Origin of the sequence: Caulobacter sp. DWR3-1-2 (genome assembly GCF_049896225.1) — a bacterium.
GTDB lineage: Bacteria > Pseudomonadota > Alphaproteobacteria > Caulobacterales > Caulobacteraceae > Caulobacter.
Window position 1 is genome coordinate 57,672 of sequence record NZ_JAFCTW010000006.1, and the last position, 114,844, is coordinate 172,515.

Annotated in this window: 94 protein-coding genes and 3 pseudogenes (2 of these 97 only partly in view); 52 read left to right on the plus strand and 45 right to left on the minus strand. The window is 66.9% G+C overall.

Going from position 1 to position 114,844, the window contains the following annotated elements; all coding sequences use genetic code 11:
• The 3 genes and pseudogenes from ACP696_RS10650 to ACP696_RS10660 all read right to left on the minus strand — a co-directional run.
• Nucleotides 1–369, minus strand: a pseudogene (locus ACP696_RS10650) (IS5 family transposase); its annotated part reaches 401 nt to the left of the window's first position; the annotation flags it as partial.
• A gap of 249 nt (nt 370–618) precedes the next feature.
• Entirely contained in the window at nt 619–846 is a 228-nt protein-coding gene (locus tag ACP696_RS10655; RefSeq protein WP_426009964.1) for a hypothetical protein, read from the minus strand.
• A gap of 376 nt (nt 847–1,222) precedes the next feature.
• Nucleotides 1,223–3,703 carry a M10 family metallopeptidase C-terminal domain-containing protein gene (locus ACP696_RS10660; RefSeq protein WP_426009962.1) on the minus strand — a complete coding sequence of 827 codons (2,481 nt, stop codon included), beginning with the start codon at nt 3,701–3,703 and terminating at the stop codon, nt 1,223–1,225.
• Between the two features lie 601 nt (nt 3,704–4,304).
• Here ACP696_RS10660 and ACP696_RS10665 point away from each other — a divergent pair.
• The 4 genes from ACP696_RS10665 (at nt 4,305) to ACP696_RS10680 (ending at nt 7,508) form a co-directional block, all read left to right on the plus strand.
• On the plus strand, nt 4,305–5,060 hold the full coding sequence (locus ACP696_RS10665) for a CatB-related O-acetyltransferase (protein ID WP_426009961.1): 756 nt from the start codon (nt 4,305–4,307) through the stop codon (nt 5,058–5,060).
• A 7-nt stretch (nt 5,061–5,067) separates the two neighbouring features.
• The gene (locus tag ACP696_RS10670; RefSeq protein ID WP_426009959.1) at nt 5,068–5,949 is read left to right on the plus strand and encodes a class I SAM-dependent methyltransferase; all 882 of its coding nucleotides are present in this window, start codon (nt 5,068–5,070) and stop codon (nt 5,947–5,949) included.
• A 60-nt stretch (nt 5,950–6,009) separates the two neighbouring features.
• Nucleotides 6,010–6,672: a DUF1796 family putative cysteine peptidase gene (locus tag ACP696_RS10675; RefSeq protein WP_426043816.1), complete on the plus strand. Its 663-nt coding sequence runs from the start codon at nt 6,010–6,012 to the stop codon at nt 6,670–6,672.
• Nucleotides 6,673–6,782: 110 nt separating this feature from the next.
• The gene (locus ACP696_RS10680) at nt 6,783–7,508 is read left to right on the plus strand and encodes a hypothetical protein (RefSeq protein ID WP_426009955.1); all 726 of its coding nucleotides are present in this window, start codon (nt 6,783–6,785) and stop codon (nt 7,506–7,508) included.
• On the opposite strand, the gene paoC is transcribed toward ACP696_RS10680, so the two are convergent.
• The 3 genes from paoC to paoA are packed head-to-tail and all read right to left on the minus strand — an operon-like array spanning nt 7,505 to nt 11,278.
• The gene (paoC, locus tag ACP696_RS10685) at nt 7,505–9,697 is read right to left on the minus strand and encodes an aldehyde oxidoreductase molybdenum-binding subunit PaoC (RefSeq protein WP_426009954.1); all 2,193 of its coding nucleotides are present in this window, start codon (nt 9,695–9,697) and stop codon (nt 7,505–7,507) included. The genes ACP696_RS10680 and paoC overlap by 4 nt on opposite strands.
• A 4-nt stretch (nt 9,698–9,701) precedes the next feature.
• Entirely contained in the window at nt 9,702–10,649 is a 948-nt protein-coding gene (locus ACP696_RS10690) for an FAD binding domain-containing protein (protein WP_426009952.1), read from the minus strand.
• Nucleotides 10,646–11,278 carry an aldehyde dehydrogenase iron-sulfur subunit PaoA gene (paoA, locus tag ACP696_RS10695; protein WP_426009950.1) on the minus strand — a complete coding sequence of 211 codons (633 nt, stop codon included), beginning with the start codon at nt 11,276–11,278 and terminating at the stop codon, nt 10,646–10,648. Before paoA ends, ACP696_RS10690 begins: the two co-directional genes overlap by 4 nt.
• 337 nt (nt 11,279–11,615) lie before the next feature.
• Between paoA and ACP696_RS10700 the strand changes: the two genes are divergently transcribed.
• The gene (locus tag ACP696_RS10700) at nt 11,616–12,092 is read left to right on the plus strand and encodes an FAD-dependent oxidoreductase (protein WP_426011268.1); all 477 of its coding nucleotides are present in this window, start codon (nt 11,616–11,618) and stop codon (nt 12,090–12,092) included.
• 15 nt (nt 12,093–12,107) lie between these two features.
• Here ACP696_RS10700 and ACP696_RS10705 read toward each other — a convergent pair whose 3' ends face one another.
• A complete protein-coding gene (locus ACP696_RS10705) occupies nt 12,108–13,322 on the minus strand; it encodes an ROK family transcriptional regulator (protein ID WP_426009949.1) in 1,215 nt (404 codons plus the stop codon).
• Nucleotides 13,323–13,496: 174 nt separating this feature from the next.
• Between ACP696_RS10705 and ACP696_RS10710 the strand changes: the two genes are divergently transcribed.
• The 6 genes from ACP696_RS10710 (at nt 13,497) to ACP696_RS10735 (ending at nt 26,280) form a co-directional block, all read left to right on the plus strand.
• Nucleotides 13,497–14,420, plus strand: coding sequence for an ROK family protein (locus tag ACP696_RS10710; protein WP_426011267.1), 924 nt, complete (start codon nt 13,497–13,499; stop codon nt 14,418–14,420).
• Nucleotides 14,421–14,561: 141 nt separating this feature from the next.
• A complete protein-coding gene (locus ACP696_RS10715) occupies nt 14,562–17,996 on the plus strand; it encodes a glycosyl hydrolase 2 galactose-binding domain-containing protein (RefSeq protein WP_426009947.1) in 3,435 nt (1,144 codons plus the stop codon).
• Nucleotides 17,993–18,730, plus strand: a complete 738-nt coding sequence (locus ACP696_RS10720) for an SGNH/GDSL hydrolase family protein (RefSeq protein WP_426009945.1) — start codon at nt 17,993–17,995, stop codon at nt 18,728–18,730. Before ACP696_RS10715 ends, ACP696_RS10720 begins: the two co-directional genes overlap by 4 nt.
• A gap of 196 nt (nt 18,731–18,926) precedes the next feature.
• Nucleotides 18,927–21,878, plus strand: a complete 2,952-nt coding sequence (locus ACP696_RS10725) for a TonB-dependent receptor (RefSeq protein WP_426009944.1) — start codon at nt 18,927–18,929, stop codon at nt 21,876–21,878.
• Nucleotides 21,879–21,967: 89 nt separating this feature from the next.
• Nucleotides 21,968–23,491 carry a tryptophan halogenase family protein gene (locus ACP696_RS10730; RefSeq protein WP_426009943.1) on the plus strand — a complete coding sequence of 508 codons (1,524 nt, stop codon included), beginning with the start codon at nt 21,968–21,970 and terminating at the stop codon, nt 23,489–23,491.
• A gap of 320 nt (nt 23,492–23,811) precedes the next feature.
• Entirely contained in the window at nt 23,812–26,280 is a 2,469-nt protein-coding gene (locus ACP696_RS10735; RefSeq protein WP_426009941.1) for a glycoside hydrolase family 3 protein, read from the plus strand.
• A 156-nt stretch (nt 26,281–26,436) separates the two neighbouring features.
• On the opposite strand, the pseudogene ACP696_RS10740 reads toward ACP696_RS10735, so the two are convergent.
• The 4 genes and pseudogenes from ACP696_RS10740 to ACP696_RS10755 form a co-directional block, all read right to left on the minus strand.
• Nucleotides 26,437–26,898: pseudogene (locus ACP696_RS10740) on the minus strand (GNAT family N-acetyltransferase); the annotation flags it as partial.
• A gap of 181 nt (nt 26,899–27,079) precedes the next feature.
• Entirely contained in the window at nt 27,080–29,500 is a 2,421-nt protein-coding gene (gene gyrB, locus ACP696_RS10745; RefSeq protein ID WP_426011266.1) for a DNA topoisomerase (ATP-hydrolyzing) subunit B, read from the minus strand.
• An 80-nt stretch (nt 29,501–29,580) separates the two neighbouring features.
• Complete coding sequence (gene recF, locus ACP696_RS10750) at nt 29,581–30,759, minus strand: DNA replication/repair protein RecF (protein ID WP_426009939.1); 1,179 nt, start codon at nt 30,757–30,759, stop codon at nt 29,581–29,583.
• Nucleotides 30,760–30,800: 41 nt separating this feature from the next.
• A complete protein-coding gene (locus tag ACP696_RS10755; RefSeq protein WP_426009938.1) occupies nt 30,801–31,175 on the minus strand; it encodes a VOC family protein in 375 nt (124 codons plus the stop codon).
• A 166-nt stretch (nt 31,176–31,341) separates the two neighbouring features.
• Here ACP696_RS10755 and ACP696_RS10760 point away from each other — a divergent pair, with 166 nt between their 5' ends.
• Nucleotides 31,342–31,470 (plus strand): hypothetical protein, encoded by a 129-nt coding sequence (locus ACP696_RS10760; protein WP_426031249.1) that lies wholly within the window; start codon nt 31,342–31,344, stop codon nt 31,468–31,470.
• A 360-nt stretch (nt 31,471–31,830) separates the two neighbouring features.
• Here the strand turns inward: ACP696_RS10760 and dnaN are convergent, their stop codons facing one another.
• Nucleotides 31,831–32,949: a DNA polymerase III subunit beta gene (gene dnaN / locus ACP696_RS10765; protein ID WP_426043775.1), complete on the minus strand. Its 1,119-nt coding sequence runs from the start codon at nt 32,947–32,949 to the stop codon at nt 31,831–31,833.
• Between the two features lie 164 nt (nt 32,950–33,113).
• Nucleotides 33,114–33,638, minus strand: a complete 525-nt coding sequence (msrA, locus tag ACP696_RS10770; protein ID WP_426043776.1) for a peptide-methionine (S)-S-oxide reductase MsrA — start codon at nt 33,636–33,638, stop codon at nt 33,114–33,116.
• A 99-nt stretch (nt 33,639–33,737) separates the two neighbouring features.
• Here msrA and ACP696_RS10775 point away from each other — a divergent pair, with 99 nt between their 5' ends.
• Nucleotides 33,738–34,205 (plus strand): low molecular weight protein-tyrosine-phosphatase, encoded by a 468-nt coding sequence (locus ACP696_RS10775; RefSeq protein WP_426043777.1) that lies wholly within the window; start codon nt 33,738–33,740, stop codon nt 34,203–34,205.
• A 1-nt stretch (nt 34,206) separates the two neighbouring features.
• Here ACP696_RS10775 and ACP696_RS10780 read toward each other — a convergent pair whose 3' ends face one another.
• The 3 genes from ACP696_RS10780 to hrcA all read right to left on the minus strand — a co-directional run bounded on the left by ACP696_RS10780 (nt 34,207) and on the right by hrcA (nt 36,372).
• Complete coding sequence (locus ACP696_RS10780) at nt 34,207–34,560, minus strand: hypothetical protein (RefSeq protein ID WP_426009931.1); 354 nt, start codon at nt 34,558–34,560, stop codon at nt 34,207–34,209.
• A gap of 108 nt (nt 34,561–34,668) precedes the next feature.
• Nucleotides 34,669–35,286, minus strand: coding sequence for a nucleotide exchange factor GrpE (gene grpE / locus ACP696_RS10785; protein ID WP_426009929.1), 618 nt, complete (start codon nt 35,284–35,286; stop codon nt 34,669–34,671).
• Between the two features lie 12 nt (nt 35,287–35,298).
• Complete coding sequence (hrcA, locus tag ACP696_RS10790) at nt 35,299–36,372, minus strand: heat-inducible transcriptional repressor HrcA (RefSeq protein ID WP_426009927.1); 1,074 nt, start codon at nt 36,370–36,372, stop codon at nt 35,299–35,301.
• 111 nt (nt 36,373–36,483) lie between these two features.
• Between hrcA and rph the strand changes: the two genes are divergently transcribed.
• Nucleotides 36,484–37,212 (plus strand): ribonuclease PH, encoded by a 729-nt coding sequence (rph, locus tag ACP696_RS10795; RefSeq protein WP_426009925.1) that lies wholly within the window; start codon nt 36,484–36,486, stop codon nt 37,210–37,212.
• A gap of 148 nt (nt 37,213–37,360) precedes the next feature.
• On the opposite strand, the gene ACP696_RS10800 is transcribed toward rph, so the two are convergent.
• The gene (locus ACP696_RS10800) at nt 37,361–37,597 is read right to left on the minus strand and encodes a helix-turn-helix domain-containing protein (RefSeq protein WP_426009923.1); all 237 of its coding nucleotides are present in this window, start codon (nt 37,595–37,597) and stop codon (nt 37,361–37,363) included.
• Between the two features lie 30 nt (nt 37,598–37,627).
• Nucleotides 37,628–38,158 (minus strand): DUF2975 domain-containing protein, encoded by a 531-nt coding sequence (locus ACP696_RS10805; protein WP_426009921.1) that lies wholly within the window; start codon nt 38,156–38,158, stop codon nt 37,628–37,630.
• Between the two features lie 460 nt (nt 38,159–38,618).
• On the opposite strand from ACP696_RS10805, the gene rdgB reads away from it, so the two are divergent.
• The 9 genes and pseudogenes from rdgB (at nt 38,619) to ACP696_RS10850 (ending at nt 50,261) form a co-directional block, all read left to right on the plus strand.
• Nucleotides 38,619–39,224 carry an RdgB/HAM1 family non-canonical purine NTP pyrophosphatase gene (gene rdgB / locus ACP696_RS10810; protein ID WP_426031258.1) on the plus strand — a complete coding sequence of 202 codons (606 nt, stop codon included), beginning with the start codon at nt 38,619–38,621 and terminating at the stop codon, nt 39,222–39,224.
• Between the two features lie 132 nt (nt 39,225–39,356).
• A complete protein-coding gene (gene hemW / locus ACP696_RS10815; RefSeq protein ID WP_426043778.1) occupies nt 39,357–40,505 on the plus strand; it encodes a radical SAM family heme chaperone HemW in 1,149 nt (382 codons plus the stop codon).
• A 55-nt stretch (nt 40,506–40,560) separates the two neighbouring features.
• Nucleotides 40,561–41,433: a 16S rRNA (cytidine(1402)-2'-O)-methyltransferase gene (gene rsmI, locus ACP696_RS10820; RefSeq protein ID WP_426009918.1), complete on the plus strand. Its 873-nt coding sequence runs from the start codon at nt 40,561–40,563 to the stop codon at nt 41,431–41,433.
• On the plus strand, nt 41,430–41,837 hold the full coding sequence (locus ACP696_RS10825; protein ID WP_426009916.1) for a YraN family protein: 408 nt from the start codon (nt 41,430–41,432) through the stop codon (nt 41,835–41,837). Before rsmI ends, ACP696_RS10825 begins: the two co-directional genes overlap by 4 nt.
• Nucleotides 41,834–42,649, plus strand: coding sequence for a SirB1 family protein (locus ACP696_RS10830; protein ID WP_426031264.1), 816 nt, complete (start codon nt 41,834–41,836; stop codon nt 42,647–42,649). The genes ACP696_RS10825 and ACP696_RS10830 overlap by 4 nt, the downstream gene beginning before the upstream one ends.
• Before the next feature lie 469 nt (nt 42,650–43,118).
• On the plus strand, nt 43,119–44,072 hold the full coding sequence (gene gshB, locus ACP696_RS10835; RefSeq protein WP_426009912.1) for a glutathione synthase: 954 nt from the start codon (nt 43,119–43,121) through the stop codon (nt 44,070–44,072).
• 135 nt (nt 44,073–44,207) lie between these two features.
• Nucleotides 44,208–45,775, plus strand: a pseudogene (locus ACP696_RS10840) (YifB family Mg chelatase-like AAA ATPase).
• 751 nt (nt 45,776–46,526) lie between these two features.
• On the plus strand, nt 46,527–48,113 hold the full coding sequence (locus tag ACP696_RS10845; RefSeq protein ID WP_426009909.1) for a response regulator: 1,587 nt from the start codon (nt 46,527–46,529) through the stop codon (nt 48,111–48,113).
• Nucleotides 48,114–48,152: 39 nt separating this feature from the next.
• Nucleotides 48,153–50,261, plus strand: coding sequence for an AmpG family muropeptide MFS transporter (locus ACP696_RS10850; RefSeq protein ID WP_426009907.1), 2,109 nt, complete (start codon nt 48,153–48,155; stop codon nt 50,259–50,261).
• On the opposite strand, the gene ACP696_RS10855 is transcribed toward ACP696_RS10850, so the two are convergent.
• From ACP696_RS10855 to rlmN, 4 genes are all read right to left on the minus strand, one after another.
• Entirely contained in the window at nt 50,258–51,097 is an 840-nt protein-coding gene (locus ACP696_RS10855) for a S1 family peptidase (RefSeq protein ID WP_426009906.1), read from the minus strand. The genes ACP696_RS10850 and ACP696_RS10855 overlap by 4 nt on opposite strands.
• 25 nt (nt 51,098–51,122) lie before the next feature.
• Nucleotides 51,123–51,551 (minus strand): DUF350 domain-containing protein, encoded by a 429-nt coding sequence (locus ACP696_RS10860; protein ID WP_426009904.1) that lies wholly within the window; start codon nt 51,549–51,551, stop codon nt 51,123–51,125.
• A 75-nt stretch (nt 51,552–51,626) separates the two neighbouring features.
• Complete coding sequence (locus ACP696_RS10865) at nt 51,627–51,962, minus strand: hypothetical protein (protein ID WP_426009903.1); 336 nt, start codon at nt 51,960–51,962, stop codon at nt 51,627–51,629.
• A 29-nt stretch (nt 51,963–51,991) separates the two neighbouring features.
• Complete coding sequence (gene rlmN, locus ACP696_RS10870; RefSeq protein WP_426009901.1) at nt 51,992–53,191, minus strand: 23S rRNA (adenine(2503)-C(2))-methyltransferase RlmN; 1,200 nt, start codon at nt 53,189–53,191, stop codon at nt 51,992–51,994.
• 326 nt (nt 53,192–53,517) lie between these two features.
• Between rlmN and ACP696_RS10875 the strand changes: the two genes are divergently transcribed.
• Nucleotides 53,518–55,173: a pilus assembly protein TadG-related protein gene (locus ACP696_RS10875; RefSeq protein ID WP_426009900.1), complete on the plus strand. Its 1,656-nt coding sequence runs from the start codon at nt 53,518–53,520 to the stop codon at nt 55,171–55,173.
• 103 nt (nt 55,174–55,276) lie between these two features.
• On the opposite strand, the gene ACP696_RS10880 is transcribed toward ACP696_RS10875, so the two are convergent.
• Nucleotides 55,277–56,212, minus strand: a complete 936-nt coding sequence (locus ACP696_RS10880) for an isopenicillin N synthase family dioxygenase (protein WP_426009899.1) — start codon at nt 56,210–56,212, stop codon at nt 55,277–55,279.
• Nucleotides 56,213–56,431: 219 nt separating this feature from the next.
• Here ACP696_RS10880 and ACP696_RS10885 point away from each other — a divergent pair, with 219 nt between their 5' ends.
• Nucleotides 56,432–57,109 (plus strand): OmpA family protein, encoded by a 678-nt coding sequence (locus tag ACP696_RS10885; RefSeq protein ID WP_426009898.1) that lies wholly within the window; start codon nt 56,432–56,434, stop codon nt 57,107–57,109.
• Nucleotide 57,110: 1 nt separating this feature from the next.
• Here the strand turns inward: ACP696_RS10885 and ACP696_RS10890 are convergent, their stop codons facing one another.
• Both ACP696_RS10890 and ACP696_RS10895 read right to left on the minus strand, forming a co-directional pair.
• Nucleotides 57,111–59,009: a monovalent cation:proton antiporter-2 (CPA2) family protein gene (locus ACP696_RS10890; RefSeq protein WP_426009896.1), complete on the minus strand. Its 1,899-nt coding sequence runs from the start codon at nt 59,007–59,009 to the stop codon at nt 57,111–57,113.
• A gap of 3 nt (nt 59,010–59,012) precedes the next feature.
• Nucleotides 59,013–59,612, minus strand: a complete 600-nt coding sequence (locus ACP696_RS10895) for an NAD(P)H-dependent oxidoreductase (RefSeq protein WP_426011265.1) — start codon at nt 59,610–59,612, stop codon at nt 59,013–59,015.
• Nucleotides 59,613–59,720: 108 nt separating this feature from the next.
• On the opposite strand from ACP696_RS10895, the gene ACP696_RS10900 reads away from it, so the two are divergent.
• Complete coding sequence (locus tag ACP696_RS10900; protein ID WP_426009894.1) at nt 59,721–60,431, plus strand: CoA transferase subunit A; 711 nt, start codon at nt 59,721–59,723, stop codon at nt 60,429–60,431.
• Nucleotides 60,431–61,072 carry a 3-oxoacid CoA-transferase subunit B gene (locus ACP696_RS10905; protein WP_426009892.1) on the plus strand — a complete coding sequence of 214 codons (642 nt, stop codon included), beginning with the start codon at nt 60,431–60,433 and terminating at the stop codon, nt 61,070–61,072. Before ACP696_RS10900 ends, ACP696_RS10905 begins: the two co-directional genes overlap by 1 nt.
• Before the next feature lie 106 nt (nt 61,073–61,178).
• Here ACP696_RS10905 and ACP696_RS10910 read toward each other — a convergent pair whose 3' ends face one another.
• Nucleotides 61,179–62,759: an ArnT family glycosyltransferase gene (locus tag ACP696_RS10910; protein WP_426009891.1), complete on the minus strand. Its 1,581-nt coding sequence runs from the start codon at nt 62,757–62,759 to the stop codon at nt 61,179–61,181.
• Between the two features lie 195 nt (nt 62,760–62,954).
• On the opposite strand from ACP696_RS10910, the gene ACP696_RS10915 reads away from it, so the two are divergent.
• The 3 genes from ACP696_RS10915 (at nt 62,955) to aguB (ending at nt 67,463) form a co-directional block, all read left to right on the plus strand.
• Nucleotides 62,955–65,432, plus strand: a complete 2,478-nt coding sequence (locus ACP696_RS10915) for a TonB-dependent receptor (RefSeq protein WP_426011264.1) — start codon at nt 62,955–62,957, stop codon at nt 65,430–65,432.
• Nucleotides 65,433–65,580: 148 nt separating this feature from the next.
• Nucleotides 65,581–66,585, plus strand: coding sequence for an agmatine deiminase family protein (locus ACP696_RS10920; protein WP_426009890.1), 1,005 nt, complete (start codon nt 65,581–65,583; stop codon nt 66,583–66,585).
• Complete coding sequence (aguB, locus tag ACP696_RS10925) at nt 66,585–67,463, plus strand: N-carbamoylputrescine amidase (RefSeq protein ID WP_426009889.1); 879 nt, start codon at nt 66,585–66,587, stop codon at nt 67,461–67,463. The genes ACP696_RS10920 and aguB overlap by 1 nt, the downstream gene beginning before the upstream one ends.
• 137 nt (nt 67,464–67,600) lie before the next feature.
• Here the strand turns inward: aguB and ACP696_RS10930 are convergent, their stop codons facing one another.
• Complete coding sequence (locus ACP696_RS10930; RefSeq protein WP_426009887.1) at nt 67,601–68,410, minus strand: acid phosphatase; 810 nt, start codon at nt 68,408–68,410, stop codon at nt 67,601–67,603.
• A 139-nt stretch (nt 68,411–68,549) separates the two neighbouring features.
• Between ACP696_RS10930 and ACP696_RS10935 the strand changes: the two genes are divergently transcribed.
• Together ACP696_RS10935 and ACP696_RS10940 are read left to right on the plus strand one after the other, a co-directional pair.
• A complete protein-coding gene (locus tag ACP696_RS10935; RefSeq protein ID WP_426009885.1) occupies nt 68,550–70,595 on the plus strand; it encodes a TonB-dependent receptor in 2,046 nt (681 codons plus the stop codon).
• Nucleotides 70,596–70,755: 160 nt separating this feature from the next.
• Nucleotides 70,756–71,544 (plus strand): SapC family protein, encoded by a 789-nt coding sequence (locus ACP696_RS10940; RefSeq protein ID WP_426009884.1) that lies wholly within the window; start codon nt 70,756–70,758, stop codon nt 71,542–71,544.
• Between the two features lie 61 nt (nt 71,545–71,605).
• Here the strand turns inward: ACP696_RS10940 and ACP696_RS10945 are convergent, their stop codons facing one another.
• On the minus strand, nt 71,606–71,998 hold the full coding sequence (locus ACP696_RS10945; RefSeq protein WP_426009882.1) for a MaoC family dehydratase: 393 nt from the start codon (nt 71,996–71,998) through the stop codon (nt 71,606–71,608).
• Nucleotides 71,999–72,131: 133 nt separating this feature from the next.
• Between ACP696_RS10945 and ACP696_RS10950 the strand changes: the two genes are divergently transcribed.
• Nucleotides 72,132–74,300, plus strand: coding sequence for a protein-disulfide reductase DsbD family protein (locus tag ACP696_RS10950; protein WP_426009881.1), 2,169 nt, complete (start codon nt 72,132–72,134; stop codon nt 74,298–74,300).
• A gap of 100 nt (nt 74,301–74,400) precedes the next feature.
• On the opposite strand, the gene ACP696_RS10955 is transcribed toward ACP696_RS10950, so the two are convergent.
• Entirely contained in the window at nt 74,401–74,904 is a 504-nt protein-coding gene (locus ACP696_RS10955; protein ID WP_426009879.1) for a hypothetical protein, read from the minus strand.
• Between the two features lie 111 nt (nt 74,905–75,015).
• On the opposite strand from ACP696_RS10955, the gene pgi reads away from it, so the two are divergent.
• Nucleotides 75,016–76,635 (plus strand): glucose-6-phosphate isomerase, encoded by a 1,620-nt coding sequence (gene pgi / locus ACP696_RS10960; protein WP_426009878.1) that lies wholly within the window; start codon nt 75,016–75,018, stop codon nt 76,633–76,635.
• 146 nt (nt 76,636–76,781) lie between these two features.
• Here the strand turns inward: pgi and ACP696_RS10965 are convergent, their stop codons facing one another.
• From ACP696_RS10965 to ACP696_RS10980, 4 genes are all read right to left on the minus strand, one after another.
• Nucleotides 76,782–76,994: a hypothetical protein gene (locus tag ACP696_RS10965; protein ID WP_426009876.1), complete on the minus strand. Its 213-nt coding sequence runs from the start codon at nt 76,992–76,994 to the stop codon at nt 76,782–76,784.
• Nucleotides 76,995–77,689: 695 nt separating this feature from the next.
• Nucleotides 77,690–78,202, minus strand: a complete 513-nt coding sequence (locus ACP696_RS10970; RefSeq protein ID WP_426009875.1) for a DUF4411 family protein — start codon at nt 78,200–78,202, stop codon at nt 77,690–77,692.
• Nucleotide 78,203: 1 nt separating this feature from the next.
• Complete coding sequence (locus tag ACP696_RS10975; RefSeq protein ID WP_426009873.1) at nt 78,204–79,379, minus strand: ImmA/IrrE family metallo-endopeptidase; 1,176 nt, start codon at nt 79,377–79,379, stop codon at nt 78,204–78,206.
• 317 nt (nt 79,380–79,696) lie between these two features.
• Nucleotides 79,697–81,748, minus strand: coding sequence for a TonB-dependent receptor plug domain-containing protein (locus tag ACP696_RS10980; RefSeq protein ID WP_426009872.1), 2,052 nt, complete (start codon nt 81,746–81,748; stop codon nt 79,697–79,699).
• 505 nt (nt 81,749–82,253) lie between these two features.
• Here ACP696_RS10980 and hisS point away from each other — a divergent pair.
• Genes hisS through hisG form a run of 3 tightly spaced genes read left to right on the plus strand, consistent with a single transcriptional unit; the run spans nt 82,254 to nt 85,868 of the window.
• Nucleotides 82,254–83,768 (plus strand): histidine--tRNA ligase, encoded by a 1,515-nt coding sequence (gene hisS / locus ACP696_RS10985; RefSeq protein WP_426009870.1) that lies wholly within the window; start codon nt 82,254–82,256, stop codon nt 83,766–83,768.
• Between the two features lies 1 nt (nt 83,769).
• Nucleotides 83,770–84,912: an ATP phosphoribosyltransferase regulatory subunit gene (locus ACP696_RS10990; protein WP_426009868.1), complete on the plus strand. Its 1,143-nt coding sequence runs from the start codon at nt 83,770–83,772 to the stop codon at nt 84,910–84,912.
• Nucleotides 84,909–85,868 carry an ATP phosphoribosyltransferase gene (gene hisG, locus ACP696_RS10995; protein WP_426009867.1) on the plus strand — a complete coding sequence of 320 codons (960 nt, stop codon included), beginning with the start codon at nt 84,909–84,911 and terminating at the stop codon, nt 85,866–85,868. The genes ACP696_RS10990 and hisG overlap by 4 nt, the downstream gene beginning before the upstream one ends.
• A gap of 434 nt (nt 85,869–86,302) precedes the next feature.
• On the opposite strand, the gene ACP696_RS11000 is transcribed toward hisG, so the two are convergent.
• From ACP696_RS11000 to ACP696_RS11015, 4 genes are all read right to left on the minus strand, one after another.
• Nucleotides 86,303–86,809 (minus strand): copper chaperone PCu(A)C, encoded by a 507-nt coding sequence (locus tag ACP696_RS11000; protein WP_426009866.1) that lies wholly within the window; start codon nt 86,807–86,809, stop codon nt 86,303–86,305.
• A 14-nt stretch (nt 86,810–86,823) separates the two neighbouring features.
• Nucleotides 86,824–87,339, minus strand: a complete 516-nt coding sequence (locus tag ACP696_RS11005; RefSeq protein ID WP_426009865.1) for a YcnI family protein — start codon at nt 87,337–87,339, stop codon at nt 86,824–86,826.
• 10 nt (nt 87,340–87,349) lie between these two features.
• Entirely contained in the window at nt 87,350–89,443 is a 2,094-nt protein-coding gene (locus ACP696_RS11010; protein WP_426009864.1) for a TonB-dependent receptor family protein, read from the minus strand.
• Nucleotides 89,444–89,514: 71 nt separating this feature from the next.
• Entirely contained in the window at nt 89,515–89,907 is a 393-nt protein-coding gene (locus ACP696_RS11015) for a DUF2946 family protein (protein ID WP_426009863.1), read from the minus strand.
• 104 nt (nt 89,908–90,011) lie between these two features.
• On the opposite strand from ACP696_RS11015, the gene ACP696_RS11020 reads away from it, so the two are divergent.
• The 7 genes from ACP696_RS11020 (at nt 90,012) to ACP696_RS11050 (ending at nt 98,644) form a co-directional block, all read left to right on the plus strand.
• Entirely contained in the window at nt 90,012–90,434 is a 423-nt protein-coding gene (locus ACP696_RS11020; protein WP_426009862.1) for a hypothetical protein, read from the plus strand.
• The gene (locus ACP696_RS11025) at nt 90,431–90,724 is read left to right on the plus strand and encodes a hypothetical protein (protein WP_426009860.1); all 294 of its coding nucleotides are present in this window, start codon (nt 90,431–90,433) and stop codon (nt 90,722–90,724) included. The genes ACP696_RS11020 and ACP696_RS11025 overlap by 4 nt, the downstream gene beginning before the upstream one ends.
• 114 nt (nt 90,725–90,838) lie before the next feature.
• The gene (locus ACP696_RS11030) at nt 90,839–92,614 is read left to right on the plus strand and encodes a cation:proton antiporter (RefSeq protein ID WP_426043817.1); all 1,776 of its coding nucleotides are present in this window, start codon (nt 90,839–90,841) and stop codon (nt 92,612–92,614) included.
• 947 nt (nt 92,615–93,561) lie between these two features.
• Nucleotides 93,562–94,767 (plus strand): OmpA family protein, encoded by a 1,206-nt coding sequence (locus ACP696_RS11035; protein WP_426030528.1) that lies wholly within the window; start codon nt 93,562–93,564, stop codon nt 94,765–94,767.
• Between the two features lie 424 nt (nt 94,768–95,191).
• Nucleotides 95,192–97,072 carry a ribonucleoside-diphosphate reductase subunit alpha gene (locus ACP696_RS11040; protein WP_426009858.1) on the plus strand — a complete coding sequence of 627 codons (1,881 nt, stop codon included), beginning with the start codon at nt 95,192–95,194 and terminating at the stop codon, nt 97,070–97,072.
• A 171-nt stretch (nt 97,073–97,243) separates the two neighbouring features.
• Entirely contained in the window at nt 97,244–98,239 is a 996-nt protein-coding gene (locus ACP696_RS11045; RefSeq protein WP_426009856.1) for a lipid A-modifier LpxR family protein, read from the plus strand.
• A gap of 69 nt (nt 98,240–98,308) precedes the next feature.
• Nucleotides 98,309–98,644, plus strand: coding sequence for a hypothetical protein (locus ACP696_RS11050; RefSeq protein WP_426009854.1), 336 nt, complete (start codon nt 98,309–98,311; stop codon nt 98,642–98,644).
• 64 nt (nt 98,645–98,708) lie between these two features.
• Here ACP696_RS11050 and ACP696_RS11055 read toward each other — a convergent pair whose 3' ends face one another.
• The 3 genes from ACP696_RS11055 to ACP696_RS11065 form a co-directional block, all read right to left on the minus strand.
• Nucleotides 98,709–99,983: a patatin-like phospholipase family protein gene (locus ACP696_RS11055; protein ID WP_426043779.1), complete on the minus strand. Its 1,275-nt coding sequence runs from the start codon at nt 99,981–99,983 to the stop codon at nt 98,709–98,711.
• A gap of 36 nt (nt 99,984–100,019) precedes the next feature.
• Nucleotides 100,020–100,745: a PAQR family membrane homeostasis protein TrhA gene (gene trhA, locus ACP696_RS11060; RefSeq protein ID WP_426009851.1), complete on the minus strand. Its 726-nt coding sequence runs from the start codon at nt 100,743–100,745 to the stop codon at nt 100,020–100,022.
• An 82-nt stretch (nt 100,746–100,827) separates the two neighbouring features.
• Nucleotides 100,828–101,598, minus strand: coding sequence for a sulfite exporter TauE/SafE family protein (locus ACP696_RS11065; RefSeq protein ID WP_426043780.1), 771 nt, complete (start codon nt 101,596–101,598; stop codon nt 100,828–100,830).
• A gap of 465 nt (nt 101,599–102,063) precedes the next feature.
• Here ACP696_RS11065 and ACP696_RS11070 point away from each other — a divergent pair, with 465 nt between their 5' ends.
• A complete protein-coding gene (locus ACP696_RS11070; RefSeq protein WP_426009849.1) occupies nt 102,064–102,552 on the plus strand; it encodes a hypothetical protein in 489 nt (162 codons plus the stop codon).
• A gap of 4 nt (nt 102,553–102,556) precedes the next feature.
• Here ACP696_RS11070 and ACP696_RS11075 read toward each other — a convergent pair whose 3' ends face one another.
• On the minus strand, nt 102,557–103,228 hold the full coding sequence (locus tag ACP696_RS11075; protein ID WP_426043781.1) for a glutathione S-transferase family protein: 672 nt from the start codon (nt 103,226–103,228) through the stop codon (nt 102,557–102,559).
• Between the two features lie 138 nt (nt 103,229–103,366).
• On the opposite strand from ACP696_RS11075, the gene ACP696_RS11080 reads away from it, so the two are divergent.
• Nucleotides 103,367–104,428, plus strand: a complete 1,062-nt coding sequence (locus ACP696_RS11080; RefSeq protein ID WP_426009845.1) for a ribonucleotide-diphosphate reductase subunit beta — start codon at nt 103,367–103,369, stop codon at nt 104,426–104,428.
• 74 nt (nt 104,429–104,502) lie between these two features.
• On the plus strand, nt 104,503–105,372 hold the full coding sequence (locus ACP696_RS11085) for a 2-dehydropantoate 2-reductase (protein ID WP_426043782.1): 870 nt from the start codon (nt 104,503–104,505) through the stop codon (nt 105,370–105,372).
• Nucleotides 105,373–105,454: 82 nt separating this feature from the next.
• Here ACP696_RS11085 and ACP696_RS11090 read toward each other — a convergent pair whose 3' ends face one another.
• Nucleotides 105,455–105,871 (minus strand): DUF6491 family protein, encoded by a 417-nt coding sequence (locus ACP696_RS11090; protein ID WP_426043783.1) that lies wholly within the window; start codon nt 105,869–105,871, stop codon nt 105,455–105,457.
• Between the two features lie 172 nt (nt 105,872–106,043).
• Nucleotides 106,044–107,303 (minus strand): dicarboxylate/amino acid:cation symporter, encoded by a 1,260-nt coding sequence (locus ACP696_RS11095; protein ID WP_426009841.1) that lies wholly within the window; start codon nt 107,301–107,303, stop codon nt 106,044–106,046.
• 213 nt (nt 107,304–107,516) lie between these two features.
• Between ACP696_RS11095 and ACP696_RS11100 the strand changes: the two genes are divergently transcribed.
• Nucleotides 107,517–108,971, plus strand: a complete 1,455-nt coding sequence (locus ACP696_RS11100; protein ID WP_426009839.1) for an AMP nucleosidase — start codon at nt 107,517–107,519, stop codon at nt 108,969–108,971.
• Between the two features lie 127 nt (nt 108,972–109,098).
• Here ACP696_RS11100 and ACP696_RS11105 read toward each other — a convergent pair whose 3' ends face one another.
• A complete protein-coding gene (locus ACP696_RS11105) occupies nt 109,099–109,848 on the minus strand; it encodes an alpha/beta fold hydrolase (protein WP_426009838.1) in 750 nt (249 codons plus the stop codon).
• Between the two features lie 74 nt (nt 109,849–109,922).
• On the opposite strand from ACP696_RS11105, the gene ACP696_RS11110 reads away from it, so the two are divergent.
• The 4 genes from ACP696_RS11110 (at nt 109,923) to ACP696_RS11125 (ending at nt 114,594) form a co-directional block, all read left to right on the plus strand.
• The gene (locus ACP696_RS11110) at nt 109,923–110,696 is read left to right on the plus strand and encodes a tyrosine-protein phosphatase (RefSeq protein WP_426009837.1); all 774 of its coding nucleotides are present in this window, start codon (nt 109,923–109,925) and stop codon (nt 110,694–110,696) included.
• A 94-nt stretch (nt 110,697–110,790) separates the two neighbouring features.
• On the plus strand, nt 110,791–112,230 hold the full coding sequence (locus ACP696_RS11115) for an MFS transporter (protein ID WP_426009836.1): 1,440 nt from the start codon (nt 110,791–110,793) through the stop codon (nt 112,228–112,230).
• Nucleotides 112,231–112,450: 220 nt separating this feature from the next.
• Complete coding sequence (pabB, locus tag ACP696_RS11120; protein ID WP_426043818.1) at nt 112,451–113,818, plus strand: aminodeoxychorismate synthase, component I; 1,368 nt, start codon at nt 112,451–112,453, stop codon at nt 113,816–113,818.
• A complete protein-coding gene (locus ACP696_RS11125; RefSeq protein WP_426043784.1) occupies nt 113,815–114,594 on the plus strand; it encodes an aminotransferase class IV in 780 nt (259 codons plus the stop codon). The genes pabB and ACP696_RS11125 overlap by 4 nt, the downstream gene beginning before the upstream one ends.
• A gap of 100 nt (nt 114,595–114,694) precedes the next feature.
• On the opposite strand, the gene ACP696_RS11130 is transcribed toward ACP696_RS11125, so the two are convergent.
• Nucleotides 114,695–114,844, minus strand: the end of a protein-coding gene (locus ACP696_RS11130; RefSeq protein ID WP_426009833.1) for a TadE/TadG family type IV pilus assembly protein. The gene runs 429 nt beyond the window's last position; the window shows 150 of its 579 coding nt (coding positions 430–579); the start codon falls outside the window, past its right edge; it ends in the stop codon at nt 114,695–114,697.

The following is a 114,844-nucleotide window of genomic DNA, read 5'->3' on the forward strand; positions in this document are numbered from 1 at the left end:
TGGCCGAGGACAGGCTCCCCCAACAGGCCCGCCGCTTTCGGTGGTCTTGACGCTCTGGCTGTCGACCACCCCGGCGCTGGGCGAGGCCTGGCGTCCCACCGTCTCGCGGCAATCCATCAGCAACAGATGATTGAGGGTCTGCCAGAGCCCCTTGTCGCGCCAGGCGTAGAAATAGCGCTGAACCGTCGTCACCGGCGGGAAGTCCCCCGGCAGCATCCGCCACGGCAGACCGCCGCGCAAAACATAGAGCAGCGCGTTGGTGATCGTCCGCAACAACCATTTCGCCGGACGACCCAGGCGAGACCGCGCCGGGATCAGCGGCTCCAGAACCGCCCATTCCTGGTCCGTTAGATCGCTTGAATACCGCAGGCCCTTTCAAGCGCGCTTGCTCCGGGTGGTTTCGGTCCACATGTCGTTTTCCGTTGATGGCTCGCATCTCCAACAGAATCACAAGGGCCTGAAATCAAACAACTTCATTTCGGGTCAGCCTCTTAGTGGAGCTGCTACGTCGCATCGTCGACCAAATTGAGGGTTCGGACGTGTTGACCGACGAGGAGCGCGAAGAGGCATTGGACGGGTTGGGAGACTGGCTATAGGCGGCTGCCTCGTCTGCCTGCCTCATTCATCGTTGCGTCGCGACATCGGATCATCAACTCCCCGATCATTCGTGGCTCCGGCCGCCGCTCCAACACCAGCCATGCGATGAAGCGCGAAGATGAGCTTCCGCGTCGCCGCCGGGTGCGGTGAAGGCGGAGCCTTTTTCAGCAACTCTCGCGCGATCTCAGGATGAACCATCGCGGTGGTCACAAACTCATCCACCCGGGCGATGCCGGCAAAGAGGCTCATGCTGGACCGATCGACCTAGGATGCTGCGCGGCGTCTCGCGCACGGCGCGCAGCGCCCGATGCATGGCGATTATGGGAGCTTCGCCCTTACCACGCGCGCACGTACTCGTCCGGAAACCCCGAAATTCGTCTAAAAAACTCGCGGATCAACAGGCAGGCTCGTCCAGCCAAGGCCTCGCGCTCGCGCGTTCGCGTACTGCTGCCAAAAATCGGAGCGGCCGCTCCGTCAACGAGTCGCGGCCGGGGTGGCGGGTCGCGGCCTCTCGGATCGGGCTAGAGCATTTCCCGACCTGACTGCGTCAGGCCGTGAGCTCTAATCGTTTGTTTTGACGCATTTTTCTTCACGCGAACCGGAACCACTTCGCTCGAAAAATGCTCTAGAAGATCCACCCACCTTGCGAAACAAGGTCAGTGGCATGCACGCCATACAGAGTGATGCTGTCGCCGTTGTTCAGGGTTATGGCGGTGTCGGCGCCGACCTGGGCGATGCTCCAGCCGATTGAGGCCGTCACATAGGCCTGCAGATTGATGGCGTCTTCGGCGCCCCCCGCCACGAAATCCAGGATGCGATCGGCGCCGTCCCCGGGTGCGAACACGAACTGGTCGTGATCGGCGCCGCCGATCAGGACATCGTCGCCCTTTCCGCCGTACAGCACGTCGAACCCGGCGCCGCCGTCCATCCAGTCATTGCCGGCGCCGCCCTGCAGGCCATCGGCCCCCGTGTTGCCGGCCAGGGTGTCGTCACCGGTCTCGCCATCAAGCCAGTCGTCGCCGGCTCCGCCGTCCACCGCGTCGTTGCCGCCTCCTGCATAGATGAAGTCCCGGCCTCCCAGACCGCCCAGATAGTTGGCGCTGGCATTGCCGTACAGCTTCTCGTCATAGTCCGACCCGAAGCCATTCGACGCCGCGCCGGCCAGGCGCAGAATCTCAACATTGCCGTGCAGTTGGAAGTCGATTGTCGAGATCACCGTGTCGGTTCCCGCGTTGACCTCCTCGATCGCCTGGTCGGAGACGTTGTCGACCAAGTAGATATCATCGTCCAGACCGCCATACATGTTGTCGGCGCCAGATGCGCCGTCCAGCCAATCCTTGCCCGCCCCGCCGGCCAAGCCGTCGTCGCCGGTTCCCCCGTAGACGACATCGTCTCCGTCGCCGCCGTTGAGCCAGTCGTTACCGCTCCCGCCGTCGAGAGAATCCGCGCCAGCGTCGCCGAACAGGTCGTCGTCACCGGCCAGGCCGCCCAGGTAGTTGGCCCGCTCGTTGCCCACCAGCTTGTCGCTCTGATCGTCGCGGCCAAACAGATTGACGTCGAACCCGGCGTCCGCTTTGGCGATCTCGACATTGACGTGCAGCTGGTAATTGAACCTGACCAAGGCCGTGTCGACGCCCTGGCTCTTCAGTTCCACGATCGCATCCTGCGCGCTGTCCAGCACATAGACGTCGTCGTTGCCCCCCCCGACAAGAACGTCCAAGCCAGCGCCGCCATCAAGCCAGTCCGAGCCGCCACCGCCTTCCAGGCGGTCATCGCCCGCGCCGCCAAAGACGATATCGACAGCCTGGTTGCCGACGTACTGGTCAGCGAACGCGCTCAGAGTAAACCGTTCCACCAGGAAGAAGGTGTCGCCCTGCGCGTCTCCAGTGTGCTGATTGGTCGTAAAGTCGAGCGTCACCGCCGCCGACGCCGCAGCGTAGCTGGCCGTGTCCTCGCCCGCGCCGCCATCCAGATAGTCGGCGCCCGCGCCGCCTTCCAGAAAGTCATTCCCATCGCCGCCGTCGATGATGTCCGCACCAGCCCCGCCATAGAGCTGGTCGTCGCCGAGTTCGCCTGAGAGCTTATCGTTTCCGCCTCCGCCCAAGATCTTGTTGGCAAGGCCGTTTCCGGTAACGATGTCGTCGGCCTCGCCGCCTATGGCGTTTTCGATCTTTGCATCATGGGCGATCGTGAAACCGCCATAGATTCCCGACCCGCTGGACAGCAAGCCGCCGCCGCCCACCTCGTTAAGCAGGCTCGCCTCGCGAAGGTCGATCGTGCAGGCGATGCTCGCGCCTTCGGCGGACAGCGTATCGACGCCCCCGGCGTCCCACAGACAGGAATAGGATGTGCCGGCCTGGTTGAGTAGGGGGATGCGATAGACGTCGTCACCGGCGTGGGCGGACGTCTTGGCGCCATACAGCGCCTGGATCGCTGCGATGTCGAAAGCGCCCGGCGTGGACATCCAGCCGTAAGCGTAGGACGGCGAATATCCCTTGGTCAGGTAGCCGTCATTGTAGCTCATCACGGTGAAAATGCTTTGGTTCAAACCAAAGCTGCCGAGCGAGCTCTCGGACGTGACCCCTGGAAAACTGGCGCCGTCGTGAGGGTGGTCGAGGCCCAGGGCGTGGCCGATCTCATGCACGAAGGTGGTGAAGCTGTAGCCGCCTAGCGCATTGTTTTCGCGCGTGAACACCGCGCTCTGGTTGTTGAACCCGCCCTCGAGTTGCATCGCGAACGTGGCGTTTCTGTAAGGCAGCTGGTGATGACCGAGTTCAGTGCTTTCACTGCCCAAAAAGTCGATTTTCTCGACCCAATTTGCGCCGGTTCCACCCGACCCGTTATAGTAAAACGGATAGGCGGCGATGGAGATGTTGCTTACCGCCGTCCAAGTTCTGACAGCATTGATAAAAGCAGTGGCCGCGCCGTTTGCTGACCAGAGCGTACCGCCGTAACCATCATAACCACTTGAGCCGGCTTTCCCTTGTAGGACGTAGGTTATAGAGCCGGAAATATTCCCAAGATCATAAACGGTGGGCCCGAGCAGCGCGTTGAGGAACGGGTTGCCGAGATCCGGAGCGCCGGTGGTTATGTAAATCGACGACATGATACTGCCTTGACTGGACAGGAGGCCCGATGGGTCGGTGAGCTGCTCGGATACTGGGATTCGTGCTTCTAGGAAGAGCGCCGCGCGGTGAAGCGGTCGCGGCATGTTGGATCAGCGGCTTGAATTTCTAGCCAAGCCATCAAGATATCCCCCTCTTTCGATCGACAAGATGGCGCGTCTCAGACGGCGGCGTCAAGCAAGGTGAACGCTCTGATATATAGATAAATCACCTCGGGCCGCCTGTTATTGGCTGCCGGATGCCTCATGACTAAGGGCGTGCACGGCATATCCTGACCTCTCAGGCCAGGCCGCGCGTAATGATCTGCCCTGTCTCATGTAGCAGAGAAGAAAACGGGCTATCGTGCGTCCCAATCGTGCGTCCTGGCTGGGGCGCGTTGCCGGTTCGGCGGGTGCGCTAGGTGCAACGGAGAGCGAACCTCGCGTGGCGTAGGCTTTCGCGCCCCAGGATGCCATTTATGCTCTGTTTGGAGTGTCTCGCTCGACGCTATTCGTGCCAACCTTGATCGGCAATGGCGCGTGATTTAGCCCCGCTCTCACTGGCTTCGTTGCCTTCGCTTCGATCTGAGGTAGATTCGAGAGCATGGTTGACGGGACAACCCACATCGAGGGCGACGGGCTACTGGAGGCCGGCTTCATGGCCTACGTCGGGGCCGCGAACGTTCTTGGATCGCTGAAGGCGGAACTGCCCTGTAACCTCGGCGACACCCGCTTCCATGGGGTCTGCGAGACCGGCGCGTTCACCTATTGCAACGGCGGCGCGATCGCAGATGCGGTCATCGGCCGGTATTGCTCGATCGGCCAGGACGTCTTGATCAACCCGGGCAACCATCCGACAAATATGCTCTCGACGCACCCCTTTGCCTACAAGGCGGACGGCGCCTCCTGCGGCCTAACCGGCCGTCCTGAGTATAGCGACATCGCGGTCGATTTCACGGACGAAACGGACGCCCGCCCCAACCGCGTGGTGGTCGGCAATGACGTCTGGATCGGAGCGCGCGCGACCATATTGGGCGGCGTGACGGTCGGAGACGGGGCCGTCATCGGGGCTGGCGCTGTAGTGACGCACGACGTCGAGGCCTACGCCGTTGTCGGCGGCGTGCCGGCGCGCATGACCCGCCGCCGCCTCCCGGAAACCTATGAACGCCTGTTGGCCAGCAAGTGGTGGGAATTGGATCTTTCCTACCTGCCGGGCAATCGCGACTATTCGGACGTGGCTGGGTTTCTGGACCGGCTGGTTCTCTCGCCCTTGCCGCCGCTGCCACATAGAGTCGCACGGATCGAGTTCCGCGTGGACAAGCCGCCCTACATCGCAGTGCCGCAAAGCGGTCTAAGGTAGATCCTGGATGAGCGAGGGGCTGCTTCGGTTCCCGGATGTCGTCGATCTCGACGGCTTCGGCGAATATCTGGCGCTCAAGGCCGCCGGCCGCATCATTGTGACCGATTACCCGGTCAAATCCAGGCCGCGCGACTTCCGAGCGAACGGCGCGGCGGCCAGGTTCGAGGCCATCTTCGACAAGTTCGATAGCAACACCCGGCGCGCGCTCGCCGCCATGCGGGCCAACGCCGAAGCCCTGGCACGCGTCCCCTTCAACCAGCCCAAGTGCACCCGGTCGCCCTATTGGAGCAACGGCTTCATCCCACCCCTGGATGGCCTGTCGCTCTACGCCATGGTGTCTATGAACCGGCCTCGGCTCTATGTGGAGGTTGGCTCCGGAAACTCGACCAAGTTCGTACGACGCGCGATCGAAGACCTGGGGCTCTCAACCCGAATCGTCTCGATCGATCCCCACCCACGCGCCGAGATCGATGCCCTCTGCGATGAAGTCATACGCCAGCCCATGGAAGACGTGGCGCCGGAGGTGTTCGGCCGACTAGGTCGAGACGATATGCTGTTCGTCGATAATTCCCACATGGCCTGCGCGGGATCCGACGTGGCGGTCTTCTTCACTGAGGTGTTGCCCGCCCTGGCCTCTGGTGTGGTCTATGGCCTGCACGATATGCCGCTCCCCCTCGACTACGACGAGCGCATGGCCCCAAGGGGGTATAACGAGCACTACCTGATGGCGGCCTACCTCCTCGGCGGCGCAGCCGGAGACCATGTCGCCTTCCCCTCGGCGCATGTGGCGTGGCGCGAGGATCTGTGCGGACTAGCCCCCTTCCCAGAACACCCCGGCATGTTGGCTGAGGGCCGCCATGGCGGGGCGCTCTGGATGCGGAAGGCGTAGGGTCAGAGCTTGATCCGACCGAGCGACGACCATGGTGCGAAGATGGCTGACGGGACCTTCATGCCGCGCGAGTCCGCCAGGACCGTGCGGGCGGTAAGCCTTGGTGTCTGGTGTCAGGTCGCTCACCAATTGGCCAAGCACGACCTCCACATCCCCGGCCCATTCGATGACCAGGCGGGCAGCTTTGACGGCCTAGTGGGCATATTGAGGGGCGACTACGAGCCAGGCCCTGACGCGATCCCCTACGACGGCACCACGGTGATCGGAGCCCAGACCAGGGTCATCTATCACCACGCCTTCCGGAGAGACGCAGCTGGCGTGCCGCTGATCGACGATCGCTCGAAATCGGTCTGCCAGCGACAGTTCAGGATCCGAATGGCGGCGCTCGAAAAAACCCTCGCCGACGAAGGCGAGGTCGTGTTCATCCGCCAAGGTGGCAAGCTGGCGCAACCCACGGTCTCGCCCTACCTGCCCGATTCATCCAACCTTCTAAGTGCCGACTACGACGCCCTGACCGACGCGCTCGACAAGCGTTTTCCAGGCCTGGCCTATCGGGTCGCGATCGTTTTCTTCGACGGCCTGACCCGCGCCGAGCCCAGCGCCAATTCTCGCGTTTCGCTGCACCCGATGACCTTGCCCGACGAGGCCAATCTCGCGACATGGGAAGGCGACGACAACCAGTGGGCGCGGCTTATGTCCTCGCTGCCGCTGGTACCGGCTTAGAATTTCGCGCTGAGCAGCAGACCCCGGTTGCGCCGCAGCTGACCTGAGCTTGGCCGGTAAACTCATGGGCCGTCTTGGTTGGGGCGATTATCAGAGGTAGATTCGGAGATATGGAAACGAAGTTTGTCAGCTTGGGCTGCGTTTGCCAGCCCCATGCTCAGATTGAACGGACCGGCATGGTGGCGCCTGGGTTCTTCGACCTCCTCGGCTCATCCTGGGCTGACCTGATCCGCGTGCTGCGCAACCCTCACGACGATTACGGGCTCGACGCCATCGCGTGGGACGACAGAAGTTCAGTGCGCGGCAGGGAGTCTGGCCTGATCATGCACCACGAATTTCCCCGCGACGAAGCTGGCCGGGTGATCATCACCGATGAAGGCCGAGCGCTGTGCGCGGCGCGCCTGAGGCGGAGGATGAAGCGTTTCCTGGCGCTGAAGGGGGACGTCACCTTTGTGCGACTCGGCGGGGTAGAGTCGCCGATCGAGGTGGACCCCTACCGGTTCGACCCCTTCCGTCTGACGCAAGATCACGTAGCGGATTTGCTAGCCGCTCTCGATGGTCTGTTCCCTGACCTGAAATTCCGCGTCGTCATGGTCTATTACAATCACAAGACCCACGTCAGCGCGAAGAGCACGGGCCAATTCCGAGCCTATGGCCTGCCTGATCCCCGCCCCTTGCTGGCCAGGGAAGACTGGTGGAAAGGCGACGATTGCGCCTGGTCCAGCGTTCTAGAGCATTTTTCGAGCGAATTGGCTCCGGTTCGCGTGAAGAAAATTGCGTCAAAACATGAGATTAGAGCTCACGGCCTGACGCAGTCAGGTCGGGAAAGGCTCTAGGCGACCTGCGGCAGCCGATCGAGAAGCTTGTCGAGCGTGACCGGATAGTGCCGCACCCGTACGCCGGTGGCGTTGTGGACGGCATTGGCGACCGCGGCGGCGACCCCGCATATGCCCAGCTCTCCAACGCCCTTGGCCTTCATCGGCGAGGACATCGGGTCTGTTTCGTCAAGGAAGATCACCTCCTGGTGCGGAATGTCGGCATGCACGGGCACTTCGTAGCCGGCCAGGTCGTGATTGACGAAGAAGCCCAGCCGTTTATCGACGACCAACTCTTCCATCAGAGCGCCGCCAACGCCCATGGTCATGGCGCCAATCACCTGACTGCGAGCCGACTTGGGGTTCAGGATCCGCCCCGCCGCGCAGACGGCCAGCATCCGCCGCACGCGGATCTCGCCCGTGGCCGCATCGACCCCGACCTCAACGAAGTGCGCGCCGAACGTCGATTGCTGGTGGGTCTTGGCCAGGTCGCCATATTCCATTTTGTCCTCAGCCGTCAGCCCCGCCTCGCCTGCGGCCTGGGCCAGGGGGAGGCTGCGTCCGCCGGCGCTGACCTGGCTGTCGGCGAATTTCGCCAGGCTCGGATCGAAACCCAGCTTTTGCGCAACGGCTTCGCGCAACTTGACGCAAGCGGCGTAGACGCCAGCGGTCGAACTGTTGCCGCCCCATTGGCCGCCAGAGCCCGACGAAACCGGGAAAGAGGAGTCGCCGAGCTTCACCGAGACCTGACTGAGCGGCACGCCCATCATCTCGGCGGCCGTCTGGGCGATGATCGTATAGCTGCCCGTGCCGATGTCGGTCATATCGGTCTCGACCGTCACCACGCCGTCTTTGTCCAGGCGTACACGCGCGGCGGAGGTCATGGTCAGGTTGTTGCGGAAGGCGGCCGCGACGCCCATGCCGACCAACCAACGCCCGTCGCGGGTCTGGGCCGGCGCGCGGCGCTTCGCCCAGCCGAACCGGTCGGCCCCGGTGCGCAGGCACTGGATCAACTGCCGTTGGGAGAAGGGGCGCTCGGGCTTTTCCGGATCGACCTGGGTGTCGTTGAGGATGCGCAGCGCGACGGGGTCGATGCCCAGCTTCTCGGCCAGTTCGTCCATGGCCACTTCCAGAGCCATCAGGCCAGGGGCCTCGCCTGGCGCGCGCATGGCGTTGCCCTCGGGCAGATCCAGCACCGCAAGACGGGTGGTCATCAAGCGATTGGCCCCCGCATAGAGCAAGCGGGTCTGCTGGACGGCGTCCTCGGGACCGCCGCCCTCCAGATCGCCAGACCAGGTCCCGTGGCCGATCGCCGTGAGCTTGCCCTCCTTCGTCGCGCCAAGGCGGATGCGCTGGATCGTGGCGGGCCGATGGGTGGTGTTGTTGAAGATCAAGGGGCGAGTCAGGGCCAGCTTCACAGGCCGGCGGGCCGCGCGGGCCCCGAGCGCGGCCAGGATGGCGTCGGCGCGCACGAAGAGCTTGCCGCCAAACCCGCCGCCGATGAAGGGTGACACAAGTCGGACGTTCGCCTTGGGGATGCCGAGCGTCTGGGCCACGTCGCCCACGCTCCAGGCGATCATCTGGTTGGACGTCCACAAGGTCAGCTTGTCACCATTCCAGATGGCGATCGAGGCATGCGGCTCCATCATCGCATGGCTCTGGTCGGGCGTGACGTAGGTCTCGTCCAGTTGCACGGGCGCGGCGGCGAAGGCGGTCGCGAAATCGCCGACGACGGCGTCGGCGCTATCCTTGGGCCGGGTCGCGCCGGGCTTGGCCTGGGCGAGGTCGAAACGGCCTTGGGCGCGGGCATAGTCGACCTTCACGAGCGAGGCGGCGGCGCGCGCCTGTTCGAAGGTCTCGGCGACGACCACGGCGATCGCCTGGTGGTAGTGTTCGATCTCGGGGCCGCCCAGGAGTTTGGCGGTGTTGAATCTGCCCTTGCCGAGCTTGCCGGCATTGGCCGCCGTGACGATGGCCAGGACGCCGGGCGCGGCCAGGGCTTTGGACGTGTCCATCGACGTGATCCTGCCCTTGGCGATCGCCGCGCCGATCACAAATCCATAGACGGGGCTGGGGGCCACGTCGTGGTGTTCATAGGCGTAGGTCGCCAGGCCGCTAGTCTTGTGCGGACCATCGATGCGGTCGGTGGACTTGCCGATGATCTTTAGCTGATCGATCGGATTGGTGGTGGCGGGCGTGTCGAACTTCATGGCGTCAGGCCCTTGCTTGCGCCAACACCGCGCCGAGCGTGCGCTCGATCAGGGTCAGCTTGTAGGCGTTGTCCGGCGTGGTCTTGGCCCCCGACAGCAGCAGGTCGGCCGTCGGCTTGGCGCCGCGCCGCAGCTGCGCTTCGGCCGCCTCGACGCGCCACGGCTTGTGGGCGACGCCGCCGACCGCCACGCGACCCGAGCCGTCGCGCTGAACGATGGCGGCCACCGACACCAGGGCGAAGGCGTAGGAGGCCCGGTCGCGGACCTTTTGGTAGATATGCACGCCGCCGATCGGCTTGGGCAGGGTCACGGCCGTGATCAGCTCGCCCGGCGCCAGCGCGGTCTCCAGATGCGGCGTGGCGCCTGGCAGGCGGTGGAAGTCGGCGATCGGGATCGTGCGGACGGCGCCGTCCGGCTTGACGGTCTCCACCTCGGCGTCCAGGGCGCGCATGGCCACGGCCATGTCGCTGGGGTGGGTGGCGATGCAGGCCTCGCTGGTCCCCAGCACGGCGTGCGAGCGGGTGAAGCCGCCGATCGCCGAGCAGCCGGCGCCGGGCATGCGCTTGTTGCATGGCATGTTGGTGTCGTAGAAATAGGGACAGCGGGTGCGCTGCAGCAGATTGCCCGCCGTCGTGGCCTTGTTGCGCAGCTGTCCGGACGCGCCAGCCAGGAGGGCGCGGCTGAGCACCGCGTAGTCGCGGCGCACGCGCTTGTCGGCCGCCAGATCGGTATTGCGGACCAGGGCTCCGATGCGGAGGCCGCCGTCGGGTGTCTTGTCGATCTTGTCCAGCGCCAATCCGTTGACGTCGATCAGATGTCGAGGCGTTTCGATCTGCAGCTTCATCAAGTCGAGCAGATTGGTGCCACCGGCGATGAACTTGGCGCCGGGCTTGCGAGCCGCCGCAGCGGCCTCGGCGGGGGAGCGGACCCGCTCGTAGGTGAAGGCTTTCATGCCGTCCTCCCCGCCACTTCGGTGATGGCCTCGACGATGTTGGAATAGGCGCCGCAGCGACAGATGTTGCCGCTCATCCGCTCTCGCAGCTCTTCTCCGCTCACCTCAGGCGAGGCGGTCAGGTCGGCGCTGACGTGGCTGGGGATCCCGGCCTTGATCTCGTCCAGCACGGCGACCGCCGAGCAGATCTGGCCCGGCGTGCAGTAGCCGCACTGATAGCCGTCGTGCTTGACGAAGGCGGCCTGCATCGGGTGCAGCCTGTCCGGCGCGCCCAGGCCCTCAATGGTGGTCACGCGGTCGCCCTCGTGCATCACCGCCAGGCTCAGGCAGGAATTGATCCGCCGCCCCTCCACGATCACCGTACAGGCCCCGCACTGGCCGTGGTCACAGCCCTTCTTGGTGCCGGTCAGCTTCAGGTGCTCGCGCAGGGCGTCAAGCAGGGTGGTGCGGGTGTCGAGCTCGAGTGTCTGGGGCTTGCCGTTGATTTCGAACGAGACCTTGGCGAGCACCGGAGCATCGGCGTTCGAAGCCGCCGTGGCGGCCAAGGGGGACGCCGTCGCCGCGGCCGAGGCCGCGCCCGCGGCCACCAGGCAACGGCGGGAAATGGAGGGCGTTTCGATGGGAGGCATGTGGCGCTCTGATCCTGTTTGCCAACCCGACGGCAGCTTCCGTTGCCGCATCATTGGCGCGGGTTGGGGGGAAACGCACGGCGAAAGCTTCGGTGCTGCGCGGCTAACAGAAAATACCTGAGCCCGCCCAGTCTGAACGGCCAAAGAGCCTAGATTTTGACCCTGGCGCTCGGTGTCTTGCCTGAACGCGCACGGCCGATGCTCCAGCGCCGCGAAATGCGGCGCGGGTTGCCAGCCTTGGCGGCGCCGGGCGGACAATCATCCGGCGGCGGGGTCTTTGATTGACGCGCCGTGAGCATCCCTTTCGCATGGCGCTTGAACACGAGCGTTCAGGGGGATCCATGCCGGTCAGTCGTCGCAGTTTCATTCACGGCATCGGCGCGCCCGGCGGTTACGGCGCCGCCTTCACCGCCATGCAGGCCTCTCGTTCGTGAAGGGCCCCAGCAACATGGTTTGGTATCCCAGCTACGGCCTGCACACCAAGACCGGCGTGATCCTCGGGGCCTATGCTGGCGGCAAGGTGGCGGACCAACTTGCCAAACTCTCGCGCCCCGACCAGATCGAGCACACCCGCAAGGTCATCGAGGCGATGCACCCAGCCTGCGGCCAATTGCTGGAAAAGCCGCTGCAGGTGCAATGGGCGGCGGCGCCCTACACCCTGGGCATCGGCGTTGGCTGGGCCAGCGACGACGAGCCCGACTATCACCTGCTGGGCCAGCCCGACGGGCAGATCCACTTCGCCGGCGAATATCTCAGCCATGTCGGCGCCTGGCACCGGAAGGGCCAGCCCGTGAGCGCTCAGCGGATGATCTGATCCGCACCCAAACGATCAACCCTCGCCGGTCTTCCTCAAAGCGGCGCGGGACGGCAGGAGCTGGGCCATGAACGGCAGCAGGGCCGCCCCCACCGCCGCCCCGTCGGCCGAGGTGGCGGCCCGTTCGACCGGGGCCAGGACGGGCATGTTCTCGACCCTGGCCAGGCGGGCGTTGACGGCGTCCACCAACCGGTCGAGCAGATCGGTGGGCAGGCGGCCGCCGATATAGATGGCCTCTGGATTAAACACGCAGCTGATCCCCACGAAGGGCGAGACCAGCAGCTTGGCGCTGAGAACCAGCCAGTCCTCGACCAAGGCCTGACCCCCGGCGGACAGGCTGGCCAACTGGTCGGGGCGGTTGACCGTGACGCCCCCAGCTTCCAGGTGGGCGTAGAGCGCCGACAGCGACACCACTTCCTGCAGGGAGCGGGCCTCGGTCCTGGAGGAGCGGATGGGCAGGAAGCCGATCTCTCCGCTGCGGCCCTGCGCTCCGCGGAAGTAATTGCCCTCCACCACCATGCCTCCGCCGAGGCCCGACGAGATCAGCACGTAGAAGAAGCTGGGCTTGCGCAGGCCGTGGCCGAACTGCAGCTCGCCCAGGGCGGCGGCGGCGGCGTCGTTCTCGAGAAACACCGGCAGCGGCAGAATGCCGGCCAGCAGCTTGCCGACATCGGCCGTGCTCCAGACGTCGTAGTTTTCTGGACGGTGCGGCAGGTCCACCCGGCCCAGGTCGTCGGGCAGGGCGACGCCGATGCCCGACAGGCGCGGCGGGCCGTCCTTCCAAGCCGCCAGCATCTCGTGGATCTTGACCTTGCAGAACCTGGCCACATCGTCCGGCAGCGGAAACTCGATCTCCTCGCTGGCCCGCGCCCGGACGACACCCATCAGGTCCAGCAGCACCACGGTGATGTGGTCACGGTCTATATTGACCCCGATCGACAGGCAGCCATCGGGATTGATCATCAGGTTCATGGCCGGCTGGCCGCGCGCCCCCTGCACTCGGCCAGCCTCCAGGATCAGCCCGTCGTCCAGCAGTCGCTTGGTGATGTTGGCGACCGCGGGCGGGGTCAAGCCGCTGATCTGGGCCAAGGTGACGCGGGTGATGGGGCTGTTGACCCGGATGGCCTGCAGGATGACCCGCTGGTTGTGGTCGCCGACCCGCTCCAGATTGGCACCCGACAGGCTGGTCCCGGCGGTGCGCTTTCGGTCCGACTTCCGCGAGGCTTCCAAGGACGGCTTTCCGCTGATCTGCGAGGGCCGTCCTCCCTAGCATCGCCTCGCGCCGCGAGCGATAGGGGCCGCTTGCCATAGATTATTTAAATTGCTTTCTTTATTCGTCGAAGGCTAAGAGCGAACTCGGAAGCGCGCCGCAGCGTGCGCTCCGGACAGGTGGAGGAAGACGGCTTGATCCAGGTCGGCGTTGATTTCGGCGGCACGAAGATCGAGGCCGCCGCCCTGGCGCCGGACGGTCGTTTCCTGGCCCGGGTGCGCGCCCCCAATCCCGGGTCCTATGACGCCGCCATCGACACCGTTCGGGACCTGATCGCCAAGGCCGAGCAGCAGGCCGGCGCGCGCGGCACGATCGGCGTCGGGTCACCCGGCTCGGTGTCGCCGCGCACCGGCGTGATGCGCAACGCCAATTCCACCTGGTTGAACGGCCGCCGGTTTCGCGAGGACTTGCAGGCCGGCCTTGGTCGTCCCGTGCGGCTGGCCAATGACGCCAACTGCCTGGCGCTGTCCGAGGCCGTCGATGGCGCGGCGGCGGGCCTGGCCGTGGTCTTCGCGGTGATCATCGGCACCGGCTGCGGCGGCGGACTGGTGGTCGATGGCAAGCTGGTCGAGGGCGCCAACGGCGTGGCCGGCGAGTGGGGTCACATGCCCTTGCCTTGGCCGAGCGTCGCGGAAAGCCCTGGCCCGGCCTGCTGGTGCGGTCGCCAGGGCTGCCTGGAAACCTGGATCTCGGGCACGGGGCTCCAACGCGACCACGCAGCGCGCGTTGGCCAGGATCTGAGCGGTGAAGCGATCATCGCCGCCGCCCGCGCTGGCGACGCCCAGGCCGTGGTCAGCTTCGACCTTTATCTCGATCGTCTCGCCCGGGGCTTGGCGGTGATCTGCGACATCGCCGACCCCGACGCCTTCGTGTTCGGCGGCGGGCTGTCGAACGTGGTCGAGCTTTATGAGCGGCTGCCGGGCTTCATCGAACCGCACGTCTTCTCTGACGGCTGGAACGCTCGGCTGGCCCCGGCCCAGTGGGGCGACTCTTCCGGCGTGCGGGGCGCTGCTCGACTGTGGACCCTGGCCGAGGCGCAGGCCGATGCGGCGCTCTAGCCGCTTCCTTGCCCTGGTAGGCCTGCTGCCCGCCCTGGCGAGCAGCGCGCGACTTGCGCTCGCCTGCCGCCGCGACCCTGACGCCCTGAAAACCACGCCGAGCGCGCCATCAGAGGCCGCCTGAAGGAGGAGGAAGACGCCATGACCCCGTTCGCCCGTCGGATTTCACGCGCCTTGCTATTGGCGTCCTGCGCCGCCCTGGTCGCCGCGACAGCCAGCGCCCAGACATCGTCTGTCTACGGACCTTACAATGCCGACCTGCCGCGCGGCGGCGACGGCTTGGCCAAACCCCTGGCCGCTAGCCTGCCGGCCGATGGGCCCTGGACGCTGCAAGGCTGGGTCAAGGCGTCGAACATCGCGGCGGGACGCGTGGTGGTGGCCGGGGTCGGCGACCCGGCCGCGGGCGGCCGCTTCCTGGTGCTCGAAAACGGCGTTCCGGCCGTGTGGGTCGGCGCGACGGTGATCAGGGGGCAGGGCGCGGCGCAGGCCGGCGCCTGGCGCCATGTGGCGGCGGTGTCGGACGGCGCGAGGGTCTCGCTCTATGTCGATGGGACAAAGGTCGCGGACGGCGCCGCGACGCCCGTCGGGCCGGCCTCCGTAGCGCAGCTGGGTCCGCGCGGACTGGCCGGAAGCGTACCGTTCGGCGGCCAAGTGGCCGGATTCACCGCCGAGCCGCGGGCGCTGGGCTCTGTCGAGATCAAGACCCTGGCGGCCGCCAAGCCCGATGCCGCGCTGACCGTCTACGAGCCTGGCAGTCCGTCCTGGCCAGTCCAGGTGCGCCAGATGTACGGCCAAGTGACGCCGCAGGACGCCTGGACACGGCCCAAGAGCAAGGCGCCGTTCTCCAAGCCCGCCGCCATCGCCCCCTATGCTGGCCCGGCCCTGCGCCCGGATGGCGATCAGGCCTGGGTCCTGGCGGCTTGGTCGCTGGCTGAGGCCCCGAAAGTCACGGCCGATCCGACAGCGCTGTCCACGCCAGGTTATGACGCCAAGGCCTGGTACGCCGCCACGACGCCGGGCACGGTGTTGACCACCCTGGTCGATCGCGGCGTCTATCCCGATCCCGACTACGGCCTTAACAACACCGCCATTCCGGAAAGCCTCAACAGGCAGGACTACTGGTACCGCGCCGAGTTCGACGCCCCCGCCGGTCAGGCCGGCCGCCATCAGCAACTGATCTTCAAGGGGGTGAACTACGCTGCGGAGATCTGGCTGAATGGCGAGCGGCTGGGCGACCTGAAGGGCGCCTTCGTCCGGGGGCAGTTCGATGTCACCGGCAAGCTGAAGCCGGGCCGCAACGCCATCGCCGTCAAGGTCTCGCCGCCGCCGCATCCGGGGATCGCCCACGAGGAGTCCCTGACCGCCGGGGTCGGTGAGAACGGGGGGATGCAGGCCTTGGACGGCCCGACTTTCATCGCCAGCGAAGGTTGGGACTGGATCCCCAGCGTCCGCGACCGCAATACCGGCCTGTGGCAGGACGTGGTGCTGCGCTCGACCGGCGCCGTGCGGATCGGCGACAGCCATGTGGTCACCACGCTGCCCCAAGTGGCTGGCAAGCCGGACAACAGCGTCGCCGACGTCGAGATTACCGTGCCGGTCGAGAACCTGACCGACACGCCAGTTCAGGTCACGGTCCGCGCGGCGTTCGACACGGTCGCCGTCGAGAAGGTCGTCACCCTGGCGCCGGGCAAGAGCGAGGTCTTGCTCGCCCCCACCGAGTTCCCGCAGCTGTCGGTGAAGACCCCCAAGCTTTGGTGGCCCAACGGCTATGGCGATCAGACCCTGTACGGATTGCGCCTGCTAGCCAGCGTGGACGGCAAGGTCTCCGACTGGAAGGATAGCCGCATCGGCCTGCGGCAGATGACCTACGAGCTGTCGCTGATGGCGCCCGATGGCGACCTGCGACGGGTGGAGGTCGACTTCTCCAAGGCCCGGCAGTTGGGCCAGACGATCACCGACGGCAGCCACGAGGGTATCCGCAAGGTGGAGGGCGGCTGGGCGACCTCCCTGACCCCGGTGGGCGCGACCTCACCCGCCGTCCGCGACATCCCCGACACCGGCCTGACGCCCTATCTCGTCATCAAGGTCAACGGCGTGAAGATCGCGGCGCGGGGCGGCAATTGGGGCACGGATGATTGGCGCAAGCGGGTGTCGCGCGAGCGCCTCGAGCCCTATTTCCGCCTGCACCACGACGCCCACCTCAACACCATCCGCAACTGGGTGGGGCAGAACACCGAGGACGTCTTCTATGACCTGGCCGACGAGTACGGCCTGCTGGTGCTGAACGACTTCTGGGCCTCGACCCAGGACTACCAGCTGGAACCGCAGGACGTGCCACTGTTCCTGAACAACGCCGCCGACGTCATCAGCCGCTATCGCAACCACCCCTCGATCGCCCTGTGGTTCGGCCGCAACGAGGGCGTGCCGCAGCCGATCCTCAATGAAGGTCTGGAGGCGCTGGTCCACGATCTGGACGGCACCCGCTGGTACACCGGCAGCTCCAACCGGGTGAACCTGCAAAACAGCGGGCCCTACAGCTACAAGGAGCCGGAAACCTATTACAGCGAGCACGCCAAGGGCTTTTCGGTCGAGGTTGGCACGCCGTCGTTCCCGACCCTGGAAGCGTTCGAGGCCGCCGTGCCCGCGCCGGACCGCTGGCCGATCAGCGACACCTGGGCCTATCACGACTGGCATCCGACCGGGAACGGCGCGACCAAGAGCTTCCTCGACGCCATGAGCGCCAAGCTCGGCGCGCCGACCAGCCTTGAGGACTTCGAGCGCAAGGCCCAGCTCATGAACTACGAGACGCACCGCGCGATCTTCGAGGGCATGAACGCCGAGCTGTGGACCAAGTCGTCGGGCCGCCTGTTGTGGATGACCCAGCCGGCCTGGCCCAGCACCATGTGGCAGATCCTCAGCCACGACTACGACACCCACGCGGCCTTCTACGGGACCCAGAAGGCGTCCGAGCCCATCCACGTGCAAATGAACTTCCCCGAGCACCGGCTTGAGGCGGTCAATAACGGCCTCGCTCCGATCGCCGGAGCCACGCTGCGAGCGCGGGTGCTGGGCCTGGACGGCAAACTCCTGGCCGACACGTCCAGCCGGATCGACGCGGCGGCCAACACCGTCGCCCAGGGCGAGGTGCTGGACCTGGCCGGGCCGCTGGCCGCCCAGGGCGCGGTGGTGGTGCGACTGGACCTGGCCAGCGCCGACGGCAAGGCGCTGTCGAGCAACCTCTACTGGCTGGGCCGCGACGCCGCCGGCAGCCGCCAGCTGTCGGCCATGGCCGCCCAACCGGTGTCGATCCGCGCCGCCTCGGTCAAGGCTGGCGCCGAGACGGTGGTCACCGTGTCGCTTGCCAATACCGGCTCGACCCCAGCCTTGAACGGCAAGCTGACCTTGGTCGACGGCAAGGGCCAGCGCATCCTGCCGGCCTATTATGCCGACAACTACGTCTCGCTGCTGCCGGGCGAGCAACGGACGGTCGAGGTTCGCTATCCGGGCGCGGTGGCCGGCGCCAGGGTCGAGTTGCGCGGCTGGAACGTGACGCCGGCCATGGCGGTCGTGCGATGAGGATCAGTCGCCGCGCCCTGATGGCGGCAGGCCTCGCCGCGCCGGGTCTGGCGCGCGCCCAGGCGCCGGTCGCCGCAGCGTCGAGCCAGGAGGAACAGCGGCTGCGCACAGACTGGGCCTATCTCCAGCGCTACGCCGCCGCGAACCTGGTCGATCGCGACTTGCCGCCGGAGCGGCGGCGGGCGGTGTTCATGGGAGATTCGATCACCAGCGGCTGGCGCGATTCTCACCCGTCCTTCTTCGAGACCAACGGCTTCATCGGCCGAGGCATAGGCGGCCAGACCACGGCCCAGATGCTGCTGCGGTTCTGGCCCGACGTGATCGCCTTGCGGCCTCGGGCGGTCCACATCCTGGGCGGGGTCAACGACATCGCGCAGAACGCCGGCCCCTATGATCCGGCGGCGACCAAGGCCAACCTCCAGGCCATGACGGTTCTGGCCCAGGCCAACGGCGTCGCGGTGGTGCTGGCCACCCTGACGCCGGTCGCCGAATTTCCCTGGAGGCCGGGCCTGGGCCCCACCGCCAAGGTCGCGGCCCTCAACGCCTGGATCCGGGCCTATGCCGTCGAACGCGGCGCGACGCTGGCCGACTACACCGCGGCGCTGGAAGACGGCGTCGGGGCCATGAGGCCCGGCCTGGCCTATGACGGTGTTCACCCTACCCGCGAGGGCTACGCTCTGATGGAGCCCATCGCCATGGCGGCGCTCGCGGAGCGTGACCCAAAAGCCGCATAAACCAAATCAACTTTCTGAAATATGATGGAGTTATTGACAGCGCTGTCTGGCGCTCATAGGTTGATGCTACCGGCATGGCTTAAAAGGCCGGAATCCACGGGAGGATGCGCACGCATCCCTCAACTCTCTGCGTCTTGGCTCGCTCAGCACTGCTGATCGCGATCGAGAACTGCTGCCGCAAACAGGGGAATGCTCAATGACCACAATGTCTTATCGATCCCGCACGGCCTTGCTGTCCGCCGCCTCGGCCTTTGTGCTGATGGCCGCCGGCCAAGCCGCCGCCCAAACCGCGCCACCGCCTGCCGACGCACCCTCGGAGGTTGAAACGGTTGTCGTGACCGGCTTCCGCGCCTCGCTCGCCGACGCGCTGAATCTGAAGAAGCATTCCAACCAGATCATCGAGTCGATCACCGCCGAGGACATGGGTAAGTTCCCGGATCAGAACATCGCCGAGTCGCTGCAGCGCCTGCCGGGCGTTCAGATCGACCGCGAGAACGGCCAGGGCACCAAGGTGCGGATCCGTGGTCTGGACCAGAACGTCACCCTGCTGAACAGCGACACGTTCCTGTCCGGCCTTGAGGCCTTCCGCCTTGGCGAAGGCAATATCAAGCAGACCAATTCGCTTGAGGGCATCCCCTCCGACCTGCTGGCCGGTGTCGATGTGATCAAGTCGCCTCAGGCCGACCTGATCGAAGGCGGGCTGGGCGGCACGGTCAATCTGAAGACTCGCAACGCCCTCGACGTGCGCGGCGACAGCACCTTTTCGATCGATCTGCGCGCCAACAAGGGCTCGACCAAGGGCAAGACCAAGCCCCAGGTTTCTGTGGTCCTGGGCCACAAGTTCTCGGACAATTTCGCCGTTCTGGGCAGCCTGTCCTATGACAAGAACTCGATCGACACCGAGGTGCTCAGCGGCGAGAACCGCGGTGGCTGGGCCTTTCTCAATCGCCCCACCGCCACGGGCAACAACCAGGTCCAGACTGGCACAAGCAACATCTGGTCGCCGGAATACCGCTACAGCAACAACCGTCACCAAGGGCGCGAGCGCACCGCCTTCTCGCTCAACGCCGACTGGAACGTCTCCGATTCGCTGTCGCTGCGCGCCGACTGGTTCCATTCGGACCTGAAGATCTTCACTGGCGAACATTCGCTCAAGTGGGCCTATGCCAACGAAAACGCGGTGTACAACGCCCAGGGCCTGACCAAGGACAATAACGGCGTCCTGCAATCGGGCTTTGTCACCGCCAATTCGTCGGAAGGCGACAGCTTCGCCAAGAACGCCCACGCCAAGACCGACAACGTCCAGTTCTCGGCGGACTGGGACAATGGCGGCCGGCTCAGCGGCCGAGTTCGCGCGGCGATGTCCAAGATCGACTACGCCTCGACGTCGGGCCAGGTCGATACGCGCTACACGCAATATGGCGTGCGCGACGGCGTCAATGGCTTCGCGCCGAACTCGACCGCGCCGTTGACGGCCACCTACGGCTTCACCAACGGCGCCTACCCGACCTTCGCGCCGGTCGCCGCCCTGGCCACCGCCATGACGACCCCCAGTTCGGTGTTCTTCAAGTCGCACTGGGCGTTTGGCGACAAGTCCAAGCTGGACGACAAGGCGTTGACCGGCGACTTCAAGTACAAGCCTGAGTTCGGCGAGGGCTCGGACATGGTGATCAGCTTCGGCGGTCGTTATTCCAGCCACAAGGTCGATTCGACCTATGGCCGCTACTTGGCCGACTACTCGGCCAAGGGCGAACTGCCGGCCAGCGCCCAAGGCACGACCGACCACGGCACCTTCGTCGATTGGACGCCGCTCGGCTATTTCCAGGACGGCGCGATCGGCCTGAAGAAGTGCGACATCGCTTTCTACAACTGCAGCCGCTTCGGCAACTCGCCCGCCGTGGTCACGCCCTACCAGACCGCCGCCTCCAACCCGGGCCGCGCGGTCACCGACAATGTCCACGGCGTGACGGCGATCTTCCAGGACTATGGGCAGATGAAGGATCCGGTCGCCTGGCTGCAGGCGCTGTATCCCTCGACCAAGCTGGCCTTCTACAGGGACCCAATCGAATCCTTCAAGATCAAGGATGAGACGACCTCGGGCTACGTCATGACCGACCTGGGCGACGAAGGGTTCCACATCAATGCGGGCGTCCGCGTGGTCCACACCAAGCTGACCATCGACTCGTCCAACACCCCGGTCACGCCGCTGTCTTGGGGCACCGATAGCTGGAACGGCGTCCTGAAGAACCCGGACTCGGCGCGGACCGTGCGCGAATATACCGATGTCCTGCCCAGCCTGAACGCCGTGTTCAACATCAACGACAACGACAAGGTCCGGGCGACCGCGGCGCGCGTCGTGGCCTCGCAGAACCTGTTCGACCTGGGCCAGGGCGCGTCGTACAACTTCACCCGCTCCTCGACCCCCGGGCCGAACCTGAACAAGTTCCTCTACACCAACGGCAGCGGCGGCAATCCCAACCTCAACCCGTTCCGCGCCTCGCAGATCGACTTCGCCTATGAGCACTATTTCGGCAAGCAGGGCCTGATCTCGGCCGGCGTCTTCTACAAGACCATCGACTCGTTCATCGTCCCCAACACCTTCCCGGTGACGGTGAAGGACCAGTCGGTGGCGGGCGCTTCTGTCGGCACGTTCAACTCCGTGAGCAACGGCGAGGGCGGCACGATCAAGGGGCTCGAGCTACAGGGACAGTACGCCTTTGAGAATGGCTTCGGCTTCACCGCCAACTATACCTATTCGGACTCCAGCTCGCCTGACTTCACCGACTTCTCCAAGAGCCTGCCGATTCCAGGCGTTTCCAAGAACGCCTTCAACGTCCAGGGCTATTTCGAGCATGGCCCGTTCTCGACCCGCCTGTCCTATGCCTGGCGTGACAAGGCCTATACCGGTAACTTCACCTTCGGCTCGGGCGCCGACCTTCACAAGCTGGGCATCTATAACGAAGCCTACGGCCAGCTGGATGGCCAGGTCGCCTACGAGGTCACCTCGGATCTGAAGGTCACGCTCGAAGGCTCCAACCTGACCAAGGAAGACTCCAAGAGCTATCTGCAGTTCTCGAACCTGCCTCTGCGCTTCGTGTCGGGCGACCGCCGCGTGTCGCTGGGCGTGCGCTACCGCTTCGGCGGCTAACGCAACCGAACGGCGGGCGCGCTCATCCTCTTGAGCGCGCCCAACGCCGGGCCCAGGATCAATCCCGGCTCACCTATCGAGGACGTTTGATGTCCGACCCGGACTGGATCCAGAAGATCGTCATCGTCGGTGGCGGCAGCGCCGGCTGGATGACGGCGGCGGCCTTGGCGCGCGGGCTGGATCGCCGCTACCAGATCCAGGTCGTGGAATCCCAGGACATCGGCGTGGTCGGGGTGGGCGAGGCGACCATTCCGCCGATCCGCCTGTTCAACGCCATGCTGGGCCTCGACGAAGCCGAGTTCATGCGCGAGACCCAGGCGACCTACAAGCTGGGCATCGAATTCAAGAACTGGGGCGGGCTGGGCGAGCGCTATTTCCACCCCTTCGGCGCCTATGGCCTGAAGGCCGAGATGGGCCACTTCTTCCAGTATTTCCTGAAGCTCGACCGCGAGGGCGGCGCGTTGGCCCTCGACGACTATTCGCTGTGCGCCCAGGCCGCCAAGGGCGGGCGGTTCGACCGCCAGAGCGACGATCCGCGCGATCCGATGTCGATCTTCGGCTCGGCCTATCACTTCGACACCATCCTCTACGGCCAGTATCTGCGCCGCTTCGCCCAGGGTCTGGGCGTCGTTCGTACGGAGGGCGAGGTGGTGCGGGTCGATCAGGATACCGAAACCGGCTTCGTCACCGCCGTGCGCCTGAAATCTGGCCAAAGCATCGAGGGCGACCTGTTCATCGACTGCTCCGGCTTCAAGGGCCTGCTGATCGAACAGACCCTCAAGGCCGGCTACGAGGACTGGTCGTCCTATCTGCCGATGGACCGCGCGGCCGCCGTGCCCTGCGCCCTGAACGGCCCGCTGTCGCCCTTCACCACCTCGACGGCGCGCGAGGCCGGCTGGCAGTGGCGCATCCCGCTGCAGCACCGGGTCGGCAATGGCTATGTCTATTCCAGCCGGTTCATTTCCGACGACGCGGCGGTCGGAACCTTGCTGGGCAATCTCGAGAGCGAGCCCCTGGCCGAGCCGCGATTGCTGCGGTTCGTCACCGGTCGCCGGCGCAAGATCTGGGACAAGAACGTCGTCGCCATCGGCCTGTCGAGCGGCTTTCTGGAACCCCTGGAGTCGACCAGCATCCACCTGATCCAGGCCAGTATCAACAAGCTGCTGCAGCACTTCCCGGACCGCAGGTTTTCGCCGGCCAACCGGGAAACCTTCAACCGTCGCATCCATGCCGACATGGAGACGATCCGCGATTTCCTGATCCTGCACTACCACGCCACGGCCCGCGACGACGCGGGGCTGTGGTCCTATGTCCGCACCATGCCGATCCCCGACTCCCTGGCCCACCGCATCGCCCTGTTCCGCGAGAGCGGCCAATTGGTGATCCATCCCGACGAGATGTTCACGCCGACGTCCTGGCTGGCGGTCTTGCTGGGACAGAACATCCGGCCTCAATCCCACACCCCTCTGGTCGCTGGCCACGACAGTCAGGCGATCGCCCAGGGGTTCCGGAACATGAAGGCCCAGATCATCGGCCGGGTCGGCGCGATGCCAAGCCATGTCGATTATCTCAGGCGTCACGGCATGTGGGCCGCCGCCGCCGTCGCGGCTTGAGGCCGGAACGAGGATAGATGCTAGCGCTATCAGAAACTGTTAGACAGCGCTGTCAATTTGTGGTGACCTCACGGAACAGAAGGGCTCAAGGCCTCCGTTGCAAGGGAAGGAAACCATGCTGTTCGCGCTCCCTCGTGGGCGGCGGACCAACGTGTCCCGACATTATTCGATTCAGCCGCCGCTTGTCCGGCGACCCCCCAACGTGCGTCCGCTCAATCTCCCGGCGGGCTGCGTGACAGGACCCCTCGCGATGCGAGGGCGCTCCCACTTCGGCGCGGCGACGTCCTGCTCGCCGCGCCGTCTTTTTTCAAAGGTGCTTCATGATCCCTCGCCGTCTGGCCTGCCGCGTTTCGGTCCTGGCCCTCGCCGTCTCGGCCTGTCTCTCGGCGATGCCGGCATCGGCGCGGGCCAGCGACGCTGTGGCCCATCCAACGCTGTGGCCCAAGGCCGCTAGTCCGGCGGCGATCACCGACGCCAAGACCGAGGCCTTCATCAGCGGGCTGATGAGCAAGATGACCCTTGAGGAGAAGGTCGGCCAGACCATCCAGGGCGACATCGCCTCGATGACCCCGGCTGATCTGATCAAGTATCCGCTGGGCTCGATCCTGGCCGGCGGCAACTCGGCGCCGGGCGGCGACGACCGCGCGGCGCCCAAGGCCTGGACCGACCTGGTCGACGCCTATCGCGCCAAGTCCCTGGAGCAGCGGCCCGGCCATACGCCGATCCCGATCCTGTTCGGCATCGACGCCGTACACGGACACAACAACATCGTCGGCGCCACCATCTTCCCGCACAATATCGGCCTCGGCGCGGCCCGCGATCCCGACCTGATCCGCCGCATCGGCGCGGCCACCGGCGAGGAGGTGGCGGCGGTCGGGGGCGACTGGACCTTCGGGCCCACGGTCGCCGTGCCCCGCGACGACCGTTGGGGCCGCAGCTACGAGGGCTATGCCGAGGACCCGGAAGTCGTGAAGTCCTATTCGGGCCCAATGACCCTGGGTCTGCAGGGCGCGTTGAAGCGCGGCGCGCCCTTGGCCGCCGGCCATATTGCCGGCTCGGCCAAGCACTTCCTGGCCGACGGCGGCACCGAAGGGGGCAAGGATCAAGGTGACGCAGGAATCTCGGAAGCCGAGCTGGTCGCCATCCACGCCCAGGGATACCCGCCCAGCATCGACGCCGGCATCCTGACGGTGATGGTCTCGTTCTCCAGCTGGAACGGTCAGAAGATGACCGGCAACAAGACCTTGATCACCGACGTGCTGAAGGGCCGGATGGGCTTCCAGGGCTTCGTGGTCAGCGACTGGAACGCCCATGGACAGGTCGCGGGCTGCACCAACGTCAGCTGCCCACAGGCGATGAACGCTGGGCTTGACATGTACATGGCGCCCGACAGCTGGAAGCCCCTCTATGAGAGCACCTTGGCCCAGGTGAAGTCCGGCGAGATCCCGATGTCGCGGCTGGACGACGCCGTGCGGCGCATCCTGCGGGTCAAGGTCAAGACCGGCCTGTTCGCGCGGGTGGCGCCGAGCGTGCAGGGCCAGTTCGACCGTCTTGGCGCCGCCGATCACCGGGCCATCGCCCGCGAGGCGGTGGCCAAGTCGCTGGTGCTGCTGAAGAACGACGGCGTGCTACCGGTCAAGCCGGGGGCCAGGGTGCTGGTGGCCGGAGCCGCCGACGACATCGGCAAGGCGGCCGGTGGCTGGACCCTGACCTGGCAAGGCACGGGCAACAAGAACAGCGACTTCCCGCACGGCCAGTCGATCTGGGGCGGTATCGAAAAGGCCGTCAAGGCCGGCGGCGGCCAGGCCGAGCTCGCGCCGGACGGCCAGTTCAAATCCAAACCCGACGTCGCCATCGTGGTGTTCGGCGAAGATCCGTATGCGGAGTTCCAGGGCGACGTCGCCAATCTCGGCTACCAGCTGGCCGACAAGACCGATCTGGCCCTGATCAAGCGCCTGAAAGCCCAGGGCATTCCCGTGGTCTCGGTGTTCTTGTCGGGCCGGCCTCTGTGGACCAATCCCGAGATCAACGCCTCCGACGCCTTTGTCGCCGCCTGGTTGCCCGGCAGCGAGGGGGGCGGGGTGGCCGATGTGCTGGTCGCCGACAAGGGCGGCAAACCGAAGCGGGACTTCCAGGGCAAGCTCGGTTTTTCCTGGCCCAAGCGCGCTGACCAGGGTTCGCTGAACCGGGGCCAGCCCGGCTATGACCCGCAGTTCGCCTATGGCTACGGCCTGTCCTACGCCAAGGGGGGCAAGGTCGGGATGTTGCCGGAAGATCCGGGCGCGGTGGCGGCCGCCGGCAGCGTCGATCGCTATTTCATCGCCGGCCGCACTCCGGCCCCCTGGCGGATGGACTTCGTGGGGGCGGGCGCGGTCAAGGCCATTGACGCCGGCGCCCAGGAGAACGGGCAACAGGCGGTGTGGACGGGTCAGGGCATGCTGTCCATCCACGGTCCGGCCGTCGATCTGTCGCGCCAAACCACGGGCGACATGGCCGTCCAGCTGCGCTATCGCGTCGATGCCGGATCGGCCCGACCGGTGACGATGAGCATCGGCTGCAGCGAGGATGCGTCCTGCGGCGGAACGCTGGATGTCACCGCCTTGATGGCCAAGGCGGCCGGCCCCGAATGGCGCAGTGTCAAGATCAAGCTGTCCTGCTTCCAGGCGGCCGGAGCGAAAATGGACCACGTCACCGCGCCGTTCGTCATCGGCGCGTCGGGGCCGTTCGCCCTGTCGGTCACCGAGGTCAAGCTGGCCTCGAACGAAGGCGACGCGGTCTGTCCGAAATGACGGGCGCCACTTCCCTCTCCCCTTGCGGGAGAGGGTAGCCTGGCGGAGCGAGGTCGGATGAGGGTCGAGGATCGTCTCAACCGCGGGCGGCGGACAGGTCAACGCGACCCCTCATCCGGCGCTTTGCGTCACCTTCTCCCGCAAGCGGAGAAGGATTTAGCCTCGATACGACATCGCCACATCACACCGCTCATACCGCGCCCCGAACGTCGCCATGATCTCGGCGTCGTGCTGGAAGCCCAGCTTTTCGTAGAGGTGGATGGCCGCCGCGCACTTGGCATTGGTCAACAGATAGAGCTTGTCGGCGACGCCCATGGCCTTGGCGTGTTCCAGGGTCGCCGCCAACAGGAACTCGCCGGCCTTGCGGCCCCGCGCCGCCTTCGAGACGCCCATCTTGGTCAGCTCGAACCAGCTGTCCTTCATCTTGATCAGGGCGCAGGTTCCCACCACGCCCAGGTCCGAAGTCTCCGCGAAAAGCACCGCCCCACCCTTGTCGATGATCAGTTCGCGCGGGTTCGACAACAGCGTGATGTCGTTCTCCTCGAGAACAAACATCTCCTCGATCCACTCGGCGTTGATCCGATAGAATGGCTCGGCGAGGTCGTCGCTGAAGGCGCGGACCGTCAGGCCGCCGCCGGTTGGCGAGCATTCGTCCCGTTCACGTTCCAACATGGCGATCTGCTCCAGGCTAGAGCATTTTTCGAGCGAAGTGGTTCCGGTTCGCGTGAAGAAAAATGCGTCAAAACAAATGATTAGAGCTCACGGCTTGACGCAGTCAGGTCGGGAAGTGCTCTAGCGGTTAGACGTCCACCTCGGCGTCGAGCGCGTTGGCCTGGATGAACTCGCGGCGGGGTTCGACCAGGTCGCCCATCAGGCGGCTGAACATGTCGTCGGCGTCGTCGGCATGGTTGACGCGCACCTGCAGCAGGGTGCGGGCCTCGACGTCGAGGGTGGTCTCCCACAGCTGGTCGGGGTTCATCTCGCCCAGGCCCTTGTAGCGTTGGATCGACAGGCCCTTTCGGCCGGCGTCGATCACCGCGCCCAACAGGTCAAGCGGACCTCGAACCGTGGTCGACTTGTCCTTGCGACGGAAGATCGCCGCGCCGGAGAACACCTCGGCCAGGGCCGTGGCGCGTTCGGCCCAGCGGCGAGCGTCGGCGGCGTGCAGCAAGCCATCGTCCAGCACCACGCTCTCGGTGACCCCGCGACGCACGCGCTTGAACACATAGGCGGTGTCGCCGCGCTCGCCCGACCACGGGCCGTCGCCTTCTTCCGCATACAGATCAAGCCGCTTGGCGGCGGCGGCGATGTCGGGCGTGTCGCTGAACAGGCCGGCCAGGGCCGCCTGCTCGATCGCGAAGGCCGGCGCGCGGGCGGCCAGGCGATCAATATTGCCCTTGGCCGACCGGCAGAGCTGGACCAGGGCCAACAGGTCCTTGCCCGTGCGACGCTCGCCCGACGGCAGGTCCAGCTCGGCGCCCTCGACACCCTCGTCCACAAGGAAGGCGTCCATCTCGAAGTCGTCCTTCAGATACCGCGACGACTTGCCCTTGGCGGCTTTGTAGAGCGGCGGCTGGGCGATGTAGATGTAGCCGCGCTCGATCAGCTCCGGCATCTGACGATAGAAGAAGGTCAGGAGCAGGGTGCGGATGTGGGCGCCATCGACGTCGGCGTCGGTCATCAGCACGATCTTGTGGTAGCGCACCTTGTCGGCGTTGAAGTCGTCGCGGCCGATACCGGCCCCCAGGGCGGTGATCAGCGTACCGATCTGGTCGGACGACAGCATCTTGTCAAAGCGCGCCCGCTCGACATTGAGGATCTTGCCACGCAGGGGCAGGACGGCCTGATTTTCGCGGTTGCGGGCCTGCTTGGCGCTGCCGCCGGCCGAGTCGCCCTCGACGATGAAGATCTCGGACTTGGCCGGATCGCGCTCGGAGCAATCGGCCAGCTTGCCGGGCAAGGACGTGATGTCGAGCGCACTCTTGCGGCGGGTTAGCTCGCGCGCCTTGCGGGCGGCTTCCCGCGCGGCGGCGGCCTCGGCGATCTTGCTGACGATGGCCTTGGCTTCGGTCGGATGCTCCTCGAACCACGAGGCCAGGCCTTCCTGGACCAGGTTTTCCACTGCCGGGCGGACTTCGGACGACACCAGTTTGTCCTTGGTCTGGGAGCTGAACTTGGGGTCGGGCACCTTGACCGACAGCACGCAGGTCAGGCCCTCGCGGGCGTCCTCGCCGCCCACATTGACTTTCTCGCGCTTGGTGATGCCCGAGCTCTCGGCGTAGTTGGTGATGATCCGGGTCAGGGCGCCGCGGAAGGCCGACAGGTGGGTGCCGCCATCCCGCTGGGGGATGTTGTTGGTGAAGCACAGCATGTGCTCGTGATAGCTGTCGTTCCACCACAGGGCCAGGTCGATCTCGACCTTGTCCTTGCGGCCGCGAATGACGATCGGCGTCTTCAGCAGTGGGGTCTTGGCCTTGTCGAGGTGGCGCACGAAGGCCTCGATGCCGCCCTCGTAGTGCAGCTTTTCTTCCCACGGCTCGGCGTCGCGCAGGTCGCGGAAATAGATCGTCACGCCCGAGTTCAGGAAGGCCAGCTCGCGCAGCCGGTGCTCCAGGGTCTTGCGATCGAACTCGATGAAGGCGAAGGTTTGCAAGCTCGGGAAGAAGGTCACCTCGGTGCCGGTCAGGGTCTGACCGGCCTTGGCGCCTTCCGACCGCACCGGCGAGTCGCCGGTCTGGGCCAGCGAGGTCACCGCGTCGCCGCGCTCGAAGCGCATCTGATAGCTGTGGCCGTTGCGGTGGATCTTCAGTTCCAGCCAGTCGCTCAGCGCATTGACCACCGAGACGCCCACGCCGTGGAGGCCGCCGGAGACCTTGTAGCTGTTCTGGTCGAACTTTCCGCCGGCGTGCAGCTGGGTCATGATGACCTCGGCCGCCGAGACGCCCTCGCCCTCGTGGATGTCGACCGGGATGCCACGACCGTCGTCGGTGACCGTCACCGAGCCGTCGGCGTTGAGGATCACCTCCACCTTGGTGGCGTGGCCGGCCAGGGCTTCGTCGATGGCGTTGTCGACCACTTCGTACACCATGTGGTGCAGGCCCGAGCCGTCATCGGTGTCGCCGATATACATGCCGGGGCGCTTGCGCACCGCGTCCAGGCCCTTGAGCACCTTGATCGAGTCGGCGTCGTAATCGCCGGTCATCACTTCGGGGGCCGCCATCTGCGAACCGTCCGCGCTGGTCAGGCGATCGCCGGTGTTGTCGGCCGCAGAAGCGTCTTGGGGGCCTTTGGTCTCTTCGGTCATACGTCTTCCAATGCGGTCAGGCCGAGTTCGCTGACGCGAACGCCGAGAGCCCGACCCTTCAGGTGGTCGAACAGCGACTCGTCCGTGCCAGTGAGAAAGGCCTGGAGCCCGAGCGCCGTGAGTTCGTCAGCCAGGGCGGCCCGCCTTTCCAGGTCGAGATGCGCGGCGACTTCGTCCAGCAACAATATAGGATTCGGCGCGTCTTTCGCACGCGAAAGTCGCGCCGCCTGGGCCAAAACCAGGTTCAAAATCAGCGCTTTCTGCTCTCCGGTCGAACATTCCGCAGCAGGACGGTCCTTGTCGGCGTGAATGATCGCCAGATCGCCGCGATGCGGTCCGGTCAAAGCCCGTCCGGCGGCCCCGTCGCGGGGCCGGGCCGCAGCCAGGGCGGTGGCCAGGCGGACCTCGATCTCGGCACTTTCGACCCCGTCCAACGCCATCTGCTCCCAGGCGCCGCTCAGCGACAGGCGCGCGCGGGGGAAGGGACGATTGCCCCGGCCGTCGATCTCGGCCTGCAGGGCCACGAGTGTGCGGGCGCGGGCGGCGGCCATCAGGGCGCCGGCCTGGCCGAGACGGGCCTCAAGCGCGGCGAGCCAGACGGTGTCAGCCGGCGCGCCACCTTCAGCGGCGTCGTTCAGCAGGCGCATCCGCTCGCGTTGCGCCTTGTCATAGGCGTTGGCGTGGGCGGCGTGAGACGGCTCGCCGGCGAACACCAGGCGGTCGAAGAACTTGCGGCGTTCGCCGGCCGCTTCCAGGAACAAGCGGTCTTGGGCCGGGGTCAGCCAGATCGGCCGGATGTGGTCGGTCAGCCGGCCCGGTGGCAGGGTCTCGCCGTCGATGCGGACGATGCGACGGCTGGCGCCGGCCATCTCGACCCCGGCGCCCAGCCGCACCGGCTCGTCATCGCCCAGACCCGTCTGCGGGGACTGGACCTCGGCGGCCACGGCCCAGGCCCGGCCCGTGGCCTCGCCCGGCATCCGCCGACCCACCTCGACCAGGCTCGCGCTCCGCAGCCCCTTGCCCGGCGAGAGCAGCGAGATGGCCTCCAACAGGTTGGTCTTGCCCGCGCCGTTGGCCCCGAACAGATAGACGCTGCGGCCCTCGGGTCGCAGGCGCGCGCGCTCGTAAGAGCGGAAGTCGGTCAGGGTCAGGGAAAGCAGGGCGGCGCGGCTCACCGGGGGGTTCTAGCCTATTAGGCGCGCCACCCTAACCCCGTTCAGCCGAACTTGTAGCCGCACAGCTTGTTGCCATCCAGGTCGCGGAAATAGGCGAAATAGACCCCGGGCATCCGCTCGCCAGGCGCGCCTTCGTCGGTTCCGCCCAGTTCCAGAGCCTTGGCGTGGAAGGCGTCGACCTCCTCGCGGCTCTCGAAGTCGAAGCCGCCCATCATGCCGTTGCCGACGCAGGCCTCCGCGCCGTCATAGGGTCCGAGCACCCCGAACAGCCCCGTCCCCTTGCCGCGATAGAGCCGCCCGCCCGAAGCGTGCTCGTGAATGCCCGCCATGCCGATAGATCCCAGCAGGGCGTCGTAAAAGGCCTTGGCCTCATCGAGTTTGTTCGACCCCACCGTCATGTAGCTGACCCGTGCCATGCGCAGTCCTCCCGTTTTCTTATGCAACCAAGGCTAGCACGGGTGGAAACTGGGGCAAGTCGAGGCGCGTCAAATCGCAGCAACCTTGTTACGACACCACAGGTTGCTTGCGCGACGGAGCTTGTCGGCCACGAATAGCGCTAACAAAGCCCTGGGGAGGGGACTCATGCGACACAAGTTTTCGGGCGCACCGCGCCAATGGTGGCAGAACAATCCTGAACTCGGCCTCGCGACCGGTTTCGCCGTGGTCTGCGGCGTGCTGTGGCTGGTGGTGAGAGTGCTTGGGGTGGGGTGAGGCCGAGGGGTGGTTGAGGCTGGGCATTCTGGCCGGTTTCGACATTGCGGACGAAGAATCCCGTCTCTCGAAGAGAGAGGGTTACGCGCTCTGACTCCCGAACAGCCCGCTTGGCGGAAGCTCGCCATCAAGGCCTCAAGGCGCGGCCTCGCCGTTACGGGCGGATTGGGAAGGCGCTGGGCGCCCACCCAGCGTTCCTTCCCTCCCCATTTCGAGGAGGGTGGCGCGCGAAGCGGGTCGGGTGGGGTTTGATGAGTCAGGCCGCGTAGCCCCACCCGACCCCTCCGGGACCACCTTCCCCGTAAAGGGGAGGGACAGAGAGTCTGGGGATCGGGATGGGCGAGGTATCGCCTCTGCGCGCTACACGCGCAGCGGCATCAGCACGTATTTCACGCCCGGATCGGTCGGATCGACCACCAGGGTCGGCGAGGCTGGGTCGGCGAAGCGGAACTCGGCGATCGGGCCGCCGATCTGGCCGCAGACGTCGAGCAGGTAGCGGGCGTTGAAGCCGATCTCGAAGGGCTCGCCGTCATAATCGACCTCGACCTCTTCCACGGCCTGGCCGGCTTCCATGTTGCGGACGGTCAGGGTGATGCGGCCCGGCTCGATGGCCAGCTTCACCGAGCGGCTCTTCTCGGCCGAAATGGTGGCCACCCGGTCGACGGCCTTGGCGAACAGGTCGTTGTCGAGGGTCAGGATCTTGGCGTTGTCGCGCGGGATGACCCGCAGATAGTCGGGGAAGGCGCCGTCGATGACCTTGGAGGTCAGGGCGGCGCGACCGAACTCGAAGCGCACCTTCTGGGCCGAGATCTGCAACTCGACCTGCTCGCCGGCCGATTCCATCAGGCGGCGGGCCTCCTGGATGGTTTTGCGCGGCACGATGATGCCCGGCAGGCCGGCGGCGCCCTCGGGGGCGGCCATCTCGGCCAGGGCCAGGCGGTGGCCGTCGGTGGCCACAGCCCGCAGCTTGACCTCGCCGCCGTCATTGACGGTGTGGAGATAGAGGCCATTCAAGTAGTAGCGGGTCTCTTCGGTCGAGATCGCAAAGCGGGTCTTGTCGATCAGCCGCATCAGATCGTTGGTGTCGACCGAGATGCGGCCCGACAGGCCGTCGCTGCTCATCACCGGGAAGTCGCCGGCCGGCAGCACCGGCAGGTTGAAGCGCGAGCGACCGGCCTGGATCACCAGGCGCGGATCGTCGCCGCTGAAGTTCAGCGACACGTCCGAACCGTCGGGCAGCTTGCGGACGATTTCATAGAGGGTCTGGGCGGGCGCGGTGATCTGGCCGGGCACGTCGATCTGGGCCAGGCCCTCGTCGATGATCTCCATGTCCAGGTCGGTGGCCGAGAACGACAGGGTGTCGCGATCGGCCGACAGCAGGATATTTGATAGGATCGGGATGGTGTTGCGACGCTCGACGACGCTCTGCACGTGACCCAGCGCCTTCAAAAGCGCCGCCCGCTCGATGGTAAGCTTCATATCTCGGTCCAGGTCCCGCCGCCGACGAAAGAATCCTTCGCGGCCCCGTCATGAATGGACTTGCGACATTAGCGAAATCACGCGGTGGGGGAAGAGGGGGCGAGCGGCGGGATGCGCCGAAATGTGCGGATCGGGCATACGACCCGCACCGACACGCCCGATCGTTACTCGGCGGCGGCCCGTTCGGCCCGGGTCGGCAGCTTCCAGTCCGGGCGGATGAAGTGGCAGGTGTAGCCGTTGGGGATCCGCTCCAGATAGTCCTGGTGCTCGGGCTCGGCCTCCCAGAACGGACCGGCGGGCTCGACCTCGGTGACCACCTTGCCGGGCCAGAGGCCGGAAGCGTCGACATCGGCGATGGTCTCCAGCGCGGTCTGCTTCTGGGCGTCGCTGGAATAGTAGATGGCCGAGCGGTAGCTCAGGCCCAGGTCGTTACCCTGGCGGTTCTTGGTGGTCGGATCGTGGATCTGAAAGAAGAATTCCAGGATGCGGCGATAGCTGATGATCGCCGGGTCGAAGACGATCTCGATCGCTTCGGCGTGAGTGCCGTGATTGCGATAGGTGGCGTTGGGCACATCGCCGCCGGAGTAGCCCACGCGGGTTTCCAGCACGCCGGGATAGCGGCGCAGCAGGTCCTGCACGCCCCAGAAACAGCCGCCGGCCAGGATCGCGGTTTCGGTGGTGGCGGTCATGGGGCAGGCTCCTTTGCGTTCGTCGCTCGAGGCCACATGTTGGGTCTATCGGCGTTCCACGCAAGCTTGAACCCCACCCGTCTTGAAAGGCTGCCCGTGATGCGACCGTCGGTTCTGTTCGTCTGCATGGGCAATATCTGTCGCTCGCCCCTGGCCGAGGCGGCGTTTCGCCAGGAGGCGCAGCGCCGGGGCCTCGAGATCGAGGTCGATTCGGCTGGCACCGGCGGCTGGCACGCCGGCGACTCGCCCGACCGCCGCGCCCAAGCGGTGGCCCGGCGCCACGGCGTCGAGATCGGCCGTTACAAGGCGCGCCAGGTGAAGCTGGAGGATTTCCGCCGCTTCACCCACATCGTCGCCTTGGATCGCGACAACCTCGCCGACCTCACGGCCCTGCGGCCAAGCGATGCTACGGCGGAGCTGATGTTGCTGCTGGATACGGTCGAGGGGCGCCGAGGCAAGTCGGTGGCCGATCCCTACTACGGCGATGACGCTGGGTTTAATGTGACCTGGAGCGACGCCGTGGCAGGGGCGAAGGGGTTGGTCGAACGGATCGAGGCCAACCTCTAAATCAGAACCGCAGCGCCAGCTTGGCCCCGACGAACTTGCCGTCCGGATCGTAGCCGCGGGCCATGGCCGCGCCGCTGGTGTCGGCGCTGGGCTGCAGGCCGCAGAGCAGGCCGGCCGAGCCGGTGACGCTGTCCGTCCCGGCTTCCACCGAGGTGCGGGCGACGCCCGGCGGCAGCGGGGTCGGGGCGCGGCTATAGCGCAGCGGCAAGGCGGCGCGCGGCGATGCCAGGTCAAGCGACCGCTGGGTGATGGCCGGGGTCTGGACCGCGAAGGACTGAACGGTCTGTGCCTGGCTCGCGCTGGCGATCAAGGCCGCGCCCAGGGCGATCGGAACGAGAAGGGTGGCGCGAGGCATGGCGGTCTCCAGCGGCGGACGCTTCAGAACTAGGCCCGCGAGACCCCCGTCTCAAGCGGCGCGATGTCGCGGCTCCGAGGCGGCGACTCGCCCCGGAGCCCGGAACGATCAAGCCTTGGTGTCGAAAGCCCCGCCGGTGTCGGCGCCGTTGCTGGCATAGGGATTGGCTGCGGCGGCCGGTTCGGCCGGCGCTTCGGGACCCTTGGAGCCCTTGGCGGCCACGGCGACCATGGCCGGGCGGACCAGTCGGCCCATCAGCTCATAGCCCGCCTGCAGCACCTGCAGAACGCCGCCGGCCGCGACCTCGTCCGAGGGCTGTTCCATCACCGCCTGGTGCAGGTGGGGATCGAACTTCTCGCCCTTGCCGGGCTCGAGTTTCTTCAGGCCATTGCGTTCGAAGGCGTCCTGTAGCGCCTTCTCGGTCATCTCGACGCCGATGATATAGTTGGTGACCGCCGGATCCTGCGACTCGCGCGGGCTCATGGCCGTGGCGCGCGACAGGTTGTCGGCCGCGCCCAGCAGGTCGCGGGCGAACTTCTGGATCGCGAAGGCGCGGGCGTCGTTGCTCTCGCGCTCGGCTCGGCGCTTGGTGTTCTCGGCGTCGGCCAGGTAGCGCAGCGCCTGATCCCTCAGGGCCGCCACCTCCAGCTTCAGCGTCTCGATTTCCTGGGCTGCGTCGTCGGTCTCGAAGGCCACGTCTTCGGCCGGCGTTTCGTCGTCGGTCATGTCGTACAGTCCTTATCCGTCCATCATCCGGCCGAGCACGCGGGCGGTATAGTCCACCAGCGGGATCACCCGGGCATAGTTTAAGCGGGTGGGCCCGATCACGCCGATCGCGCCCAACACCTTCTGCCGGCCCGTCATATAGGGCGCCGCGATCAGGGAGGAGCCCGAAAGCGAAAAGAGTCGTGTTTCGGCCCCGATGAAAATGCGCACGCCCTCTGCGGTTCGCACGTCGTCGAGCAGTCCGATCAGTTGGCCCTTCTGCTCCAGGTCGTCGAACAGCCGGCGCACGCGCTCCAGATCCTCAAGGGCGCTGGCGTCGGCCAGCAGATTGGCCCGGCCGCGCACGATCAGGGCGCGATCGGGGTCGTCGCCGCCGCTCCAGGCCGCCAGTCCGTCCTCGACCAAACGCGCGGCGGTGGCGTCCAGTTCAAGCCGCGCCTTGTCGAGCTCGGCGGCCATCTCGGCCTTGGTCTCGCCGAGGGTGCGGCCGCGCAGGCGGGCATTGAGGAAGTTGGAGGCCTCCTGCAGCGAGGCCGGCGTGACCCCGGCCGAGCGCTTCATCAGCCGGTTTTCCACCGTGCCGTCGTCAAACACCATGATCGCCAGGGCCTGGTCGGCGCCCAGGGCCACGAACTCCACATGCTTGACCCCGCCCTCGCGGGCCGGCGTCACGACGATGCCCGCTCCGCCGGCCAGGCCCGAGAGAATGGCGCTGGCCTCGCCCATGGCGTCCTCGAACGAGCGCCCGTGAGCGAACAGCCGCGTCTCGATGGTTCGCCGCTCCTCCTCGCCGATGTCGCCCACCTCCAGCAGGCCGTCGACGAACATCCGCAGGCCAGCATGGGTGGGAATGCGGCCGGCGCTGCTGTGCGGCGCGTCGAGCAGGCCCAACTGCGCCAGGTCCTGCATCGTGTTGCGGATCGAGGCCGGCGACAGCGACACATCGCGTGACAGGGTGCGCGAGCCGACCGGCTCCCCGGTCTCCAGATAGGATTCCACCACCCGTCGGAAGATATCACGGGCCCGGCTGTCCAGGTCGGTGAGGCTGGGCGTCTGAGCGGAAAACCCGGAAAAAAGCTGTGTCATGAAGCCTTCGAACGCGCCCGATCGGGCTATCGCGGGTTCAACGGGGTTGGACGCGCCCGTCAAACTTAGGATAAGCCCCGCATCCTATCACGCAAAGCCCTGGAGTTTCCCATGCGTCCGTCCGAACGCGCCGCCGACCAAACGCGAGACGTCACGCTGGAGACCGGCGTCAACCGCTATGCCGAAGGATCGTGCCTGATCAGCTTTGGCCATACCAAGGTGCTGGTCACCGCCACGGTCGAGGAAAGCGTGCCCGGCTGGATGCGCAACAAGGGCGCCGGCTGGGTCACGGCCGAGTATGGCATGCTGCCCCGCGCCACCCACACCCGGGGTCGTCGCGAGGCCGCCGCGGGCAAGCAGAGTGGCCGCACCCAGGAAATCCAGCGCCTGATCGGGCGGTCCCTGCGGGCGGTGGTCGATCTCAAGGCGTTGGGTGAACGACAGATCAGCCTGGACTGCGACGTCATCCAGGCCGACGGCGGCACCCGCACCGCCGCCATCACCGGCGCCTGGGTCGCCCTGCGCCTGGCGGTCAATTATCTACTGGCCGAGGGCGTGCTGAAGACCGACCCGATCATCGGCCAGGTAGCGGCCGTCTCGTGCGGCGTGTTCGATAATGTCCCGGTGCTTGACCTCGACTATGAGGAAGACAGCCAGGCCGAGGCCGACAGCAATTTCGTGCTGACCGGCTCGGGCGACATCGTCGAGGTCCAGGCCACCGGCGAGAAACGCGGCTTCTCGCGCGGCGAATTCGACACCCTGTTCGCCCTGGCGGAAAAGGGCATCGGCGAGCTGTTCGTCATCCAGCGCGATGCGGTCGCGGCGGCGAAGCCTCGGTAGGGTTCTTAACCCTCTCCGCTTGCGGGAGAGGGGTCGAAGAACAGAAAAGCCGCGACAGCCGAAAGGCCGGTCGCGTCTTTTGTCGTCTGAGGGACCCCTCATCCGTCAGCTTCGCTGACACCTTCTCCCGCAAGGGGAGAAGGGAATTTTAGTCCACATCCTCCAACCCGCCGTCGCCGGGGCCGGGCTCGAAGCCCATCAGGTCGCCCGGCTGGCATTGCAGTTCGCGGCACAGGGCGTCCAGCGTCGAGAAGCGCACGGCGCGGGCCTTGCCGGTCTTCAGGATCGACAGGTTGGCGATGGTCACGCCCACCCGGTCGGAAAGCTCGGTCAGCGACATGCGCCGTTCCAGCAGGATGCGGTCCAGTTGAACGCGGATGGCCATGATTTTCTTATCTCCGCGTCACGATAGGCATCAGATGGTCAATTCGGCTTCGCGGCGAAGGCGGGCGCCTTCGCGGAATACTTCGGCCAGCACGAACACCACCAGGACCGGGAACCAGGCGCTGATGCTGAAGGTGCTGTCGATCTTGGCCTCCGGGGCCAACCAGCCGGCCAAGGCTGCGAAGATATAGTGGCCAATCTCCAGGCCAGCCAAAACCAGGCCCACCACTCGCAAGCGGCGGACATTGTCGGGATGGAAGGGATCGCCGGCGGTCAGGGTGGCGAAAATGCGCCGCAGGCGCTCGACGATCACCATCCAGCCCCCGGACATCAGGGCCCAGGCCGCCAGGCCGCCGGCGAACAGCGGGCCCTTGGCGATCAGCTCGTCGGCCGAGCCGCCCACGTGCAGCTTCTCGGTGATCAGCTCGGGATTGAAGCTCAGCAGCAGCACCGCCACGGTGAACACCGCTAGCAGGCTGACCCAGACCCACAGGCCCACATAGATCACGTCGAGAATGATCTTCAGGAAACTCGAAACCGAGCCTGGCCCCAAGGCGCGCATTCGTTCTCTCCCTTTACCTCTTCACAGGCGCCGACCATGCCCCAGTGTATCGAGACGGGTCAAAGTCGGGCCGGAAACTCAGGTCAAAACCAGGCTAGAACGTCTTGATCGCGAAGGTCACGGCGGCCAGCGGCAGGCCCGCGATCAGCGTCAGGGTCGCCAGGCGGGTGGCGACGGCGTCGGCGATGCGGATCAGTCTGGCGGCGGACATGGCGGCTTCAATCGGGGTTCTGGGCCGCGCCGAGGTGGCGGGTCTTCCATGGCTCGATACATAGGCGGCGTTTTACGACCCGCCAATGTCGCTTATCGATAAACGATATTAAACCTCTGTAATGATCGCGCTCATCGAACGAGATCATGCGAGGTGTGGCGCCGTGGCCACCATGGTCTGCCTGGTAGCGGAGCGGTATCGGGAAGGCGTAGAGACTGGCGGTAGGATTTGCCCGAAGGGAGACGCGTGATGACGCTGAAGCTGGACGCTGGACTTAAGCTCGTCGCGGCGACGCACAACCCCGGCAAGGCCAAGGAACTGCACGCGCTGCTCGAGGGCCGCTTCGAGGTGCTCACGGCCGGAGCCCTGGGCATTCCCGAGCCGGACGAGACCGAGACGACCTTCGTCGGCAACGCCCTGCTCAAGGCCCGCCATGCCGCCGACCATTCGGGCCAGATCGCCCTGGCCGACGATTCGGGTCTGTCGGTCGCGGCCCTGGACGGAGCGCCGGGAATCTATTCAGCGCGATGGGCCGGGCCGACCAAGGATTTCGGCCTGGCGATGGACAAGGTGGCGGAGCGGATCGAGGAGACGGGCTCCGAAGATCTCGCGGCCTGGTTCACCTGCGCCCTGGCCGTCGCCTGGCCAAACGGCGGCCCGGCGGTGGTGGTGCAGGGCGAGGTGCACGGCGTTCTGACCTTCCCGCCGCGCGGCGACAACGGCTTCGGCTACGATCCGATCTTCGTTCCCACGGGCCTCGACCAGACGTTCGGCGAGATGGAGCCGGCCGCCAAGGACGCCATGAGCCATCGGGCGATCGCGTTCGCGAAGCTGAAGGCGGCGCTGTTTGACTAGGGTTTCACCAAACCGCCAACCCATATCTGGCTTTCCGGCGAAGGCCGGGACCCAGATTCATCCTGAGCGTCTCGTGGGTTTCACCTGGGCCCCGGCCTTCGCCGGGGAGACGGTGTGGGGAAGGCTTGTGCGATGACGCAACCGCCTCCCCTCGGCGTCTATGTTCACTGGCCCTATTGCGCCCGCATCTGCCCCTATTGCGACTTCAACGTGGTGCGCGACCGGGGCCGGACTGGCGAGCAAGCGGCCTTGGTCGACGCCATCGTCGCCGACCTGATCGCCCAGCGCGCCCTGACCGGGCCTCGTCAGCTGCTGTCGATCTTCTTCGGCGGCGGCACGCCGTCGCTGATGGACCCCGCCCATGTCGCCCGGGTGATCGATACGGCCAAGGTGCTTTGGAGCCCGGCCGAGGACCTGGAGATCAGCCTCGAGGCCAATCCCACCGACGCCGAAGCGGATCGTTTCGACGCGTTGGCGGCGGCCGGCGTGGCGCGGCTGTCGCTGGGCGTCCAGGCGCTGGACGACGCGGCCCTGTCCCTGCTGGGCCGCAACCACGACGCCGGCTCGGCCCGCCGGGCGCTCGCCGTGGCGGCCAAGGCCTTTCCGCGCTTGTCGGCCGACCTGATCTACGCCCGGCCCGGCCAGACGGCGGCGGCCTGGACGGCGGAACTGAGCGAACTGCTGGCCCATGGCCCCGAGCACGTCTCGCCCTATCAGCTGACAATCGAGCAGGGCACCGCCTTCGACCGGGCCATCGGCCGCGGCCGGATGGTCGTGCCCGACCAGGACTTGGCCGCGTCGCTGTTCGAGACCACGCAAATCGTGCTCGAGGCCGCCGGCTTTGACGCCTACGAGGTTTCAAACCACGCCCAAGGTCCGGCCGCCCGCTCACGCCACAACCTGGTCTATTGGCAGGGCCACGACTATGTCGGCGCCGGCCCTGGCGCCCACGGCCGGCTGTCGCTGGACGGCGGAAAGCTGGCCACCACGGCCCATCGCAAGGTCGCCGACTACATCCGCGCCGTGGCGCAAACCGGAGTCGGCTTCGAGCGTGAAGTCCTGACCCCGCTCGAAGCCGCCGAGGAGCGCCTCGTGCTGGGCCTGCGCATAGACGACGGCGTGGCCTTCGCCGAGATCGCCGCGCTTGCCCTGTCGCCAGACACGCCGAAGGTGAAATCCCTGGTCGAGGACGGCCTGTTGGCCGACGATTCGATTCGCCTGCGCGCCACCCGGCCCGGACGTCTCGTTCTGGACCGGCTGACAGGAACGCTCGCGACCTGATATCCCTGCGAAACGCGCCGAGTTGTGGGCGTCCTTCGTGTCGGAAAGTTTGCCCTTGCGTCGCCAGCTTGCCCCGCCCGCCCTGTCCGACGCGCCGCTCGCCCCAGGCCTGTATCTGGTGGCCACGCCGATTGGCAATCTGCGGGACATCACCCTGCGGGCGCTGGACGTGCTCAACGCCTGCGACGTGCTGCTGGCCGAGGACACCCGCGTTTCAGGCAAGCTGCTGGCCGCCTATTCGATCTCCAAACGTCTGCAGCGTTATGACGAACATGTCGCTGACCGCGAGACGCCGAGGATCCTGGAGCGGTTGGAGGCGGGCGAGCGGGTGGCCCTGGTGTCAGACGCCGGGACCCCGATGGTCTCTGATCCCGGCTACCGCCTGGCCCAGGCGGCGATCGAGGCCGGCCACGCGGTGTTTCCGATTCCCGGCGCCTCGGCGGCCCTCGCCGCCCTGACCCTGGCTGGCCTACCCACCGACCGCTTCCTGTTCGCGGGCTTTCCGCCGCCCAAGAGCGCGGCGCGCAAGACCTTCTTCGCCGAGCTGGCCAATGTCCGCGCCACCTTGATCTTCTACGAAGGCGCATCGAGGGTGGCCGACAGCCTGGCCGACATGGCCGCCGTGTTCGGACCCCGCCAGGGCGCCGTGGCCCGCGAACTGACCAAGCTCTACGAGACCTGCATCCGCGGCCCGCTCGACGTGCTGGCCGCCGACCCCCGCTTTACGGCCCCCAAGGGCGAGATCGTCATTCTGGTGGGTCCTGGCCAAGAGGCGCCGGTCCGCGAGGGCGACGCCGAGGCGGCCCTGCGCGAGGCGATGGCCCGCCTGCCGCTGGGCGAGGCCGCTTCCGAGGTGGCCAAGGCCCTGGGCCTGCCGCGCCGCGACCTCTACCGCCAGGCGCTGGCCCTGAAGGACGAAGCCTCGTGACGGCTGTCCGCCCCCTCCGCCCTGAAAGAAAGGCAAGGGGAGCCGCCGCTCGCCTGTCGGGCCGCCGCGCCGAGGTGGTGGCGGCGCTATGGTTGCTCGCCAAGGGCTACCGCATCCTCGGCTTCCGCCTGGCCACGCCCCTGGGCGAGATCGACCTGTTGGCGCAACGGGGAAGCGTCCTGGCCGTTGTTGAAGTCAAGCGCAGAACCAGCCTGGAGACAGCCTTGGAAGCGGTGACCCATGAGCAGCAGGCGCGGCTGCGGCGGGCCGGCGCCCACATCGCCGCCAGCCGCTCGGGTTTGCGCGACGCTACGGTGCGGCTCGATCTGATCGCCCTGGCCCCCGGCCGCCGGCCGCGTCACGTACCCGACGCCTGGCCCAACAGCTGGAACCCCGCATCGTGACCCGCGAGGAAGCCGAGGCCCTGCTGACCGACGCCGGCAATCGTCCGGACAAGGCTTTTCCGCTGCTGGAGGCAGCCCTGGCCTGCGCCGTGCATGATGATCCCGATCGCGACCCGGCGCCGGTGCTCGACCTGGCCCGCCATTCGGTCGATCGCTTGACCGAGCGTCTGAAGCTGGAATCCGCCGAGGAAGCCCTGGCCGAGACCATGGCCGGGGATTTGCGGCTGTCGGGCGACCTGATCACCTACGACCATTCCGACAACGCCGACATCATCGCCGTGGCGCAGCGGCGCAAGGGCCTGCCTGTGGCGTTGGGAGTGTTTTACCTGCATGCGGGCCGGTCGTGCGGCCTCGATTTGCACGGCGTCGATTTCCCAGGTCACTTCCTGCTGCGCATCGAGACCGAAGAAGGCCCGCTGGCCCTGGACCCGTTCAGCGAGGGCCGGGTAGTGCTGCCGTCGGAACTGTCGCGCCGGGCCTTGCGAACTGGCCTGATGCCCGACGTCGCCGCCAAGCTGGACGTGCTGATGAGCCCGATCTCCGACCGCGCCGTGTTGATCCGCCTACAGAACAATATCTTTGCCCGCGCCCAGCAATCGCGCGACTGGGCGCGGGCCGAGCGCTCGGCCCTGCGCCGGGCCCTGCTCGACCCCACCGACCACCATCCCTGGCTCGACGTCGCCGCCGCCCGCGAAGGGCAAGGGGCGCTGGCGGGAGCGTTGCAGGCCTTGTCGCGCGCCCAGGTCCTGGACGGCGGCGCGGCCATAGCCGCCCGGGCGGCGCGCGAGCGGATGCGGCTGCGGCTGAACTAGCGCATTGTTCGACCGAAGTGGTTCCGGTTCGCGTGAAGAAAAATGCGTTAAAACAGAAGATTAGAGCTCACGGCCTGACGCAGTCAGGTCGGGAAATGCTCTAACGCCGCAGGGCCGCCAGGGTCTCGTCCCGCAGAGCCGCATCGTTCTTGGACGAAACGACCGGATGGGCGGCGGTCCCTGGCTGTCGGCCGGAATGGCGTGCAGATGCATGTCTATGATGGCTTGGGCTCGCACCTCGCTCCCGAGGACGAACGCGGCGGCGAGGCCGACGTACAAGGCGAGGCTGCGCACGGATCCATCTCCGCGGGTGAAGCTTGTTTTAATCCATCAGACATGGAGCGCGCTGTCGAGCCGGTTTGATCGCGACAAGGCGAACATTCCTCGCATTACCGTCTTGGTCATCCTAACTAAGGCGTTCGTCACGCGAGGCCTGCGCCGTCGCGTCCGCATCTGATCCGGAGCCCCCATGTCGCTGAGAGTCGCCGTCCAGATGGATCCCGTCCAGGGGATCAATATCGAGAACGACACCACCTTCCTGATGATGTGGGAAGCTCAGGCGCGGGGCCACGGGCTGTGGGTCTACACCCCCGACAAGCTGTCGATGGAAGACGGCCGGGTGTTCGCCCGCGCTCAGTCGCTGGTGTTGACCAAGACGCAGGGATCGCATGCCCAACTCGGTGATGTCGAAATCCTCGACATGAAGGACGATGTCGACGTGGTGCTGATGCGCCAGGATCCGCCGTTCGACATGGCCTATATCACCGCCACGCACTTCCTCGAAAAGGTCCACCCCCACACCCTGGTGGTCAACAACCCGGCCGAGGTGCGTAACGCACCCGAGAAGCTGTTCGTCACCGACTTTCCGGGCGTCCAGCCGCCGACCCTGATCACGTCGGACCACGAGGCGATCTACGACTTTCGCGCCCGGCATGGCGACATCGTGCTCAAGCCCCTCTACGGCGGCGGCGGCTCGGGCGTGGCGCGGTTGCTGGCCGACGATCCCAATCTCGACGCCCTGCTGGAACTGCACGCCATGATCAGCCGCGAGCAGGTCATCGCCCAGAAGTTCGTGCCGGCGGTCAGCAAGGGCGACAAGCGCATTCTGCTGGTCGATGGCGAGCCGGTGGGCGCGGTCAATCGCGTGCCGGCTGCGGGCCAGGTGCGGTCGAACCTGCGCGTGGGCGGCCGGGCCGAGGCGGTGGGGCTGACGCCGCGCGACCTGGAGCTCTGCGCGATCATCGCGCCGGAACTGAAGCGGCGCGGGCTGCTCTTTGTCGGCATCGACGTGATCGGCGAATTCCTGACCGAGATCAACGTCACGTCTCCCACCGGCGCCCAGCAGCTCAAGCGGTTCGGCGGCGCCGACGCGGCGGCGGTGCTCTGGGATCGTATCGAAGTGATCCGCTCCAGCGCCGACTGAAGAACGTCGTCTAGACGACTGAATCGTCACAACTTCTTCGCACTTTCCTGAAACGTTCGTTTTTTGTTCTTGCTCCGCTCTAGCAGCCATGTTTGGCTTGTGGATAAGATTGAGTGGGCGAGGGGCGAGAAACCAATGGCGGCCAAAGTCGTCACGGTGGCTTTCGAGGGCGTCGAGGCGCGCCGCGTCGATGTCGAGGTGCAGCTGACCGGCGGCCAGCAGATCATGGTCATTGTCGGCTTGGGCGACAAGGCGGTGGCCGAGAGTCGCGAACGCGTGCGCGGCGCCTTCGCGGGGTTGGGCTTGGCCTTGCCGGGCAAGCGGATCGTCGTCAATCTGGCGCCCGCCGACATGCCCAAGGAGGGGTCGCATTACGACCTTCCCATCGCGCTCGCGGTGATGGCGGCCATGGGCGTGATCCCGATCGACGCGCTGGACGGCTGGGCGGCGATGGGTGAACTGTCCTTGGACGGACGGATCGCAGCCACGGCCGGCGCCCTGCCCGCCGCGATGGCGGCCGGGGCCATGGACCTTGGCCTGATCTGCCCGGAGGCTTGCGGACCAGAGGCCGCCTGGGCGGGTGGCACGCGGATCCTGGCGCCCCGCTCGCTGGTGGCGCTGATCAACCACTTCCGGGGCGGCCAGATCCTGTCAGCTCCCTTGCCTGGCCCGGTCGAGGAAGGGGCGGGCTTTCGCGACCTGCGCGACGTCAAGGGCCAGGAGCACGCCAAGCGGGCCTTGGAGATCGCGGCGGCCGGCGGTCACAACCTGCTGTTCTGCGGCCCGCCGGGCTCTGGCAAGTCCATGCTCGCCCAACGTCTGCCCGGCCTCTTGCCGCCCCTGACCTCGGTCGAGCTGCTGGAGACCTCGATGGTCCATTCGGTGGCCGGACTGATCGCCAAGGGCACGCTGACCCGGGCGCGGCCATACCGCTCGCCGCACCACAGCGCCAGCATGGCGGCCCTGACCGGCGGCGGGCTGAAGGCCAAGCCCGGCGAGGTGTCGCTGGCCCATAATGGCGTGCTGTTCCTGGATGAGCTGCCGGAGTTCGGCACCCAGGCCCTGGACAGCCTGCGGGGGCCGCTGGAGACCGGCGAGGTGATGGTGGCCCGCGCCAACGCCCATGTCCGATATCCGGCCCGGGTGCAGCTGGTGGCGGCGATGAACCCCTGCCGCTGTGGCCATGGCGGGGCGGGGCGGGGCGGGGCGCCTGCGGCAAGGCCCCGCGCTGCATTCGCGACTACCAGGGCCGGGTCAGCGGGCCGCTTATGGACCGTATCGACCTGGCCGTCGACATGCCGGCTGTCACCGCCGCCGACTTGGCTCTGCCGCCCCCCAGCGAGGGCACGGCGGAGGTCGCCGCCCGCGTCGCCCAGGCCCGCCGCCTGCAGCTGGAACGGGCCGAGGCGATGGCCCTGACGGGAGAGGCCGCGCCGGTCGGGGCCGAGGCCCTCAACGGCCGTGCCGAGGGTCGCTTCTTGGATAAGATCGCCGACCTCGACGAGACCGGCCGCGCCCTGCTCACCCGCGCCGCCGAGGCGCGACAGATCAGCGCCCGAGGCTGGACCCGGGTCCTTCGCCTGGCCCGAACGATCGCCGACCTGGAAGGCGCGCCCAGCGTCCGCCGTGTCCACATCGCCGAGGCGCTGGCCCACAGGCGGGCCAGCGCGATGGGCGGGATGAGCGGCGAGGGGGCGTTTTGAGCGTGAGCGCTCGGACCCGTTGCTGGCGTCTCTTGCGACAGGTGCGTCGCCGGTTTCGCACGGACGCCCTGCCGGCACGCCGTCTGACGGTTTACCCCCTCACCCTCCCACCGCTGCGCGGCGGGCCCCTCCCTCTCCCAGCGGGAGAGGGTTCAAGAAAGGGGGATCGGCGCTGCTGCATCCCCATATATTCCCACTAGAAACTATAGTAATATTAACGCTCTATGAAATAATCAGCGTCACAAACCCTGGCGCGTCCAAAACCACCCCCATAATGGTCCTCACCTGAGAGCACGGGGAGGGCGCACGTACGGCGACCGAGGCGGCTTTCAGGGGTGGACGAGCGGGAAGGCTTGTCCGCCGTGCTCTGACAAGGAGCGCCCCAGGTCGGTTCGGAGCAGGTTCACCCCCGTGGTGACGAAACTCCGGCGCTCGGGGTAGGCGGACAGGCCGACAGGTGCGGGCTGAAATCGCCCGCATGGTCCGGAAGGGTTAGCCGCCCTGCCGCCCGCCGGGGGCCCACTTCGGAAGCGGGTTAAGACCCCGCGCTCCGATGGCTCCCGTCTGAAGGCCACGCGAAGCGCTCGTCTTCGTCGAAACGGTACATCTACTGCAAAACCTCCGGGCGGAGCCCGGGCGCTTCGCACCCTCCCCAATCTCTTCAGCGGGTCAGCCGCGTGAAGCGGCGGAGCCGCGTCTCCGGCCGCCCGTCTTGAACCGCCCGTTAAGTCGTCTCTGCTAGGTTCCACCCATGAGCAACCGCCCTTCCTCCACCGGGGTCACGCCCGAACAGCTGGCTACCCTGAGCCACGAGTTTCGCACCCCGCTCAACGGCGTGCTGGGCATGGCCCGCCTGTTGGAGGGCACCCGCCTGACCGCCGAGCAGCGGACCTACGTGGCGGCCTTGCGCGAGAGCGGCGACCACCTGCTGTCGCTCGTCAATGACGTGCTGGACTTCGCTCGCCTGGGGGCCACGGCGATCGACCTGCAGGCCGCGCCGGTCGAGGTCGAGAACCTGCTGCGCCAGGTCGCCGAGCTGCTGAGCCCTCGGGCCCACGAGAAATCCATCGAGATCGCCTGGGCCTGCGCGCCGGGCCTGACCACCATCCTGGCCGACGAGGGCCGACTGCGGCAGGTGCTGCTGAACTATGCCGGCAACGCCATCAAGTTCACCGAGGCCGGCGGGGTGCTGCTCAGCGCCGATCACGTGGCCAACGGTCGCGTGCGCTTCTCGGTGCGCGACACCGGGCCGGGCGTGGCGCCGGATGCCCGCGCCGCGATCTTCGAGGCCTTCGTCCAAACCGATCCCTCCCACCGCGCCCAGCTGGGCGGGGCCGGCCTGGGCCTGGCCATCGTCGCCCGCCTAGCCGCGGCCATGGACGGCGAGGCCGGCGTAGGGGGCGAGGTGGGACAGGGGGCCGACTTCTGGTTCGAAGCCTCGTTCGAAGCCGTCGCCAACGCCGCTGTCGACCTGCCGCTCGCCGGCCGCTGCGTGGCCATCGCCTCGCCCAACGCCATGATCCGCGAGGCGGCCATTCGCCAGATCCGCGCCAGCGGCGGTCAAGCGCTCTCCGGCGAGACGGTCGCTGCTGCCCTGAAGGGCGCGCCGGCCGACGCCGTGCTGCTGCTCGACGCCGTGCTGGCCAAAGCACAAGGGGCAAGTCCTCGCGGAGCATTCAAGCCGCCGGCGGGCCGGGCCTCGATCGTGCTGCTGACGCCCGACCAACGCGACCGCATCGCCAAGCTCAAGGCCGCCGGCTTCAGCGGCTACCTGATCAAGCCGCTGCGCCGCGCCTCGCTGATCGCCCAGGTGCTGGAAGCCCGTGTTCCTCAGATCAAGGGGACCGCCAGCCATCCCGCCGTGGTCGAGACCGCCCCCGCCAAGGTCCCGGACGACGACCGCATCGCCCCGGCCATCGCCACGGGGGTCCGGGTGCTGCTGGCCGAGGACAATCCGATCAACGCCCTGCTGGCCCGCGCCCTTTTGGAACGCGAGGGCTGCAAGGTCGACCGCATCGCCAGCGGCGACGAGGCCGTCTCGGCCCTGTCGCGCGGCTTCTACGACCTGATCCTGATGGACCTGCGCATGCCGGGCCTGAACGGCCTGGAGGCGACCCGGGCCCTGCGCGAGCGCGGCGTCACCACCCCGATCGTCGCCCTGACCGCCGACGCCTTCGACGAGGACCGCCGCGCCTGTCTGGCGGCCGGCATGAACGACTTTCTCGCCAAGCCCCTGACGCCCTCGGCCCTGCGCGGGGTGCTCACGAACTGGGCCCACCTTGGACAGAGCGGGCTCGGCTGGACGAAAGCCGCGACACGCGCCAAGCTCGCCGGCTAAGGCGGGACCAAGGCTCCCGGCGGTTCAAAGGGGGCTTGGATGGCGACGCAGAAGGCTGAAACCCAGGGCGAGACGCCGCAAGCCCAGACCGCCCAGGCCCTTCTGACCTCGTTCCACGGCCGTGTCGGCCGCCTGCAGCTCTGGCTGGTTCAGGTGGCGGCCGGCGCCATCTTCGGCCTGTTCTGGGCGCTGGTGAACCTCAAGCCGCCTGTCGATCCGACGGCCCCGCCGCCGCCCCGTCCGCCGGGTTCGGAAATCCTCGACGCCCTGCCCTGGCTGATCGCGCTCGGCTTGATCTGGCCGCTTCTGGCCATCGGTGTGAAGCGCTGCCACGATCGCGGCAAGAGCGGGTGGTGGATGCTGGCCGCCCTCGTGCCCGTGCTGGGCTGGCTGTGGCTGCTCTATGATCTGGGCATCGTGAAAGGCCAGGACGACGCCAACCGCTTCGGCCCCCCGGCTTCGGCTCAGGGCGAAGGCACGCGGGACATTCGTAGCACCACGGTGATGTTCTTCCTCGGTTTCGCCGCCGGCCTGCCCGCCCTACTGGTGTTCGATACCCTGTCGATCTGGCTGCGCGACATCGGGCTAAAGCTGGAGGTCATCGCCTTCTTCAGCTTAGCCACTCTGTTCACCGCCCTGAAGTTCCTCTGGGCTCCGATCGTCGACCGCACCGCCGTGCCGTTCCTGACGAAGTGGCTGGGCCACCGTCGGTCATGGATGCTGGTTTCGCAGGCCGTGATCATCGTCGGCTTAACCCTGGTCTCGGGCACCAATCCCGCCACCCACCTGGGCCTGATGGCTCTGTTCGCGGTAATGGTCGGCTTCGCCTCGGCCAACCAGGACATCGTCATCGACGCTTGGCGGATCGAGGTGGCCGAGGACGCCAAGCAAGGCGCCATGGCCGCCGCCTATCAGTGGGGCTATCGCATCGCCATCATCGTGGCCGGCGCCGTGCCGCTGATTCTGGCCGAGGCCTTCACCTGGAGCGTCTCTTACGCGGCAATGGCGGCGCTGATGGGCGTGGGCATGCTGGCCGTGCTGGCCGCGCCGCGCGAAGCCCAGCACGCCGTGCGCGCCATCGACACCGGCGACCTGCCGCCTCGTCCCTTTCTGGAAGCGATCGAGACCGTGGTTCGCGTCTTAGTCCTGCTGCTCGGCGCGCTGATGCTCGGCGTCGGCCTGATCGGCGATCCGGCCCTGGCCTCGACCCTGCTGGGCGTCTTCGGCGCCGACAGCGCGGGCGCCAGCCTGATCGAGGCGTTCAAGTCCGACGCCAAGCCCTGGCTGCAACTGGCCGGCGTGATCGGCGGCTTCGCGGTGATCGCCTTGGCCGCCTGGCCGATCCCGCGCCGACCGACCCGTCCGGGCGTCTATCTGTCTTCGGCCCTCGGTCAGCCGCTGGTCGATTTCTTCAACCGCTACGCCAAGCTGGGCGGACTGATCCTGGCCCTGATCTGCCTCTATCGGGTCTCCGACTTCGTCATCAACATCAACGGGGCCTTCTATGTCGACCTGGGCTTCTCCAAGCTGGAGATCGCCGAGGTCCGCAAGGTGTTCGGGGCGGTGATGTCGATCCTCGGCGTGACGCTGGGCGGCTGGTCGGTGCTGCGCTTTGGCCTGATGCGCTCGCTGATCGCCGGCGCGTTCCTGGGCTCGCTGAGCAACCTGGCCTTCGCCTGGCTGGCCATGGCCGGTCACGACATCTCGGCCCTGATGCTGGCCATCGCCGCCGACAACATCGGCGGCGGCTTCGCCGGCACCTGCCTGATCGCCTACATGTCCAGCCTGACCAGCGCCGGCTTCACCGCCACGCAGTACGCGCTGTTCTCATCGCTGTACGCTCTGCTGGGCAAGCTGCTGGCCAGCCAGTCGGGCCGCATCGTCGAAAGCGTGGCCAAGGCGGCCGATGGCTCGGGCTTCATCGCCGGCCTTAAGACGCTGATGAGCCGCCTGCCGGCCGAGAGCTACGCCAAGGCCATGGCCAAGTCCGGGGTGAGTCCGGCGGCGCTAGGGACCGGCTATTTCGTGTTCTACGTCTACACGACCGTGATCGGCTTCGTGGCCATCGTGCTGGTGTTCTTCGTCGCGGCTCGCCAAGTCGATCCGACCACCGGCGACGCTCAAGCCAATGCCAAGGCTGAAGTCTAGGTCTCGCTCTTCAAACACACCACTTGGGCGACCCGCAGGTCGCGGCGCAGGCCGTCGGCGACGCGGCCGTAGTTTTCGGTGGTGATCTGTTCGCCGAGGGCGAAGCCGGCGGCGCGGCGGCGGCCTTGCAGCATGAGGTCGCGGACGGTCTCCGGGGCCGTCGTATAGATGCGGCCCCGGCGCGGCGACTCGGCCACGGTGACTCCGATCACCCGCCCGGCGCCGTCTAGGGCGGGAGCGCCCGACAGGCCCGACAGGGTGCCCTTCAGATTGTCGGTGCGGCCGACCTCGGCCCAGACCAGCACCGGCTCGGTGCGCGCTCCGCGTCCCCGCACGACCAGGTTTTCACGCCCCAGCAGGCGGGAGGTCACCTCGCCTGGATGCCCTTGAGGGAACCCCGGGTGATAGGCCCGCTCGCCCCGACGCGGCGGCTCGCCCATCCCGCGCATCGGCACGGCGGGGGCGCCGCCCTCGGTGGTCAGGATGGCGGCGTCGCCGGTGGGATCGAGCGTGATCCTGGCGGCCACGCCCCGGCCGTCGGCAACGACGATGGCGGCCTGTTTGCAACCATCCACGACATGGCGGGCGGTGAGCCAGGCGCCGCTGTCATCCACGGAAAAGGCCGTGCCGCTGCCGGGCTGGCCCTTTTCGGGCACCTGGACGACGATCGAGGGATCGAAAGGCGAGGCCGGTCCCAGCGGCAAGCCCTCGCCGCCAGGAACGGGCGGTGGCGGCGAGGGGGCGTCGGAGCGCTCCTGCCGACCGACGGCCACGACCAGCAGGGCGGCGACCACCGCCCCGTAGATCAGCCAGTCCGGAAGCCTTGGGAAATGCAACTGTGAGCCCCCGCGTCTCGGCGCGTCAGCCGGCCACGGCGGCGGCGAGGACCAGGGCGGTGGCCAGCTTGGCGCCGACCAGCAAGGCGGCGGCGGCGACCTCGCCCTCGTTGATCCGCTCCGGCAAGCCCTTGAGCAGCATGTCGGTGATCCGGAAGACCAGCAGTTGGACGAAGATCGTCGTCACGCCCCACAGCACGATCTCCAGCGGCGAGACCGAGGCCCGAAGCGAGGTGGCCAGCGGAATGGCCAGACCGACCATTACCCCGCCCAGCGACAGGGCGGCTGCGGCGTTGCCCTCGCGGATCAGCTTGATCTCCTTGTGCGGGGTCAACAGGGCATAGAGCGCCGTGCCCACCACCAGCATCACCAAAGTGATGGCGGCGTGCATCAGGGTCAGCGGCAGACCGCTGGCGAAGGCCTGGATCTCGGGCGACTGGAGCTGTGGCGGCATGAAGGCGATAAACCCCGAACTTGAGGGACGCATTGCTAGCACGGGTTCGAGGGCCGTGCGTAGGGGGCTCGCTCATCAGGCTTCCGCGCCGGTTTCACCCTCGGTTTCCGCCACGGCTTCGGTCCATTTCATCGGACCCTTGAAGGTCGCCCAGCAGTCCAAGCAGATCCACCAATACTCGGCCCCGTATTCGAAATCCTCGCAGGTCGTGAAGCCGTCATGCAGTACAGGCTCGTCAATCTGTTCGGAGACATCGCGCTCGGCGAAGGTGGCCCAGCAGCCTACGCAATGATCGTGATCCCAACCCTCGCGATAGGTGCGATGCCGCTTCCGCTGGAAGCGGACGCCGACGAGGTATTCCTTGTCGAGTAACTGTTCGGCGCGCCAGTCAGGCTCGGCGGTGGCGTCCAAGGCGATCAGCTCCACGGTGTTTTGAGAGATTAGGCCGCCGCCTCGTCCTCGTCGTCCAGCCGGCCCACCATGGCCTCGACCGACAACTTGCGGAGGGCCGATGCTCGCACCTTTTCGCTCTCGCTCTTCAACTGGCCACAGGCGGCGAGGATGTCGCGGCCCCGGGGCGTGCGGATCGGCGAGGAATAGCCGGCCTTGTTGAGGATCGACCCGAAGGCCTCGATCGCCGCCCAGTCGGAGCAGACATAGTCGGTGCCAGGCCAGGGATTGAACGGGATCAGATTGACCTTGGCCGGAATGCCCTTGATCAGCTTGACCAGGGCACGGGCCTCATCGGGGCTGTCATTGACGCCCTTCAACATCACATATTCGAAGGTCACGCGGCGGGCGTTGCTGATGCCCGGATAGGCGCGGACGCCGGCCATCAGCTGGTCCAGCGGATACTTCTTGTTCAGCGGCACCAGCTCGTCGCGCAGGGCGTCGTTGGTGGCGTGCAGGCTGATGGCCAGCATGGCCTGGGTCTTGTCGCCCAGGGCGTCGAGCTGGGGGACCACGCCCGAGGTCGAGACCGTGATCCGCCGACGCGAGATGGCGATGCCCTCGTTGTCGCTGATGATCTCGATGGCGTCGGCCACCTGGCCCAGATTGTACAGCGGCTCACCCATGCCCATGAACACGATGTTGCTGAGCAGGCGATCGTCCTTGTCCGACGGCCATTCTGCCAGGTCGTCCTTGGCGATCTGCACTTGGGCCACGATCTCGGCGGCGGTCAGGTTGCGCACCAAGGCCTGGGTGCCGGTGTGGCAGAAGCTGCAGTTCAGCGTGCAGCCGACCTGGCTGGAGACACACAGCGCGCCGCTGCGGCCGACCGAAGGGATGTAGACCGTCTCGACTTCAATGCCCGGACCCATGCGGATCAGCCACTTGCGGGTGCCGTCCTTGCTGACCTGACGCTCGACCACCTCGGGACGCGCCACAGTGAACTGTTCGGCCAGTCGGGCGCGGGTTTCCTTGGCGACATCGGTCATGGCCGAAAAATCGGTGACACCGCGATGATGCATCCAGCGAAACAGCTGGGTGGCGCGCATCTTGGCCTTGCCATGCTCGACGGCGCCGCTCTCGATCAAGGCGGCGACCAGCTGCGGCCGGGTCAGGCCCGACAGGTTGATCAACGGCTTTGGGGCGTCGGCTTTGAGAGTGATGCGCGACAGGTCGAGGGTGACGCTCAAGGGGCGGGCCAAAAAAAGGGGATGTGGGGGCAAGAGATTTCAGGATCGAGGGCAGTATATAGCAGAGGTCGCCCGTTTTTCCAAAAGTACGCGACGTCGCGGCCTCTCCGACTTGACGGGTGGCGGCGCCAGGCCTCCGGTGCGGCTCCACGATCCGAAGACTGGGGAGGCTTGCGATGAAGACCAACGCCTGGCTGGTCCAGCAGAACAAGGGCCAGTCCTGCGGCAGGTGATTTGCGCGGCCCGCGACGGCGATTCACCATCGTCGTTTGCAGGCTGTTCACCGTCCGGGGCGCATCATGACGCCCTCGAAGGGGAATTTCGCCTTGTTCAAGTCCATCTGGAACCGGCTGGCGTGGCGTTTCGCGGCGGCCCGCGCGGACGAGCGCGGCGCGATCGCCGTGCAGTTCGCCCTGCTGTTGCTGCCGATCGCCATCCTGACCTTCGGCCTTATCGACATCAGCCGGGCCAGCCTGCAGAAGCGCCAACTGCAGGACGCCCTGGACGCCGCCACCCTGATGGCCGCGCGTTCGACGGCCACCACGGACGATGGGCTCGACTCCATTGGCGACTCCGCCCTGGCCACGGAAATGGCCGGTCTTGGCGTCACCCTCACCGCCGCCAGCTCGACCTTTGCTTCGGGCGCCGGCAACACCGTGGTCGGCACGGTCAGCGCCACGATCAAGCCGATCATCTCCAACCTCTGGAGCAGCGGCGATTCCACCGTCGCCGCCACCTCCACCGTCATGCGCTCGGTCAACAAGCTGGAGGTCGCGCTGGTGCTCGACAACACCGGCTCGATGGCCAGCAATCTGGGATCGGGCGGCACCAAGATCAACGCCTTGATCAACGCTTCCAAGTCGCTGGTCGACGTGCTGGGCGCGGCCGCGGCCCGCGCCACCGAGACCGACGCGGTGAAGATCTCGGTCGTTCCCTTCTCGATGACGGTGAATGTCGGCTCCAACTTCGAAGGCCAGGGCTGGCTGCGCGGCGCGCTGCCGTCGCAATATGGCGACGACCTGTTCAATGACGGCGCGCGCCTGGATCGGTTCGCCCTGTTGACCGGCATGGGCCTGACCTGGAGCGGCTGCGTTGAAAGCCGGCCCGACCCTTATGACACCAATGACGAGGCGCCCTACGCGGCCAAGCCCGGGTCTTACTTCGTACCGTTCTTCGCGCCGGACGAGCCGGACACCTCGTACCAAATCTACCAGGACATGGGGAACACCAAGACCAAGAACTACACGGCCGCGCCCGCCAACGACTATGCCAAGGACTACCTGACCAGTCCCAACCCGTTCAAGTCGGAGTCCGACTTTCTGCGCCGCCAGGGGCTGATGACCAAATACACCGCGGCCAACCTGCGGGGCGGCGCCAGCAACGTGAACGGCGGACCCAATGCCGGTTGCGGGATCACCAGCGTCATGCGTCTCACCAATGTGCGCACGGCCTCGGGTGTCTCCACGCTCAAGGCCAAGCTCGACAAGATGATCGCCTCGGGCAACACCAATGTCGCCATGGGCGCGGCGTGGGGCTGGCATTCGGTGTCGCCCAACGCCCCCTTCGCCGACGGGAAGCCCTATGGCACGAAGAACACCACCAAGGTCTTGGTGCTGCTCACCGATGGCGACAACGTCATGAGCGAAAGCAACAACGTCAACAACTCGACCTACAGCGGCTACGGCTATGCCGGGCAGAAGCGGCTGAAGGACAAGAACGGCAACGCGCTCGACCAGAATTCCAGCGCTAGCGATCGCATGAACGCCATCGACAGCCGGCAGATCAAGGTCTGCACAGCGGCCAAGCTCAAGGGCGTCCAGATTTACGCCATCGGAGTGGGCGTATCGAGCCACTCTCGAGGCATCCTGCAGAGCTGCGCGACCAAGACCGACATGTATTACGACGTCACTGACGCGGCCCAGTTGACCTCGGTGTTCAACACCATCGCAGGCTCGATCCAGAACCTGCGGATCACCAAATAGCAAAGCCCCGGAGCGTCGCTCCGGGGCTTTCATTTTGGCTTTTGCGCCGCCTCGCCGTTGGCTCGTCCGGAGACTGATGGACGTCCCGGTTCGCGCCTGCCGGTCAGGCCAGCTTGATTTCTCGCAGACGCTGCTGAAGGAAGGCGTCGGCGGTGATCGGCTCGGGATAACGGTCGGGGTTTTCCGCCGTCACGCAGCTGGGCAGGGTCTGGATCAGATAGTCCGACGCGAAATGCAGGAAAAACGGCGTCGAATAGCGCGCCACGCCGCGACGTTCCGGCGGCGGATTGACCACGCGGTGGATAGTCGAGGGCAGGACGTGGTTGGTCAGGCGTTCCAGCATGTCGCCGATATTGCAGACTACGCAGCCAGGCGGCGGGTTGATCGGCAGCCAGTCGCCGTTGCGGTCCTGAAGCTCCAACCCGCCCTCCTCGGCGCCCATCAGCAGGGTGATGGTGTTGATATCGCCATGCGCCCCCGCCCGCACCCCGGTGGCGTCCTTGGCGATCGGCGGATAGTGCAGCAGGCGCAGCACGCTGTTGCCGTCCTTGACCGTGGGGTCGAAGAAGTCGCGGCCCAGATTCAGATAGGTGGCGATGGCCTTCAGCACCCGCGTGCCCAGGCTGTCGAGCGCGCCGTACATCCAGCCGACATTGTGGTGGAAGCCCGTGATCTCGGCTGGCCAGACATTGTCGGCCATGTTGGCGCGGAACGGGTGGCCCGGCGGCAGGTCGCGGCCGACGTGCCAGAATTCCTTCAGATCATAGTGGGTGGCACCCTTGGCCGTTTCGATGCCGAACGGGATATAGCCGCGCGAGCCGCCCGAGGCGCCAGCATATTGCTTCTTGATGTCCACCGGCAGGGCGAAGAAGGCCTTGGCGTCGGCCAAGGCCGCGTCCAGGCGGGCCTGGGCCATGTCGTGATCTGAGATCACGGCGAAGCCGTAGCGCTGGAACGACGCGCCCAGTTCCTGGGCGAACCTGTCGAAGTCCTTCGAATACAGGGTGAACGAGACGGGTTCGATGGCGGATGCGGACACGGGCTGGAGCCTCGGAAATTAGTAAGACGGGACTTACTACACCGCCGAACGCGGTGCGCGAAGGCCCTGTGCAATCCGCGCTGTTCATCGGAGCGTCATGTGCGTTAGTGGAACTTGACCATGGGACAGGCGTTCTGCCTGCCAGGGGATCACACGCCACCGCGTGAGATCAAGGCTGCTCCAGTGATTTCGGAGCGACCCATTAGGGAAAGACCGACCATGATGAACAAGACCGCGCCGTGGATCGCCCTGCTGGGCGTCGCCGCCCTGACCACCGCCTGCACTACCACAGACCCCTATACGGGTATGCCGACGCGCAACAATACCGGCACGGGCGCCTTGGCCGGCGCTGGCATCGGCGCCGCCCTAGGCTACCTCACCAACACCAACAAGGGCGAACAGGGCCGCAAGAACGCGCTGATCGGCGCGGGCATCGGCGCCCTGGCTGGCGGCGCGACCGGCAATTACATGGATCGCCAGCAGGCCGACTTCCGTCGCAGCCTGGAAGGTTCGGGCGTAATGATCCGCCGCAATGGCGACCAGATCGTGCTGGTCATGCCCAGCGACGTCACCTTCGCGGTCGACAGGTCCGAGGTGCAGCCGCAGTTCCTGCGCGTGCTCGACGATGTGGCCCGTACACTGAACGCCTATCCCCAGACCACGATCGACATCGTCGGCCACGCCGACAGCAGCGGTCCGGACGCCTATAACCAGACCCTGTCGGAGCGCCGCGCCAGTTCGGTGGCCAGTTATCTGGTGGGCAGCGGCCGGGTGATCAGCGACCGGGTCTTCGTAGCCGGCCAGGGCGAGCGCCAGCCGGTCGCCTCCAACGACACCCCCGAAGGCCGCGCTCAGAACCGCCGTGTCGAGATCATCCTGCGCCCGCTGACGCAGTAGGTTACTTGGCCGCCTCGCGCTCCGCTCGCTCTTTCAACTCCTCGTCCAGGCCGGCCGTATCCCAAGCCCCGCTGGCGTCGCCGGGGCGCAGGCGCGCCAGGTCGGCGCTGAGCAGCTTGTCCATGGTCTGGGCCGCGTCGCGCGAGGCGAGGATATAGGCCTCATCCTGGCCCCAGACCGGACGCAGATCCTCGAACGACTTGCGATCGTGACGGCGGAATATCGCGCCCGCCCGGTGGGCCCGGTGGGCGCGATAACCCAGCTTCTGCAGGGCCGTCGTGCCCAGCGCGAGGGCGGATTCGAAGGTCTCGCGTTCAACCGCGTCGGCGCCATTGGCCAGCAGGTCATAGGCGTGGCGGCGATCCCAGGCCCGCGCCAGGATCACCAGCTCCGGATAGGCCTTGCGAGCGGTCTCGACCAGTTCGACCGTCTTCTCCCGATCATCCAAGGCGACGATCAGCATCCGGGCCCGCTCGATGCCGGCGGCGCGCAGCAGATCCATCCGCGTGGCGTCGCCATAGTGCACCCGACGGCCGAAGCGGCGCAGCAGGTCGATCTGCCCGATATCGCTGTCCAGCACCGTCGAGCGGAAGCCATTGGCGGTCAGCAAGCGGCCGGTGATCTGCCCGAAACGTCCGAAGCCGGCGATGATGATGTCGGGCTCACTGTCGTCGAAGTCGCCGGTGTCGGGCACGACCTTGGGGATCGACGCCTGGAGCATGGCCGCGATCCGCTCGTAGAGGATCATCGCCACCGGGGTCAGGGCCATGGAAACGGCGACGGCGGCGGTCAGCAGAGCGGCCAGGGTGGCGCCGATGACGCCGGCCCCGACGGTGAAGGTCAGCAGCACGAAGGCGAACTCGCCGCCCTGGGCCAAGGCGGTGGCCACCGCCGCCGCGCCCCTCGCGGGGGCGCCGAACAGCCGCGCCAGACCAAACACCACCAGGAACTTCATCACCATCAGACCGAACACCAGGCCGATCAGGGTCAGGGGTTGGCGCGCCACCAGGCCCAGGTCGATCCCGGCCCCGACGGTGATGAAGAACAGGCCCAGCAGCAGACCCCGGAAGGGTTCGATGTCGCTCTCCAGCTCGCGGCGGAACTCGCTTTCGGCCAGCACGACCCCAGCGAGGAAGGCCCCGAGGGCGGGGGAGAGGCCGACCATCTGCATGATGTTGGCCACGCCCACCACGATCAGCAGGGCCGCAGCGGTGAAGATCTCGCGCAGCCGGGCCTCGGCGATGAAGCGGAAGATCGGTCGCACAAGGAAGCGGCCGCCACCGATCACCGTCCCCACGGCGACCAGCACGGCCAGGCCCTGGGCCCAGCGCGGCAGGTGCTCGACCAGGCTCTCGCCATGACCGCTAGTCGCCGCATGAGCGCTGGGGGCGATGGTCGCCAGGGTCGGCAGCAAGGCGAACATCGGGATCACGGCCAGGTCCTGCAGCAGCAGGATTCCAAAGGCGGCGCGTCCGACCGGCCCCTGTCTGAGGCCCTTCTCGTCGAGGGTCTGAAGCACGATGGCGGTGGACGACATGGCCAGCACCATGCCGACCGCCAGGGCCGTCTGCCAGGGCAGGCCCAGCAGCATCGAGACGCCGGCGATGGCGAGCGAGGTGCCCACGACCTGGGTCCCGCCGAACCCGAAGATCGCCTTGCGCATGTCCCACAGGGTCGAGGGCTGGACTTCCAGCCCGATCAGGAACAGCAGGATGACCACGCCGAATTCGGCGAATTTCATGATGTCGGTCTGCTCGCCAACCAAGGAGAGGGCGAAGGGGCCGATCACCACCCCGGCGATCAGATAGCCCAGCACCGAGCCCAGCCCCAACCGCTTGGCGATCGGCACGGAGATGACGGCGGCGCCGAGATAGACCAGGGCCTGGAGAAGAAACGACATCTGCTATGCCCCCAGTTCGGCGTCGGCGGGGGTGGTGATCAGCGAGGCGATGCGGGCGCGGTAGTTCGCGGCCTCCGCCTTGAGGTCCTCGTCATTCTTCACCGCCGCCCCATGCACCACGAAGGGCGTTTCCCAGACCATGCCGCACAGATAGGCCGTCTGTTCCAGCGGCCGCAGATACTCGTCCAGGGTGAAGCGGTTGTAGCCGTGGGCGTGATAGGCCTTGGCCGCGCCGCCCGTGGTGCAGGCGACGAACATCCGCTTGCCGGCCAGGGCGTTGCCGTCGATCCCGTAGGCGAAGCCGTGCAGCCATACGAGGTCGAGCCACTCCTTCAGCAGGGCCGGAGTCGAGTACCAGTAGAGCGGGAACTGCAGGGCGATGACGTCGTGGGCCAGCAGCTTTTCCTGCTCGGCCTCGATGTCGATCGCGAAGTCGGGATAGGTCTCGTACAGGTCGTGGAAGGTGACCCCGCCCAGCCCCTTGGCCGCCTTGGCCAGGGCGCGGTTGGCGCGAGAGCGTTCAAGCGCCGGATGAGCCAGAGTCAGCAACACGCCCGAGGTGGCGGCTGGCGCGGTCGAAGTGCTAGATTCCGCTGGGTCAATCCAATCCGTCACGCCGAAACTCCACACATCGAAATTGTATTCATCAAGGGTTGAATTTCTCCGGCCGGCGGCTCAGAGCAGTCGGCGAACGTCGCTCCGGGAGGAACCATGGTCGACAAGGTGAAGTCCACAGCCGCCGACGCGCTGGCGGGTGTTTTGTTCGATGGCATGACCATCATGGCCGGGGGCTTTGGCCTCTGTGGCATTCCCGAGAACCTGATCGCGGCGATCCGCGAGACGGGTGTCAAGGACCTCACGGTGGTCTCCAACAATTGCGGCGTCGATGGCTTTGGCCTGGGCATCCTGCTGGAGAACCGCCAGATCAAGAAGATGGTCTCGTCCTATGTGGGTGAGAACAAGTTGTTCGAACAGCTCTACCTCTCTGGTGAGCTGGAACTGGAGTTCAATCCGCAGGGCACCCTGGCCGAACGCATCCGCGCCGGCGGGGCGGGCATCCCCGCCTTCTTCACGCGCACAGGGGTCGGCACCCTGGTCGCCGAGGGCAAGGAAGTGCGCGACTTTGACGGCGAGCTCTATGTGATGGAGCGCGGCCTGGCGGCCGACCTGTCGATCGTCAAGGCCTGGAAGGCCGACGCCGAGGGTAATCTCGTCTACCGAAAGACCGCCCGCAACTTCAATCCGATGATGGCCACGGCCGGCAAGGTCACGATCGTCGAGGTCGAGGAGATCGTGGAGGTCGGCGCGCTGGACAAGGACAATATCCACACGCCCGGCATCTATGTGGATCGCTTGATCAAGGGCGCCAAGTTCGAGAAGCGCATCGAGCGCGTGACCACCCGCCAGAAGGAAACCGTCTGATGGCGTGGACGCGCGACGAAATGGCCGAACGGGCGGCCAAGGAGCTGAAAGACGGCTTCTACGTGAACCTGGGCATCGGCATCCCGACCCTGGTGGCCAACTATATCCCCGAGGGGATGTCGGTGACGCTGCAGAGCGAGAACGGCATGCTCGGCATGGGCCCCTTCCCCTATGAGGGCGAGGAGGACGCCGACCTGATCAACGCCGGCAAGCAGACGATCACCGAGCTGGACAGCAGCTCCTATTTCTCGTCGGCCGACAGCTTCGCGATGATCCGCGGCGGGCACATCGCCCTGTCGATCCTGGGCGGCATGCAGGTGTCGGAAACGGGTGACTTGGCCAACTGGATGGTGCCGGGCAAGATGGTCAAGGGCATGGGCGGGGCCATGGACCTGGTGGCCGGCGTCAAGCGCGTGGTGGTGGTCATGGACCACTGCGAGAAGTCCGGCGCGCCCAAGCTGCTGCACAGCTGTTCGTTGCCGCTGACAGGCGCGGGGGTGGTCGACTTGCTGATCACTGAGCTGGGCGTCTTCGAGATCAATCGCGGCAAGACGCCGGTGCGGCTGATCGAGCTGGCGCCGGGCGTGACCGTGGATGAGGTCAAGGCCAAGACCGAGGCCGCGTTCGATGTCGGGGTTTAAGCTCCTCTCCCTCTGGGGGCGGTGTCGGCGAAGCCGACGGAGGGGGGTGGCTAGGCGTCTGACGCCCCCCACCGGCCTTCGGCCGCCTCCCCCAGAGGGGGAGGAACTAGTTCGGCGCCGGATTCGAGGGCAGCCCGGTCACCGGATCGCGGGCTACGGGCTGGAAACCCTCGGCGACGAAAAGGTCGGTACGGCGTGAGTGCTTCTTGTCCAGACGCACACTGACGATCTGCAAATCCGAGGTGCGCGCGAAGTCCTGCTGGATCTTGGCGCGATAGACGCCGTCCAGGCTGGCGATCAGCGCCCGTTTGCCGAGCTGTGTGGTCATCGGCGCCTCGGCCTCGGCTTGGTTGCGGGGCGCGATCTCGTGGACCCACATTCTCAAGGGCGGCGCTTGCGGCGTGCCAAAATAGTCGCGGCCGTAATAGGCGGCGACGTTGAACAGGAACCGGTCGTCGACGGCCACGGCGGTCAGGCCGCCATGCAGCGCCTGCTCCTCGCGCGAGCGGTCGATGATCGTTCGCACCGTCTGGTCCCAGCCGCGGGCTCGCTTGAAGCTGTTGGCCATGCCCATGGCCTCGGCGGTGCGCGGGTTGATCACCCAGGTCAGGAACAGCGCGGCCAGCACCGCCTGCAGGGCCAGGCCGCCGATCAGCCAGCGGCGGGCCTCCCAGCGCAGCAGCCAGGCGGCGACCAGCACCGAGCCGGCGACATAGGCCGCGCCGGCCCAGTTGGCGTTGGCGCGCGACACGAAGGCCTGGGCGGCGACGGTGACCAGCGGCGGCAGGGCGAAGCATAGCAGCATCAGGTCGGGCGAGGTCAGGCGCTTGCGCCCGGCCAGCAGGATCGCGCCCCCCGCCAACACGCCGAAGGGCACGGGGCCGAACACCGCGAACTGCGACCCGATGAAGCTCAGCATCTCCATCGGATTGAACAGCTTGCCCGACTTCCAGTTGGCGTTGGCGGCCGTGTGCTCCAGCGTCGAGAAGTGGTGGTTGAGGTTCCACACCATGTTCGGCGCGAAGACCAGGAAGAGAGCGGCGAAGAACGCGACCGCCATGGCAGGGGTCCAGGCCCGCCGCGCCGCGCGCGAGATGAACAGGTGCCCGCCCAAGCTGGCCAAGGCGTAGATCGCCGCATACTTGCTGAGGAACGCCATGCCCAGCGCCGCGCCCATGCCGGCCGCCACCCAGATCCGGGTTCGGGGCGAGGCGGCGGGCAGGGCCACGCAAGCCCAGATCATCAGGGACAGGAAAAACAGCAGCGGGGTGTCGGTGGTGATCAAGACCGACGACAGCTGTATGCCGGGCATCAAGGCGAACACCGCCGCCGCCGCCAGGCCGATCCATCGCCCGCCGGGTTGGTCGCCATAGAGCCTCAGGGCGATGCGAGCGATCACCAAGGCCGTGCCCGCGTTGAGCAGCGGCGAGCCGACCCGTAGCCAGGCCTCGCCGTCGCCACCGACGTGCGTCGTGGCCCAGATCAGCCAGGCGATCATCGGCGGCTTGGAAAAATAGCCGAAATCCAGATGGCGCGACCAAAGCCAGTACTGAGCTTCGTCCGGGTACAACTCCAGGGGCGTGGTGAACAGCGCCACGACCCGCAGGATCGTCAGCACGCCCACCAAAACCAGCGTCAGCCGCCAGGCCCGCGCCTCGGCCGTCCGCGCCATTTCATCAAGGGCCACGCTGATTTCTCCCGCATAAGTAAGAAGACACTGACTAGATCTGTTGCAAGCGAGACACCCCGGCCCGGTTTATCCGCCATCGTGTCGTTTCCGTCACCAAACCTTCTAAATAGGTCGTTAAAGAGCCTCTTAACGATTGGTCAGTCGGGCTCCATGCGCCCCTTCGCGACCGGAATAAGGGGATAAATCAAGATGATGACGAAAAAGCTCGCCTGCCTGGCGTCGACCGCTTTGGTCGGTAGCCTGCTGAGCGCCACCGCCGCCATGGCCCAGTCGACCGGCACCGACGCCGTCGAACAGGTCGTGGTCACCGCCTCGACCTTGAAGAACCAGAACGGCGCAATCGTCGCCCAGACGGTGCCGAAGTCGCGTTCGACCGTTACCCAGGACTTCATCGCCCGCCAGGTTCCCGGCCAGACCATTCTGGACTCGCTGAACCTGCTGCCCGGCGTGAACTTCACCAACAACGACGCCTACGGCTCGGCCGGTGGCGACATCACCATTCGCGGCTTCGACTCGCAACGCGTCGCCCTGCTGCAAGACGGCATTCCGCTGAACGACAGCGGCAACTACGCCATCTATCCGAACCAGCAGATGGACTCGGAACTGATCTCCAAGGTCGACGTCAACCTGGGCACCACCGACGTTGACAGCCCCACGGCCGCGGCCGCCGGCGGCACCATCAACTACGTGACCCGCAAGCCCACTGGCGATTTCGGCGGCGTGTTCGAAGCCCAGGCCGGCGAAGGCAACTTCCGCCGCTTCTTCGGCGTGATCGACACTGGCAAGATCGGCCCCTTCGGCACCAGCGCCTGGTTCAGCGCCGCCGACGCCATCAACGACGTGTTCAACGGCCCCGGCAAGATTCACAAGCAACAGTACAATGCGCGGATTTATCAGCCGCTCGGCGACAATGGCGACTTCATCAGCCTGATCGCCAACTACAACGAAAACCGCAACAACTTCATCAACCGCATGTCGCTGGCCGCCTTCCAAGCCGGCACCGGCGTCGGATATAGCCGCGCCACCTCGGGCACCGCCTTGGCCGGTACCTGCAATCGCGCCACCCCGACGACCGGCGCGACCCCGCTCACTGGCGTGGACGTCGATGTCAACATCGGTACCTGCTACAAGTACAACATCAACCCGTCGAACACCGGCAACCTGCGCGGTCAATCGCTGTTCCACATCGGCGACAACTTCATCCTGACCGTCGATCCGTCGTTCCAATACACCCTGGCTAATGGCGGCGGTCGCGGCCTCTTCCGCGAAGCAGGCGTCCTTGCCGCCAACGGTCTGGTTCGCGGAAGCGCGGCCACGGGCGTTGATCTGAACGGCGACGGCGACCTGAAGGACACTGTCCTCCTCTATGCGCCGAACATAACGAACACCCGCCGCTATGGCGTCACCTCGTCGCTGATCTACAAGTTCGCCGACAACCAGAGCTTCCGCGTCGCCTATACCTATGACGAAGCTCACCACCGCCAGACCGGCCAGTTCACGACCTTCGACCTGGAAATGAACCCGAACGACGTTTTCGGCGGCAAAGACGGCTACGGCCAGGCGATCAAGCTGGCCGACGGCACCATCCTGCGCAAGCGCGACCGTGTCTCGGTCGCGACTCTGAACCAATTCTCGGTCGAGTATCGCGGCCGGATGATGGACGACAAGCTGTTGCTGAACGTTGGCCTGCGCGCCCCGTTCTTCAAGCGCCAGTTGCATAACTTCTGCTACCAGCAAGACACCTTCACCGCCTACTGCACCACCCAGACCCCGATCGCCGTCGCCGGCACGAATGACGGCAACGGTCAGACCCTGGTGACCTTCAACACTAACAATGCGAACGGCACGGTTACGCCCGGCACGACCCAGTACGGCCGTCCGCGCGAATTGACCCGCAAGTACGACAAGGTTCTGCCGAACCTGGGCGTCAGCTACGAAGTCGCCGACAATATGTCGGTCTATTTCAGCTACGCTGAGACCCTGTCGGCCCCGCGTACGGACGACCTCTACGACAAGAAGGCCACCAGCCCGGATCCAGAAATCGCCCACTCCTACGACCTGGGCTACCGCTTCCAGTCGCCGACCGTGCTGCTGGCCGCGTCGGTCTGGTATAACGACTTCACCAACCGCATCGAACGCGCCTTCAACGAACAGGACAACATCGCCTTCTCGGTCAATGTCGGCGACGTCAAGCTGAAGGGCTTTGACGCCCAACTGGGCTTCAAGCCGGTCGAGTATCTGAGCTTCTACAGCTCGTTCTCGTATGTGGACTCCGAGCTCCAGGAAAACATCCCCGGCACCTCGCTGGGAACGGTTCTTCCGACCAAGGGCAAGGAACTGTACGAGATTCCGAAGCTGCAAGGCTCGGTGCGGGTTGGCTGGGATATCACCGACGCGCTCAGCGTCGGTGTCCAGGCCAAGATGGTTGGCGAACGCTGGACCAACCTGACCAACACCGAAAAGGCTCCGCGCTACAGCCTGCTGGACCTGGACGCCCGCTACAAGCTGACCGACTTCGGCGGCATGAAGAACACGTACATCCAGTTAAACGTGAAGAACCTCGCCGACGAAAAGTACCTGGGCGACCTGGCGGTGAACCCGTCGGGCACGGGCGTTGGCCAGCCGGGCTATCCGCGCACGGCCAGCGTGACCCTGCACGCCGCGTTTTGAATCTCTAGAACCTCGTGAAAACAAAGAAGGGCGGTCCGGAAACGGGCCGCCCTTTTTCTTTTGTCGCAAGCCTTTGCTAGAAGCGACGCTTGACCCCGCGTCGGGTAAGGCCCATTTGCGCCTCCCGTTTCGATCCAGGTTTCCGTCCATGACCCCGACCGTTCCCGCCGAGTGGGCTCCGCACCGCGCCATGTGGGTGGGCTTTCCCAGCCATCCCGACGTCTGGCGCGAAGATCTCGACCAGGCCCAGGCCGAGGTCGCCGCCCTCGCGCGGGCGCTGGCCGGTCCGGGCGGCGAGCGTGTGCGCCTGATGGTGGTTGGCGATGAGGCCGAAGCCGCCGCCAAGGCCTTGCTGGGCGACGCCGCCGTCGAGATCGTCCGGGGCCAGTTCGGCGACATCTGGCTGCGCGACACCGGCCCGATCTTCACCGAAACCGCGGGCGGCGCCGTGGCGGCCGGCTTCCTGTTCAACGGCTGGGGCGGCAAGTACGAGATGGAGGGCGACGACATCGTCGCCGAGCAGATCGCCGCCGCCTCTGGCGCGCCCCTGACCCGCAACGCCTTCGTCCTCGAGGGCGGGTCGCTGGACCATGACGGCTCGGGCACGATCCTGACCACCCGCCAGTGCCTGCTGAACGCCAATCGCAACACCGACTGGGACGAGGCCACGGCTTCCGCCGCCCTGGCCGCCGCGCTCGGGGCCAAGAAGCTGTTGTGGCTGGGCGACGGCCTGCTGAACGACCACACCGACGGCCACGTCGACAACCTGGCCCGCTTTGTCGCGCCGGGCGTGGTGGCCTGCCCGATGGCCTTCGGGTCCGATGACCCCAATGCCGAGGTCTATGCCGAGACGGCCCGCACCCTGGCGGCCATGACCGACAGTCGGGGCTCGCCCCTGCAAGTGGTCCGCATCCCCTCGCCGGGCCGGATCCTCAACGCGGACGGCGACATCGTCCCGGCCTCGCACATGAACTTCCTGATCGCCAACGAGGCGGTGATCGTGCCGATCTATGCCGAGCAGTCGGGCGCCTTCGCCGTCGAGGTGATCGGTGGCCTGTTCCCCGAGCGCGAGGTCATCGGCCTGCCGTCCACCGCCATCCTGACCGGCGGCGGGTCGTTCCACTGCATCAGCCAGCAAGAACCGGAAGTCTAATGACCCGCACCCTGAGCGTCGCGGCCATCCAGACCTCGTACGGCATGGACCTGGCGGCCAACATCAAGAAGACCGAAGGCTTCATCCGCGAGGCCGCGGCGGGCGGCGCGCAGGTCATCCTGCCGTCCGAGCTGTTCCAGAGTCCTTATTTCTGCGTCACCCAGGAGGAGCGCTGGTTCGCGGAAGCTCACCCGTGGCGGGAGCATCCGGTGGTCAGGGCCATAGCGCCGCTGGCGGCCGAGCTGGGCGTGGTGATCCCGATCTCGATCTTCGAGCGCGAAGGCCCGCACTATTTCAACAGCCTGGTGATGGCCGACGCCGACGGGTCGATGCTGGGCGTCTATCGCAAGAGCCACATCCCCGATGGCCCCGGCTATCAGGAGAAGTACTATTTCCGTCCCGGCGACACCGGCTTCAAGGTCTGGGACACCCGATTTGGCCGCCTGGGCGTCGGCATCTGCTGGGACCAATGGTACCCCGAGGCCGCCCGCGCCATGGCCCTGCTGGGCGCGGAGGCCCTGTTCTACCCCACCGCCATCGGCAGCGAGCCGCATGATCCAAGCCTCAACACGACCCTGCCCTGGCAACGGGCGATGCAGGGTCACGCGGTGTCAAACGTGATCCCGGTGATCGGCGCCAATCGCATCGGCTTCGAGCCCTGGGAGAACTATCCCAACGGCGGCCAGACCTTCTACGGCTCCAGCTTCATCGCCGACCATCGCGGCGACCTGGTTAGCGAGCTGGGTCATGCCGAGGAGGGCCTGGTGGCCTCGACCTTCGACCTGGACTTCTTGCAGACTCACCGCGCGGCCTGGGGCTTCTTCCGCGACCGCCGGCCGGAGCTTTATGGGGCGTTGGCGGCGGCACGGCCGACCTAGGACAGCGGCTCACTCTCTTGCCCCCACCTGATGGCTTCGCCGTCTGTCCGCCCCCGTAGGGGGCGGAGCCTCGCCTACCTCTGAGCTCTTCCCCCATGGGGGAAGACGGTCGCGAAGCGACCCGCAGGGGGCAAGTGTCAGCCGGCAAGGCACCCCGTCGGCGCACCCATCGCCTGTGACGCCACCACCTCGGCCCGCGCCTCTTCCAGGTCGTTCATGAACTCGGCGTTCTGATGCAGCTTAGACACCATGGCCGAGCCCAAATAGCGCCCAGCCTCGACGTCGCTTTGATAGTGCACGCCGCAGATGATCCGGCTGTCGCCGAACGTCCGGCCGCGCGCCAGAATCGCGCTGGCACTGTCCGGCGCGACTTCGGAGATCACCAGTCCCCAGGACCAACCGATCAAGCCGTGCCCCGAGGGGTATGACCCGTCGGTCTCGATCCATTTCTCGCGCGGCACGCAGATCGGCTTGCTATTGCCCACCGGGGGCCTGGCGCGCTGGAACACCGCCTTGGTCGGCCGATAGATCGTCGCCGCGTCGGCCGTCATCCGCATCAACATTCGGGTCAGGGTCGGGGTCTTCTCTGGGCTGATCGTCACGCCGGCCGCGCAAGAGAAGCTTCGGAAACCGTACTTGCCGGATAGGTCAGCGTCGGCGATCGCCTGGGCCCAGGCGTGGGTGCCGGCGAATTTGCGGGTGTCGTTGAAGGTCATGCGGTCGGCCTTGCCGCGCGGCGAGGCTGGAGAGGGCGGCGGGCCGATGATGGTCGCGCCGTCCAGGCCCGTATCCGCGCCCAGATAGCCCTTGGGCGGCGCCGTCCAACTGGCCGAGGTCGCGGTCTGCGCGATCGGCGCGGCCTGTGGCGGGAACAGGTCTTGGAGCGAGGCGCAACTGGCCGTGAGCAGGCCGGCCAGGGTGACGGCGATCAGGGCGTTGCGGGTCACGGGCGGTATCCGTTCGTTCATCCGCCCACAGAACGGGGCGGATCGACCGCGTCAAGCACGAAGCGGCTTGACGAACAGATATGTTATTTCATAACGCTCCTTTTGACCGCTCCCCCGGTCAAGGTTCAGGATAGGTTTCATGCCCCGTCGGGTTCTTCTCTGCGCCGCGAGCCTTCTGGCGCTCGCTCTCGTCGCGCCTCTGGCCCACGCCGCCGATGTCCCAGCGCCTGTGATCGCCGACGCTCCTCGGCCGGATGTGGTCGATAGGGTCGTGGTCACCGCCGCGCCCTATGCGGTGTCGCTCGACACCATCACCAGCAGCGTCAACGTGGTGACCCGCGACCAGCTCGACGTCGCCGCGCCCGCCGGGATCGGCGACATGCTCAACGGCCTGCCGGGCTTGCGCTCCACATTCTATGGCCCCGGCGCCTCGCGGCCGGTAATCCGCGGCATGTCCGGACCCCGGGTGATGGTGCTGCAGAACGGGGTAGGCCAGGTGGACGCCAGCGCCCTGTCGCCCGACCACGCCGTGGCCAGCGATCCCGGAGAAGCCTCGCGCATCGAGGTGCTGCGCGGTCCCTCGACCCTGGCCTATGGTGGCTCCGGCATCGGCGGCGTGGTCAACATGATCGACGAGCGCGTGCCTTCGGCGCCGGCCACGACGGGTTTCGAGGGCCGGCTGTCGGCCTCGGCCTCGTCGGTGGACGACGGCTATGCCTACAGCACCGCGATCAAGGCGGGGAAGGGCCCGCTGGTGTTCGCCGCCGACCTCTCCAGCCGCCGCACCAAGGACTATGACGTGCCTGTCGCGCCCGTCTCCGACCGCCTGTCGGCCCGCGACGGCCTGACAGTCGATCCCGATCACGTGGTCAAGAACACCGACGTGGAGGTCGACGCCTACGGCGCCGGCGTCTCCTATGTCCATGAGCGGGGCTTCTTCGGCGCCTCGGTAAAGCGCACCGATACGACCTACGGCGTGCCCTACGAGCAGATTCTCGCCCCGATCGATCCCAACGCCGAAGGCCCGGTCTCCATCCACCTGCAGCAGACCCGCTACGACGTGCGCGGCGAACAGGCGCTGGACAACGCCTTGTTCGAGAAGATCCGCGTCTCGGTGGGCTATGCCGACTATCAGCACGCCGAGGTCAGCGTCGATACGGGCGCGGTTGGCACCCGCTTCCTGTCGGACGGCGTCGAGGGCCGCGTCGAACTGGTGCACCGCGAGCATGACGGCCACCAGGGCGCTATTGGCTTTCAGGGCCTGTCGCGCAATTTCGAGGCCATCGGCGACGAGGCCTTCGTGCCTTCGACCAAGATCAAGGAATATGGTGTTTTCACCCTGCAGCGCCTCGATCGCGGAACCTGGGGCGTCGACGCCGGCCTGCGCTTCGATACCCGGTCGCTGCAGACCCCGACCGAAAAGCGCGACTTCGACAATGTTTCCGGCTCGATCGGCCTGTTCCTGAAGCCGACCGACCAGTTGTTCTACGCCCTGACCCTGTCGCGCAACGGTCGGGCGCCGACCGAGTTTGAGCTGTTCGCCAACGGCCCGCACCCCGGCACCGGCGGCTTCGAGGTCGGCGACGACGACCTGAAGTCCGAGACCGTCACCTCGCTGGAAGCCACCGTCCGCTGGAAGGGCGACCGCCTGCGCGCCGAAGGTCACCTGTGGGCGGCCAGGTACGGCAGCTTCATCGAGGAGGCCCCGACCGGCGCGATCGAGGACGATCTGCCCGTCTATCAGTATTTCCAGACCAAGGCCGACTTCCACGGCGCCGAGTTCGAGGCTGGCTATGACGCCTGGCGCGGCGCGGCCCAGTCGATCCGGCTGGAAACCACGTTCGACTGGGTGCATGGGGCGACAGATGCAGGCACGCCCGCTCGGATCCCGCCCTGGTCGCTGGGCGGTTCGGTGATCTGGAGCGCGCCGCGTGTCGAGACCACGCTGGAGGTGCGCCGCGTCGCCGAGCAGGACCGGGTGGCGACCTTCGAGCTACCGACCGACGGCTACACGGTGGTCAATCTGAAGGCCACGTTCAAGCCGATCGCCGACTCGCCCTTGCGGCTGTTCGTTGACGGCCGAAACCTGACCAACGAAGAGATCCGCGAGCACGCCTCGTTCCTCAAGGACATCGCCCCGTCACCCGGGCGGTCGGTGCGGGCGGGGGTGGCCTGGAAGTTCTGAGCGGCGGCTTTTCCCGCTCAGGGTGAAATGAAGCCTGGCCTTGACCGTGAGGCGGAGGGGTCGATTGCGAGGCCTCTCCGGATCGGCTAGAAGCGCCGGACCTTCAAAGGCCGCCTGAGCGCAAGAGGCGTCCGTTCATTAGCCTTTTGTCGAGCTGTACATGGAAACGACCCAACCCGCCGGCGGCATCTCCGGCAACGTTCTGTTCTATTCTACGCCGGAGCCGCTGAACCGCGAGCAGCACGGCAAGCTCGGCCTCGTCCACAAGGACAAGCCCTACAGCTTCGCCGTGAATGGCACCGCCGTGCCGGTCGCCGTGACCGAGTTCGCGCCGTCGGCCCTGTCCTATCCGGTCATCTTCGCGGGCGAAGACCGCGTGCCTCTGGCCGTCATGGGCCTGAACACCGGCGAGAACCTGTTCATCAAGGCCGACGGCGGCTTCGAGGCGGGCGTCTATATCCCGGCCTATATTCGTCGCTATCCCTTCGTGCTGGCCAATGACGAGTCGCAGGACCGCCTGATCGTCTGCATCGACACCGCTTCGGACCTGCTGGCGGCCGGCGGCGACACCCCGCTGTTTGACGCTGCGGGCGAGCCGACCGAATACACCCAGAACTGCATCAAGTTCTGCGACGACTTCGAAATCGAGCGCCGTCGCACCGACTCGTTCGTGCAGTTGCTGAAGGATAACGACCTGTTCGAGCTGAAGAAGGCCTTCTTCACCCCGCAGGACGCCAACGGCGTGGCGGGCGAGCCGCAGGTCGTGGCCGAGTATTTCGGCGTCTCGGAAGAGAAGCTGAACGCCATGCCGGCCGACAAGATCAAGGAACTGCAGACCAGCGGCGCCTTGGCCCAGATCTACGCCCACCTGGTGTCGCTGATCGGCTGGGACCGCCTGGTCGCCCTGGCCATGACCCGCCAGCAGCAAGGCGCCGGCGTGCTGAACTAGGCTTCACGCCTTAAGGCGTCGGAAGGGCGGCGGATCCGGAAGGGTCCGCCGCCTTTTTCGTTCACCGGGCGAAGATGCTGCGGGTCAGGCACGAGAAGACTAGCCGTCCCGCCTCGTCGAGCAAGTCGTGCTGGGCGATGACGATGCCCTTGCCCTCGCCGACCGGGTCCTTGCCCATCACGGTCATCCGGCCGCGCAGCAGCTCGCCGGCCGGCGGGTTGCGCAGCCAGCGCAGGGCGTCGACGCCCACCCGCTTGGTTTGCGGCCACACTGCGGTGGCCTCGGCGTCGAGCTTGGACCAGATGGCGAAGACCATGGTGTCGGGCGCGCCGCTGGCCGCCGGCCAGCCGGGCTGGAAGGCGGCGCAGAACTGCTCCAGCGATTTGGCGTCGACGACGGTGGTCCCCAGCGAGACCACCTGACCGATCTCGATGTCGTCGAAGGCCGCGGGCATGGGCGAGTCACTCCTGGCAAGGCTGATCTTTGACCTGATCACGACGGCTTGACCATTGTCGAGAGCGCGCGGAGGGGTCATGTGTCATCCGCCCCCAATTGCCACCCCGTCTGGCCGCGCCCGGAACCCGTTCATGCGCCTTCAAAAGCTGCTCTCCGCTCTCCCCGTGCTGCTCGTCGCGATGCTCCTTGGCGCGCCCTTCCTGACAGGGCAGGCCGTCGCCCAGCCGGTGCAGTCGGGTCACATCGAGGTCGAGCTGGTTTCCCAGGAGGCCGGCGCCGCGCCGGGCGGGACTTTCTATGTGGCCCTGCGCCAGAAGATCATTCCCGGCTGGCACACCTATTGGCGCAATCCCGGCGACGCTGGAGACGCCACCAAGATCGTCTGGACCCTGCCGCCAGGCTGGACGGCGGGCGACATCGTCTGGCCCACGCCGGAGAAGAGCCGGGTCGGGCCGCTGCTCGACTATGCCTATACCGGCGAGGTGCTGCTGCCCGTGCCGATCACCGTGCCCGCCGACGCCCGCGTCGGCTCGGTCATCACCCTGAAGGCCGCCGTCGCCTTCCTGGTCTGCGAACAGGTCTGCGTGCCCGAGGACGCTGTCGTCACCCTGACCCTGCCGGTCGTGGCCGGCATGCCCGCCACGGATCCGAAATGGGGCGCCAAGGTCGCCGAGACCCTGGCCAAGGCGCCCAAGCCAGCCGGCCTGAAGGCGGTGTTCAGCCTGCAGGGCAAGCTCTTGAAACTGGCCGTGACCGGCGCGTCGCTCAAGGGCGCCGACGTCGCCGGGGCCTATTTCTATCCCTATTCCGGCAAGGTCATCGAGCACCCGCCAGAGCAGGGTATCGAGCGCGGCCCCGAGGGCCTGACCCTGTCGCTGACGCCCGGCTATGATTTCACCCAAGGCACGCCGCCAACCGAACTGGCCGGCGTGCTGGCCGTGGGCGGGGTCTCGTACGAGATCACCGCGACGCCCGGCGCGATCCCAGCCGACGCCGGCGGCCTGGGCGCGCCGGCCGCCGTCGCCAAGACCGGATCGCCGTCGGGCGCTAGCCTGGGCCTGCCTCTGGCCGTGGCCTTCGCCTTCCTGGGCGGGCTGATCCTCAACCTGATGCCGTGCGTCTTCCCGATCCTGTCGATGAAGGCCGCCAGCCTGACCGCCCATGCCCATGACGCCGGCAAGACCCGTGTCCAGGGCCTGGCCTTCCTGGCCGGGGTGGTCGTGACCTTCCTGGTCCTGGCCGGCGCCTTGATCGCGGTGCGGGCCGGCGGGGCGGTGGTGGGCTGGGGCTTCCAGCTGCAGTCGCCGGCCGTGGTCGCGGCCCTGTCGCTGCTGATGCTGCTGGTGGCGCTGAACATGTCGGGGGTGTTCGAGGTGGGCGCGTCCGTGCAAGGCGTGGCCTCGGGTTCCAGCGCCGACGGGATTGGCGGCTCGTTCCTGACCGGCGCCCTGGCCGTGGTCGTGGCCGCCCCCTGCACCGCGCCCTTCATGGCTGGGGCCCTGGGCTACGCCCTGACCCAGCCGCCGCTGCTGTCGCTGGCGGTGTTCCTGGGGCTGGCCCTGGGTTTCGCCGCGCCGTTCGTATTGCTGGCCTTCATCCCCGGCCTGCTGGCCCGCCTGCCGCGTCCGGGCCCCTGGATGGACGTGCTGAAGAAGGGCCTGGCCTTCCCGATGTACGCGACGGCCGCCTGGCTGGCCTGGGTGTTCAGCCAGCAGACGGGGTCGATCCCGCTAGCCTTGATCCTGGCCGCTGCCGTGCTCACCGCCTTCGCCGCCTGGCTGTATGGCCTGGCCCAAGGCCGCCGGATCGAGGGCAAGGGCGCGGTCGTCCCGTTCGGGATCGCGGCCCTGTCGCTGGTCGCGGTGGTTGCGCTGGTGATCGCCGCCGTCCGCGCCACCCCGGCCTCGGCGCCGGTGGCCGATGCGGCGAGCGCGCCGGCCGGTCCCGGCCTGGCCGCCGAGGTGTGGAGCCCCGAAAAGGTCGCCGCCCTACAAGCCGAGGGCAAGGTGGTGATGGTCGATTTCACCGCCGACTGGTGCGTGACCTGCAAGGTCAATGAGGGCACGGCCCTGAAGGGCCAGCGCGTCGTCGACGCCTTCAAGGCGGCGGACGCGGTCTATCTGAAGGCCGACTGGACCAAGCGCGACGCCGTCATCGCCGCCGCCTTGGCCGAGCACGGCCGAGCGGGCGTGCCGCTGTACCTGGTCTATCCCAAGAGCGGCGGGCCGCCGGTGGTGCTGCCGCAACTGCTGACCGAGGGGCTGGTCGTCGAGGCGATCGAGACGGCGGCGAAGGGCTAGAGCATTTTTCGAGCGAAGTGGTTCCGGTTCGCGTGAAGAAAAATGCGTCAAAACAAAAGATTAGAGCTCACGGCCTGGCGCAGTCAGGTCGGGAAATGCTCTAGGCCGCCGGCTGGGGCGGGGCGGTGATGACTTCGACATTGTCGTTGAGCAGATAGACCATGTCGCGCAGGGCTTGGTCCTGATCCTTGACGGTGGTGGCGGCGCCGACCGCCTGCAGCTTGCCGGGCAGGTCCTGGCTGATGCCGCGCAGGATGCATTTGAGGTCATCGACCGCGCCGCGTTCCTTCAGGGTGACGTGGCCCTTCATGTCCTGGGCCGATAGCTCGCCGATCGCGGCGCTGAACACGTCGAAGCCCTTCAGGGTTACAGCCGGCCCGGCGGCCTCGGTCGGCAAGGCCTTGCGGTAGGCCTCGGTCCGCGCCTTCAACCCGCCCGCACGCCGGATGATGTCGGCGAACAGCGGCTCGGCGGCCACCGAGGCCGGGGCGGGCGCCGGCTGGACCAGGGCTGGAACCGCCCCCGGCCCTGTGCTGACTTGGGCGTCGGGACTGAACGATGCCAACCACAACATTGCGGAAAAGGCGACGGCGTCACAGGACATGGCATGCTCCCCGCGAAAAACGTCATGGGTCTTCATGACGCGGCGGTATCGGTTTGATAAGCCCGGCCAGGTAAACGCCGATTTACCACGTTCACGAAAAAGGACCGCCGCATGGCCGATCTCGACGCCGCCTGGACCCGCCTGGAAGACGCAGCCCAGGCCGCCGGCGAAAAGCGTATCGTCCTGATGTTCGACGCCGAGCCCGGAAGGCTCGAGACCCTGACCCTGGACGTTGCCGGCCTGCACATCGACCTCTCCAAGCAAGCCTGGGACGAGGCCGGCCTCGAGGCGGCGCTCGACCTCGCCCATGCGGCCGATGTCGAGGGCGCCCGGGCCCGGATGTTTGGCGGCGAAGCGATCAACGGCTCCGAGGGCCGCGCGGTGCTGCACACCGCCCTGCGGGCCGACAAGGACGCGGCCTTCTCGGTCGCCGGCCAGTCGGTGATGGGCGAGGTCGAGGCCGTCCGCCAACGGATGAAGGCCTTCGCCGACGCCGTGCGGTCGGGCCAGATCAAGGGCGCGACCGGCAAGCCGTTCAAGGCCATACTGCACATCGGCATCGGCGGCAGCGACCTTGGCCCACGGCTGCTGTGGGACGCCCTGCGGCCCATCAAGCCCGCCATCGACCTGCGCTTCGTGGCCAATGTGGACGGCGCCGAGTTCGCCCTGACCACGGCCGACCTCGACCCCAGCGAGACCCTGGTGATCGTGGTCTCCAAGACCTTCACCACCCAGGAGACCCTGTCCAACGCCACCGCAGCGCGGGCCTGGCTGGCCGACGCGCTTGGGGAAAAGGGCGCCAACGCCCACCTGGCGGCGATCTCCACCGCCCTGGACAAGACCGCCGCCTTCGGGATCGCCGATGACCGGGTGTTCGGCTTCTGGGACTGGGTCGGCGGCCGCTATTCGCTGTGGTCGTCGGTCAGCCTGTCGGTGGCCGTGGCCTGCGGCTGGGAGGCCTTCGAGGGCTTTCTGGCCGGCGCCGCCGCCATGGACGCCCATTTCGCCAGCGCCCCCTTGGAGAAGAACGCCCCGGTGCTGATCGCCCTGGCCCAGATCTTCAACCGCAACGGCCTGGACCGCCGGGCCCGCTCGGTCGTGCCCTATTCGCACCGCCTGCGCCGCCTGGCCTCGTTCCTCCAGCAGCTGGAGATGGAGAGCAACGGCAAGTCGGTCGGTCCTGACGGCCTGCTGGTCAAGCGCGGCACGGCCACCGTGGTGTTCGGCGACGAGGGGACCAATGTCCAGCACGCCTATTTCCAGTGCATGCACCAGGGGACCGACATCACGCCGCTGGAATTCATCGGGATCGCCGCCTCCGACGAAGGCCCGGCGGGCATGCACGCCAAGCTGCTGTCCAACCTGCTGGCCCAGGCCGAATCCCTGATGGTGGGCCGCACCGAGGCCGACGTCCGGGCCGAGCTCGTGGCCAAGGGCGTGCCCGAGGCGCAGATCGCCACCCTGGCCCCGCAGCGCACCTTCGCCGGCAATCGCCCGTCCACCATGGTGGTGCTGGAGCGCCTGACGCCCCAGACCTTCGGCGCCCTGATCGCCCTCTATGAGCACAAGACCTTCGTCGAGGGGGTGATCTGGGGGATCAACAGCTTCGACCAGTGGGGCGTCGAGCTGGGCAAGGTGATGGCCGGCCGCATCCTGCCGGAGCTGGAGAGCGGGGCCGTCGGCAGCCACGATCCGTCGACGACGGCGCTGATCGCGCGGCTGAAGGGCTGAGCCCCGCCCCCTAGACCGCTCATCCCGGCGAATGCCGGGACCCAGATCCCAAAGCGGTGTGGCTGACGGGATGGGCGCCGCGCTCGTGGAACCCAGTCTGAGTTCTTCCACCTGGGTCCCGGCATTCGCCGGGATGAGCGGGATTTTTAGGGCTCCCCCTCCGCCTCCAGTTGGGCGTGAATCCGCGCCGCGTTCTGCTCGCTGAACCGCAGCAGCGCCAGCTTGAGGGCGCGGGCATGGGCGCTGTGAGCGGCGTCGAGGCGGGCCTTGAGTTGGGCGTCGGTGAGCTGGTCGTCGTCGACAGCGGCGAAGGCGGCCAGGTGATCATTGGCGGGCTTGGGCGGTTGAGGCTTGCTCATGGGGGATCTCCTTCAAGGGGTTGGGAAACGCGAGCGCGCAAGGGCGCCTTCCGCCGGGATGAGCCGGCGGGGCGGGGAGGCGGCGGAGCGTCCGGGCCATGCCCGGAAAGGATTTGTAGGAACACCGTTTCGGCCTGGGCCGGAGCGCTCCGCGCGGTCGGTGGACGAAAGCCTTCGGGTCGCGGATTTTTAACCCGCTCCGATAGAGGCCCCCGGCGGGCGGAGGGGCGGCAGCCCCGTCCGGACCGCGCGGGCGATTTCAGCCCGCGCCTGTGGCGACCGCCTGTCGGCTCCGAGGGGGTGTTCCCGGCGCCCGGTCCGGCCCGCCCGAAGCCCCATCCGAGGCCCCCACGTTCCGCCGACCAGGCCCTCCAGGCCCCCCGCAACCGGCCGACGGACACGCCCCGCTCGACCACCCCCACCCCCCGTCAGGTCGCCAGCTGGACGGCCTCCCCAGGGATGGGGCGACGGTGATTATGCGGGGGGTTTTGGGGGTGAAGGACGAGATTGTTGAAGCGCCCGTGTGAGCGGGGCGTAAGGGGTTGAAAGGGTTGGGGGCGGGGGTGGTCGATGCTCGTGGTGAAATGGGGATGGAGGGGGGCTTTGGGCTCCAAGCAGCTATCAGAACCACTTAGAAGCCGACATTCAGGACTTGGCCATCGCACCGGTAGGCACGACCTGCTCAAGCGCGCGGGTTAGGCCTTCCAGCCAGTGCGCCAGTCCAGTGCTCTTAGCATCGCGAAGGTATTGCAACAGGCCACGTCGAGGTCACGACAAGCATCGGGGATTTTCCTGCGGCCTCTCCGTTGCGTGTTTTTCGAGACCTCATTCGACACGACCGTCCTTGCCGCCGGCGCGGCCAAGCCATAAGCAATCAGGAACGGGTCGCGTCCAACTGTCTCTAGCTCGACGTCATCGAGATCTGCGGCGTACGCGGTTGCCAGAACCTGCTGAACCAGAGCCATGTCGGCCTCGCCTTCAAGTACCAGCGCGGCTTTGACGCCTTCGCCCTTCAGCCAGGCGAGAAGTTGGTCTTTCCCTTCATCGCCCGACCCTTCCATGACCTCTTCGAACACTTCAATGGGCATCTTGACCAAGCCGGCCTTGGCTTGGTGCAGCAACCACCCCCAGAACTCTGGAACCCGGTCGACTGGGTAGTAGGTGTTGTGGGCCGTGATCAGCACATTCGCGTCGATAAGATAGATCACGTTAGATCGCCGCTCCTGCGAACAGCGGCTCGACGTTTCTAGCCTTCACGCCGAGAATCTTTCCGGCTCGGGTCGGGGTCAGCGCGCCCTCGTCGAGATTTCGGCGAACCAACTGCAGCAGGGCGGTCCCCACCCGATGGCGCCGAACCACATAGTAGCTGGGACCATCTCCTCCACGCTCACGGGCTCGGCGCTCGTCACGGTCGCGAAGATATTCTTGCCGGAATACGCGGCTGATCTCTCGCCATCGCAACAGCCCCAGTCGGCCGATGAGCCGAAGCCGGTAGGCCACCATCTGTCGGCTGACGTTCCGCTGCACGGCGAATTCGCTGATGTCTCGCCGAAGGGCGGCATCGTCGACATCGACGGAGAAGAGTTCCAGTTCGATGCGCGGCAACAGGATCTCGCCGGCGACCTCGTTACAGAACGCCTCGATCACGACTTCGGGCGTACCTCCGCTGATGCCAGTGGCACCGATGGCGATATGGGCCAGCTCGTGCAGCAGTGTGAAAGCCCAGGCCACCTTGGCGTCCTGGTCGTTGATCACGATGAAAGGCGCGATGGGATCGGCCAGCGCAAAGCCGCGAAAAGCTTCGGGGTCGATGGCGCTGTGGTGAGAACCGAGGTTCCCCATAAGCAGGACGAAAGCGCCGGCACGTTCTGCGCTCGCGCGAAGATAGCTGAACGCGGCTTCGACGGTGCGTTCACGCCTGAACGCGGCCATGTCGAACTGCAGCCACTCAGTGAGACGCGCGGCGACCACGGCGGCACCCTCCTCACGACGGCTTGCGGCTACGGCGGCGATCTGTGGGGCCTCTTCTTCTTCAAGGAGCCCCCTCACCTCGCCTTGGCGCGCGCGGATGTCTCGGACGAGCGCATCTATCGCCGCTGCGCTGTCAATGCGTTGCTCCTCAGGCAGCGTGCGGAAGTCCTCGCCCCGCTCGGCCTGAATTGGAGGGTTGGGCAGATAAAAGCTCAGCAGCGGGCGACGATAGACGGTCGCCATCTTCAGAAGCACGGGACGGCTGGGTTCATCCTGCCCCCCCTCGAGTGCGGCCAATCGCTCTTCCGCCGTGCCGTTGCGGCCGTCGCGGAAACCCAGACGTGCGGCGGCGGCGGCGAGGTCCAGCCCCGACGTGGTCCGCGCCCAGCTCATGATTTCCGGATTAACCCGCATGCTTAAGCGTTGCCTGATAACTACGAACAAATCGAGAGCGTCGGTTTCGAGCGCGCCGCCTCCGAGAGCTGTCGATCGGTTTCATTAGATCACGTGGCGTAATGCGGCGCTGAACAAAGTCCCTCGCCTTCGCATTACCCGCTGACAAATTCCGTCGTGGCGCCCCTTCGGACCCGACAGTCCCGGCGCTCGAGCTATCGTAGCGACATCACCCTGCAGAACCCTCAGCGTACTTAGTCAACCATCGACAGTATCGATTTCGACCAAAATCGGGATCTCGACATCGGTTTCGATCCGCGTCTCGTTTCAACAGCCCCCTAAAACGTCTTCCGCGCCTTCAAGCTCACGAACGTCACCGGATCCACATCCCGGTCCTCGACCTCGCTCACCACCCGGGGGCTGCGGCTGCTGTAGCTGACATAGCGCTGGGTGAAGTCGTCCCAGAGGTTCAGTTGGGCGCGCAGCGACAGGGTCGGGGTCGGCTTGTATTCGACGAAGGTTTCGACATAGCCCGCGCCGCGCCAGGTGAAGGCCTGGTCCGGGTCGTAGGTCCCCCGGCCCAGCAGCGGCAGCCAGTTGACGCCCCACTGGGTCTTCCAGCGCACCAGGTCCTGGGTGAAGCCGATATTGGCCTGGGTGGGGCGGACGCCGGAGATCGGGCGGTCCTGGCCCGTGGTGGGGTCGGTGACGTGGGTCTCGTTCCAGTCGTTCTTGACGGTAAAGCGGCCGCCCTTGATCCCGAGCTTGTCGGTGGGGACCACGATATTGAGCGACAGGCGGTCCAGCGTGCCGTTGCCGATATTGCCCGTCGCCGACAGGTTGGCGCCGACCGGCAGGCGGTCGATGACGTCGATGATTTCGTCGTGGCGATAGCCGATGGTGACGATGCCCTCGCCCCAGAAGCGCCGCTCATAGGTCAGTTCCGAGATCCAGAGCTGTTCGGGGACCAGGTAGACATTGCCGCCATAGACGCTGTTGTTGTTGTCGAACGCGGCCGAGGCGGCGAAGTCGCTGAAGTCCAGCTGGCCCAGTTCGCGCTCGAAGCGCAGGCGCAGCTGGTTGTTGGCCACCGGGGTCCAGGTGGCCTGGAAGCGGGGCTTGGCGTAGAAGAAGCTGTTTTCCGACTGGGCGTCGCCCGACTGCTTGATGGTCGAGGTCTCCAGCCGCAGGCCGCCCTCCAGGGTCAGCTTGGCGTTGGCCCGCCAGGTGGCTTTGGCGAAGGCCTCGCCGCGCAGTTCCTCGACCTTGACCGAGGCGCTGGGCAGGGGGACCGCCGCGCCGCCGACCGTCAAGGCCTGGTGGGTGTCGAGCATGTTGTAGGCCATCTCGCCGCCGGCCTCGAGGGTCAGGGCGGTGGTCCGCTCGTTGCGCACCAGGGCGCGGAAGATCGATTCCGACGAGTCGCCCTTGGACGTGAAGCTGTAGCCGGGCTGGGCGAGCCCGCCCTTGGTCTCGTCGCCGGTCGCGACCTGGTCGAAATGCTCGAACTGGTGGATCAGCCGGGTTTCCAGGGTCCATCTGGGCTTGATGGGGCGGATCCAGGTCAGGCCCAGCTCGCCCGACCGGGTATCCTGGGCATAGTCGCTGCGCGCCAGGTCGGGGCCGCCCTCGGTCCCGATCGTCTGCCATTCCTGCCAGTCGTGAATGCCGTACTGGCCGGTGGCCTCCAGCTTGCCGCCGCCGACCGGGCCCGAATAGTTCAGACGCACGGAGTCGCCGCCGCCCCAGCCGTCATTGGCGTAGGGCCGGTCGCTGGTCAGGCCGCCGGCCGCGTCGTGGACGACGGCGCGGCCGGCGCCGTTGGAGTCGCTGCTGCTGGTCCCGTCGCTCAGTAGCACGCCCCAGGTGCGGTCGCCGTTGGTGGCGGTGAACTGGTAGCTGCCGCCAAAGACGTCGTGATTGCCGTCGAACAGCTGGGCGTTCCAGGTGGCGACCTGCTGGCGGCTGGCGCCCTTCTTCAGGATCACGTTCACGACCACGGCATAGCCCTGCATGTCGACGCCGGGCGCGCCGCCGCGGATCAGCTCGATGTGGTCGACCCGATCGGCCGGCGTGCGGGCCAGCACGTCGGTGCCGCCGTCGTTCTTCGAGGCCGGCCGGTTGCCGTTGATCAGGATATTGCCGACCGCGCCCTCGAAGCCGCGCGCGCCGCTGCCGTCGTCCGAGGTGAAGCCGGGCAAGCGGTCGACCATGTCGAGCGCGGTGTTGGGGCGCTGGGCGGCGAAATGGTCGGGCGTGAAGACCAGTACGCCGCGCTGGCCGGCCTCGGCGGTCGGGGGCGCCTGGGGCGCCTGGGGGGTCTGGGCGGCGTGGGCCGCGCTGGCGATGCAGACGGCGGCGGCGGTCGTCAACAGGATGGTCTTGGTCATTGGTGCTGTCCCCTCAAGCGAGGAGACAACTGCCGGTCTGGGACGTTCATCTCAAGTTACAAGACAGACAGGTAGATTACTTATCGGACAGCATTACATGGCGTTCATGTGGCGCTGTGGACAAGGACTGAAAGGTTTCGTTAAGACTCTCGTGAACCCTCAGTAACGCCGGGATTTCGAGAGCGTCGTGGGACTGTTGCTCTCGCCCCCCTAGCCTCCCGCGCCGCCCTGCGCTACAAGCCGCCGCGATGACCCGCCAGCCGCGCCCCCACAGCCGCCACCATCATCCGACCTCGCCTCGCGGGATCGGCCGGGTTCGCGCGCACTAGCGCTGCCTCGCCGCTGCCCCGCCGGAGCGCGTTCCGCGAAAGTGTGGGCGGTTTCGCGACTAGAACGCGCTCCATCTAAAAGATTCAGACGCCCTCCCGTAGGGAGGGCTATGGGCGGATGGGGCTCGCGAGCAGCACCATCCGTCGAGACCTCTTCCCAGGACGCGACGTAGCTCATGACCGACTCCACCAGCAAAGAGGGGCCCTTCCGCCCCGAGGCCCGCAACCCGCGCGGGTTCGCCGACAAGCGGGCCCGCGACCTGCGCGCCGAACGCGCCATCCTGGAAGCCGTCTCGGCCGTCTATGAGCGCTACGGGTTCGAGGCGCTGGACACCGGGGCCTTCGAATATGCCGACGCGCTTGGCAAGTTCCTGCCCGACAGCGACCGTCCCAACGAAGGCGTCTTCGCCTTGCAGGACGACGCGGATCTTGACGGGAAGAATGGGCAGTGGATGGCGCTGCGCTATGACCTGACGGCCCCCCTGGCCCGCTTCGCCGCCCAGAACTGGGAGACCCTGGCCAAGCCGTTCCGCCGCTATGCCTATGGCCCCGTCTGGCGCAACGAGAAGCCGGGTCCGGGACGGTTCCGCGAGTTCATCCAGTGCGACGCCGACACCGTCGGCTCGGCCCGCCCCGAGGCCGACGCCGAGATCATCGCCATGGCGGTCGAGGGCCTGCAGGCCGCCGGTCTGCCGCGCGGCGCGGCGGTGCTGAAGATCAACAATCGCAAGCTGCTCAACGGCCTGCTGACCGCCGCCGGGGTCGAGACCCAAGGCCAGAAGCTCTCCGTGCTGCGCGCGGTCGACAAGCTGGACCGCCTGGGCGTCGAGGGCGTGCGTTTGCTGCTGGGCGAAGGCCGGCTGGACGAGAGCGGCGCCTTCACCAAGGGCGCGGGCCTGGTCGGCAAGTCGATCGACGCGGTGTTGGACTTCGTTCAGGCCGGCTCGGGCGGTCGCACCGGGACGCTCGCGAACATCGCCAATGTCATCGGCGGTTCGGCCGAGGGCGACGAGGGGCTGGAGGAACTGGCCAAGATCGACGCGGCCCTGAAGAGCCTGGGCGTCGACGACGACCAGGCCGTGTTCGAGCCGTCGATCGTGCGCGGGCTTGAATATTACACCGGCGCGGTGTTCGAGGCCGAGCTGCTGCTCTCCACCCTCGACGAGAAGGGCCACAAAGTCAGCTTTGGTTCGATCGGCGGCGGCGGTCGCTATGATGACCTGGTCGCGCGGTTCACCGGGCAACAGACTCCCGCGACAGGCTTCTCGTTCGGCGTCTCTCGCTTGGCCGCCGCCTTGCGGGCGGCGGGGCGCGAAACGGGCGTTACGGCGCGGGGGCCAGTGGTGATCATCAATTTCGACCAGGCCCACATGGGCGAGTATTTCGCCGTGGCGGCCGAGTTGCGCCACGCGGGCATCCCGGCCGAGGTCTATCTCGGATCCTCGGGCATGCGGCCGCAGATGAAATATGCCGACCGCCGGATGGCCCCGGCCGCCATCATGCTGGGCGGCGACGAGATCGCGGCCGGCACGGTGACCATCAAGGACCTCGACCTGGGCCGTGAACTGGCCTCGGGCGTCGCCGACAACGCCGCCTGGAAGGCCGAGCGGCCGGGCCAGCAGACCATCCCGCGCGGGGAGTTGGTCGCGGCTGTTAAAACGATTATTGGCCGCAAGATCATCGGGGAATAGCATGAGGCTCGAGCGTTCCATTCCGACGGAGGCGCTCGACGCCATCCGCGCCCCGCTGCTGACCGCCGGCGCCGCCCCGACCGACGCGCCGGTGCTGCAGCCCCTCGGCCTGCTGCTCGATCTGGCCGGCGAGGCCATGCGCTCGCGATTGTTCGTGGTCTCGGGCGATGCGAGCGAGGAGCTTTGCCTGCGCCCCGACTTCACCGTCGCCATCGCTCGCGCCCACCTCGAACGGGGCTCTCTGGAAAAGAATGGAGGCGAGGGGCGCTACCTCTATGAAGGCAAGGCGTTCCGCGTCGCGCCGCGCGGCAGCGATCGGGCCGAGGAGTTCCTGCAGATCGGCGTCGAGGCCTTCGAGGCCGCCGATCCCTCCCAGGCCGACGCCGAGATCGCCGCCCTTGCCTGGGCCTCGGCCGTCGCCGGCGGTCGCGACGACCTGACCTTGCTGCTGGGCGATGTCGGCCTGTTCGGGGCCTTCGTCGATAGCCTGGGCCTGACCCCACCGCTGGGGGCGCGGCTGAAGCGCGCCTTCACCAAGCCGCGGCGGCTTAGGATCGAACTGGAAGGCGGCGCCGCTGTGACCGGCGACCAGAGCCGCATCGCCGCCCTGTTGGCCGGCCTGCCCGAGGCCGAGGCCTCGGCGGTGCTTCAGGAACTGTGGTCCCTGGCCGGCATCGAGCCGGTGGGCGGCCGCCGGCCCGCCGAGATCGCCCATCGCCTGGTCGAGCGCGCCGAGGCCGCCAGGGCTGGGTCTCTGTCCACGGACGAAGCCGACGCGGTGCGGGCCTTCCTGGCGGTCAGCGATCGTCCGGGCGCGGCGCTTGACGCCATCTCGGCCTTGGGTGGCCCGCAACGCGGGGCGCTGGACGCGGCGCTCGATGGCTGGCGCCAACGCCTGGCCGGCATGGCCGCGCGCGGCGCTCCCGAGGATCGCATGCGCCTGACCGCCGCCTTCGGCCGGGCGTTTGGCTATTATGACGGCTTCCTGTTCGAGGTGCGCAGCGACGCCTTGGGCGACGACCGGCCCGTGGCGGCGGGCGGGCGATATGACGGCCTGCTCGCGCGGCTGGGCGGCGCGACCAACACCGGCGCCGTGGGCTGCATGGTGCGCCCGGCGCGAGCCTATGCGGGAGGCGGCGAATGACTGCTCCGATGATCTTCGCCATCCCTTCCAAGGGTCGGCTAAAGGACCAGGTCGAAGACTGGCTGGCCGATTGCGGCTTCAGGCTGGAGATGTCGGGCGGTTCGCGCGGCTACAGCGCCGAACTTTCCGGCCTGCCGGGGGTTTCGGTGCGGTTGCTGTCGGCCGGCGACATCGCGGCTGGACTTGATAGCGGCGAGCTGCACCTGGGCGTTACCGGCGAGGACCTGCTGCGCGAGCGCGGCGAGGACATGGACAGCCGGGTCATGTTGCTGCGCGCCCTGGGCTTTGGCCGCGCCGACCTGGTGGTCACCGCCCCCAAAAGCTGGCTGGACGTCGATTCGATGGCGGATATCGACGAGGTCGGCCATGCGCATCTCGCAAAGACGGGCCGCCGGCTGCGTGTGGCCACCAAATACGTCACCCAGACCCGCGCCTTCTTCGCCCGCCATGGCGTGGCCGACTATCGCATCGTCGAGAGCAGCGGCGCCACCGAGGGCGCTCCCGCAGCAGGGGCGGCTGAACTGGTCGTCGACATCACCACGACAGGCGCCACCCTGGCGGCCAATGGCCTGAAGATCCTGGCCGACGGGGTAATCCTCAAGAGCCAGGCCCAACTGACCGCCTCGCTGATCACGCCTTGGACCCCCGGGCAGATGGACAGCCTGCGGCGACTGCTATCGGTGGTCGAGGCAAAGGGCCGGGCCCGCACCTTGGCCACCCTGGTCTGGCCCGCCGAGCAGGACGCCGCCGGTCAGGCCGCGGTCGCGCCCTTCGTTGGCCAAGGCGCGCGCCGGGCCAATGCTGCCTTGCTGGCGACCGCCGACCTGTTCGAAGCCGCCGCCGCCCTGGGCGCCGCTGGGGTCGAGCCGGTGACGGTGTCGCGGCCAGACTATGTCTTCGAGTCGCGCTCGGCGGTTCTAGATGCGCTCAAGTCACGACTAGCCGCGCATATTTAACATCGGCGTCAAAAATATCATATGAGAACAGTGGTAAGTTTGACTGGGTGGTCCAATCTATCGGGATTGTGTCAAAAATATTCCAACGCCTTGCGGATTCACGATCGTTACCGTTGACACCATCTCGGTTTTGCCGTTTCTAACCCTTGCAAGGAAGAAACGAGCCCAAAAGAGAGCTCCCTTCCTTCGGCGTTTCGGGGAGGAAACGCCCACCTAGATCGAATGATCAAGAAATAGCCAGACCCGCCGCGATTATCCCCCGCGGCGGGTTTGGTGTATCTGGACCCGCTTTCTATTTTTGACAGACTCGACAAAAAAGGTGGCTTCGCATGGAGCCGCCTTTTTTTCTTTCGGGGACATGCACTTGTGCGTGTCCCCAGATCTCGGGCGCGGATGGGGACACGCACAAGTGCATGTCCCCGACGGTAAGTCCCTCAATGCTCGTGCATCCCCGCCATCCCCGCCATCGGGTCGGCTGCAGCCTTCGGTGGCCCGGCCTCGACCGAAAGGTCGATCCTCATTCGGCGGCCGTCTTCGAACACCAGGGTCACCGGCGTCTTGCCGCCCGGCGCCTGGGCCTTGGTCAGGCCCATCAGCATCACGTGGTAGCCGCCGGGCGCGAACGCGACCTGGGCGCCCGGGACGACCGCAACGCCGCCGGTCACCGCGCGCATCGACGAAACGCCGTTCTTCATCAGGCTCTGGTGCAGGGTGATCGACCGCGCGGCGGAGCTTTCGATCGACACCAGCTTGATCGGCTTGGCGCCGACATTGGCCAGGGTGAAATAGCCGACGCCGTTCATGCCGGCGGCGGCGGAGCGAGTCCACGGGCGCTGCACCGCGATGCCGCCGAGGCGATAGTCGCCGGCGGCGGCCGGAGCGGCCTGGGCCAGGGTGGCAAGGGTCAGGGCGGCGAGGGCGGTCAGGGCAAGGCGACGCATGGGAGGTCTCTCGATCAAGGTTTCATGCCGGGCATGTCGACGGGCGTGGCGGGCGTGGCGGGGGTCAGGTGGACCACCGGCGCCGGACGGGTCAATTTTTCACCGGGGCGTTGCGAGTCGGGGACCTCGGTCCACTGGCTCTCGCCATGCTCGCACGTCTGGACGACGGGGAAGACCAAGTCGCCGGGCGTGGCCGGCAGCTTCATCAGCACGGCGAAGTCGTCGAACTGGTCGTCGGTCAGGCGGCCCGTCCAACTCACCGAGGTCGTGCGCCGCTTGGCGGGGTCGGCGTCTTCGGTCTTCTCGATGACGATCGTCCAGCCCGTCTTGGGTTGCGGTCGAGCCGAGGCCACGGCGTCGGGGATCTCGACCCGCAGGCTCAGTGTGGCGTCGCCTGCCGCGCACGCGTGGCCCACCCGGAAGGCGATGGCCGAATAGGACCCGGACTTGGCCTCGTTCGGCGCAGCGACCACGTGGGCGGCGGCGGGAAGCGGCGCCAGCAGGGCGGCGAGAAGGATGAGGTTGCGCATGTGAATCTCCCTAGAACTTGCCGGTGACGCCGACGAACACCCCGCGCCCGTCGCCGGGCCAGAAGGCGGCGGTGGAATTGTCGGGCGCGCCGGGCAGGGCGGTTGAGACGGTGGTGGCGGTCACCGACGGATTGACGGTCGAGACATAACGTTTGTCGGTCAAGTTCCGGGCGTCGAGGAACAGGGTGACCTTGTCGCGGGCGTAGCCGGCGCTCAGCGAGGCGATGGCGTAGTCGGGCGCGCAGACCTTGTTCTGATAGTCGACCAGCACGCCGCGCGGTGACCATTCCACCGATGGGGCCAAGAACCAGCCGGCCGGGTGGTCGTATTTCAGCTCGGCGCGGTAGAGGTGCACGGGCACGACGGGCAGGCGGCGGTCCTTGAACTGAGCATCGCTGTCGAACCGGAAGTCCGACCACGCATAGGTCTGGCGCAGCCGCAGGCGCGGGGCGATCCGCCAGTCAAGGCCGGCTTCCAGCCCCTGGTGATAGGTCTTGTCGGCGTTGAAGGTCGCGGCCGGGTGGGCCTGATCGACCACGAAGCTCAGCAGTTCGTGCGTCAACTGGGCGCGATACAGGGCCACGTCCCAGGCGAAGGCCCCGCGCCGGCCCCGCGCCCCGACCTCGCCGGTCCAGGCCGTTTGCGGGACCACCGGCGCGAAACCCGCCGCAGCGGTCGGCGAAAAAGCCCCGAAATTGGGCGGCTCCACCGAGCGGGTCAGGTTGGCGAACAACTGCGAGTCCTCATCGGCCTGGAACAGCATACCCAGGCGCGGAGCGAACCAGTCATAGTCGCGGCTTTCGGTCAGGTCGAAGCCGCCGGTCGGCAGCTTGTAGCTCTGATATTCGCGCGAGGCCGTGCCGTAGGTCCCGCCGGCCACCAGGGCCAGGCGCGGGGTCACGAACAGCCGGCCCTCGGCGAAGGCGTCAAGGGCTTTGGCGTTCTGCCGTGAATAGGCGGTGGGCGCGCCGTGCGAGCCGTGCAGATTGACCCACTGGCGGGCGTCCAGGTCGCCGATGCGATACGACAGGCCCGCGAACAGGTCGGCGGCCATGTCGCCGACTTGACCGGTCCAGTCCAAGCGACCGAAGGCCCCGAAATTTCGGCTCTCCTGATCCACGACCTGGAAGATCGGGTGGTCCAGGTCGCGCCAGGCCCCATAGACCCCGCCCTCGAACACCGTGGTCGGCGACAACCGCCATGTGGTCTGCAGGCTGGTCCGGGCGTTGCGCATGTTGCGCCCGTAATTGTTGGAGAGGTTGTTGACCGGGGCATAGTAGTTCGCCCGGGTGGGGTCGTGCAGGGCGTGGTTGAGGGTCAGGGCGCCGGCCAGTTGCTGGCGGAGATCGGCTCCGGACAGATAAAACCGCACCTCGCGATCCTCGCCGAAGCTGTGGCCGAGATTGACCGACAGCCGCGCAGCCGAGGCGTTGCTCTGCTGGCGATACCCGTCACTGTTCATCAAGGTGGCCCCGATGAAAACGTCGTCGTCGCCGAAGGTCCGCGCCACCTCGCCATGGATCCGCGCGGCGCCGAACGCCCCGCCCTCAACCCGCAGCAGGGTGTCGGCGCCGGCTGACTTGCCGGTGGGGGTGACGAAATTGATCGCCCCGCCCAGCAGCGCCCCGCCGAACCGCAGGGCGTTGCCGCCCTTGTAGACCTCGGTATAGCGCGCCAGCAGCGGGTCGATCAGCTGGTAGTCGCCAAAGCCGTCGGCCTCGTTCAGCGGCACGCCGTCCTGGGCCAGCATCGTGCCGCGATTGTGACTGCTGTTGCCGATCCCCGAGCCGCGGATCGACAGGCGGGTGTCCTCGCCGAACTTCTTCTGGGCGAAGACGCCGGGCACGTCGCGCACGACGTCGTTGAGGCCAACGGCGTAGCGGGCGGCATAGGCCTCGGACGAGACCACGGCCACGGCGCCGGGGGTTTCCGACAGGCGCTTGCGGGACTGGGCGACCACGGGCGGGTCCTCCGGATCGGGGCGGGCGGTGACCAGCACGGAATCGACGGTGTGCTGGTCGTCGGCCCAGGCGGCGCTGGTGATGGCGGAGAGCGCCCAGAGCGCGGCGCCGGCCGCGAGGGCCAGGCGTAAGGATTTCGGCATGAAAGACTTGAGCCCCAAGAACGTGACGGCGCGCACGCCGGCCTTCTCGGCCTGGCGCGCAGTGCGAAAAGTCAGGCGTTCTGGAGGTGGGGCGGACCTTGTCCGGGCGGACGCGGCGGGGCGCGGGCCGGGGCCAGGCCGCGACGGGCCAAGGGCGGGGCGATCTCGACGCGAGCGGCGTAGCGCACAGGCAGGGAGATCTGGGCGTTGGGCGTGATCGTGGTCGCCAGGCTAGCGACCACGCACTGGGCGCAGGGCAGGCCGGCGAAGCCTTTGTGCGCTGGCTTGGTGTCGTCGAGGATGACCGTCCGGGCGCCCTGGGCGGTGCAGATCACCACCGATTGGCCAGAACGCGCCTCATAGGCCATGGCCGCAGCCGGGACGAGCGCCTGGACGAGCAGGGCCAGCATCGCCAGCAGGGCGATGGACCAGGTCGACCGGGACTGTCCGCGACGGGGGCTCATGATGGGGCGTGGGTAGTCCTGGACGGGCGGCGGGTCAATGTTCTCCCTCCATCACTGACCTGGCATCCTCGACGCCTGCTGATCGAGGCGCTGGAGGCGGCGGGGTGGCGTTGATCCCGGCGGACGAAACCGGATTGGGCGTGCTTTCAAAATTGGCCAGCTGGCCGTCGCCCCAACACGCTTGCGATATCGCGGGCGACATCCATAATTGTCTCATGCGCTTGGTGCTCGGCACGGCGACAATGGCGACAATGGCGACAATGGTGGCGGCGATCCGCAGTCATGCGGGTGGGTCCAATCGGCTGCTGCTAGCGGGGCTAGAGCAACGTCTAACCTTGTTGGTTTCGACGCCTTTGTTGATCGAGCACGAAGCCGTGATGACGCGCGATGAACATCTCGCGGTGTCCGGCCTTTCTGTCTGCGACATAGGGGCCATCCTCGATGCTGTGGCCTCTATCGCCGAGCCCGCGCGGCTGTCCTTCCTTTGGCTGCCCGGCGAAGTGATGTTGAAATTGGAGACAGGATGATGAGGAAGAGCAATTTCGCGCTGCGGCTTCAGCCTTCTTTGCTCGACGAGGCTCGAAAGCCCGCCGAGGCCGAAGGCGTGGCTCTCGATCAACTGATCAATGTCGCGGTGGCCGAAAAGCTGTCGGCCTTGCGGACCGAAACCTATTTCGCTGAGCGAGCTGGACGCGCGGACCTTCCCAAGGTTATCGCGCTGCTGAAGACGGCGGGTGGCGACAATCCGCCCATGAAGAGCGACGAACGGCCGAGCGGTGAGAGCATTTTTCGAGCGAAGTGGTTCCGGTTCGCGTGAAGAAAAATGCGTCAAAACAGAAGATTAGAGCTCACGGCCTGACGCAGTCAGGTCGGGAAATGCTCTAGTCTGGCGAACGCGGAACAAAGGAGACGACACCCCGTGAGCCACGCGATGTCACCGGCGGACTACAAGGACCTGGTGCTGTTCCTGGCCACGGCGGGGATCGTGGCGCCGCTGTTCAAGCGGCTGAAGATCAATCCTATCCTCGGCTTCCTGCTGGCCGGCGTGATCCTGGGGCCGTTCGGCCTGGGCAGCCTGACCCATGTGCTGCCGTGGCTGGACTATGTCACCGTCGACAATCCCGACGAGATCGCCCAGCTGGCCGAGTTCGGCGTGGTTTTCCTGCTGTTCATGATCGGGCTGGAGCTGTCGTGGGAGCGGCTGCGGCTGATGCGCAAGCTGGTGTTCGGCCTCGGCGCGGCCCAGTTGATCGGCTGCTCCCTGGCCTTGGGCGGCGTGGCCTGGGCCCTGGGCCAGCCGCCGGTCTCGGCCTTGGTAATTGGCGCGGCGCTCACCTTGTCGTCCACCGCCATCGCCGTGCCGGTGCTGGTCGAGCGCAAGCGACTGCATTCCGAGGGCGGACGGGCGACCTTTTCGGTGCTGCTGTTCCAGGACCTGGCCGTGGCTCCGATCCTGATCACCCTGACGGTGCTGGGCCGCGGCGACGGGGTGTTCCGGCTGGCCGACCTGCTGGCCCTGGGGCCGGCGGCGTTGGGCCTGGGGGCCATCGTGCTGCTCGGACGCCTGGCGCTGCGGCCGATGATGCGCTCCGTCGCGAAAGCCAAGAGCGAAGAGATGTTCATGGCCGCCTGCCTGCTGGTGATCATTGGCGCGGGCCTGGTCAGCGCCCTGTCCGGCCTGTCGATGGCGCTGGGAGCCTTCGTGGCCGGCGTGCTGCTGGCCGAGACCGAGTACCGCCACGAGGTCGAGGTCAAGATCGAGCCGTTCAAGGGCCTGCTGCTCAGCCTGTTCTTCGTGTCGCTGGGCATCCGGCTGGACCTGTCGCTGCTGGTGGCTTCGCCGGTGCTGGTGCTGGGCGTCGCCGTGGGCCTGTTGGTCATCAAGGCGGTGATGGTCTTGGGGCTGGGACGGCTGTTTGGCCTGTCGAGCCGCGGGGCGATCGAAGCGGCCTTGACCCTGGCGGCCGGCGGCGAGTTCGCCTTCGTGATCCTCGACAACGCCATAGGCGCCGACGTGGTCAGTGGGCGGATCGGCCAGGCGGTGCTGGTCGCTGCGACCCTGACCATGTTCCTGGTCCCCACCCTGTCGGCGATCGGCGGCCGGCTTGCCCGCAAGACGACCCTGGCCACGCCCGAGGCGCCGGAGGTTCCCGAGCACCAGGGCGAGGAGCCGGAGGGCCGGGTGCTGGTGGTCGGCTATGGCCGGGTCGGCCGGCTGGTGGGCGACATGCTCGACCGCCACGCGGTGCCGTGGATCGCCATCGATCGCGACACCAGTTTCGTGCAGAAGGGGCGGCGGGCCGGTCACAAGGTCTATTACGGCGACGCCTCGCGGGTGGAATTGCTGGAGCGATGCGGCCTCGACTACGCGCGAGCTGTCGTGGTGACCATGGATTCGCCGGACGCCGCCGAGGCGGTGGTGGCCGCCGCCCGCGGGCATCGGCCTGACTTGACCATCGTGGCGCGCGCGCGAGACGCCCGCCACGCCGCGCGGCTCTACGAACTGGGCGTCACCGACGCGGTGCCAGAGACCATTGAGGCGAGCTTGCAGTTGTCCGAAGCCGTGCTGGTGGATATCGGCGTCCCCATGGGCTTGGTCATCGCCTCGATCCACGAGCGGCGGGACGAGTACCGCCAGGTGCTGAACCGGCCGGATGCGCTGGGCGGCAAGCGGCGGCGGCTGCGCGACGCGGCGAAGCTGACCTAAGTCGCACCACCCTCTCCCAGAGGTGTTGAGATCGGGACATCGTGACGGGTGTTCGAAGATATCCGTGGTGGGCGCGGCGGGGGCTAGAGCATTTTTCGAGCGAAGTGGTTCCGGTTCGCGTCAAGAAAAATGCGTCAAAACAGGAGATTAGAGCTCACGGCCTGACGCAGTCAGGTCGGGAAATGCTCTAGGTCGATCGCGATCCGTTCGAGGGGGTGATTCACCCCCGTGACAATCCCGAGAGCATCACCGCCTACGATATCGCGCCCGGTCTGTCGGGCGTGATCCTGTCCATGACGCTGGTGATGACGACCACGCTGAGAGTCACGCGCGATAGGAGTGCGGCGCGACGGAAAGCCGGCTCGCCGCGCCGGCCAAGCCGATCGAGGTGGTGATCGGCAAGCTGGCGTCCTATGCGGTGGTCGGGCTGGTGCAGACCGTGGTGACCCTCATCCTGGCCAGGCCCTGTTCGCGGTTTGCGTGGGCGTGGCGGTCTTGGGGTTGGGGCGCCCTCATCCTGGGCGTCGTGTTCCCGGAGACTCGCGGGTCAGTCTTCTTGCCTCGGTTGCTTTGGCGATCGCGGGCTGGCGTGTCGCGATATCGGCGCACCCTGGGCTGAGGTAACGGGCGCCCACCGCCCGACCCGTGGCCATCGCGCATGCATGCTAGGTTTTTACGCATTCGCGGCCGGCAAAACGCGCCGAAGGCCTTGCGCTACGCGGATTCACATGCGAACCGGTACCGTGCTGGCGCTTTTTCCGGGATAGTCAGCCGGTACGCTCGATAGTTGATTTTCGTGGGGCGATCATGTGTTGGCGTCGTCGTACTTCCGTAGGATGACGAAACCTGACGGGTGTTGCCCTGCTGACACTTTCGCGGATCGCGCGCCTTGGTATAACAATGCTCGGTCGGTCTCGGCCGGTGCTGGGCAATAGAGGGCTCTAGATATGAAACTTCAACTCCTGGCGGGAGTGGCTCTAGCCGCGGTGTTCGCCGCTGGCGCCGCTTCGGCCCAAGAGGCCGGCTGGTATGGCGCGGTCGACCTTGGCTACCACTGGCCTGAAGGCGTAAACGCCGAGTCCGATCGCAACGCTCTTGACGGCGCTCACTACCACTATACGTGGTCGGCTGACGATGACTGGGCCGGCTTCGTCCGTCTGGGCTATCAGTTCAACCCGAACTGGCGCGCCGAAGTCGAGGGCGGTTACCGCCCCGGCGACATCGCCAGCATCCGCGGGAACCCGGTCCGTCAGCAGCCTTACGCGCTCTGCACCCCCGGCGTGACGCGTACCGTCGGAGCCCCGAAGTGCGGCAGCCCATCGGGTTCGATGGACTCCTGGTCGCTGATGGTCAACGTCCTGTATGACTTCGCGCCAGACGCTTGGTTTAACCCCTTCGTTGGCGCCGGTATCGGCATCAACCGTCTGGACGTCAGCACGCTGGGCCAATTCAGCGGCACGATCGGTCCGATCACAGCCGCCAACCCCGCCATCCAGAACCTCAGCGTCGACGACGACGACATCGCCGTGGCCTGGCAAGCGATCGCCGGCGCCTCGATCAAGGCGACTGACAAGCTGAAGATCGACTTCACCTATCGCTACTTCGCGACCCAAGACCACGCGTGGCAGTCGACCGGCTCGGCTGCGGCTCTGCAGCCTGGCGCCTGGGAAGGCCAAGTGAAGGATCAATCCGTGACCGTTGGTCTGCGGTATTCCTTCGCGGCTCCGCCGCCCCCGCCGCCCCCGCCGCCCCCGCCGCCTCCCCCGCCCCCGCCGCCTCCGCCCCCGCCGCCTCCCCCGCCGCCTCCGCCGGCGTATGAGGCTCGTGAGTTCATCGTCTACTTCCCGTTCGATCAGTACGTCCTGACGCCGGAAGCCTCGTCGGTGGTTTCGGAAGCCGCGAACTACGCGACCTCGGGTCACGCCACCAAGCTGGTGGTCGTCGGTCACACCGACACCTCGGGTTCGCCGAAGTACAACGCCAAGCTCTCCGAGCGTCGTGCGAAGGCCGTGGCTGACGCCCTGGTCGGCGCTGGTGTCGCCGCTGACGCCCTGGCCGTTGACTGGAAGGGCGAAAGCGCCCCCGCCGTCGCCACTGGCGATGGTGTGAAGGAACCGCTGAACCGCCGTTCCACGATCTCGATCAACTTCTAAAGATCGCGATCACGACTGAAGTTGAGGGCCCGGCGGCGACGCCGGGCCCTTTTCTTTTGGACTTTCCGGCTGACCAGCGGTCGGACCTCACGGCAATGGCCGCCGGCCGGGCGCATCGAAATGGCAAGGGGCTTTTGACGAAATCCGCTCCGCCGCCGGATCACTTATTTGTGGCCCGCGACAGGGGGTCGCAGCCGCGTTTGTTCTGGCCACGCAACCCGTTGATGATGCCCAGTATCTTCTCGCACGCCGATGTTCCTCCACACCTTGTTAAGAAAAAACTCAGCCCCCGGGCGCATCTCGCCGTTGACGAGTCATTAGCCACTGTGGCCCCATATGTGGGCTGAGGGGGCTCCTCGGCCACTAGATGTAGCGGCTGGACGGGAAGTTTCCTTTTCCGGAACACGCTGATTGATTATGGATTTTGATCATGACCGGCAGTGAAGCGGCTAAGATGACGGCTCTCCCCCAGGCCCGCACCAGCGGGATGAAGGCCGAGCGTCCGAAACTGGCTTTGGTGCGCAAGGTGCAGGTCAACCGCGCCCGTGACGCCCTGCTGACCGATTTTGGCAAGACCACTCTGGAAGACCGCTACCTGCTGCCGGGCGAGTCGTACCAGGACATGTTCGCCCGCGTGTCGACGGCCTTCGCCGACGACGCCGACCACGCCCAGCGCGTCTACGACTATATGAGCCAGCTGTGGTTCATGCCCTCGACGCCGGTGCTCTCGAATGGCGGCGCCGAGCGCGGCCTGCCGATCTCCTGCTTCCTGAATTCGGTCTCCGACAGCCTGGACGGCATACTGAGCGTCTGGAACGAGAACGTCTGGCTGGCGGCCAATGGCGGCGGCATCGGCACCTATTGGGGCGGCGTCCGGTCGATCGGCGAAAAGGTCAAGGGCCAGGGCCAGACCAGCGGCATCATCCCCTTCATCCGCGTGATGGACAGCCTGACCCTGGCGATCAGCCAGGGCTCGCTGCGTCGCGGATCGGCCGCCGTCTATCTCGACATCTTTCATCCGGAAATCGAGGAGTTTCTGGAGATCCGCAAGGCCTCGGGCGACTTCAACCGCAAGTCGCTGAACCTGCACCACGGCATCTCGATCACCGACGAGTTCATGCACGCGGTGCGCGACGGCCACAAGTTCGGCCTGCGCTCGCCCAAGACCAACGAAGTCCTGCGCGAGGTCGACGCCCGTTCGCTCTGGCAGAAGGTGCTGGAGCTGCGCCTGCAGACCGGCGAACCCTATCTGATCTTCTCCGACACCGTAAACCGCGCCATGCCGCAGCATCAGCGCGAGCTGGGGCTGAAGGTGCGCCAGTCCAACCTGTGCAGCGAGATCATGCTGCACACCGGCGTTGATCATCTCGGCAATGACCGCACCGCCGTCTGCTGTCTGTCGAGCGTCAACGCCGAGACCTTCCTGGAATGGCGCGACCACCCGATGTTCATCGAGGACATCATGCGCTTCCTCGACAACGTGCTGCAGGACTTCATCGATCGCGCCCCGGACGCCGCCAAGACCGCCGCCTACGCCGCCATGCGCGAGCGTTCGGTGGGCCTGGGCCTGATGGGCTTCCACAGCTTCCTGCAGAGCCAGAACGTGCCGTTCGAGAGCGCCCTGGCCAAGAGCTGGAACATGCGGATGTTCAAGCACCTGCGCCGCGAAGCCGACAAGGCGTCGATCACCATCGGCGAAGAGAAGGGCCCGTGCCCCGACGCCGCCGACCGGGGTTCGATGGAGCGTTTCTCGCACAAGCTGGCGATCGCCCCGACGGCCTCGATCTCGATCATCTGCGGCGGCACCAGCGCCGGCATCGAGCCGATCCCGGCCAATATCTACACTCACAAGACGCTGTCGGGCTCGTTCGCGGTCAAGAACCCCTATCTGGAGCGCCTGCTCGAGGACAAGGGCCAGAACACCGACGCCGTCTGGGGCTCGATCCTGGAGAACGAGGGCTCGGTCCAGCATCTGGACTGCCTCAGCCAGGACGAAAAGGACGTCTACAAGACCGCCTTCGAGCTGGATCAGCGCTGGGTGGTCGAACTGGCCGCCGACCGCACGCCGGAGGTCTGCCAGAGCCAGTCGGTCAATATCTTCCTGCCCGGCGACGTCGACAAGTGGGACCTCCACATGCTGCATTGGCAGGCCTGGGAGCGCGGCGTGAAGTCGCTGTACTACCTGCGCTCCAAGTCGGTGCAGCGGGCCGCCTATGCGGGCTCAGACATCGCCCTGGCGGGTCCCGCCAACGGCTTCGACGCCCCCAACAAGACCGATTACGAAGAGTGCCTGGCCTGCCAATAGGTCCGGCGCCCGATCCCTCGAAAACCAACGGCGGCGCGGTCCCTCGCGCCGCCGTTTTGCGTTCGGAACCAAGCCGGTCGCGAAATGTTCATGCGTGTGGGATTTCGTCCCATGGACCTTGTCGCGATTGCGGTTAGGCTCATTGTGAGGACGAGGACTGAGGGGGCCGGCATGCGCGCCGCAACGGTGTTGATCGTGGGGATGGGGCTAGGCGCGCTCATTTGCGCCTCGGCCCAGGCGCGTCCCAATCCTGGCAGGGCGGCCAAGGCCGCCGCCGATACCTCGGATAGGTCGATCGGCGACGTCCGCAAGGGTCGGGCCACAAGCTTCACCGTCGATCTGCGCGCGGCCGAAGCGGCCGGTCTCAGCGTACGTGACGTGCGGCCCAGCACGGTGGGCTTCTCGGCCGCGCCCCAGTCGATGGCCGCCGGGTCCGAAGATCCAAGCTTTGGCCTGTCCCCGGCCGGCGCCTATGGCGACGCCAAGCTGCTGGACGCCAATCGCTATTACGAGGGCCACGGACCGGTGATCTGGCGCTCGAACGTCTTCGTGGTCGGTCAAAGCCATCGCGCCGTTGATTCGATGCGTGTGTCTGTGGCCAGAGTTTCGGAAACCGGCAACAGCCGTCCGCTGTCCCTGGTCCGTCCCGACGGCGAGGACAGCTTCGCGGACCGAGACGTCGACGTCTTGGTGACCCGCGGCTGGCCAGCTGCTGTGAAGCTCGACAATGGCAAGTACGCCCTGGATGTCACGCCGCACGCCGGCCTGGGCTTCGGCGGGGCCGGCGGTTCGGCTGAGGCTGGCGCCACCGTGCGGTTCGGCAAGAGCATGCAGGACAAGGTCAGCAATTCGCTGGGGGTCCGCGACGGCCGGGAAATGGGCAACCGCGGGCGCTGGTACGTGTTCGCCGCCGCCAGCGGCCAGGCCGTGGGCTTGAACGTGCTGCGCAGTTCGGACGGCGACTGGAGCCGGGCCGGGTTTACAACCGACAATTCCAGCAAGCTGCTCAGCGACGGCCAGGCGGGCGTGGCCTGGCGCAAGGGCGACATGCAGGCCTCGTTCGGCTATGTCCACCGCTCGATCAAGGCCCGGGACCAACTGATGGGAATGTCCAGCCAGAAGGACGAGATGGTGGCCCTCTCATTCAGTCTTAAGCCGCACTGGTAGCCGTCAGGCTTGAGTTTCTGGGCCAGATCATGCAGCTAGCGCCCCTACGCCACGAAGCCATCGACCGTCATGAGCGATAGCGAGCCTCCTCGCCGCAAGATTCTGAGCCTGAAGAGCGGTGTCGCCGCGCCGGGCGGCCCAAAGCCGCTGGAGCGCATCGCGCGCCCGGCTCAGCGCATCCGCACCTTCACGCCCGAACCGCCGCCCCCGCCGGCGCCCCCCGCGACCGGCGACTTCAAATGCAAGCCCTGCGGGACGCGCTTCGATCCGCCGACCGACCTTGCCGACGACGATTCCGTGCGTTGCCCGTCGTGCAACGCCCGCCTGGGCCTGGTCTCGGACTTCCGGGCCGACCCGCCCAATGTCGAGAAGCTACGGGCTCGGTATCTGAAGAAGCCGGGGTAGCCCTCAACTTCCACTCATCCCGGCTTTCGTCGGGATGAAGGGAGATTTTAGGGCCGGAACGCCCCTACGGCAGTTCCAGATCCGGCGATGGGTTCGGAACCAGGATCGGGTCCTGGTCGCCATGCCGCGTCGGCGGCTGGCGCTTGAACAGGCCGCGCCATAGCGGTTCGGGCGCGGCGGTCGGCGTCGACCACAGGCGGCCGGCGATCGCCAGGGCCTCGGCGTCGTCGAAGGTGCGCTTCATCGCGGCGGTGTCGAACTTCATCATGTTGAAGTCCGAGAAGGTCGGCGGGATCGAAGCCACCCAGAGCGGCAGGTTGTGGCGCGCGCAGAACCCCGCCGCCACGCTCAGGGCCTGGCGGTAGGAGAACCTCAGCATGGTCTCGAAGCTGCGGCTCATGATCGAGGTCACCCCGGTGGGCGTCGAGCGCGGTGACGGGTCGAGCACGGTGTTGAAGATCACATAGACCCGCCCGCGTCGCAGCCGCTGGCCCAGGTCGCGCCAACGCAGCAGGGCGTCGGGCATCAGGAACAGGGGCGCCGCCACGCCCCCGTCCACATGCATTTCCTGGTAGCGGACCATCCCGCCCTCGCCATCGGGAGCCTCGACATCGATCAGCTTGGGCGGGAACAGGCCGGGCAGGGTGGCCGAGGCCACCAGCACGTCGCGAAACAGCTTTACCGCCGCCTCGCCGCCCCGGGTGGCGATCGCGCCCATGTCCCAGATCGTGGCCTTCTGGCTGTCGAGATTGGTGGTGGCGATCAGCAGGCGCCGGCCACGCGCGTGTTCGATCGCCACGGCCTCGATCATCGCCGCGTCGACGAACGGCGCGACCAGTCCGTCCAGCGAGTCGCCGCGAAAAAGGCTGGGTCCCAGCGTGGCGCCAAAACGCCTGAGGCTGAGCAGGTCGGCGGCGTGGCCGCCCAGATAGGCGTCGGCCAGGCGCGCGTCCCAGGCCGGGCCGAGGAAGGCGAAGGGCGCGATCAGGGCGCCGGTCGAGACGCCGGTGACGATGGCGAAGGTCGGCCGCCTGCCGGCCTTGGCGAGGCCGACCAAGGCCCCGGCCCCAAAGGCTCCGCCGGCCGCGCCGCCCGATAGGGCCAGGATGTTGAAGTCGTCGCGACCGATCAGCGGCCGCAGCGGGGCCAGGCGGTCGGCGGCGGATTTGAGGGTCTCGTCGGCCTCGTCGACGCTAAGCCGCACGCCGGAAAAGCCCACGGCCTCGGCCAGGGTCTCGTCGGGCGGCGCGGCCAGGCGCTTGCCCTTGTGGGGCGGCTGCGTCCCGCGATCCCGAAAGAAGGTCTGGACGGTCCTTTTGGGGTCTGTCGGCGTGCTCAACGCGAGGCTCGGGTCACAGGGTCAGGGCTTTTCAGTTCAAGGATGGCCGCTCGAGGCCAAAACCACCCCGATCAGGACGGCGGCATAGTGCAGGCCGGCGCCGCCGATCACATGACCGTGCCAGATCGCCCGCCGGAACTTCAGCCGCTTCATCAGGTAGAAAACCGTGCCGGTCGAATAGATCACCCCGCCGATCGCCAGGAGCATCAGGGCGACCCAGCCCATGCCGTCGATCATCGGCTTGATAGCGACCAAAACCAGCCAGCCCAGCGCCAGGTACAGCCCGACCCAGAAGCGTTTGTCCAAGCCCGGCAGCAGCAGCTTGGCCGCTACGCCGACGCCGGCCACGGTCCAAACCGCCGTGGTCATGCCGATCGCCCACCAGCCGTGCAGATTCTGGGTGGTGAAGGGGGTGTAGGAGGCGGCGATCATAATGAAGATGCCGGCATGGTCGAAGCGCCGCAGCAGAGGCCGCCAGCGGGCCTTGGCGAAGTTGTAGGCCGTCGACAGCGACAGCATGGTGATCAGGCCGATGGTATAGACGCTGACCGCCGCCACCTGGCTCAGATCGCCCAGGCCGAACGCCAGGCCCAACAGAATGCCGCCGCCCAGCAGGGCGCAGGCGAGGCCCGTCAGATGGACGATCAGGTCGGCGCACTTAGCGGCGGGCGTGGGATAGTGCGTCGCCGGAACGTCCGCGGGCGCGGTCGCCGGAACGGAGGCCGGCGAGGCAGCCGGCGAAGTGCTGGTGGTGTCTGACATGGCCCGCCCACTGTACGCGCAATCGATGACATATAAACGCAGGTCATCGTGTCCGGGATAGGGCTGATGACAGAGAAAACGCTCAGCCCAGCAGGCCGCTCGCGCCGTCCCAGGCCAGCTTGCCGCCGACCGCGATCAGCAGGACATAGATGACCTTGTAGAAGCCCTCGGCCGGCACCCGGCGCACCAGCCAGACCCCGGCCCAGGTCGAGGCCAGGGCCAGGGGCAGCAGCACCGCCGCCGTGGTCAGGGTCTGGCGGGTGAATTGGCCGAGCGCCATATAGGCCGGCACCTTCATCCAGTTGACCGTGGCGAAGAAGATGGCGCTGGTGCCGATGAACACGTCGCGCGGCAGGCGGCGGGGCAGGGCGTAGATCTGGAACGGCGGCCCGCCGGCATGGGCGACCTGGCTGGTGAAGCCGGCGACCATGCCGCACAGGGCGCCCAGCCATGGCCGGCCCGGTCCGGCCTCGATCGCCCCCGCGGCTGCGACCGCCCGCTCGGCCCACAGGCGCTGCAGCGAGAAGGCGATGGAGATCAGCCCGATCGCCAGCTCGACCGCCGCCACCGACACCCGCGCCGCCAGGGCACAGCCCAGAAAGATGCCGACCGCCGCGCCCGGCAGCATCAGGATCAGCAGGCCCCTGTCCCAGGTCTTGCGGAAGCTCCAGACGCTGACGACGTCCTGGGCCAGCAGGATCGGCAGGGTGATCGCCGCCGCCAGCACCGGCGAGATCACCAGCGCCATCATCGGCACGGCCACCACTCCGATCCCCGCGAACCCGCCCTTGGCCAGGCCCAGCAGGATCACGGCGGGAATGGCCACGGCGTAGAACAGCGGGTCGGTGAGCATGGTGGGGTGTTAGCAGCTTCGGTATGCGGGGTGAAATGGCATGGCTCCATGCGGCGATCACTTGCCCCCTACGGATCGCTTCGCGATCGTCTTCCCCCAGAGGGGGAAGAGCTCAGGCGCGCGAGGCTCCGCCCCCTCGCCGCGACAGACGGCGAAGCCGTCAGGTGGGGGCAAGTGGGTGTGATCCCACGCGGGAAAAGCCCAACTCCTTCCCGCACCGCCCGCAACGGCGAGGCCGCGCCTTGAAACCTTGCTGGCGAGATTGCTCTGGCGTCTGGCCGAGTCAAGGACCGGCCTCTCGGCCGGCCGCGCCGCGGCGGACCTGCGGGCCGTCCTTGACGCGGTCAGACGCCAGAGCTCCCATCCACCAAGGCTTTAAGGCGTGGCCGCATCCGGGGCGGATGGGAACGCTGCAAACAAACACTAGCTTGTGGGCGCTTGCTAGCGCTGGGGTGCAGGTTTCATATGGCTCATCAGACGCGCAGTATCTACGGAGCGGCTATGGTCCGGAAAAGGCTTTTCGTTTTGGCGTCACTGGGAATGGCCTTTTGTGCCCAAGCTGCGGCGGCAGGCATCGTGGCCCAGTGTGGTCCTTCTGTTGGTAAGTCGTTTTACCTCACCGAAGAGAATGGGGGGTGGACCGACGACCGGATTTCGAAAGGCCAGTTCTTGTTTGATGTCGATAGCGACGGAAACTGGGACATCATTAGTCGGGATGCTTTCGGCAAAAACGTTAGTGCCGTCGCTGATGGTGCGGTTGTCGTAAAGGTGCAGGGCGCTGCGCCGTTCAAAACGTTCCTGTTGGTCTCTGCCTATCCCGGGTCCGGAGTTGCCGAGACTTATTCGGTCACTACAGAACTCACCGGGAAGCGCGTACTCCTATGGACCACCAACAAGCAGAACGACTTGCCATCAGGAAAGAAGATGGCTGCGTTTCTGTCTGTATGTGATTGACCGCTCATCCCGTCGCCCCCCGACTCTCCCACCCCTCCACGAACGGGAACCTCGCTTCCCAGAACGCCGCCAATCTCGGGTCGGCGTCCACGCGCCGCACGACCTCGCCCATCCTTGGCGCCACCGCGTAGAACCGCTCCCGCCGAGGGCCCCAGCGGCTAACCACGGCGACGTAGAGGTCGAGCACTGTCAGCGCGTCGCCCAGCAGGTAGCGCCCCGGCGAGACCTGCCCCTCCATCACCGCCCAGCACTCGGCGATCCGCTCGGCGGTCGCCGCCTTGACCGCCGCCTGCTGCGCCGCGTCCGGCCCCACGAGCCGAGACGGATCATCCCGCACCCAGAACAGCGAATAGATCGCCGCCGGCACGAACACCATCCAGCGCATGAACTGCGCCCTGAGTGGTGAATCGACCGCCGGCGCCAGGCCCGCCTCCGGATGGCGGTCGGCCAGCCAGATCAGGATCGCCGCGCTCTCGGTGATGGTCTCGCCGTCCGGGGTGACCAGGGTCGGGATCTGCTTGAGCGGATTGACGTCGACGACCTTGGCCTGCTCCGCCGCGCCCTCCCAGGTGGGCGCCTCGATCACGGTGTAGGGCTGCCCCAGAAGCAGCAAAGTCGCCTCGACCGGCACGGAACCCGAGCCAAGCGCCCCATAGAGGGTGTAAGCTCGATTCATCCTTTGTTACCCAATCTACCCACAACATGTTGTGTGCTGCGACGTTTCGGACACTAGATGCGCGGGTTGGTCCCGCGCTATCCCAGAAGCCTAGCGCGCCGTACGATTCTTGTCCGCTTGCCCCAGGAGCCGCTTTCGATGTCCGCCTCGTTGATCACCCCATCGACCGCCAAGCTGATCACCCCCGGCCTCCTGACCCCCTCCGGCGCCTATAAGCCCTTCCGCTATCCGTGGGCCCACGACTTCTGGAAGAAGCAGCAGCAGGTCCACTGGATGCCCGAAGAGGTGCCGCTGGGCGAGGACCTCAAGGACTGGGCCGTCAAGCTGAACGACAACGAGCGCAATCTGCTGACGCAGATTTTCCGCTTCTTCACCCAGTCGGACATTGAAGTGGCCGACAACTATATGGAGCGCTACGGCCGGGTGTTCAAACCCACCGAAGTGAAGATGATGCTGTCGTCGTTCGCCAATATGGAGACCATCCATATCGCGGCCTACGCCCTGCTGCTTGAAACCATCGGCATGCCGGAGAGCGAATTTGGCGCGTTCATGGAATACCAGGCCATGCGCGACAAGCACGACTTCATGCAGAAGTTCGGCGTCGAGACCAATGCCGATATCGCCCGGACGCTGGCGATGTTCGGCGGCTTCACCGAGGGGCTGCAGTTGTTCGCGTCGTTCGCCATGCTGATGAACTTCCCGCGCTTCAACAAGATGAAGGGCATGGGCCAGATCGTCTCGTGGTCGATCCGCGACGAGAGCCTGCACTGCGAAGGCATCATCAAGCTGTACCACGCCTTCAACGCCGAGACCGGCTGCGTGACCAAGGCCGTGGCCGACGACATCGTCGACTGCTGCAAGACCGTGGTGACGATGGAAGATAGTTTCATCGACCTGGCCTTCGAGGCCGGCGAAATCCAGGGCATGACCCCGGAAGACATCAAGAAGTACATCCGGTTCATCGCCGACTGGCGCCTGCGCCAGCTGCACCTGCCGGAGGTCTACGGTATCAAGGAAAACCCGCTGCCGTGGCTGCAGTCGCTGCTGTCGGGCGTGGAGCACGCCAACTTCTTCGAGGCCCGATCGACGGAATATTCCAAGGCCGCCACCACGGGCCAATGGCACGGCGCGGAGGGTGTGTGGTCGAGCTTCGACAACATGCTCAACAAGCGCTCCGAGAACACCCTGCCGGCTGAATAAGAGCAGGGGTATATTGGGGATACATGCAGCCGCCCTCGCAAGAGGCCGGCGCTTCTTTGTCTGGAGTATGGGTCATGCGGATTGCGGTCATCGGACCGGGCGCGGTGGGCGGCGTGATCGCCGCCTGGCTGGCCCAGAACCCGGCGCTGGACGTCGAGGTCTGCGCCCGCACACCCTTCGACCGGCTGGAGGTCGAGACCCCCGGCAGGTCGCTGGTCGCCACGCCGCGCGTGCTGACGGCGCCGGACCAGGCCGACCCGGTGGACTGGGCGATCGTCACCACCAAGACCTATGACGCCGTCGCCACCGGGGCCTGGCTGGCGCGGCTGGTGGGGCCGGAAACCCGCGTGGCGGTGCTGCAGAACGGCGTCGAGCATGTCGAGCGGTTCACGCCCTATGTTCCGGCCCAGCGGATCACCCCGGCTGTGGTCGATATCCCGGCCGAGCGGTCGGCCCCCGGCCGCGTGCGTCAACGCCGCGACGGTACGATCCTGGTTCCGTCCGGGGCGGCGGGAGAGGCCTTCGTCGCCCTGTTCGCCCATACGCCGATCGGGGTTTCGGTGACCGACGACTTCAGGACCGCCGCCTGGAAGAAGCTGGCTTTGAACTGCGCCGGGGCGGTCAACGCCCTGACCCTGATGCCGTCGGGCGTGGCGGCGCGCGAGCCGATTGCCCAGATCATGCGGGCCTTGGTGGCCGAGTGCGTGGCGGTGGGCCGGGCCGAGGGCGCGGTGTTGCCGGGCGACCTTGGCGACACCGTGGTCGCCGGCTATCGCTCAGGGCCGGCTGACGGGATCAATTCCCTGCACGCCGACCGGGCGGCCGGTCGACCGATGGAGCTGGACGCCCGCAATGGTGTCATCATGCGGCTCGGCGCGAAGCATGGGATCGCCACGCCGGTCAATGCGATGGTGGTGGCGCTGATCGAGGCGGCTGCGGGGTAGGCACGGGGACATGCCCTTTGGGCGTGTCCCCAACCGAGGCCGCGAGGCGGGGACACGCACAGGTGCATGTCCCCGTCCAACGCTAAGGCCGGTCCTTTTTCGGCAGGGCCGCGATTTCCTCGGGGGTCAGGCGGGTGATGGCCTTGGCCATGATCGGCATGGTCATGAAGCCGTCCGAGACCCGCAGGTCCAGGTCGATCGGCCGGCACACCTGGTCGCTGCCGCGCACCACCGAGACCAGGTGCACGCCCGGCGAGGTCAACTGGTTGGTGCCGTGCGCCAGGTCCACGCGATAGACGTCGCGGTGGCGCACCTTCATGTAGAGGGTGTCCTTGTTGGGCGCGCTCCAGCCGTCCCAATCAGACAGGGCGAAGCACGACCGCGCCGGCCTTGGCTTGGCGGTCGGATCGGCCAGGGCGGGCGCCGAGACGGCCAGAAGCGCCATCGTCAGCAGACCGGCCCGGAGCAGGCCAAATCTCGGTTGGGTCGTGGCGTTCATGACCATCTTCCTTGTGAAGCGTCCTTCGGGAGAGAGATTGGGCCTCTCCCCCTCGAAGTCAATCTGACGCCTAGAGCAAGCCGCGCGATGTAGGAATCGCACGGCTTGCTCTAGACTTTTGTTTTCGCATCGCTTTTGCGGAAAACCGGTGGCCACTTTTCCGCGCGATGCTCTAGGCCTTGACGGCGGCTGCCTCGTTTGGCTCCGGATCGTCGAGTTCGCCCTCCCACTTGGCGACCACGGCGGCGGCGACGGAGTTGCCGACCACGTTGGTGGCGCTGCGGCCCATGTCCAGCAAGTGGTCCACCCCGAGGACGAGCGCGATCCAAGACTCGGGCAGGCCGAAATAGGTCAGGGTGGCCATGATCACCACAAGCGAGGCGCGGGGCACGCCGGCTATGCCCTTCGAGGTCACCATCAGCAGCAGCAGCATGAAGATCTGCTGCTGGACCGTCAGGTGCACGCCATGGGCCTGCAAGATGAACACCGTGGCGAAGGTGCAATAGAGCATCGAGCCGTCGAGATTGAACGAATAGCCCAAGGGAAGGACGAACGAGACGATGCGGCGGCGAATGCCGAGCTTGGGCAGGGCGTCGAGAATGCGGGGATAGGCCGCTTCCGACGAGGCGGTCGAGAAGGCCAGCAGGGCCGGCTCGCGGATCGCGCCGAACAGCGGAATCACCCGCTTGCCCAGCACGGCCCAGCCGGCGATGAACAGCAGCACCCACAGCGTGCCCATGGTGGCGTAGAAGCCCAGCACGAACTTGCCATAGACGGCCAACATCGAGATGCCCTGGGCGGCGATGGTCGAGGCCAGGGCGCAGAAGATCGCCAGTGGGGCCAGCTTCATCACAAAGCCGGTGACCTTTAGCATCACCTGGGCGCCCTGCTCGGCGAGCTCCAGAATGTGCGGCGCCTTTTTGTCCAGCGAGGCGACGGCCGTGCCGACGAACAGGCTGAACACCACGATCTGCAGGATCTCGTTCTTGGCCATGGCGTCGAAGATCGAGGCCGGCACCAGGTGGGTCAGGAAGCCCTGCAGGGTGAAGCTCTCGGTCGAGGCGGCCGGCGCGTTGGCGGCGGTGGTGACCTCGGCCAGGTTCAGGCCCGCGCCCGGGTGCAACAGGTGGACCATGCCCAGGCCCAGCAGCAGCGACACGGCCGAGGCGGTGATGAACCAGCCCATGGTCTTGGCGCCGATCCGGCCCACGGCGGCGGCGTCTTCCATGTGGGCGATGCCGGCGACCAGGGTCGTCAGGACCAACGGCGCGATGATCATCTTGATCAGCCGCAGGAACAGGTCGGTCCCCATCTTGAACCACTTGACCGCTTCGGCGGTCTGGGCTGCGTCGAGATATTGATTGCAGGCCCAGCCCACGGCTACGCCGAGAACCATGGAGGCGATAATCAGATAGGCGAAACGTTTGTTCATGGGCTCCCCCGTCGAGCGCGCGACGCCCGAACGTTCAGTCGGCGGCCTGGAGCGAAAGGATGGGGGCAAGCGCTTTCGCCCACGCCGGCCGCACCGGTCATTGCAACCCTTGTGGCCGACGAAAACGCCTTCGTCCATGCCCGCCAAGGGCGTCGTGCGCCCGCCGCCGCCGCTTGGTCTGGAAAATGCCTTGGAACGTTGATATAGGACGTCATGTCAAACCAAGAAAAAGCAATCGCCGTCGTTGAGCAGCTCAACGCAGAATACGAACGCGCCGTCGACGCCCTGCGGACCGCGTTACGCGCCTATCTCGAAACCGGAGCCCGCCCCGATCCGCAGACGCGGTTCGACGGTACGTTCGCCTATCCGGAACTTCGCCTGGTCTATGCCCCCGAGGCTTTGCCGCCCAAGCTGGCGCGCTCCTATGCCCGGGTCAGCCGGCCCGGCGTGTACGCCACCACGGTGACCAAGCCCAACCAGTTCAAGGACTATCTGGTCGAGCAGCTGACCCTGCTGTTGCAGGACTTCGATGTCGAGATCGAGATCGGCCGCTCCGAGCAGGAGATCCCCTATCCCTACGTGCTGGACTCCACGATCGACCTGAACCAGGCCGACGTGCGCAGCGAGGACATCGCCCGGTTTTTCCCGACCACGGATCTCGCCTTCATCGGCGACGAGATCGCCGACGGGGTGTGGAACCCGGCGATGGACGAGACCCGGCCGCTGGCCCTGTTCGACGGCCTGCGGACCGACTTCTCGCTGGCCCGCCTGCGCCACTATACCGGCGCTCCGGCCGAGCATGTGCAGCAGTTCATCCTGTTCACCAACTACCACCGCTATGTCGACGAGTTCGTGCGCTGGGGCATCGAGCAGTTGGGCCAGGAGGGCACGCGTTTCGAGGCGATGTCGTGCTCGGGCGGACTGACGATCACCGCCAACACCGTCAATCCCGAACTGGCGGTGGCAGAGTCGACCTGGCGCAAGCACCAGATGCCGGCCTATCACTTGATGGCGCCGGGCGGGACCGGCATCACCCTGGTCAATATCGGCGTCGGCCCGTCCAACGCCAAGACCATTTGCGACCACCTGGCCGTGCTGCGGCCCCAGGCCTGGCTGATGATCGGCCACTGCGGCGGCCTGCGCGACACCCAGACCATCGGCGACTATGTGCTGGCCCACGCCTATCTGCGCGACGACCACGTGCTGGACGCCGTCCTGCCGCCGGAGATCCCGGTGCCGTCGATCGCCGAGGTCCAGCGCGCCCTCTATGACGCCGCCAAGGCGATCAGCGGCGACTCGGGTGATCAGCTGAAGAAGCGCCTGCGCACCGGCACTGTGGTCACCACCGACGACCGCAACTGGGAACTGCGCCACAGCCTCTCGGCCCTGCGCTTCAACCAGAGCCGGGCCGTGGCCATCGACATGGAGTCGGCCACCATCGCCGCTCAGGGCTACCGTTTCCGGGTGCCATACGGGACGCTGCTGTGCGTGTCGGACAAGCCGCTGCACGGCGAGATCAAGCTGCCCGGCCAGGCCAACGCGTTCTACGAGCGGGCCATCAGCCAGCACCTGCAGATCGGCATCCTAACCTGCAAGCTGTTGTTGGAAGAGGGGCCGAACCTGCATTCGCGCAAGCTCCGGGCGTTCGATGAGCCGCCGTTTCGGTGATGGGGTAGAGGCGAGTGGCTCACCCTCTTGCCCCCACCTGACCGCTTCGCGGTCTGTCCGCCCCATAGGGGGCGGAGCCTCGCGCAAGGCGACGTAGTCGCCTGGAGGGGGCAAGTGCGCCGCCGCGCTATTCCCCCAAAAATCCCACCACGGCCTCCGCCAGCGCCGGCTCAATCACCGCGCTCAGGTGATCGCCCGGAACCCGCACCGCGCGCGCGTCCAGCATCATCGCCGCCAGCCCCTCGGCCGAGCCGTTGTCGTCGTCGCGCGCTCCCGCCACCACCAGGGTCGGAACCTCGATCGCGGCGATCGCCTCGGCCGAGGTTGCGACGAACGACGCCAGCACGCCCAGCATGGCCTCGGGCTTCAGCCCGCCGGCCGCCATCATCGCCTGCACCCGGCGGCCGGCCCGTGGGTCCTGGGCCAACTCACCGTGGCGGATGCTGTCTTCGAACATCGCCGCCCGCGCGCCGGCGGCCACCAGCCCACTGTCGCCCATGCCGCCCAGGACCAGCCTCCTCGGCCGCGCCCCGCGCGCCAGCATCCGCACCGCCGTCCGCGCGCCCAGCGAATAGCCGACCAAGTCGTAGTCGGTCAGGTGCAGGTGGGCGATCAGCGCCTCCTGGTCGCGGGCCAGCACGTCGCCGGGCCAGGCGGCCGGATCGGTGGGGGCGTCCGAGCGGCCGTGGCCGCGCAGGTCCGGGGCGATCACCTTGCGGCCGGCGGCGGCGATGGCGGCGGCGATGCCCGGCAGGAACCAGTTGCTCTCGGCGCTGGCCAGGAAACCGTGCAGCAGCAAGGTCGGCCAGCCTTCCCCGAGCGTGCGATAGCCGATGGAAACGCCGTCGAAACTCTGGAAGCGGTGGAGGTCGGTCATGCGGGCAGCTTAGCCCGCCCCATCCCGCCGTCCAGTGTCTCGCTTTCGGCACCTCCAGGCGCTAACACACCGCCATGACCCGTCACATCCCCCTGCAAGGCATCGAGAACTTCCGCGATTTCGGCGACTACGCCGCAGGCGTGGGCCGGCTGAAAAAGGGCTTGCTGTTCCGCGCCGCCCACCAGGCGGAGGCCACCGACGACGACCTCGCGGCCATGGCCGGCCTGGAGATCACCACCATCGTCGATCTGCGCCGCCCCAACGAGCGCCAGCGCGACCCCTCGCGGCGCTGGGACGGTTTCACCGCCCAGGTGATCGACAACGACCTGGGCGTGACGGGCGAAGATCCGTGGCACACCTTCCTGCGCGGCTCGGACCTGTCGGCCGGCTCGATCCGCGACTATCTGGTCGAATATTATCGTCGCGCGCCGTTCAAGGAACGCCACCTGGACCTGTTCCAGCGCTATTTCCAGGCCTTGGCCGCCGCGCGTGGCCCGGTGCTGATCCACTGCGCGGCCGGCAAGGACCGCACCGGCCTGCTCGCCGCCCTGACCCATCACGTGGCCGGGGTGTCCGACGACGACGTCATCGACGACTATCTGCTGACCAACAACGAGGAGCGCTTCGTCCGCCGAGGTCCGAAGTTCGCCACCATCCTCGAGGAGGCCACCGGCCGGCGTCCGTCCGACGCGGCGATCCGCACCGCCATGGGCGTCGAAGCCGACTATCTGGCCACGGCCATAGCGGAGATGAAGGCGCAATACGGTTCGATCGACGGCTATCTGGAACAGGCGCTCGGGCTCGACGCGGCGGGCCGCGAGGCCGTGCGGGCGCATATTCTGCTGTAGCGACAACGAAGGTGACAAACGCGCGTTTAACCGCCACGCTTCCGTCAAGTCGCCGCGCAAGAGGGTGACCGCTTCGACGAGGGTGTGATACCGCATGAGTGAGTTCTCGGCCGCCGCTGCGGTCCCCTCGGAAGGCGATCCGGTCGCGCCGCCGAACACCAAGCTGTCGCGCGGCGCCCTGGCCTGGATCCTCCAGCAGGGAGCGCGGGATCCCTATGTGATCCTGATCACCATCTACATCTTCTCGCCCTACTTCTCGCGGGTGCTGGTCGGCGATCCTGTCAAGGGCCAGGCCCTGGTGGCCAATATCTCGACGATCTATGGCTTGCTGACCGCCCTGACCTGCCCGTTCCTGGGGGCGATGATCGAGCAATATGGGCCGCGCAAGCCGATGCTGGGTGTCGTGCTGGCGGTGATGGTCCCGATGCTCTGCGCCCTGTGGTGGGCCATGCCGACCGGCGGCCTGCCGCTGATGGTCATCAGCGCCGTCCTGGTGGTGCTGGGGGTGGTCTATAATTGGGGCGATGTGCTGAGCAATTCGCTGCTGGGCCGGGCCGCCGCCGGGATCCCCGGTCGCGCCGCCCTGATCTCGGGCCTCGGTTACGCCATGGCCAACGGCCTGTCGGTGGCGCTGCTGGTGTTCATGCTGTGGGGCATGGTGCTGCCGGGCCAGGTGGACTGGCCGGGCGTGCCGCACGCGCCGCTGTTCGGGCTTGACCCCGCCAAGAACGAGCCCAGCCGGATCTCCGGCCCGATGGCGGCGGCGGTGATGCTGCTGGGCGCCATCCCGTTCTTCCTGTGGACCCCCGACGCCGCCCGCACCGGCCACAGCTGGACGGGCAGCATGAAGGCCGGCGTCGCCCTGCTGCGCGACACCTTCGGCAATCTGAAGGGCCACAAGGACATCGCCACCTATCTGGGCGGGCGGATGCTCTATTGCGACGGCATGACCGCACTGCTGATCTTCGGCGGGCTGTTCGCGGCGGGCCTGATGCGCTGGGGCGCGCTTGAGATGCTGGCCTACGGCATCTCGCTGAGCGTCTTCGCGGTGCTGGGCGGGCTGATCGCGCCGTGGCTGGACCGCACGCTCGGGCCGCGCAAGGCGGTGCAGGTCGAGATCGCCGGGGCCCTGATCATGCTGATCGCCACCCTCGGCATGGGGCGCGAAAAGATCCTGTTCTTCTGGACCTATGACCCGGCCGCCCATGCGCCGATCTGGAACGGACCATTCTTCCGCACCGCGCCGGAGCTAATATATCTGGCCCTGGGCCTGATGATCGCGGTGTTCGTCACCGCCCAATACGCCTCGAGCCGCACCTTGCTGATCCGCCTGTGCCCGCCCGACAAGACCGCCGCCTTTTTCGGCCTCTATGCCCTGTCGGGTACGGCCACGGCCTGGCTGGGCTCGCTGCTGGTCGCCCTGGTCACGGCGATCTTCCACAGCCAGGTGGCCGGCTTCCTGCCGATCGCCGTCCTGCTGCTGCTGGGTTTCCTGGTGCTGTTCCTGGTCAAGGGCGGCGAGCGGGAGGCGTGAGGGACTAGGTCTTGCCCGTCTCCCCGGCGCAGGCCGGGGCCCACATGAAAGGCGCTTGAGGCTGACGCCAAGAGCTCTGAGCGTCTCCAATCCTCCACACCGCCTGGGATCTGGGTCCAGACCGTCGTCGGGAAGACGAAAGCGGTGGCGGGGCTCGACCGAAGCCGTGCTTCCGTGCTGCCCCATGGCGTCGAACGCCGAGCGGCGGTATCACCCGCCGATGCGGCATGTCGTCCTTATCAGCGCTCCCTGGCGCGACCCGGTCTGGGCTGCGGCCCCGTGGCGCGACGAGCCCTTCGCCTGCGCGATGATCTCGGGCGGCCAGGGCGGGCGCTGGTCCTATCTGCTGCGCGACCCGGACGCCACGCTGGTGCTGGCGGGGGATGATCCGCGCGACCCGTTCAAGGCCCTGGCCGAGCTGATCGGTCCGCCCCAGGCGGTGGAGCCCGACGGCCCGCCGTTCCAGGGCGGCGTTGTCGGCCTGGCCAGCTACGAACTGGGCGACCGGGTCGAGCCCCTGGGCCTGAAGCGCACCGGCTGGCCCGACCTGGCCTGCGCCCGCTATCCGGCCCTGCTGGCCTTCGACCACCTGCAGCGGCGGGTGCTGGCGATCGGCCGGGGCGGCTCGCACGGCTTCGCCCGCGCCAAGGCCGAGGCGGCCCTGGGCTGGCTTGAAGCGCCGACGCCGGCTGAGCACGACGGCCCGCTGTGCGAGGCCCTGATCGAGAGCGACGGCGCGGCCTATGAGACGGCGGTGGCCCAGGTGGTCGAGCGCATCCACGGCGGGGAAATCTTCCAGGCCAATATCGCCCGCGTCTGGACCGGGCGGCTGGCGACGGGCGCAAATCCCTATGACCTGTTCACCCAGCTGCGATCAGTCAGCCCCGCGCCGTTCTCGGCCTATCTGCGTTTGCCGGGCCGGGCCATGGTCTCCAACTCGCCGGAGCGTTTCCTGAAGGTGAACGCCAGGGACGGCGGCGGCGATCTGACCATCGAGACTCGGCCGATCAAGGGCACCCGGCCGCGCGGCGCCGACCAGGCCGAGGACGCGCGACTGATCGCCGAGCTGTCGGCCAGCGCCAAGGATCGGGCCGAGAACCTGATGATCGTCGACCTGATGCGCAACGACCTGGCGCGGGTCAGCCCGCCCGGCAGCGTCGCCGTGCCGGAGCTGTTCAAGGTCGAGACCTTCGCCAATGTCCACCACCTGGTCTCGACGGTGACCGGCAAGCTGGCGACCGGATTGACCGCCGCCGACCTGCTGCGCGCGGCCTTTCCGCCGGGTTCGATCACCGGCGCGCCCAAGGTCCAGGCCATGCGCGTCATTTCAGAGCTGGAGGCCCCCCGCGGCCCCTATTGCGGCACGCTGTTCTGGGCGGGTGTCGATGGCGCCTTCGAGTCCAGCGTGCTGATCCGCACCGTCGGGCTGGAGCAGGACGCCCTTGGAGAAGGAGGGGAGGGCTGGAGCTTCGAGGCGCGGGCCGGGGCCGGCATCGTCGCCGACAGCGATCCCCACGCCGAACGCCTGGAGACCGAGGCCAAGTTCGCCGCCCTGCGTCGCGCCTTGCTGGAGGAGCCCCGTCGATGATCCCGCCTCCTCCTGTGCCTGGCGATGACCGTGGCCTGCTGCTGGGCGACGGTCTGTTCGAGACCCTGCTGTGGCTCGACGACGAGCTGCGCTGCCTCGACGCCCACCTCGACCGCTTGGCCACCGGCTGCGAGACCCTGGGCTTGCCGCCGCTGGACCGCGACGAGGCCGCGCGCCTGTGCCGAGCCGCGCCGGGGCAAGCGGGCGTCGAGGCCGGCCGGGCCGCCGTGCGCCTGACCCTGACCGCCGGTTCCGGCGGTCGCGGCCTGGACCGCCCGGACGCGCCGGAGGTCCGCCTGGTCGCCCATGCCGCCGCGACGCAGCCGGTCTCGACGTCGGCGACGCTGATCCTGGCCAGGACCCGCCGCAACGAGGGCTCGCCCGCCTCGCGGCTGAAGACCCTGTCCTATCTCGACAACGTGCTGGCCCGGGCCGAGGCGCGGGCGGCGGGGGCCGACGAGGCGGTGATGCTCAACAATCGCGGCGACCTGGCCTGCGCCTCGGCCGCCAACCTGTTCTGGATCACCGGCGGCAAGCTGTTCACCCCCGCCCTGAGCTGCGGCGTGCTGAACGGGATCACGCGGGCCCGCGTGCTGAACCAGGCCGCCGCCCTGGGCGTCGAGACGGCGGTGGTCGCCGCCAGCGTCGAGGTCCTGGAAGACGCCGAAGCGGCCTTCCTCACCAACAGCCTGATCGGCGTCCGGCCGGTCAGCCGCTTCGAGGGCCGTCTCTACGCCCCGCACGATCTGGTCACGCGGCTGCGGGCCGGGGTCTAGAGCATTTCCCGACCTGACTGCGTCATGCCGTGGGCTCTAATCTTCTGTTTTGACACATTTTTCTTCACGCGAACCGGAACCACTTCGCTCGGAAAATGCTCTAGCTCTTGACGCGAACGACGCTCGCCGACAGCCTGGGCCGCAAATAGAAGGTCCGGCGGAAGGTGATGGTGTCGGGCGACACCAGCTTGATGGGCGAGTCGTAGTCGTAGCTGGACTTGCTCATGATGACGCTCTGATTGGCCGGCAG

Bases quoted from the DNA above. Each gene is read 5' to 3' on its own strand.
- ACP696_RS10725 (WP_426009944.1), top strand. From the start codon at position 18,927: ATGACCACAATGTCTTATCGATCCCGCACGGCCTTGCTGTCCGCCGCC.
- ACP696_RS10980 (WP_426009872.1), bottom strand. From the start codon at position 81,748: ATGACCAAGACCATCCTGTTGACGACCGCCGCCGCCGTCTGCATCGCC.
- ACP696_RS10675 (WP_426043816.1), top strand. From the start codon at position 6,010: ATGCCGCGCGAGTCCGCCAGGACCGTGCGGGCGGTAAGCCTTGGTGTC.
- paoC (WP_426009954.1), bottom strand. From the start codon at position 9,697: ATGAAGTTCGACACGCCCGCCACCACCAATCCGATCGATCAGCTAAAG.
- ACP696_RS11115 (WP_426009836.1), top strand. From the start codon at position 110,791: ATGAGTGAGTTCTCGGCCGCCGCTGCGGTCCCCTCGGAAGGCGATCCG.
- ACP696_RS11010 (WP_426009864.1), bottom strand. From the start codon at position 89,443: ATGCCGAAATCCTTACGCCTGGCCCTCGCGGCCGGCGCCGCGCTCTGG.
- ACP696_RS10735 (WP_426009941.1), top strand. From the start codon at position 23,812: ATGATCCCTCGCCGTCTGGCCTGCCGCGTTTCGGTCCTGGCCCTCGCC.
- ACP696_RS10690 (WP_426009952.1), bottom strand. From the start codon at position 10,649: ATGAAAGCCTTCACCTACGAGCGGGTCCGCTCCCCCGCCGAGGCCGCT.
- ACP696_RS11125 (WP_426043784.1), top strand. From the start codon at position 113,815: ATGATCCCGCCTCCTCCTGTGCCTGGCGATGACCGTGGCCTGCTGCTG.
- msrA (WP_426043776.1), bottom strand. From the start codon at position 33,638: ATGACCGCCACCACCGAAACCGCGATCCTGGCCGGCGGCTGTTTCTGG.
- ACP696_RS10680 (WP_426009955.1), top strand. From the start codon at position 6,783: ATGGAAACGAAGTTTGTCAGCTTGGGCTGCGTTTGCCAGCCCCATGCT.
- ACP696_RS10955 (WP_426009879.1), bottom strand. From the start codon at position 74,904: ATGTCCTGTGACGCCGTCGCCTTTTCCGCAATGTTGTGGTTGGCATCG.
- ACP696_RS11070 (WP_426009849.1), top strand. From the start codon at position 102,064: ATGGCTCATCAGACGCGCAGTATCTACGGAGCGGCTATGGTCCGGAAA.
- ACP696_RS10655 (WP_426009964.1), bottom strand. From the start codon at position 846: ATGAGCCTCTTTGCCGGCATCGCCCGGGTGGATGAGTTTGTGACCACC.
- ACP696_RS11005 (WP_426009865.1), bottom strand. From the start codon at position 87,339: ATGCGCAACCTCATCCTTCTCGCCGCCCTGCTGGCGCCGCTTCCCGCC.
- ACP696_RS10890 (WP_426009896.1), bottom strand. From the start codon at position 59,009: ATGTCGTTTCTTCTCCAGGCCCTGGTCTATCTCGGCGCCGCCGTCATC.
- ACP696_RS11090 (WP_426043783.1), bottom strand. From the start codon at position 105,871: ATGAACGCCACGACCCAACCGAGATTTGGCCTGCTCCGGGCCGGTCTG.
- ACP696_RS10670 (WP_426009959.1), top strand. From the start codon at position 5,068: ATGAGCGAGGGGCTGCTTCGGTTCCCGGATGTCGTCGATCTCGACGGC.
- ACP696_RS10915 (WP_426011264.1), top strand. From the start codon at position 62,955: ATGACGAAAAAGCTCGCCTGCCTGGCGTCGACCGCTTTGGTCGGTAGC.
- ACP696_RS10850 (WP_426009907.1), top strand. From the start codon at position 48,153: ATGGCGACGCAGAAGGCTGAAACCCAGGGCGAGACGCCGCAAGCCCAG.
- ACP696_RS10945 (WP_426009882.1), bottom strand. From the start codon at position 71,998: ATGCCCGCGGCCTTCGACGACATCGAGATCGGTCAGGTGGTCTCGCTG.
- ACP696_RS11095 (WP_426009841.1), bottom strand. From the start codon at position 107,303: ATGAACAAACGTTTCGCCTATCTGATTATCGCCTCCATGGTTCTCGGC.
- ACP696_RS10975 (WP_426009873.1), bottom strand. From the start codon at position 79,379: ATGCGGGTTAATCCGGAAATCATGAGCTGGGCGCGGACCACGTCGGGG.
- ACP696_RS10665 (WP_426009961.1), top strand. From the start codon at position 4,305: ATGGTTGACGGGACAACCCACATCGAGGGCGACGGGCTACTGGAGGCC.
- ACP696_RS10920 (WP_426009890.1), top strand. From the start codon at position 65,581: ATGACCCCGACCGTTCCCGCCGAGTGGGCTCCGCACCGCGCCATGTGG.
- ACP696_RS10755 (WP_426009938.1), bottom strand. From the start codon at position 31,175: ATGGCACGGGTCAGCTACATGACGGTGGGGTCGAACAAACTCGATGAG.
- ACP696_RS10800 (WP_426009923.1), bottom strand. From the start codon at position 37,597: ATGGCCATCCGCGTTCAACTGGACCGCATCCTGCTGGAACGGCGCATG.
- aguB (WP_426009889.1), top strand. From the start codon at position 66,585: ATGACCCGCACCCTGAGCGTCGCGGCCATCCAGACCTCGTACGGCATG.
- ACP696_RS10905 (WP_426009892.1), top strand. From the start codon at position 60,431: ATGGCGTGGACGCGCGACGAAATGGCCGAACGGGCGGCCAAGGAGCTG.
- ACP696_RS11035 (WP_426030528.1), top strand. From the start codon at position 93,562: ATGAAACTTCAACTCCTGGCGGGAGTGGCTCTAGCCGCGGTGTTCGCC.
- hisG (WP_426009867.1), top strand. From the start codon at position 84,909: ATGACTGCTCCGATGATCTTCGCCATCCCTTCCAAGGGTCGGCTAAAG.
- ACP696_RS10990 (WP_426009868.1), top strand. From the start codon at position 83,770: ATGAGGCTCGAGCGTTCCATTCCGACGGAGGCGCTCGACGCCATCCGC.
- ACP696_RS10660 (WP_426009962.1), bottom strand. From the start codon at position 3,703: ATGTCGTCGATTTACATAACCACCGGCGCTCCGGATCTCGGCAACCCG.
- ACP696_RS10935 (WP_426009885.1), top strand. From the start codon at position 68,550: ATGCCCCGTCGGGTTCTTCTCTGCGCCGCGAGCCTTCTGGCGCTCGCT.
- dnaN (WP_426043775.1), bottom strand. From the start codon at position 32,949: ATGAAGCTTACCATCGAGCGGGCGGCGCTTTTGAAGGCGCTGGGTCAC.
- ACP696_RS11100 (WP_426009839.1), top strand. From the start codon at position 107,517: ATGTCAAACCAAGAAAAAGCAATCGCCGTCGTTGAGCAGCTCAACGCA.
- ACP696_RS10845 (WP_426009909.1), top strand. From the start codon at position 46,527: ATGAGCAACCGCCCTTCCTCCACCGGGGTCACGCCCGAACAGCTGGCT.
- pgi (WP_426009878.1), top strand. From the start codon at position 75,016: ATGGCCGATCTCGACGCCGCCTGGACCCGCCTGGAAGACGCAGCCCAG.
- ACP696_RS10950 (WP_426009881.1), top strand. From the start codon at position 72,132: ATGCGCCTTCAAAAGCTGCTCTCCGCTCTCCCCGTGCTGCTCGTCGCG.
- ACP696_RS10720 (WP_426009945.1), top strand. From the start codon at position 17,993: ATGAGGATCAGTCGCCGCGCCCTGATGGCGGCAGGCCTCGCCGCGCCG.
- ACP696_RS11030 (WP_426043817.1), top strand. From the start codon at position 90,839: ATGTCACCGGCGGACTACAAGGACCTGGTGCTGTTCCTGGCCACGGCG.
- ACP696_RS11045 (WP_426009856.1), top strand. From the start codon at position 97,244: ATGCGCGCCGCAACGGTGTTGATCGTGGGGATGGGGCTAGGCGCGCTC.
- ACP696_RS10940 (WP_426009884.1), top strand. From the start codon at position 70,756: ATGGAAACGACCCAACCCGCCGGCGGCATCTCCGGCAACGTTCTGTTC.
- paoA (WP_426009950.1), bottom strand. From the start codon at position 11,278: ATGCCTCCCATCGAAACGCCCTCCATTTCCCGCCGTTGCCTGGTGGCC.
- pabB (WP_426043818.1), top strand. From the start codon at position 112,451: ATGCGGCATGTCGTCCTTATCAGCGCTCCCTGGCGCGACCCGGTCTGG.
- hrcA (WP_426009927.1), bottom strand. From the start codon at position 36,372: ATGACACAGCTTTTTTCCGGGTTTTCCGCTCAGACGCCCAGCCTCACC.
- ACP696_RS11085 (WP_426043782.1), top strand. From the start codon at position 104,503: ATGCGGATTGCGGTCATCGGACCGGGCGCGGTGGGCGGCGTGATCGCC.
- ACP696_RS11015 (WP_426009863.1), bottom strand. From the start codon at position 89,907: ATGAGCCCCCGTCGCGGACAGTCCCGGTCGACCTGGTCCATCGCCCTG.
- ACP696_RS10885 (WP_426009898.1), top strand. From the start codon at position 56,432: ATGATGAACAAGACCGCGCCGTGGATCGCCCTGCTGGGCGTCGCCGCC.
- ACP696_RS10860 (WP_426009904.1), bottom strand. From the start codon at position 51,551: ATGCCGCCACAGCTCCAGTCGCCCGAGATCCAGGCCTTCGCCAGCGGT.
- ACP696_RS11000 (WP_426009866.1), bottom strand. From the start codon at position 86,809: ATGCGTCGCCTTGCCCTGACCGCCCTCGCCGCCCTGACCCTTGCCACC.
- rph (WP_426009925.1), top strand. From the start codon at position 36,484: ATGCGTCCGTCCGAACGCGCCGCCGACCAAACGCGAGACGTCACGCTG.
- ACP696_RS11110 (WP_426009837.1), top strand. From the start codon at position 109,923: ATGACCCGTCACATCCCCCTGCAAGGCATCGAGAACTTCCGCGATTTC.
- gyrB (WP_426011266.1), bottom strand. From the start codon at position 29,500: ATGGCGGCCCCCGAAGTGATGACCGGCGATTACGACGCCGACTCGATC.
- ACP696_RS10715 (WP_426009947.1), top strand. From the start codon at position 14,562: ATGACCCCGTTCGCCCGTCGGATTTCACGCGCCTTGCTATTGGCGTCC.
- ACP696_RS11080 (WP_426009845.1), top strand. From the start codon at position 103,367: ATGTCCGCCTCGTTGATCACCCCATCGACCGCCAAGCTGATCACCCCC.
- ACP696_RS10900 (WP_426009894.1), top strand. From the start codon at position 59,721: ATGGTCGACAAGGTGAAGTCCACAGCCGCCGACGCGCTGGCGGGTGTT.
- grpE (WP_426009929.1), bottom strand. From the start codon at position 35,286: ATGACCGACGACGAAACGCCGGCCGAAGACGTGGCCTTCGAGACCGAC.
- ACP696_RS10965 (WP_426009876.1), bottom strand. From the start codon at position 76,994: ATGAGCAAGCCTCAACCGCCCAAGCCCGCCAATGATCACCTGGCCGCC.
- ACP696_RS11050 (WP_426009854.1), top strand. From the start codon at position 98,309: ATGAGCGATAGCGAGCCTCCTCGCCGCAAGATTCTGAGCCTGAAGAGC.
- hemW (WP_426043778.1), top strand. From the start codon at position 39,357: ATGACGCAACCGCCTCCCCTCGGCGTCTATGTTCACTGGCCCTATTGC.
- gshB (WP_426009912.1), top strand. From the start codon at position 43,119: ATGTCGCTGAGAGTCGCCGTCCAGATGGATCCCGTCCAGGGGATCAAT.
- ACP696_RS10805 (WP_426009921.1), bottom strand. From the start codon at position 38,158: ATGCGCGCCTTGGGGCCAGGCTCGGTTTCGAGTTTCCTGAAGATCATT.
- ACP696_RS11025 (WP_426009860.1), top strand. From the start codon at position 90,431: ATGATGAGGAAGAGCAATTTCGCGCTGCGGCTTCAGCCTTCTTTGCTC.
- ACP696_RS11105 (WP_426009838.1), bottom strand. From the start codon at position 109,848: ATGACCGACCTCCACCGCTTCCAGAGTTTCGACGGCGTTTCCATCGGC.
- ACP696_RS10730 (WP_426009943.1), top strand. From the start codon at position 21,968: ATGTCCGACCCGGACTGGATCCAGAAGATCGTCATCGTCGGTGGCGGC.
- ACP696_RS11075 (WP_426043781.1), bottom strand. From the start codon at position 103,228: ATGAATCGAGCTTACACCCTCTATGGGGCGCTTGGCTCGGGTTCCGTG.
- ACP696_RS11065 (WP_426043780.1), bottom strand. From the start codon at position 101,598: ATGCTCACCGACCCGCTGTTCTACGCCGTGGCCATTCCCGCCGTGATC.
- ACP696_RS10760 (WP_426031249.1), top strand. From the start codon at position 31,342: ATGCGACACAAGTTTTCGGGCGCACCGCGCCAATGGTGGCAGAACAAT.
- rdgB (WP_426031258.1), top strand. From the start codon at position 38,619: ATGACGCTGAAGCTGGACGCTGGACTTAAGCTCGTCGCGGCGACGCAC.
- ACP696_RS10780 (WP_426009931.1), bottom strand. From the start codon at position 34,560: ATGCCTCGCGCCACCCTTCTCGTTCCGATCGCCCTGGGCGCGGCCTTG.
- ACP696_RS10775 (WP_426043777.1), top strand. From the start codon at position 33,738: ATGCGACCGTCGGTTCTGTTCGTCTGCATGGGCAATATCTGTCGCTCG.
- trhA (WP_426009851.1), bottom strand. From the start codon at position 100,745: ATGTCAGACACCACCAGCACTTCGCCGGCTGCCTCGCCGGCCTCCGTT.
- hisS (WP_426009870.1), top strand. From the start codon at position 82,254: ATGACCGACTCCACCAGCAAAGAGGGGCCCTTCCGCCCCGAGGCCCGC.